Annotated in this window: 87 protein-coding genes, 2 tRNA genes and 9 pseudogenes; 55 read left to right on the top strand and 43 right to left on the bottom strand. The window is 66.0% G+C overall.

The genetic code is table 11. The annotated features are described in order from the left end of the window. Positions 1-21: 21 nt before the first annotated feature. The gene (locus ACIDOCELLA78_RS000000103890; protein WP_201728460.1) at positions 22-267 is read right to left on the bottom strand and encodes a hypothetical protein; all 246 of its coding nucleotides are present in this window, start codon (positions 265-267) and stop codon (positions 22-24) included. 367 nt (positions 268-634) lie between these two features. Here ACIDOCELLA78_RS000000103890 and istA point away from each other — a divergent pair, with 367 nt between their 5' ends. Then, positions 635-2,161: an IS21 family transposase gene (gene istA / locus ACIDOCELLA78_RS000000103885; RefSeq protein ID WP_201727680.1), complete on the top strand. Its 1,527-nt coding sequence runs from the start codon at positions 635-637 to the stop codon at positions 2,159-2,161. 17 nt (positions 2,162-2,178) lie between these two features. Beyond that, positions 2,179-2,924: pseudogene (gene istB / locus ACIDOCELLA78_RS000000103880) on the top strand (IS21-like element helper ATPase IstB). A gap of 481 nt (positions 2,925-3,405) precedes the next feature. Here the strand turns inward: istB and ACIDOCELLA78_RS000000103875 are convergent. The 6 genes from ACIDOCELLA78_RS000000103875 to ACIDOCELLA78_RS000000103850 all read right to left on the bottom strand — a co-directional run bounded on the left by ACIDOCELLA78_RS000000103875 (position 3,406) and on the right by ACIDOCELLA78_RS000000103850 (position 9,450). Next, positions 3,406-3,481: transfer RNA gene (locus ACIDOCELLA78_RS000000103875), tRNA-Glu, on the bottom strand. A gap of 36 nt (positions 3,482-3,517) precedes the next feature. Continuing rightward, complete coding sequence (gene recJ, locus ACIDOCELLA78_RS000000103870; protein WP_201728459.1) at positions 3,518-5,302, bottom strand: single-stranded-DNA-specific exonuclease RecJ; 1,785 nt, start codon at positions 5,300-5,302, stop codon at positions 3,518-3,520. Further along, positions 5,287-6,273 (bottom strand): class II fructose-bisphosphatase, encoded by a 987-nt coding sequence (glpX, locus tag ACIDOCELLA78_RS000000103865; RefSeq protein WP_201728458.1) that lies wholly within the window; start codon positions 6,271-6,273, stop codon positions 5,287-5,289. The genes recJ and glpX overlap by 16 nt, the downstream gene beginning before the upstream one ends. A gap of 29 nt (positions 6,274-6,302) precedes the next feature. Further along, a complete protein-coding gene (locus ACIDOCELLA78_RS000000103860) occupies positions 6,303-7,592 on the bottom strand; it encodes a homoserine dehydrogenase (RefSeq protein ID WP_201728457.1) in 1,290 nt (429 codons plus the stop codon). Continuing rightward, complete coding sequence (locus ACIDOCELLA78_RS000000103855) at positions 7,589-8,800, bottom strand: LL-diaminopimelate aminotransferase (protein ID WP_201728456.1); 1,212 nt, start codon at positions 8,798-8,800, stop codon at positions 7,589-7,591. Before ACIDOCELLA78_RS000000103855 ends, ACIDOCELLA78_RS000000103860 begins: the two co-directional genes overlap by 4 nt. Beyond that, the gene (locus tag ACIDOCELLA78_RS000000103850; RefSeq protein WP_201728455.1) at positions 8,797-9,450 is read right to left on the bottom strand and encodes a hypothetical protein; all 654 of its coding nucleotides are present in this window, start codon (positions 9,448-9,450) and stop codon (positions 8,797-8,799) included. Before ACIDOCELLA78_RS000000103850 ends, ACIDOCELLA78_RS000000103855 begins: the two co-directional genes overlap by 4 nt. Positions 9,451-9,512: 62 nt before the next feature. Here ACIDOCELLA78_RS000000103850 and ACIDOCELLA78_RS000000103845 point away from each other — a divergent pair, with 62 nt between their 5' ends. The 7 genes and pseudogenes from ACIDOCELLA78_RS000000103845 (at position 9,513) to ACIDOCELLA78_RS000000103815 (ending at position 17,345) form a co-directional block, all read left to right on the top strand. Further along, positions 9,513-11,312, top strand: a complete 1,800-nt coding sequence (locus tag ACIDOCELLA78_RS000000103845; RefSeq protein WP_201728454.1) for an alpha/beta hydrolase — start codon at positions 9,513-9,515, stop codon at positions 11,310-11,312. Then, positions 11,309-12,391: a glycosyltransferase family 4 protein gene (locus ACIDOCELLA78_RS000000103840; protein WP_201728453.1), complete on the top strand. Its 1,083-nt coding sequence runs from the start codon at positions 11,309-11,311 to the stop codon at positions 12,389-12,391. The genes ACIDOCELLA78_RS000000103845 and ACIDOCELLA78_RS000000103840 overlap by 4 nt, the downstream gene beginning before the upstream one ends. Positions 12,392-12,398: 7 nt before the next feature. Continuing rightward, on the top strand, positions 12,399-13,700 hold the full coding sequence (locus tag ACIDOCELLA78_RS000000103835; RefSeq protein WP_201728452.1) for an O-antigen ligase: 1,302 nt from the start codon (positions 12,399-12,401) through the stop codon (positions 13,698-13,700). After that, positions 13,697-14,658, top strand: a pseudogene (locus tag ACIDOCELLA78_RS000000103830) (CobW family GTP-binding protein). The gene ACIDOCELLA78_RS000000103835 and the pseudogene ACIDOCELLA78_RS000000103830 overlap by 4 nt, the downstream one beginning before the upstream one ends. Then, on the top strand, positions 14,655-15,701 hold the full coding sequence (locus tag ACIDOCELLA78_RS000000103825) for a WD40 repeat domain-containing protein (protein ID WP_201728451.1): 1,047 nt from the start codon (positions 14,655-14,657) through the stop codon (positions 15,699-15,701). Before ACIDOCELLA78_RS000000103830 ends, ACIDOCELLA78_RS000000103825 begins: the two are co-directional and overlap by 4 nt. Position 15,702: 1 nt before the next feature. After that, a complete protein-coding gene (locus ACIDOCELLA78_RS000000103820; protein WP_201728450.1) occupies positions 15,703-16,527 on the top strand; it encodes an aldo/keto reductase in 825 nt (274 codons plus the stop codon). A gap of 63 nt (positions 16,528-16,590) precedes the next feature. Beyond that, positions 16,591-17,345: pseudogene (locus ACIDOCELLA78_RS000000103815) on the top strand (IS5 family transposase). A gap of 128 nt (positions 17,346-17,473) precedes the next feature. Here the strand turns inward: ACIDOCELLA78_RS000000103815 and typA are convergent. Together typA and ACIDOCELLA78_RS000000103805 are read right to left on the bottom strand one after the other, a co-directional pair. Next, complete coding sequence (gene typA / locus ACIDOCELLA78_RS000000103810) at positions 17,474-19,306, bottom strand: translational GTPase TypA (RefSeq protein ID WP_201728448.1); 1,833 nt, start codon at positions 19,304-19,306, stop codon at positions 17,474-17,476. Between the two features lie 144 nt (positions 19,307-19,450). Then, positions 19,451-19,906 (bottom strand): hypothetical protein, encoded by a 456-nt coding sequence (locus ACIDOCELLA78_RS000000103805; protein WP_201728447.1) that lies wholly within the window; start codon positions 19,904-19,906, stop codon positions 19,451-19,453. Between the two features lie 178 nt (positions 19,907-20,084). Between ACIDOCELLA78_RS000000103805 and ACIDOCELLA78_RS000000103800 the strand changes: the two genes are divergently transcribed. Then, positions 20,085-21,335 carry an AmpG family muropeptide MFS transporter gene (locus tag ACIDOCELLA78_RS000000103800; protein WP_201728446.1) on the top strand — a complete coding sequence of 417 codons (1,251 nt, stop codon included), beginning with the start codon at positions 20,085-20,087 and terminating at the stop codon, positions 21,333-21,335. A gap of 10 nt (positions 21,336-21,345) precedes the next feature. Here ACIDOCELLA78_RS000000103800 and ACIDOCELLA78_RS000000103795 read toward each other — a convergent pair whose 3' ends face one another. Next, on the bottom strand, positions 21,346-23,214 hold the full coding sequence (locus tag ACIDOCELLA78_RS000000103795; RefSeq protein ID WP_201728445.1) for an ABC-F family ATP-binding cassette domain-containing protein: 1,869 nt from the start codon (positions 23,212-23,214) through the stop codon (positions 21,346-21,348). 93 nt (positions 23,215-23,307) lie between these two features. On the opposite strand from ACIDOCELLA78_RS000000103795, the gene ndk reads away from it, so the two are divergent. Beyond that, complete coding sequence (ndk, locus tag ACIDOCELLA78_RS000000103790; protein WP_201728444.1) at positions 23,308-23,730, top strand: nucleoside-diphosphate kinase; 423 nt, start codon at positions 23,308-23,310, stop codon at positions 23,728-23,730. A gap of 90 nt (positions 23,731-23,820) precedes the next feature. On the opposite strand, the gene ACIDOCELLA78_RS000000103785 is transcribed toward ndk, so the two are convergent. Further along, a complete protein-coding gene (locus ACIDOCELLA78_RS000000103785) occupies positions 23,821-24,075 on the bottom strand; it encodes a YMGG-like glycine zipper-containing protein (RefSeq protein ID WP_249675668.1) in 255 nt (84 codons plus the stop codon). Between the two features lie 277 nt (positions 24,076-24,352). Here ACIDOCELLA78_RS000000103785 and ACIDOCELLA78_RS000000103780 point away from each other — a divergent pair, with 277 nt between their 5' ends. From ACIDOCELLA78_RS000000103780 to aroC, 8 genes and pseudogenes are all read left to right on the top strand, one after another. Beyond that, complete coding sequence (locus ACIDOCELLA78_RS000000103780; protein ID WP_201728443.1) at positions 24,353-25,393, top strand: rod shape-determining protein; 1,041 nt, start codon at positions 24,353-24,355, stop codon at positions 25,391-25,393. 58 nt (positions 25,394-25,451) lie between these two features. Next, on the top strand, positions 25,452-26,330 hold the full coding sequence (locus ACIDOCELLA78_RS000000103775) for a universal stress protein (protein WP_201728442.1): 879 nt from the start codon (positions 25,452-25,454) through the stop codon (positions 26,328-26,330). Positions 26,331-26,334: 4 nt separating this feature from the next. Then, positions 26,335-26,784, top strand: coding sequence for a MarR family winged helix-turn-helix transcriptional regulator (locus tag ACIDOCELLA78_RS000000103770; protein ID WP_201728441.1), 450 nt, complete (start codon positions 26,335-26,337; stop codon positions 26,782-26,784). Positions 26,785-26,865: 81 nt separating this feature from the next. Continuing rightward, positions 26,866-27,573, top strand: coding sequence for a pirin family protein (locus ACIDOCELLA78_RS000000103765; RefSeq protein WP_201728440.1), 708 nt, complete (start codon positions 26,866-26,868; stop codon positions 27,571-27,573). A 194-nt stretch (positions 27,574-27,767) separates the two neighbouring features. Further along, the gene (locus tag ACIDOCELLA78_RS000000103760) at positions 27,768-29,294 is read left to right on the top strand and encodes a trypsin-like peptidase domain-containing protein (RefSeq protein WP_201728439.1); all 1,527 of its coding nucleotides are present in this window, start codon (positions 27,768-27,770) and stop codon (positions 29,292-29,294) included. A gap of 157 nt (positions 29,295-29,451) precedes the next feature. Beyond that, positions 29,452-30,377, top strand: a pseudogene (gene cysD, locus ACIDOCELLA78_RS000000103755) (sulfate adenylyltransferase subunit CysD). Continuing rightward, positions 30,377-32,242 (top strand): sulfate adenylyltransferase subunit CysN, encoded by a 1,866-nt coding sequence (gene cysN, locus ACIDOCELLA78_RS000000103750; protein WP_201728438.1) that lies wholly within the window; start codon positions 30,377-30,379, stop codon positions 32,240-32,242. Before cysD ends, cysN begins: the two are co-directional and overlap by 1 nt. Positions 32,243-32,316: 74 nt before the next feature. Then, the gene (gene aroC / locus ACIDOCELLA78_RS000000103745) at positions 32,317-33,426 is read left to right on the top strand and encodes a chorismate synthase (RefSeq protein WP_201728437.1); all 1,110 of its coding nucleotides are present in this window, start codon (positions 32,317-32,319) and stop codon (positions 33,424-33,426) included. Between the two features lie 46 nt (positions 33,427-33,472). Here aroC and ACIDOCELLA78_RS000000103740 read toward each other — a convergent pair whose 3' ends face one another. Then, on the bottom strand, positions 33,473-33,616 hold the full coding sequence (locus ACIDOCELLA78_RS000000103740) for a hypothetical protein (RefSeq protein ID WP_249675665.1): 144 nt from the start codon (positions 33,614-33,616) through the stop codon (positions 33,473-33,475). Between the two features lie 60 nt (positions 33,617-33,676). Here ACIDOCELLA78_RS000000103740 and ACIDOCELLA78_RS000000103735 point away from each other — a divergent pair, with 60 nt between their 5' ends. From ACIDOCELLA78_RS000000103735 to ACIDOCELLA78_RS000000103725, 3 genes are all read left to right on the top strand, one after another. Then, positions 33,677-34,654 carry a hypothetical protein gene (locus tag ACIDOCELLA78_RS000000103735; protein WP_249675662.1) on the top strand — a complete coding sequence of 326 codons (978 nt, stop codon included), beginning with the start codon at positions 33,677-33,679 and terminating at the stop codon, positions 34,652-34,654. Between the two features lie 150 nt (positions 34,655-34,804). Further along, on the top strand, positions 34,805-36,016 hold the full coding sequence (locus ACIDOCELLA78_RS000000103730) for an ABC transporter substrate-binding protein (protein ID WP_249675678.1): 1,212 nt from the start codon (positions 34,805-34,807) through the stop codon (positions 36,014-36,016). A 137-nt stretch (positions 36,017-36,153) separates the two neighbouring features. After that, positions 36,154-36,585 (top strand): heme-binding protein, encoded by a 432-nt coding sequence (locus tag ACIDOCELLA78_RS000000103725; RefSeq protein ID WP_201728434.1) that lies wholly within the window; start codon positions 36,154-36,156, stop codon positions 36,583-36,585. 136 nt (positions 36,586-36,721) lie between these two features. Here ACIDOCELLA78_RS000000103725 and ACIDOCELLA78_RS000000103720 read toward each other — a convergent pair whose 3' ends face one another. Both ACIDOCELLA78_RS000000103720 and gluQRS read right to left on the bottom strand, forming a co-directional pair. Beyond that, a complete protein-coding gene (locus tag ACIDOCELLA78_RS000000103720; protein WP_201728433.1) occupies positions 36,722-38,140 on the bottom strand; it encodes a trypsin-like peptidase domain-containing protein in 1,419 nt (472 codons plus the stop codon). Positions 38,141-38,145: 5 nt separating this feature from the next. Further along, a complete protein-coding gene (gene gluQRS / locus ACIDOCELLA78_RS000000103715; protein WP_201728432.1) occupies positions 38,146-38,991 on the bottom strand; it encodes a tRNA glutamyl-Q(34) synthetase GluQRS in 846 nt (281 codons plus the stop codon). A 50-nt stretch (positions 38,992-39,041) separates the two neighbouring features. Between gluQRS and ACIDOCELLA78_RS000000103710 the strand changes: the two genes are divergently transcribed. From ACIDOCELLA78_RS000000103710 to trpA, 4 genes are all read left to right on the top strand, one after another. Further along, positions 39,042-39,710, top strand: a complete 669-nt coding sequence (locus ACIDOCELLA78_RS000000103710) for an alpha/beta hydrolase (RefSeq protein WP_201728431.1) — start codon at positions 39,042-39,044, stop codon at positions 39,708-39,710. 147 nt (positions 39,711-39,857) lie between these two features. Continuing rightward, positions 39,858-40,418: an HNH endonuclease gene (locus ACIDOCELLA78_RS000000103705; protein ID WP_201728430.1), complete on the top strand. Its 561-nt coding sequence runs from the start codon at positions 39,858-39,860 to the stop codon at positions 40,416-40,418. A gap of 53 nt (positions 40,419-40,471) precedes the next feature. Continuing rightward, on the top strand, positions 40,472-41,686 hold the full coding sequence (gene trpB, locus ACIDOCELLA78_RS000000103700) for a tryptophan synthase subunit beta (protein ID WP_201728429.1): 1,215 nt from the start codon (positions 40,472-40,474) through the stop codon (positions 41,684-41,686). Beyond that, positions 41,683-42,513, top strand: a complete 831-nt coding sequence (gene trpA, locus ACIDOCELLA78_RS000000103695) for a tryptophan synthase subunit alpha (protein WP_201728428.1) — start codon at positions 41,683-41,685, stop codon at positions 42,511-42,513. Before trpB ends, trpA begins: the two co-directional genes overlap by 4 nt. A 3-nt stretch (positions 42,514-42,516) precedes the next feature. Here trpA and purD read toward each other — a convergent pair whose 3' ends face one another. After that, positions 42,517-43,782: a phosphoribosylamine--glycine ligase gene (gene purD / locus ACIDOCELLA78_RS000000103690; RefSeq protein WP_201728427.1), complete on the bottom strand. Its 1,266-nt coding sequence runs from the start codon at positions 43,780-43,782 to the stop codon at positions 42,517-42,519. Between the two features lie 54 nt (positions 43,783-43,836). On the opposite strand from purD, the pseudogene xseA reads away from it, so the two are divergent. Then, positions 43,837-45,223, top strand: a pseudogene (gene xseA, locus ACIDOCELLA78_RS000000103685) (exodeoxyribonuclease VII large subunit). Positions 45,224-45,235: 12 nt separating this feature from the next. On the opposite strand, the gene ACIDOCELLA78_RS000000103680 reads toward xseA, so the two are convergent. Together ACIDOCELLA78_RS000000103680 and ACIDOCELLA78_RS000000103675 are read right to left on the bottom strand one after the other, a co-directional pair. After that, on the bottom strand, positions 45,236-45,937 hold the full coding sequence (locus tag ACIDOCELLA78_RS000000103680) for an anti-sigma factor domain-containing protein (RefSeq protein ID WP_249675659.1): 702 nt from the start codon (positions 45,935-45,937) through the stop codon (positions 45,236-45,238). Then, positions 45,934-46,452, bottom strand: coding sequence for a sigma-70 family RNA polymerase sigma factor (locus tag ACIDOCELLA78_RS000000103675; protein WP_249675657.1), 519 nt, complete (start codon positions 46,450-46,452; stop codon positions 45,934-45,936). The genes ACIDOCELLA78_RS000000103680 and ACIDOCELLA78_RS000000103675 overlap by 4 nt, the downstream gene beginning before the upstream one ends. 531 nt (positions 46,453-46,983) lie before the next feature. Here ACIDOCELLA78_RS000000103675 and ACIDOCELLA78_RS000000103670 point away from each other — a divergent pair. The 10 genes from ACIDOCELLA78_RS000000103670 (at position 46,984) to mscL (ending at position 55,080) form a co-directional block, all read left to right on the top strand. Then, a complete protein-coding gene (locus ACIDOCELLA78_RS000000103670; RefSeq protein ID WP_201728424.1) occupies positions 46,984-47,436 on the top strand; it encodes a Fur family transcriptional regulator in 453 nt (150 codons plus the stop codon). After that, positions 47,433-48,245, top strand: a complete 813-nt coding sequence (locus ACIDOCELLA78_RS000000103665) for a GNAT family N-acetyltransferase (protein WP_201728423.1) — start codon at positions 47,433-47,435, stop codon at positions 48,243-48,245. The genes ACIDOCELLA78_RS000000103670 and ACIDOCELLA78_RS000000103665 overlap by 4 nt, the downstream gene beginning before the upstream one ends. A gap of 50 nt (positions 48,246-48,295) precedes the next feature. Then, positions 48,296-48,814 carry a ClpXP protease specificity-enhancing factor SspB gene (locus ACIDOCELLA78_RS000000103660; protein ID WP_201728466.1) on the top strand — a complete coding sequence of 173 codons (519 nt, stop codon included), beginning with the start codon at positions 48,296-48,298 and terminating at the stop codon, positions 48,812-48,814. Between the two features lie 15 nt (positions 48,815-48,829). Continuing rightward, a complete protein-coding gene (locus ACIDOCELLA78_RS000000103655) occupies positions 48,830-50,476 on the top strand; it encodes a fumarate hydratase (protein ID WP_201728422.1) in 1,647 nt (548 codons plus the stop codon). Positions 50,477-50,483: 7 nt separating this feature from the next. After that, a complete protein-coding gene (locus ACIDOCELLA78_RS000000103650) occupies positions 50,484-50,879 on the top strand; it encodes a VOC family protein (RefSeq protein ID WP_201728421.1) in 396 nt (131 codons plus the stop codon). After that, the gene (queA, locus tag ACIDOCELLA78_RS000000103645) at positions 50,876-51,913 is read left to right on the top strand and encodes a tRNA preQ1(34) S-adenosylmethionine ribosyltransferase-isomerase QueA (protein WP_201728420.1); all 1,038 of its coding nucleotides are present in this window, start codon (positions 50,876-50,878) and stop codon (positions 51,911-51,913) included. The genes ACIDOCELLA78_RS000000103650 and queA overlap by 4 nt, the downstream gene beginning before the upstream one ends. Continuing rightward, positions 51,910-53,040 (top strand): tRNA guanosine(34) transglycosylase Tgt, encoded by a 1,131-nt coding sequence (gene tgt, locus ACIDOCELLA78_RS000000103640; protein ID WP_201728419.1) that lies wholly within the window; start codon positions 51,910-51,912, stop codon positions 53,038-53,040. Before queA ends, tgt begins: the two co-directional genes overlap by 4 nt. Next, a complete protein-coding gene (gene queF, locus ACIDOCELLA78_RS000000103635; protein WP_201728418.1) occupies positions 53,021-53,485 on the top strand; it encodes a preQ(1) synthase in 465 nt (154 codons plus the stop codon). The genes tgt and queF overlap by 20 nt, the downstream gene beginning before the upstream one ends. Beyond that, positions 53,478-54,539 (top strand): tRNA epoxyqueuosine(34) reductase QueG, encoded by a 1,062-nt coding sequence (gene queG / locus ACIDOCELLA78_RS000000103630; RefSeq protein ID WP_201728417.1) that lies wholly within the window; start codon positions 53,478-53,480, stop codon positions 54,537-54,539. The genes queF and queG overlap by 8 nt, the downstream gene beginning before the upstream one ends. Positions 54,540-54,621: 82 nt before the next feature. Then, positions 54,622-55,080 (top strand): large-conductance mechanosensitive channel protein MscL, encoded by a 459-nt coding sequence (mscL, locus tag ACIDOCELLA78_RS000000103625; RefSeq protein WP_201728416.1) that lies wholly within the window; start codon positions 54,622-54,624, stop codon positions 55,078-55,080. A gap of 203 nt (positions 55,081-55,283) precedes the next feature. Here the strand turns inward: mscL and ACIDOCELLA78_RS000000103620 are convergent, their stop codons facing one another. Beyond that, on the bottom strand, positions 55,284-57,581 hold the full coding sequence (locus ACIDOCELLA78_RS000000103620; protein WP_249675654.1) for a TonB-dependent receptor: 2,298 nt from the start codon (positions 57,579-57,581) through the stop codon (positions 55,284-55,286). A gap of 677 nt (positions 57,582-58,258) precedes the next feature. On the opposite strand from ACIDOCELLA78_RS000000103620, the gene ACIDOCELLA78_RS000000103615 reads away from it, so the two are divergent. After that, positions 58,259-58,612 carry a cytochrome c gene (locus ACIDOCELLA78_RS000000103615; protein WP_201728414.1) on the top strand — a complete coding sequence of 118 codons (354 nt, stop codon included), beginning with the start codon at positions 58,259-58,261 and terminating at the stop codon, positions 58,610-58,612. A 211-nt stretch (positions 58,613-58,823) separates the two neighbouring features. Here the strand turns inward: ACIDOCELLA78_RS000000103615 and ACIDOCELLA78_RS000000103610 are convergent, their stop codons facing one another. Continuing rightward, positions 58,824-60,746 carry a methyl-accepting chemotaxis protein gene (locus tag ACIDOCELLA78_RS000000103610; RefSeq protein WP_201728413.1) on the bottom strand — a complete coding sequence of 641 codons (1,923 nt, stop codon included), beginning with the start codon at positions 60,744-60,746 and terminating at the stop codon, positions 58,824-58,826. Between the two features lie 186 nt (positions 60,747-60,932). Continuing rightward, a complete protein-coding gene (locus ACIDOCELLA78_RS000000103605) occupies positions 60,933-61,496 on the bottom strand; it encodes a TetR/AcrR family transcriptional regulator (RefSeq protein ID WP_201728412.1) in 564 nt (187 codons plus the stop codon). A 126-nt stretch (positions 61,497-61,622) separates the two neighbouring features. Between ACIDOCELLA78_RS000000103605 and ACIDOCELLA78_RS000000103600 the strand changes: the two genes are divergently transcribed. The 3 genes from ACIDOCELLA78_RS000000103600 to ACIDOCELLA78_RS000000103590 all read left to right on the top strand — a co-directional run bounded on the left by ACIDOCELLA78_RS000000103600 (position 61,623) and on the right by ACIDOCELLA78_RS000000103590 (position 63,198). After that, complete coding sequence (locus ACIDOCELLA78_RS000000103600) at positions 61,623-62,072, top strand: DUF4188 domain-containing protein (protein ID WP_249675651.1); 450 nt, start codon at positions 61,623-61,625, stop codon at positions 62,070-62,072. 192 nt (positions 62,073-62,264) lie between these two features. Next, complete coding sequence (locus ACIDOCELLA78_RS000000103595; protein WP_201728410.1) at positions 62,265-62,462, top strand: hypothetical protein; 198 nt, start codon at positions 62,265-62,267, stop codon at positions 62,460-62,462. A gap of 112 nt (positions 62,463-62,574) precedes the next feature. Further along, a complete protein-coding gene (locus ACIDOCELLA78_RS000000103590) occupies positions 62,575-63,198 on the top strand; it encodes a DUF6969 family protein (protein WP_201728409.1) in 624 nt (207 codons plus the stop codon). An 18-nt stretch (positions 63,199-63,216) separates the two neighbouring features. On the opposite strand, the gene ACIDOCELLA78_RS000000103585 is transcribed toward ACIDOCELLA78_RS000000103590, so the two are convergent. Both ACIDOCELLA78_RS000000103585 and ACIDOCELLA78_RS000000103580 read right to left on the bottom strand, forming a co-directional pair. After that, complete coding sequence (locus ACIDOCELLA78_RS000000103585; RefSeq protein ID WP_201728408.1) at positions 63,217-64,389, bottom strand: epoxide hydrolase family protein; 1,173 nt, start codon at positions 64,387-64,389, stop codon at positions 63,217-63,219. A 386-nt stretch (positions 64,390-64,775) separates the two neighbouring features. Next, positions 64,776-65,810 (bottom strand): IS630 family transposase, encoded by a 1,035-nt coding sequence (locus ACIDOCELLA78_RS000000103580; RefSeq protein ID WP_201727480.1) that lies wholly within the window; start codon positions 65,808-65,810, stop codon positions 64,776-64,778. An 86-nt stretch (positions 65,811-65,896) separates the two neighbouring features. On the opposite strand from ACIDOCELLA78_RS000000103580, the gene ACIDOCELLA78_RS000000103575 reads away from it, so the two are divergent. Together ACIDOCELLA78_RS000000103575 and ACIDOCELLA78_RS000000103570 are read left to right on the top strand one after the other, a co-directional pair. After that, positions 65,897-66,019: a hypothetical protein gene (locus tag ACIDOCELLA78_RS000000103575; RefSeq protein WP_283770828.1), complete on the top strand. Its 123-nt coding sequence runs from the start codon at positions 65,897-65,899 to the stop codon at positions 66,017-66,019. A gap of 84 nt (positions 66,020-66,103) precedes the next feature. Then, positions 66,104-66,976 (top strand): ADP-polyphosphate phosphotransferase, encoded by an 873-nt coding sequence (locus ACIDOCELLA78_RS000000103570; protein WP_201728407.1) that lies wholly within the window; start codon positions 66,104-66,106, stop codon positions 66,974-66,976. A gap of 7 nt (positions 66,977-66,983) precedes the next feature. Here the strand turns inward: ACIDOCELLA78_RS000000103570 and ACIDOCELLA78_RS000000103565 are convergent, their stop codons facing one another. The 6 genes and pseudogenes from ACIDOCELLA78_RS000000103565 to ACIDOCELLA78_RS000000103540 all read right to left on the bottom strand — a co-directional run bounded on the left by ACIDOCELLA78_RS000000103565 (position 66,984) and on the right by ACIDOCELLA78_RS000000103540 (position 71,489). Further along, complete coding sequence (locus tag ACIDOCELLA78_RS000000103565; protein ID WP_201728406.1) at positions 66,984-67,706, bottom strand: ABC transporter ATP-binding protein; 723 nt, start codon at positions 67,704-67,706, stop codon at positions 66,984-66,986. Then, positions 67,703-67,843 carry a hypothetical protein gene (locus ACIDOCELLA78_RS000000103560; RefSeq protein WP_249675675.1) on the bottom strand — a complete coding sequence of 47 codons (141 nt, stop codon included), beginning with the start codon at positions 67,841-67,843 and terminating at the stop codon, positions 67,703-67,705. The genes ACIDOCELLA78_RS000000103565 and ACIDOCELLA78_RS000000103560 overlap by 4 nt, the downstream gene beginning before the upstream one ends. Before the next feature lie 165 nt (positions 67,844-68,008). Then, a pseudogene (locus ACIDOCELLA78_RS000000103555) lies at positions 68,009-68,487 on the bottom strand (ABC transporter ATP-binding protein); the annotation flags it as partial. Then, positions 68,484-69,410 (bottom strand): branched-chain amino acid ABC transporter permease, encoded by a 927-nt coding sequence (locus ACIDOCELLA78_RS000000103550; RefSeq protein ID WP_201728405.1) that lies wholly within the window; start codon positions 69,408-69,410, stop codon positions 68,484-68,486. The pseudogene ACIDOCELLA78_RS000000103555 and the gene ACIDOCELLA78_RS000000103550, both read right to left, overlap by 4 nt. Beyond that, complete coding sequence (locus ACIDOCELLA78_RS000000103545) at positions 69,410-70,312, bottom strand: branched-chain amino acid ABC transporter permease (RefSeq protein WP_201728404.1); 903 nt, start codon at positions 70,310-70,312, stop codon at positions 69,410-69,412. The genes ACIDOCELLA78_RS000000103550 and ACIDOCELLA78_RS000000103545 overlap by 1 nt, the downstream gene beginning before the upstream one ends. 31 nt (positions 70,313-70,343) lie before the next feature. Continuing rightward, a complete protein-coding gene (locus ACIDOCELLA78_RS000000103540; RefSeq protein WP_201728403.1) occupies positions 70,344-71,489 on the bottom strand; it encodes a branched-chain amino acid ABC transporter substrate-binding protein in 1,146 nt (381 codons plus the stop codon). A 262-nt stretch (positions 71,490-71,751) separates the two neighbouring features. Here ACIDOCELLA78_RS000000103540 and ACIDOCELLA78_RS000000103535 point away from each other — a divergent pair. Next, positions 71,752-71,915, top strand: a pseudogene (locus ACIDOCELLA78_RS000000103535) (dihydrodipicolinate reductase C-terminal domain-containing protein); the annotation flags it as partial. Positions 71,916-72,042: 127 nt separating this feature from the next. Here ACIDOCELLA78_RS000000103535 and ACIDOCELLA78_RS000000103530 read toward each other — a convergent pair. After that, entirely contained in the window at positions 72,043-75,183 is a 3,141-nt protein-coding gene (locus tag ACIDOCELLA78_RS000000103530) for a Hint domain-containing protein (RefSeq protein ID WP_249675645.1), read from the bottom strand. Positions 75,184-75,309: 126 nt separating this feature from the next. Between ACIDOCELLA78_RS000000103530 and ACIDOCELLA78_RS000000103525 the strand changes: the two genes are divergently transcribed. Both ACIDOCELLA78_RS000000103525 and ACIDOCELLA78_RS000000103520 read left to right on the top strand, forming a co-directional pair. Continuing rightward, positions 75,310-76,137, top strand: a complete 828-nt coding sequence (locus ACIDOCELLA78_RS000000103525; protein ID WP_201727504.1) for an IS5 family transposase — start codon at positions 75,310-75,312, stop codon at positions 76,135-76,137. Between the two features lie 192 nt (positions 76,138-76,329). Beyond that, positions 76,330-78,006: an IS1634 family transposase gene (locus tag ACIDOCELLA78_RS000000103520; RefSeq protein ID WP_201727475.1), complete on the top strand. Its 1,677-nt coding sequence runs from the start codon at positions 76,330-76,332 to the stop codon at positions 78,004-78,006. A gap of 94 nt (positions 78,007-78,100) precedes the next feature. On the opposite strand, the gene ACIDOCELLA78_RS000000103515 is transcribed toward ACIDOCELLA78_RS000000103520, so the two are convergent. From ACIDOCELLA78_RS000000103515 to ACIDOCELLA78_RS000000103495, 5 genes are all read right to left on the bottom strand, one after another. After that, positions 78,101-78,271: a hypothetical protein gene (locus ACIDOCELLA78_RS000000103515; protein WP_201728401.1), complete on the bottom strand. Its 171-nt coding sequence runs from the start codon at positions 78,269-78,271 to the stop codon at positions 78,101-78,103. Positions 78,272-78,298: 27 nt separating this feature from the next. Then, entirely contained in the window at positions 78,299-79,495 is a 1,197-nt protein-coding gene (locus ACIDOCELLA78_RS000000103510) for an autotransporter strand-loop-strand O-heptosyltransferase (RefSeq protein ID WP_249675641.1), read from the bottom strand. A gap of 560 nt (positions 79,496-80,055) precedes the next feature. Beyond that, positions 80,056-81,795 carry an ABC transporter ATP-binding protein gene (locus ACIDOCELLA78_RS000000103505; protein WP_201728400.1) on the bottom strand — a complete coding sequence of 580 codons (1,740 nt, stop codon included), beginning with the start codon at positions 81,793-81,795 and terminating at the stop codon, positions 80,056-80,058. 30 nt (positions 81,796-81,825) lie between these two features. Then, positions 81,826-83,262, bottom strand: coding sequence for an MFS transporter (locus tag ACIDOCELLA78_RS000000103500; protein ID WP_201728463.1), 1,437 nt, complete (start codon positions 83,260-83,262; stop codon positions 81,826-81,828). 42 nt (positions 83,263-83,304) lie between these two features. Then, entirely contained in the window at positions 83,305-84,498 is a 1,194-nt protein-coding gene (locus ACIDOCELLA78_RS000000103495) for a DUF2125 domain-containing protein (RefSeq protein ID WP_201728399.1), read from the bottom strand. A 131-nt stretch (positions 84,499-84,629) separates the two neighbouring features. Here ACIDOCELLA78_RS000000103495 and ACIDOCELLA78_RS000000103490 point away from each other — a divergent pair, with 131 nt between their 5' ends. Genes ACIDOCELLA78_RS000000103490 through ACIDOCELLA78_RS000000103480 form a run of 3 tightly spaced genes read left to right on the top strand, consistent with a single transcriptional unit; the run spans position 84,630 to position 87,004 of the window. After that, positions 84,630-85,556 carry a glycosyltransferase family 2 protein gene (locus ACIDOCELLA78_RS000000103490; RefSeq protein WP_374223245.1) on the top strand — a complete coding sequence of 309 codons (927 nt, stop codon included), beginning with the start codon at positions 84,630-84,632 and terminating at the stop codon, positions 85,554-85,556. A 39-nt stretch (positions 85,557-85,595) separates the two neighbouring features. After that, a complete protein-coding gene (locus tag ACIDOCELLA78_RS000000103485) occupies positions 85,596-86,078 on the top strand; it encodes a MaoC family dehydratase (RefSeq protein WP_249675638.1) in 483 nt (160 codons plus the stop codon). Next, positions 86,075-87,004 (top strand): bifunctional riboflavin kinase/FAD synthetase, encoded by a 930-nt coding sequence (locus ACIDOCELLA78_RS000000103480; RefSeq protein ID WP_201728398.1) that lies wholly within the window; start codon positions 86,075-86,077, stop codon positions 87,002-87,004. Before ACIDOCELLA78_RS000000103485 ends, ACIDOCELLA78_RS000000103480 begins: the two co-directional genes overlap by 4 nt. 65 nt (positions 87,005-87,069) lie before the next feature. On the opposite strand, the gene recF is transcribed toward ACIDOCELLA78_RS000000103480, so the two are convergent. Both recF and ACIDOCELLA78_RS000000103470 read right to left on the bottom strand, forming a co-directional pair. Next, positions 87,070-88,209: a DNA replication/repair protein RecF gene (recF, locus tag ACIDOCELLA78_RS000000103475; RefSeq protein ID WP_201728397.1), complete on the bottom strand. Its 1,140-nt coding sequence runs from the start codon at positions 88,207-88,209 to the stop codon at positions 87,070-87,072. Positions 88,210-88,251: 42 nt separating this feature from the next. Then, positions 88,252-89,682: a short-chain fatty acyl-CoA regulator family protein gene (locus tag ACIDOCELLA78_RS000000103470; protein ID WP_249675634.1), complete on the bottom strand. Its 1,431-nt coding sequence runs from the start codon at positions 89,680-89,682 to the stop codon at positions 88,252-88,254. Between the two features lie 572 nt (positions 89,683-90,254). Here ACIDOCELLA78_RS000000103470 and ACIDOCELLA78_RS000000103465 point away from each other — a divergent pair. Beyond that, positions 90,255-90,830: a hypothetical protein gene (locus ACIDOCELLA78_RS000000103465; protein ID WP_249675611.1), complete on the top strand. Its 576-nt coding sequence runs from the start codon at positions 90,255-90,257 to the stop codon at positions 90,828-90,830. A gap of 168 nt (positions 90,831-90,998) precedes the next feature. Here the strand turns inward: ACIDOCELLA78_RS000000103465 and ACIDOCELLA78_RS000000103460 are convergent, their stop codons facing one another. From ACIDOCELLA78_RS000000103460 to ACIDOCELLA78_RS000000103435, 6 genes are all read right to left on the bottom strand, one after another. Beyond that, on the bottom strand, positions 90,999-91,460 hold the full coding sequence (locus ACIDOCELLA78_RS000000103460; protein WP_201728395.1) for a PH domain-containing protein: 462 nt from the start codon (positions 91,458-91,460) through the stop codon (positions 90,999-91,001). 28 nt (positions 91,461-91,488) lie between these two features. Then, a tRNA-Lys gene (locus ACIDOCELLA78_RS000000103455) sits at positions 91,489-91,564 on the bottom strand. A gap of 70 nt (positions 91,565-91,634) precedes the next feature. Further along, positions 91,635-92,189 (bottom strand): peptidylprolyl isomerase, encoded by a 555-nt coding sequence (locus tag ACIDOCELLA78_RS000000103450; protein ID WP_201728394.1) that lies wholly within the window; start codon positions 92,187-92,189, stop codon positions 91,635-91,637. Next, on the bottom strand, positions 92,186-92,695 hold the full coding sequence (coaD, locus tag ACIDOCELLA78_RS000000103445; protein WP_201728393.1) for a pantetheine-phosphate adenylyltransferase: 510 nt from the start codon (positions 92,693-92,695) through the stop codon (positions 92,186-92,188). The genes ACIDOCELLA78_RS000000103450 and coaD overlap by 4 nt, the downstream gene beginning before the upstream one ends. Continuing rightward, entirely contained in the window at positions 92,688-95,420 is a 2,733-nt protein-coding gene (gene gyrA / locus ACIDOCELLA78_RS000000103440) for a DNA gyrase subunit A (protein WP_201728392.1), read from the bottom strand. The genes coaD and gyrA overlap by 8 nt, the downstream gene beginning before the upstream one ends. A 45-nt stretch (positions 95,421-95,465) precedes the next feature. After that, a complete protein-coding gene (locus ACIDOCELLA78_RS000000103435) occupies positions 95,466-96,203 on the bottom strand; it encodes a squalene/phytoene synthase family protein (protein WP_201728391.1) in 738 nt (245 codons plus the stop codon). 117 nt (positions 96,204-96,320) lie between these two features. On the opposite strand from ACIDOCELLA78_RS000000103435, the pseudogene ACIDOCELLA78_RS000000103430 reads away from it, so the two are divergent. Further along, positions 96,321-96,925, top strand: a pseudogene (locus tag ACIDOCELLA78_RS000000103430) (superoxide dismutase). 69 nt (positions 96,926-96,994) lie between these two features. Here ACIDOCELLA78_RS000000103430 and yajC read toward each other — a convergent pair. Then, the gene (gene yajC, locus ACIDOCELLA78_RS000000103425; RefSeq protein WP_201728390.1) at positions 96,995-97,354 is read right to left on the bottom strand and encodes a preprotein translocase subunit YajC; all 360 of its coding nucleotides are present in this window, start codon (positions 97,352-97,354) and stop codon (positions 96,995-96,997) included. A 106-nt stretch (positions 97,355-97,460) separates the two neighbouring features. On the opposite strand from yajC, the pseudogene ACIDOCELLA78_RS000000103420 reads away from it, so the two are divergent. From ACIDOCELLA78_RS000000103420 to ACIDOCELLA78_RS000000103405, 4 genes and pseudogenes are all read left to right on the top strand, one after another. Next, positions 97,461-98,328, top strand: a pseudogene (locus ACIDOCELLA78_RS000000103420) (ATP-binding protein). Positions 98,329-98,718: 390 nt separating this feature from the next. Next, positions 98,719-99,147, top strand: coding sequence for an energy transducer TonB (locus tag ACIDOCELLA78_RS000000103415; RefSeq protein WP_249675606.1), 429 nt, complete (start codon positions 98,719-98,721; stop codon positions 99,145-99,147). Positions 99,148-99,416: 269 nt separating this feature from the next. Beyond that, entirely contained in the window at positions 99,417-99,899 is a 483-nt protein-coding gene (locus ACIDOCELLA78_RS000000103410; RefSeq protein ID WP_307850886.1) for a MotA/TolQ/ExbB proton channel family protein, read from the top strand. A 92-nt stretch (positions 99,900-99,991) separates the two neighbouring features. Beyond that, positions 99,992-100,194 (top strand): biopolymer transporter ExbD (locus tag ACIDOCELLA78_RS000000103405; RefSeq protein WP_201728389.1); only part of this gene is annotated, 203 nt, incomplete at its 3' end.

The raw sequence follows: 100,194 nt of genomic DNA, 5'->3' as shown, positions 1-100,194 counted from the left end.
GCACACCGGCCGAGACCGGGATCACCGCCGCACCGCCGTCAGCACCCGACGCAAGGCGGCAACCCCAACTCCATCATCAAACCGAACACACGTCCCGTCCGGCAGCACGATCTCGATCCGGCTCGCATCGCATCGCGTGGCTCGCCTCTGCGACATCGGATCAACGCTCGCGTCGTTCACCGAAGCTGACTTGCCTGCCGCCCGCGGCATCGACAGTGCCGCACTCGCCATTACCCGCACCGGAATGAATTCCGGTACCATCGGCACCGGCACCAACTCACCACGCCGAACCTGACCGCGCCACTTCCACAATTGCCCTCTCGAAATCGCGTGCCGCGCGCAACCAGCGCAAACACCGCACCCGGCGCCTCAGCCTCCGCCACAATCCGAAGCTTGTCCTCATCCCGTGCTGATTCCGGGCTCAATTCGCCCGGGATTCCCGAGATTAACTCGCCCGGGATTCCGGGAATTATTCGCCCACCTATTCCGAGATTAATTCGCCCACCTGTTCCGACTTTTATTCGCCCAGGCGGGCGGGGTTGGCCGGGTTGGCTTGAGGTCTCTGCTGGCTGGTTCAGGTTCCCTCCCTTTGGCTGATCGAGGGAGCGGATGAATGCCAGTGGAGCGGATTGCGATGCGCGATGTGCGCGAGATTGTCAGATTGAGGATGGCGGGGCTTTCGACCCGCCAGGTGGGGATCCGGGTCGGGGTTGCGGCATCGACGGTGCGCTTGACGCTGCGGCGACTGGAGGCGGCCGGGCTCGATGGGCCAGGGGCTCTGGCGCTGTCCGAAGCGGCATTGGAAAGGCGCTTGTTCGACGGCGCGGTGGGCAAGCGGCCGGGGCATCGACGTGTGGATGAGCCGGACTGGGGGCGTATCCGCCGCGAGTTGCAGCGCAAGCACGTGACGCTGTCGATCCTGTGGGACGAGTATATTGCCGAGCACCCGGATGGGTATCGCTACAGCCGGTTCTGCGAGCTCTACCGGAGCTGGGAAGCCCGGCTACCGGTGACGATGCGCCAGACCCACGCATCGGGCGAGAAGCTGTTCGTCGATTATGCCGGCGACACGGTGCCGGTGGTGATCGACCGGCTCACCGGCGAGACGCGTGCGGCCCAGATCTTCGTCGCCGTTCTCGGCGCATCGAGCTTCACCTATGCTGAGGCGACCTGGACCCAGACCCTGCCGGACTGGATCGAGGCGCATAATCGCACTCTGGCAGCAATTGGCGGCGTGCCGGCGCTGCTGGTGCCCGACAACGCCAGGGTCGCGATCATCCGCGCCTGCCTCTACGATCCACAGGTCAACCGGACCTACACCGATATGGCGCGCCATTACGGCACGGCCATTCTCCCGGCGCGGCCGCGGCGGCCGCGTGACAAGGCGAAGGTCGAGGTGGCGGTTTTGCTGGCGGAGCGGTGGCTGCTGGGCAAGCTGCGCAACCGGGCATTTTACGGCCTCGCCGAACTGAATGCCGCGATCGCTGAATTCTGCCGCTGGCTGAACGAGGAGCGGGTCGTCCGTCGCCTGGGGGCGACAAGACGGCATCTGCTGGAAACACTCGATCGTCCCGCGCTGAAGGAACTGCCGGCCGAACCCTATGTGCTGGCGCAATGGCGGCGCCGGCGGGTCGGCATCGATTATCACGTCGAGATCGAGAAGCATTTTTACTCCGTCCCCTACCGGCACGCCCGCGCCGAGGTCGAGGCCCGGTTCACCGTGCGCACGGTCGAGATCTTTCTCCGTGGCGAACGGATCGCCGTGCACGCACGCAGGCCGGGTAACGGCAAACACACGACGATCGCCGAGCACATGCCCTCGAGCCACCGGCGTTATGGCGACTGGACCATCGCACGGATCCATCAGGAAGCCGCACGGCTTGGTCCCTCGGTCGCGACACTCTGCACCCTGATCCTCGAACGCCGGCCTCATCCGGAGCAGGGGTTCCGCGCCTGCATCGGCATCCTTCGCCTGGCCCGCAGTGTTGGCGCCGACCGGCTCGATGCCGCGGCCGAGCGCGCGCTCACCATCGGCACCCTGACCTACGGCTCGGTCAAATCCATCCTCGATAACCGGCTGGAGCGAGCCGCCGGCACCGCCAGTCCCGATCCCACCCCGATCCGCCACCCCAACATCCGGGGCGGCGGATATTTCCACTGATGACAAGGAGAAGCCTCATGCTGAACCATCCGACCCTCGATCAGATCCACCAGCTCGGTCTTGCAGGCATGGCCCGCGCGTTCACCGAGCTGCACGCCAATCCCGAAACCCCCAGCCTCAGTCACGCCGAATGGCTCGGTCTTCTGCTCGACCGCGAGATCACCGTCCGACGTGACAAGCGGTTGAGCACAAGGCTGCGCCATGCCAGGCTGCGCCATGACGCTGCAATCGAGGATGTCGATTACCGGAGTGCCCGCGGCCTCGATCGGGCTCTGTTCCAGAAGCTGATCCAGGGTGAGTGGATCGACGCGCACGACAATCTCGTCCTGAGCGGGCCGACAGGGGTCGGAAAATCGTGGCTGGCCTGTGCCCTCGGTCACAAGGCATGTCGCGATGACAGGACCGTGCTCTATCAGCGCGCCCCCAAACTCTTCGCAGAACTCGCGGTCGCCCGCGCCGAAGGGCGTCACGGCCGGATGATCCGCACCCTCGGTGCCGTCAATCTACTGATCCTCGACGACTTCGGCCTTGCTCCACTCGACGCCGGCGCCCGTCACGACCTGCTCGAGATCGTCGAGGATCGCTACGGCCGCCGCGCCACCATCATCACCAGCCAGATCCCCCGGCGCATTGGCATGAGCTGATCGGCGATCCGACCTACGCCGACGCCATTCTCGACCGTCTGCTCCACAATGCCCACCGCATCGAACTCACCGGCGAAAGCCTGCGCAAGATCCGCAAGCAAACCCCAAAAACCGCTTGACCCAACGAGAACAGGAGAGCAACGAAATCAACAGCCACAGAGACCGCTACCCGGGCGAATAAATCTCGGAATCCCCGGGCGAATAAACGTCGGAATCGTGGGCGAATTAAAATCGGAATCCATGGGCGAATTCTCCGGAATCCGCACTCATCCCGCCAGCGGCGCCGGCGCTCTACCCCCGTGATAATCTCCATCCGCCCGCCGCCCCTTACCATGAATCAGCTCGTAGCAGCGCTCTTATGCACGCCTCCTTGCCGTACCGGCAGGCGGTTCACACCGGATGGATACCGCGATCAGGTGCGTTCGGCCAAACAGATCATCGATCCCGACCGGCAAACGCAGCCGAAAATAGTAGGTCAGACGCCGTCTCTCGACGTAAGAACACAACGCCATGATGGCTTCCCACAGGTGGCACAAACGTGTGTCACTTCAGCGGGACGACACTAGATAAACTCTAGTAAATTCAATGGGTTGTGAAGCTTGGCGTCCCGTAGGGGATTCGAACCCCTGTTATCGCCGTGAGAGGGCGACGTCCTAGGCCTCTAGACGAACGGGACCGCGCGAAGGCTGGGTAGCCGAGTGGGAAGGGCAGGTCAAGCGGGTGCAGCGTCGATCAGGATCAGACTGACCGTTGTGCGCCCATTCCATTGCTCAGCGCGGATGTGACCGGCGAGGTTCAACGGCTCCCCGCCCGGTCGGCTCAGCGCCGCCGCAAGGTCATTCTCTCCTGCGCGGAACAGGATTGTTTTCAGCCGCCCACCTGTCTCGCCCTCGACAATGGCCCGGATCGTCCCCTCGTTACGCCCGATCCTGTCGGAGCGGACAACGCGGGCCCGGGGAACCACGAAAACCGGTTCCTCATTGCCAGCGCCGAACGGCCCGACCCGGCCGATGGCCGCAGCAAGCGTCTCGTCGATCATGGCCACCGCAGCAGTACCCTCGATCGCCAGATCCGGGGCGTTGGGAAGCGTTGCTGCCGCAGCCAGTCGCTCGGCAAGGAAATCACGCAGGGCTTCAATACGTTCGGCTTCAAACGTGAACCCTGCGGCCATCGCATGGCCGCCCCCTTTGATCAGCAGCCCCGCCTCGCGCGCGGCAATGATCGCGCCGCCAAGATCGATCCCGGGCACCGATCGGCCCGATCCGACCGCCGTGCCCTCGGCGATCCCGGCCACCAGGGCCGGACGGTTGAAAGCCTCCTTGATCCGGCCGGCAACAATGCCAACGACGCCGGGATGCCATCGTTCGCCAGCGACCAGCGCGACAGAGGCGCCGGCAGCGAATTGCGCTTCGGCCTGAGCCATCGCCTCATCAAGCAGACCCGCTTCAACCGCCTGACGCTCACGATTGATCTCGTCGAGACGGCGCGCCAGTGCTGTGGCGGTCGCCAATTCCGGGGCAAGCAGCGTGCGCAGGCCCAGATCGGCTTCAGCGATACGGCCGGCGGCGTTGATGCGGGGACCGATTGCGAAGCCACAGGTCATCGTGCCGGGCGCTTCCTTTACCTGGGCAACATCCAGCAGTGCCGCGATACCCGGCCGCCCCCGCCGCGCCATGACCTTCAGCCCCTGGGCCACCAGCGCACGGTTAAGGCCGCTGAGCGGCATCACATCGCAGACGGTCGCGAGCGCGACCAGATCAAGCATCGAGATGAGGTCAAGTTCAGGACGCGTTGCAAAAAAGCCGCGCCGGCGCAGTTCGCGCTGCACTGCGACAAGGGTGAGAAAACTGATTGTCGCCGCACAAACATTGCCAAGGCCGGACTCATCATCGGCCCGGTTTGGATTCACGGTCGCGACGATGGCCGGCGGTGCCCCCTGGCTCTTGTGGTGATCGAGCACGATGGCGTCGGCCCGCCCCCGCAGCGCCGCAAGAGCATCATGCGCTGCCGTGCCGCAATCGACGCAGACGACCAGTTCAGCCCCCTGCGCCGCCAGAGCGAGCAAAGCCTGCGCGTTCGGCCCATAGCCCTCGCGTTGCCGGTCGGGGACGTAGTTGATGGTCCGGGCGCCGAGTTCACCAAGCCCCATTGCCATGAGCGCGCCCGAACAGGCACCATCGACGTCATAGTCGCCAAAAATCGCAACAGTCGCGCCACGCTGCACCGCATCGGCGATGCGCGCCGCCGCGACATCCATGTCGGTCAGCGCTGAGGGATCCGGCAGATAGGCGCGAAGGGTAGGATCGAGAAAATCGGCGGCGCGGTCGGGCATCACGCCGCGTCCGGCAAGCAGGCGTCCGACCACGTCGGGGACGCCGCAACGCTGGGCGATCGCCTGCGCGATGCGGTCCTCGGCGGGTCGCCAAAGCCAGCGCCGGCCAGCCAGACTATGCTCGACCCCGAAAGCCGGCGGGTTCTCGCTCAGACGTGCGTCCACGGCTTTGTCTGGAAGTTGTGATGCGCTTCGATATAGCGGACCGTACCGGATTTCGACCGCATCACGATCGAGTGCGTCACCGCACCCGCAGCGCTGCGGCGAACGCCGCGCAGCATCTGACCCGTCGTGACACCGGTTGCCGCGAACATCACGCTGCCGGATGCCATTTCGTGAACCTGATAGAGGCGCGAAGGGTCGGTGATGCCCATGCCCCTCGCCCGTTCGGTCTGCGTATCGTCCTCGAACATCAAGCGGCCCTGCATTTGCCCGCCGGTGCAGCGAAGCGCCGCCGCCGCAAGAACCCCTTCGGGAGCGCCGCCGGACCCGACATAAAGATCGATCCCTGTTTCGGGTTGGGCCACCGCGATCACGCCGGAAACGTCACCATCGCCGATCAGGGTGATGCGGGCGCCGGCTTCGCGGCAACGGGCGATGAGTTCCGCATGGCGCTCGCGCTCCAGCGTGCAGACCATGAGGTCGGAAATATCGCAACGTTTGGCGCGAGCGAGGTTGCGGAGATTTTCCTCGACCGGCGCATCCAGCGCCACGACCCCCTCCGGCAGTCCCGGCCCCACGGCGATCTTGTCCATATATATGTCGGGAGCGTGCAGGAATTTGCCCCGCTCGGCCAGAGCGATCACCGCGATCGCGTTCGGCGCGCCCTTGGCGGCGATCGTCGTGCCTTCCAGCGGATCGACGGCGATGTCCATTTCCGGTCCGCCGGCGCCGACGCGCTCGCCGATGTAAAGCATCGGCGCCTCGTCCATCTCGCCCTCGCCGATCACCACCAGCCCGTCGATCGCGACAGCGTTGAACGCCTGGCGCATCGCGCCGACGGCGGCGCCATCGGCGCTGTTCTTGTCGCCCCGACCGATCCAGGCCGAAGCCGCAAGTGCTGCGGCCTCGGTCACACGCACGAGTTCGAGGGCAAGGTTGCGGTCCGACTGGGCCGGGGTCTTGGCGTTATCCATCTACGCGGTCTCCTTGGGTCGAGCTTAGGTCAGGCTTGTTCGATGCGGATGAGCGCCGGCGGTTCCTGCACCGCCGGAAGTGCCGCGATCTGCACCAGCGCCGCCGCCATCGCGGCCTCGCCCGTCTCGTGGGTGATGATCACCACCGGCACCACATCGCCCGGGCTGCGGCCGCGCTGAAGCATTGTTTCGAGCGAAATGCCGTGGTCGCGCAGCACAGCAGTCACGTCGGCGATCACGCCTGGCTGGTCGAGCACCATCAACCGGAGGCAATAGGCCCCGCGATGCGCCGCCATCGGCACCGAGGCCGCGCTGCGCAGCGCATCCGGCGCCATGCCGAGCATCGGCGTCTGCCGGCCGCGCGCAAGGTCGATCAGGTCGGCGACCACGGCAGAGGCGGTGGGCCCCGCCCCGGCGCCGCGTCCCTGAAGCACGATATCGCCGACCGGCTCGCCGCTGATCACGACCGCGTTGTTCACGCCATCCACTTTCGCGAGCGCCGAATGCTCCGGCACCATCGCGGGATGCACCCGGGTTTCGATCCCCGCTTCGCTGGCGCGGGCGATGCCTAGCAGCTTGATCCGGTAGCCGAGTTCATCGGCGAACGCGATATCGACAGCGCTGATGCGGCGGATGCCCTCGACATGCACGGCACCGAAATCGACCTGGCGGCCAAAGGCGATGGCCGCGAGGATCGCCAGCTTGTGGGCGGTGTCCACGCCGTCGATATCGGCTGAGGGGTCGGCCTCGGCATAGCCTAGCGCCTGCGCCTCGGCGAGCACGTCGGCGAATTCCATTTTTTCGTCGCGCATACGCGTGAGCATGTAGTTGCAGGTACCATTGAAGATGCCGGACACGCTGGCGATGCGGTTGGCCCCAAGCCCCTCGCGCAGCGCCTTGATCACCGGAATACCCCCGGCCACCGCCGCTTCGAAGCGAATACCCGGGCCGCCACGGATCAGCCCGGCGAGTTCGCCGCCCGCCTGCGCGATCAGCGCCTTGTTTGCCGTCACCACCGGCTTGCCGGCGAGCAGAGCCGCCTCGACAAGATCGCGCGCAGCACCGGAAGCACCGCCGATCAGTTCGACGACAACATCCACCGCCGGATCAGATGCGAGCACCAGCGAATCCTCGACCCAGCGGATACCCTGAAGCGAAACCCCGCGATCCCGCGTCCGGTCACGGGCAGACACCGCCACCACCCGCACCGGCCGCCCGGCCCGCGCGGTGATGATGCCGGCATTCTCTTCCAACAGCCGTAAAACTCCGGCACCGACCGTCCCGAGTCCGGCGATCCCGACCGACAGCTCACCGCTCATGCCGAGACGCTTTCCTGCGGGTTCGGCGCATTGCCTGGCGCCATGAACGCACGGATATTGCGCACCGCCTGGCGGAGCCGGTGGGTATTTTCAACGAGCGCGATGCGGACATGGCCATCGCCATATTCGCCAAATCCGATCCCCGGCGCGACCGCGACCTTGGCGCGTTCGAGCAGGAGTTTCGCGAAATCAACCGACCCGAGATGCGCGTATCGCTCCGGAATCGGCGCCCAGGCGAACATCGATCCCGCCGGGCTTGGCACATCCCAGCCCGCCTGCGCGAGGCCCTTGATCAGCACGTCGCGCCGCTCGCGATAGAGCGTGCGCATCTGCTCGACGCAATCCTGCGGGCCGTTCAATGCCGCTGTCGCGGCCACCTGGATCGGCGTGAAGGCGCCGTAATCGAGATAGGATTTCATCCGCGCCAGCGCGGAAATCAGCCGCGGGTTGCCCGCGGCAAAGCCCATCCGCCAGCCGGGCATCGAATAGGTCTTCGACATCGAGGTGAATTCCACCGTGATGTCCTTCGCCCCCTCGACCTGCAACACCGAGGGCGGCGGCGCGCCTTCGAAATAGATCTCGGCATAGGCGAGATCGGACAGGATGAAGATCTCGTGCTTGCGGGCGAACGCCACGATTTCCTTATAAAAATCCAGCGTCGCCAGATATGCTGTTGGATTTGAAGGAAAATTCACGATCAGGGCAGTCGGTTTAGGCACTGAATGCCGCACCGCGCGGTCAAGCGCGCGCAGCATCTCGTCATCCGGCGTGGCCGGCACCGAGCGCACCGAGGCGCCGGCGATGATGAAGCCGAACTGATGGATCGGGTAGGACGGGTTGGGGACCAGGATCGTGTCGCCGGGGGAGGTGATCGCGTTGGCGAGATTGGCCAGCCCCTCCTTCGAGCCGAGTGTTGCGATCACCTCGGTCTCCGGGTTCAGCTTCACGCCGAAGCGGCGGTCGTAATAGGCGGCGAGCGCGCGTCGCAGGCCGGGAATGCCCTTGCTGGTCGAATAGCGATGGCTGCGCGGATCGGCGACGGTTTCCACCAGTTTCGCCACGATATGGGGCGGGGTCGCGCTGTCCGGATTGCCCATGCCGAGGTCGATGATGTCCTCGCGCCGGTTGCGCGCGGCCGCCTTGGCCTGATTGACCTCTGCGAAAACATACGGAGGCAGACGGCGAATTCGATGAAATTCCTCGGTCATGATCGGTCCTGGGCGTCCGGAGTGGTGGATGGGTCGCGGGGGTATAACACCTGTGCCGCGCCGCCGCGACCGCCTGCGAGCGCTTCGATCCGGATAGAAGCAGGCGGCACGCCCGCGGCTTCCAGCGCATTGGCGATGGCGGCCGCGCGCAGCAAAGCGAGGCGCAGGCTTCCTGGTGCATTTTCAGGCGCAAAACCCGCGGCGAGAACCGGATGGCCGGCACGCTGGGCTGCGAACCCGCGCAGCAGCGCAACCTGCCGCGATGACAGCACGGCCCTGCGCGGCGCGAACCCCAGGCGCAGCGATGGCACGGGCGGGATGGGCGGGGCCGGCTTCGGCGACGCCGGATGGTGGCCGCCCAGGCTGTTCTGACCGCGATTGGCCGCCTCGAGGCGGGTGCGGATCGCCGTTTGGGCTTGGGGCGAGAGCGAGACGGGGCGCGCCGGAACGGTCGCCAGATTGGGCCACGGGGATCGCAGGCCGGGTGCCGGCGGCGGCCCCGAACTGATCACCCCCCCCTCGTAGCGATGGAGCAGTGCTTCGGGGCTGTAGGCGGCGCAGCCCGAAAGGGCGAGACTGGACAGCGCCATGATGGCAAACGCGATACGGCGCGGGGTTTCGGGATCGGGCGGAATCTGGCTATAGGTCACTTCGGCTCCTCGCTTGCACTCTCGACCTTAGCGCCTGCATCCCGGAGCCGGAAGGAGCGTCAATGGCCGAACAGCAAAATCCGCGACCTGCAACGCCGAACATGTCCGATCCGGCGGACTATTCACGGGCAATGTCCGATATCGCGGCCAGATCGCAGCGAATCGTCGCCGAGTGGCTGGAACGCCAGCACGAGGTCGACGTTGCGATCGATCCACTCAACATCGGCAGCGCTTTCATGGAAATGATGGCCAAGCTGGTGGCCAATCCCTCGACACTGATCGATGCCCAGATCGGGTTCTGGCAGGACTACGTGACGCTGTGGCAGCATTCCACGCGCCGGATGATGGGGTTGGAGACGGCGCCTGTGGTGCCGCCCGACCCTCGCGACAAGCGATTCCAGCACGAGGAATGGAAAGAAAACGAGATTTTCGACTTCATCCGGCAGAGCTACCTGCTTTCGGCGCGGTTCGTGCAGGATGTGGTCCGGCGCGTCGACGGGCTCGATCCGAAAACCGCCCAGAAGGTCGATTTCTACGCGCGGCAGTTCGTCGATGCGATGAGCCCCTCGAACTTCGCCCTCACCAACCCGCAGGTCTTGCGCAAAACGATCGAAACTCGCGGAGAGAACCTGCTGCGGGGCCTGTCCAACCTGCTGCGCGACCTCGAGGCCGGACGCGGCCAGCTGCATATCCGCATGACCGATGCCGAAGCCTTCAGTGTCGGTGACAATATCGCGGTCACGCCGGGAAAGGTGATCTTCCGCAACGAGTTGATGGAGCTGATCCAGTACGCTCCGGCGACGCAGACCGTCCGGAAGACGCCGCTGGTGATCTTTCCGCCGTGGATCAACAAGTTCTACATCCTCGACCTACGCCCCAAGAACAGCTTCATCCGCTGGGCCGTCGAGCAGGGGCACACCGTCTTCGTCGCGAGCTGGGTGAACCCCGACGAGCGACTCGCGGAGAAGGATTTCGCCGATTACATGAAACTCGGCGTGTTCGCGGCGCTCGACGCGATCGAACAGGCCACCGGCGAGCGCCAGGTGAACGCGATCGGCTACTGCCTCGGCGGAACGTTGCTCGCCGCGACCCTCGCGGTAATGGCCCGTCGGCGCGACACGCGGATCAAAAGCGCGACCTTCCTCGTCACGCTGACGGATTTCGCCGATGTCGGCGAACTCGGGGTCTTCATCGATGAAGAGCAACTGGTCGCCCTTGAGGAGAAGATGAACCGGCGCGGCTATCTCGAAGGCTCGGCGATGGCCACCACCTTCAACATGCTGCGTTCGAATGATTTGATCTGGAGCTTCGTGGTCAACAACTACCTGCTCGGCAACGAGACCTTCCCCTTCGACCTGCTCTACTGGAATTCCGATTCCACCCGCATGCCGGCGGCCATGCACTCGTTCTATCTTCGAAACATGTACCAGAAGAACCTGCTGAGCCAGAAGGACGCCATCACGCTCGACGGCACGCAAGTCGATCTCCGGCGGATCAAGGTGCCGGTCTATTTCCTCTCCTGCCGCGAGGACCACATCGCCCCCTGGGCCAGCACCTATCGCGCAACCCAGCTGATGGCCGGGCCGAAGCGCTTCGTGCTCGCCGCTTCCGGCCATATCGCCGGCGTCATCAATCCACCGGACAGCGGCAAATACAACCATTTCGTCAACGCGACCCTGCCGGCGAGCGCCGAAGACTGGTTCGCCGGCGCAACCGAGGTGGCCGGCTCCTGGTGGCCGGACTGGCAGCGATGGCTCGCGCAGCAGGGGGATGACGAGGTTCAGGCCCGTACACCTGGCCGGGGCGGCCTGCCCGCACTCGCCGATGCGCCGGGCGAATACGTGAAAGTCCGATCTGCTTGAAACAACGCGATTCGGCCGGCGGCACCGCAATGGTGCTGCCCGCCAGCGAAGCCTTCGCTCCCGGCAGGGCCGGCGCGATCGCCCTGGTCGTCCGGCGGCTCGCGGCGGCTGCCGGCGCTTCGGTGATCGGCGCCGCCAGTGCTTGCCCGAGCTTTCCCGGCATTGCCTATCATCCGGTCCGCTTTCGCTCGCCGCTCGGCTACAATTCCGCCGTGCTGCGCCGGCTGCGACAACTGCGCCCGGCGAACATCGACATCCACCAGCAGCCCCGCCTCGCCCGGCTTGCCGCGCGCCTGCTGCCCGCCAGCCGCGTGATGCTGTTTCTGCACAACGAGCCGACGACGATGCGCGGCCTTACCACCGCAGGGGCGCGGGCACGCACGCTGCGCCGCCTGCACGCGGTGGTCTGCGTCTCGGATCATCTCCGCGCCCGCTACGCGACCGGGCTTGCCGACACCGCCCGCCTCGTCACCCTGTATAACCCGCTCACCCTTGCCGAATTGCCGCCTTCCCAGGGCGAGCGGCGGCGCGAAATCGTGTTCGCCGGCCGCATCGTCGAGGGCAAGGGCATCGCCGATTTCATCGCCGCCGCCGCCGCCGCCCTGCCGCACCTGCCCGGCTGGACTGCCCGCATCATCGGTGGCGACCGATTCGGGCCGGACAGTCCGGAAACCCCGTTCGTGCGCGAGATGCGGACCCGTGCCAGATCCGCCGGTATCGCCTGGGACGGCTATCTGCCGCATGAGGACGGTCTGGCGGCGATGGCCGGTGCCGCGATCGTCGCGGTGCCGAGCCGCTGGCCGGAACCCTTCGGCCTGACCGCGCTGGAGGCCATGGCGAGCGGCGCCGCACTGGTCGCGACCAAGGCGGGCGGCCTGCCGGAAGTGGTGGGCGAGGCCGGGCTGCTGGTGCCCGCCGGCGATGCCGCCGCGCTGGAAGCCGCCTTCCTGCGGCTGGCAGCGGACGAATCGGCCCGCGACCGCCTCGCCGAGGCTGGCCGCGCCCGCGCGAAACTGTTCGACACGTCCGTTATCGCCGCCCGGCTGCAACGGTTGCACGACGCGGAAACGCCGGTATGAGCGGGGCATGACGATGCAACGCGCCGCCTTCATCGCCGCCCTGATCCTGCCCCTTGGGCTGCTCTACGCCCGCGCCGGGGCGGAATTGGCAATGGCGACAGTGGATATCCTGTTCCTGGTCCACTCCGCCCGCAACGGCGACTGGCGGTGGGTACGGCAGCCCTGGTTCGTGTTCGGATGCCTCTGGTGGATCGCGGTGATGATCTGCTCCGCGCCGATCCCGGCCCTCGGCCTCGGGCCGGGCGGCTGGACATCCTTCACCCAGGCGCTGGTGCTGATCCGCCTGCTGGTTCTCGCCGCCGCCCTTGGCCATTGGGTGCTCGACACGGCGGCCGCGCGGACCCGGTTCTGGCTTGCCCTCGCCGCCTGCGAAGCCTGGATTCTGCTGCAAAGCTGGCAGCAGGAGATCGTCGGCGTGAACATCTTCGGCGATCACCGCTGGGGCGATGGCGCGCTCACCGGCCCGTTCTGGGCGCCGCGGGCCGGCCCGCCCTTCAGCCATCTGCTGTTTCTCACCGCCCTGCCCGTCATTGCGGCGCTTGTCGCGCGGCGGGGTGCCGCGCCGAAACTCGCCGCGGCGGTGATCGGCGTGATCGGCTTTGCGACGACGCTGATGATCGGTCAGCGGATGCCATTCGCGCTGGCGTTGCTGGGCCTCGCGGTTGCCGCGCTTGCCTTCCGGCCGATCCGTCTGCCGGCGATCGGCCTTGGTGTGCTGATCGTGCTCGCGATCCCGGCACTCAAACTCGTCTCGCCGCCCAGTTTCGACAAGCTCGTGCTGGAGACCGGACGGCAGGTCAGCCATTTCGCGAAAAGCCCGTATGGCGAGCTTTACACACGGGCGACGGTGATGATCGAGCACGCCCCCTGGCGCGGCTACGGCTTCAACGGGTTCAGGGATTTCTGCCCCGAGGCGCGGTTCGATCGCGGTCTCCCGGCGCTCGGCATCGGCCCGACCAGCCTGAAGCGCGGCGCCTGCAACATCCATCCGCACAATTTCTATCTCCAGGCCGCGCTCGACGCCGGGCTGGCCGGCCTTGTGCTGTTCGCCGCGATGAACGCCGCCTGGCTGCTGGCGCTCGGCCGTGGCATCATGCGTCGCCCGCTCGCGCTCGGCGCCTTCATCGGCGTGCTCACCTATGCCTGGCCGCTCGCCTCGACCGACAATTTCGCCGTCCTGCCGATGGCCGGCTGGCTCTTCCTCATGCTTGGCCTCGGCCTTGCCCTGCCGCGCTCTGGTCCGCCCGAGCCCGCCTGCCTATATCCCGAAGCAACGACACGACCCACTACGACAGGATCTTCCGCATGAGCGATCTCGTTCCCGTCACCGTCCTCACCGGCTTTCTCGGTGCCGGCAAGACCACCCTGCTCAACCGCATCCTCACCGAGGATCATGGCCGGAAATACGCGGTCGTGATCAACGAGTTCGGCGAGCGCGGGTGGACAACGACCTCGTCGTCGATACCGACGAGGAAGTCTTCGAGATGAACAACGGCTGCATCTGCTGCACCGTGCGCGGCGACCTGATCCGCATCATCGGCGGGCTGATGAAGCGCCGCAACCGCTTCGACGGCATCATCGTCGAGACCACCGGCCTCGCCAATCCCGCCCCCGTCGCACAGACCTTCTTCGTCGACGAGGACGTGAAGGCGAAGACAAGGCTCGATGCGATCGTCACGGTGGTCGACGCGAAGAACCTGCCCGCCCGCCTCGCCGACGCGCCAGAAGCCGAGGACCAGATCGCCTTCGCCGACGTCATCGTGCTCAACAAGCTCGACCTCGTCACCCCGGAGGAACTCGCCGATGTCGAGGCGCGGATCCGCACGATCAACCGCTTCGCGCAGATCCACCACACCACCCGCGCCGATGTGCCGGCCGACCGCCTGCTCGGAATCAACGCCTTCAGCCTCGACCGCGTGCTGCAATCGGTGCCGGATTTCCTTGAAGAGGATTCCCACACGCATGACGAGCACATGAGCAGCATCAGCCTCTCCGTGAAGAAGCCGCTCGACCCCGAGCTGTTCAACGCCTGGATCGGCGGCATCCTCGCCACCCAGGGCCAGGACATCCTGCGCACCAAGGGCATCCTCGCCTTTGCCGGCGAGGATCGCCGCTTCGCCTTCCAGGCCGTGCACATGATGGCGGATGGCGATTTCATCCGCCCCTGGAAGGACGACGAGGAGCGCGAAAGCCGCATCGTCTTCATCGGTCGCGATCTCAACCGCCCGATGCTGCGCCGTGGTTTCGAAAGCTGCATCGCCGAATGAGCGGCATGGTCACCGACGCGGACGAGATGCTCCGCGTGCGCGGCATGACGCACGATTGCGCCGAGTTCGTCACCGCCCTCGCCTTCGACCGTGCCGGCGGCACCCTCGCCGCCGGCCTTGGCGACGGGCGGATCGTGCTGCGCGGCGTTACCGGCGGCGATTTCGCCGAACACGCCTGCCATGACGGCGCGGTGCTCACCCTCGCGCCGGATTTCGACGAGCGCGGGTTCTGCTCCGGCGGCGATGACGGCACGCTGAAACGTCTTGACTCCGCAACGGGCGAGTGCACGGAACTCGCCAGCTTCGGCATGAAATGGGTGGAGCACGTTCTGACCGTGCCAGACCGCAAGGCGCCGCTGCGGGCGGTTGCGGTCGGCAAGACGATCCACCTGCTCGATGCCGCCGGCGCCACGCTCCGCACCCTCGCCCACCCCTCGACCGTCGCCGGCATGGCGCTCGATCCGAAACACCGCCGCCTCGCCGCCGCGCACTACAACGGCGCCTCGCTCTGGTTCGTCCGCTCCGAGAACGCGAAGCCGCAGGTCTTCGAGTGGAAGGGTAGTCATCTCGCCGTCGCCCTGCATCCCGATGTCGAGGCGATGGTCACCGCCATGCAGGAAAACGAGCTGCATGGCTGGAAACTGCCTGACGGCCAGCACATGCGGATGAGCGGCTACCCGACGAAACCCGAATCGCTCGACTTCACCCGCTCGGGCAAGTGGCTCGCGACCGCCGGCGCCGAGGCCATCGTGATCTGGCCGTTCTTCGGCGGCGGGCCAATGGGCAAGGCCCCGCTGGAGCTTGCTGCCGGCGAAACCGTGGTCCGCCGGGTCGCCTGCCATCCGCAGCACGAGGTCGTCGCCGCCGGTTTCGCCGATGGCTCGGTCGTCGTGGCCGATATCGGGCGCGAACGCATCCTGCCCGTCGCGGGCCCGGGGCGCGGCGCCGTTTCCGCCCTGGGCTGGAGCCCGAACGGCGCCCATCTCGCCTTCGGTACGGAATCCGGCTGTCTCGCCCTGATCGATTTCTCGCGAAAGGACTGACATGACCAGCACGCCCATCACCGGCGGCGCGCTCGCCATGCCCAAGCTCGGTCTTGGCACCTGGCGGATGAGCGGCCGCGACTGCACCGCCGCTGTCACCCGCGCGCTGTCACTCGGGTATCGTCATATCGACACCGCCGAGATGTACGGCAATGAAGAGGCCGTCGGCGCCGCCCTCGCCGAAAGCGGCATTGCGCGCGAGGAAATCTTCCTCACCACCAAGGTCTGGTACGAGAACCTCACGCCGGACGGGGTGCGCCGCGCCATCGAGGCGAGCCTCGCCAAGCTGCGCACCGACCATGTGAACCTCTTCCTGATCCACTGGCCCTCACCCTCGATGAACCTTGCGGCGGTCCTGGCCACCATGGCGCATCTGAAACATGAGGGTTTGGTTCGACATATCGGCGTGTCGAACTTCACCGTGGCGCTGATGCGCCAGGCCGTCGAGGCGATCGGCGCCGAGATCGCCTGCAACCAGGTGGAATATCACGTCCTGCTCGGGCAGAACGCGGTGCTCGACTATGCGCGGGCCCACGGCATCGCGGTCACCGCCTATTGCCCGCTCGCCCAGGGTCGGCTCGGCGACCATCCGGCGCTCGCTGCGGTCGCCGCGAAGCATGGCGCAACACCGGCGCAGATCGCCCTCAAATATCTGCTCGACCAGGATGGCGTCGCGGCCATCCCCAAAGCCGCGCGGGAAGAAACCCAGCGCGCCAATCTCGCCGCCCTCGCCATCACCCTCGACGACGAGGACCGCGCCGCCCTCGCCGCCCTGCCGAAAACCCAGCGTTTCGTCGACCCGGCCTTCGCACCGGAGTGGGACTAGGTTCTGTACCTATTGCCATGACTACGGAGCGTCTGATTCAAGTCTGTTTGGAGGACTTGGAACATGGCGGAACTTTTCTGGCTGAACGACACGCAATGGGCTGCGATCGAACCATTGCTGCCGAAGCTTGGCGGCAAGCCTCGGGTTGATGACCGCCGGGTGCTGAGCGGCATCCTGCATCGCTTTCGCGAGGGCTTGCGATGGCGAGCGCTTCCTGAGGCCTATGGGCCACGAACCACGGTGTTCAACCGGTTCAACCGCTGGAGCCAGCGTGGCCTCTGGCAGGAGATCTTTGCGGCCCTGGTCGCCTGCGCGTATCCGCCGCGCATCGCCATGGTGGACAGCACCTCGGTTCGGGCACATCGCGCGGCCGCGGGCGGTAAAGGGGGGCGCAAAGCCAGGCTATCGGCCGGTCGAGGGGTGGACGGACGACCAAGATCCACGCCGTCGCGGATGAGCAGGGACGCATCGCCGCACTCCTCCTGACGCCGGGACAGGCCTCCGACATCAGCGGCGCCAGGGCGCTTCTGCCCACAATACCGCCACCAGAAGAGCTGATCGCCGACAAAGCCTACGACGCCGATGACCTGCGCGCCTTCCTCACCCGCCAAGGCACCAGGCCCGTGATCTCGCCCATGCCCAACCGCCGCGCCATTCCGCCCTTCGACCCCGTCGCCTACAGAAAGCGCAATCTCATCGAACGCGCCTTCTGCAGGCTCAAGGACTGGCGCGCCATCGCCACACGCTACGACAAAACCGCACGAAATTTCCTCGCAGGTATCTGCCTCGTCCTCGCCGTCACATCTTGGATCAGTTGAGTCCAGAACCTAGAGCATCATCCGATCAGATGGAGTCATCTGATCGGATAAAGATGCTCTAACAAAAAACCGGCCGGCGTTGTCGCGCCGGCCGGTCAGGCTCAATTCAGAACGAGATTTCCGCAGGATCAGGCGGCGTCGGACGCCCGCTCGGCCTTCTTGCGCGCATGCGGATCGAGATGCCGCTTGCGCAGCCGCACGGCACTCGGCGTCACCTCCACCAGCTCGTCATCCTCGATATAGGCGATCGCCTGCTCAAGGCTCATCCGGCGCGGCGGCGTCAGCAGCAGCGCCTCGTCCTTGCCGGCGGCGCGGATGTTGGTGAGCTTCTTCTCCTTGATCGGGTTCACGTCGAGATCGTTCTCCCGGCTGTGCTCGCCGATGATCATCCCCTCATAAACCTTCTGGCCGCCGCCGATGAACAGCGTGCCGCGGTCTTGCAGGGAGAACAGCGCGTATTGCACGCTCTCGCCATCGGCATTGGCAATCAGCGCGCCGTTGCGCCGCCCCTCGATCGTGCCCTTCCACGGGCCATAGCCGATGAAGTGCCGGTTCATTACACCGGAGCCGCGCGTGTCGGTCAGGAACTCGCCGTGATAGCCGATCAGCCCGCGGCTCGGGATGTGGAAGGTCAGCCGCTGCTTGTCGCCGCCCGAGGGACGGATATCCTGCAATTCGCCCTTGCGGCGGCTCATCTTCTCGACGACGACGCCGGAATAGGGCTCATCGACGTCGATCAGCACCTCTTCCATCGGCTCCTCGCGCACGCCGGTCTCCGGGTTGTCGCGGGTCAGCACGCGCGGCCGGCCGATGGTCAGCTCGAACCCCTCGCGGCGCATCGTCTCGATCAGCACACCGAGCTGCAATTCGCCGCGCCCGGCGACCTCGAAGGCCTCGGTCTCGGACGAGTCGGTCACACGGATCGCGACATTGGCTTCCGCCTCGCGGAACAGCCGGTCGCGGATCTGCCGCGATGTCACCTTCTTGCCCTCGCGCCCGCCGAGCGGGCCGTCATTGATGCGGAAGGTCATCGACAGGGTTGGCGGGTCGATCGGGATCGCCGGCAGCGCGGCGCTGATCTCCATCGCACCGATCGTATCTGGCACGGTCGCCTCCTTGAGGCCGGCCACGGCGATGATGTCGCCCGCGGAAACCTCGTCCACCGGCACGCGCTCCAGGCCGCGGAAGGCGAGCAGCTTGGTCAGCCGCCCGGTTTCCACCGCACGCCCGTCGAAGCTGATGGCGCGCACCGGCATGTTCACGGTCGCCCGCCCCTGCTCGACGCGGCCAGTCAGCACGCGGCCGAGGAAGTTGTCGCTCTCGAGAATGGTCACGACCATGGCGAAGGGCGCTTCGGCATCGAGGCCAGGCTCGGGCACATGGCTCACGATCAGGTCGAACAGCGGCGAGAGGTTCTCGCGCGGGCCATCCAGCGTCGCGGTCGCCCAGCCCTGGCGGCCGGAGGCATAGAGCATCGGGAAATCGAGCTGCTCGTCATTCGCGCCGAGGGCCGCGAACAGGTCGAACACCTCGTTATGCACCTCGTCGGCGCGGGCATCCGGGCGGTCGATCTTGTTGACGACGACGATCGGCTTCAGCCCGCGGGCCAGCGCCTTGCCCACCACGAACTTCGTCTGCGGCAGCACGCCCTCGGCGGCATCGACGAGGACGACCACGCCGTCCACCATGTTCAGGATTCGCTCGACCTCGCCGCCGAAATCGGCATGGCCAGGTGTATCGACGATATTGATGCGCACATCGCCCCACTGCACGGCGGTGCACTTGGCGAGGATGGTGATGCCGCGCTCGCGCTCAAGGTCGTTGCGGTCGAGCGCCCGCTCGGCCACCTGCTGATGCGCGCCGAACGAGCCGGACTGCTTGAGAAGGTTGTCCACAAGCGTGGTCTTGCCATGGTCGACATGGGCGATGATCGCCACGTTGCGCAGCTTGGTCTCGGTCATGATAAAGGTCTTTCGGGGTTCAACGCGGCTCCTCTACACGTTTTGCATTGCAAAAGCGAGCTTCATGACGCAGACGCGATATGAAGAGTTGAAAACGGGCCGGCAGAAGCTGCCCGTCTGCGTCGCCGGGCGGCGTCTGCGCCGCTATTTCGCAACCGGCGCCGGGGCCGGCATCATCGGCCCGCCTCCATGCGCGGGCATTCCGTCGCTGCTCTGCGCCGGCATCGGCGCCGCCATCCCGGCCTTGCCGTCGATCATCGTCATCGCCTGATGTATCAGCGCTCTCGCCCGGCCGTACTCGCCGCTCGCCACGGCGCTTCGGGCCCGCCGCACCGCATCGATGGCCGGTGTGCGGATGATCCCGTTCACGCTGCCCTGGACATAGGAATTGGTCAGCAGATCTGTCTCGGCCCGGCCGAGCGCGACCCGCGCCCGGGTTTTCTGATGCGCGGCAACCGCCTGCCCGGCAATGCCGAGATAGGTTCCGGCCGAGGCGCCGCTTGGCAGCGCACCACCCATGCGAGTCGATGCCGGCGCCTGAGCAAGGGCGATGCCACCCGACAGGGCCAGCGCAAAACCAGTCAGCACAACGGACTTCATGATGGTCTCCCTCCTCGAAATGCGTCTCCGCGATATCCCGCGAAGCCGGCTCCGTGCCGAGACGTTGGGTCCGGCGCGGCACGGGGCAACGGGAGATGCGTCACCACGCGATTAAACCATTGTCACGAATGTCCGCCCCGGCTTGACGGCGCCGGGCGCTGGACTGGCAAATGATGCCATGAACCGGATTCGCGCCATCACCCTGATCGGCCTGCTCGGCTTTTCCTCGGGCCTGCCGCTCGCCCTGTCCGGCTTCACGCTGCGGCTCTGGCTCGCCCGCGCCCATCTGCCGCTGGAGGCGATCGGCTTCACCGCAAATCTCGGCATCGCCTATTCTCTGAAATTCCTCTGGGCGCCGGCGCTCGACCAGTTCCGCCCGCCGCGCCCCTTCCGCGCGCTCGGGCGCCGACGCGGCTGGCTGCTGCCGATCCAGCTCTGCCTCGCCGCCGCCGTTCTCGCCCTCGCCCTCACACGCCCCGCGCACGCCCTGGCCGCCACCCTGCTAGCCGGCGGCCTCGTCGCCTTCCTCTCGGCTAGCCAGGACATCATGATCGACACTTGGCGGATCGAGTTCTTCCCCCAGCACCTGCAGGGTGCCGCCACCGCCGGCTATGTCTGGGGCTACCGGGCGGCGATGCTGATCTCGGGCTCGGGCGTCATCGCCCTGTCCACCCTCACCGGCTGGCATGTCGCGATCCTCGCGATGGTGCCGCTCCAGCTCGTCGGCGCCGCCGCAACGCTGGCCTGTGCCGAGCCCACCCCGCCGCCGGCGCGCTTGCCGGTCTCGATCGGCGCCCGCTTCCGCGAGGCGGTCATCGCCCCGCTCGCCGATTTCCTCAGCCGCGAGGGCGCCTGGATCATCCTCGCCTTCGTCATCCTGTTCCGCCTCGGCGAGGCGTTGGCCGGCGTGATGCTCGCGCCCTACTACACTCATCTGGGCTTCGACCGCGCGACCATCGCCATCGCCAACGGCCCGCCCTCGCTGGTGGCCGTCCTCGCGGGCACGGCGCTCGGCGGCGTCGCCGTGGCCCGGCTCGGCGTCGGCCGCGCCCTGCTAACCGCCGGCGCCTTCCAGACCCTCACGCTCATCCTCTACCCGCTGCTCGGCCTCTACCCGCATTTGCCGCACATTCTGCTGGCGACCAGCATTGCGGAGAGTTTCGCCGAAGGGATCGCCGATGCCGCCTTCATCACCTATCTCTCCGGCCTGTGCACCAAGGCCTATACCGCGACGCAATATGCCCTGCTCTCCTCCGTCGCAGCCCTTGCCCTGCGCACGATCGGCGGCTTCTCCGGGGTTCTCGCCCATGCGATGGGCTGGCTGCCCTTCTACGAATTCACCGTGATCTCGGCGCTGCCGGCGATGGCGGTGATGCTCTACATCCTGCGCCGCTACCCGCCCGCACCTGCCGCCCTCGCCGCCGAATGACGCCGGGTGGTCAGCCGGAAGCGGCTTCCAGCGCCGCCTCGGCCTCCAGCCAGGCGGCCTCCTTGACCTCGATCTCGCCGGCAATGGCGGCCAGACGGATATTGATCGCCGAAATCTCCTCCGGCTTCGCCCGGGCATAGAAACCGGCATCGGCGAGCTTCGCCATCAGCGTCCGCTTCTCCGCCTCGAGCCGGCCGATCGCCGCCTCGGCGTCACGCGCCGCCTTGCGCAGCGGCGCGGTCGCCTCGCGGGCGACGGCGCGGGCCCGCCGGTCATCCTTCGCCGCCGGCGCCGCCTTGCGCTCGGCAGTGCCGGACGGCTTCTGGGTAATCAGCCGGCGATAGGAATCGAGATCGTCGTCATAGGCCGCGACCCGCCCATCGGCGACGAGCAGCAGCCGGTCGGCCACCAGGTCGAGCAGATGTGTGTCATGGGTCACCAGCACCACCGCGCCTGCGAAATCGGTAATCGCGCGCACCAGCGCCTCGCGGGCATCAATGTCGAGATGGTTGGTCGGCTCGTCGAGGATCAGCACCTGCGGCGCGTCGCGCGTGGCGAGGGCGAGCAGCAGACGCGCCTTCTCGCCGCCGGAAAGCTGGCCGACCACCGTCTCCACCCGCTCGGCGTCGAGGCCGAACCGTGCGGCCTGGGCGCGCAGCTCCGTCACCGTCGCCTTCGGCAGGGCGCGGGCGAGATGGCCGAGCGGCGTGTCCGCGAGGTCGAGATCATCCTCCTGGTGCTGCGCGAAATAACCGACGGTGATGCCGCGGGTGCAGAACGCCGTGCCCGCCATCGGCTCCAGCCGCCCGGCCAGCGCCTTGGCCAGGGTGGACTTGCCGTTGCCATTGGCGCCGAGCAGGGCGATCCGGTCTTCCATGTCGATCCGCAGCGAGACCTCGCGCAGCACCGGCTTGCCATCATAGCCCAGCGTCGCGCGGTCGAGGGCGAGCAGCGGCGGGGAAAGCGGCCTCGGTTCCGGGAAACTGAACCGCGTCGGCGCGTCCTCGACAATCGTATCGATCACCGGCATCCGCGCCAGCGCCTTGAGGCGGGACTGCGCCTGCCGCGCCTTGGTAGCCTGGGCGCGGAAGCGGTCGACGAAGGCCTGCATGTGGGCGCGCTGGGCGGCGATCCGCGCCGCCTCGCGGTTCTGCTGCTCGGCCCGTTCGGTGCGGATGCGGACGAATTCAGCAAAGCCGCCCGGCGTCAGCGTGATCCTGCCGCGGTCGAGATGGGCGATGGAGTCCACCGCGCGGTCGAGCAGATCGCGGTCGTGCGACACCATCAGCACCGCGCCGGAGAAGCGGGCGAGCCAGGTTTCCAGCCACAGCGTCGCCTCGAGGTCGAGATGGTTGGTCGGCTCGTCGAGCAGCAGCAGATCGGGGGCGGCGAACAGCGCGGCGGCCAGGGCGACGCGCATCCGCCAGCCGCCCGAAAAGCTCGACATCGGCCGGTTCTGCGCCGCCTCGTCGAACCCGAGTCCGGCGAGAATCGCCCCGGCCCGGGCGGGGGCGGAGTCGGCGTCGATGGCGATCAGCCGCTCATGGATCGCCGCCAGCCGCTCGGGGGCGGCGCTGTCAGCCTCGGCGAGGAGCGCGCCGCGCTCGGCATCGGCGGCGAGCACGACGGCGGCTGGCGTGATCGAACCGGCCGGCGCCTCCTGCGCCACCGTGCCGAGCCGCGCACGGCTTGCAAGACGGATGCTTCCGCCATCCGGCGCGTAGATGCCGGCGATCAGCTTCAGCAGCGTGGATTTTCCAGCGCCGTTGCGCCCGATCAGGCCGATCTTGCGGCCGGGATCTACGACCAGCCCCGCCCCTTCGAGCAGGGCGCGGCCGGCGATGGAAAAAGACAGGTCTTCGATCCGCAACAGGCTCATGGCCGCTTGCTATCCCACAAGCCGGGACTTGCCCACCCCGGCCCGGCCCTGTATGGCCGCGCGCAACGGCTCAACTCCAGACACGAGGCCCCCATGGCAACCGAACGCACGCTTTCCATCATCAAGCCCGACGCGACCCGGCGCAACCTCACCGGCCGCATCAATGCGAAGTTCGAGGAGGCGGGGCTGCGCATCGTCGCCCAGAAGCGCATCCACCTGACCAAGAGCCAGGCCGAGGCGTTCTACGGCGTCCACAAGGAACGCCCCTTCTTCGCCGGGCTGGTCAGCTTCATGACCTCGGGCCCGGTCGTCGTCCAGGTTCTGGAAGGTGACGACGCGGTGGCCCGCAACCGCGCGATCATGGGCGCGACAGACCCCAAGAAGGCTGAAGCCGGGACGATCCGCGCGGAATTCGCCGAGGATATCGAGGCGAATTCCGTTCATGGCTCTGACGCCGCCGACACCGCGGCGCAGGAAATCGCCTTCTTCTTCGCCGGCACCGAGATCGTCGGCTGATCCGGCCAGGCTGAAGAGACTGCACAAAAAAAGGGGGCGAAAGCCCCCTTTTTCATCTTCCCGACGCCTGTTACCCAAGCATTGGTGAAATTACGGCACGTGGCCCAGGTTGACCTGGTTCGGGTTCGTTACCGCGCCGCCGATCGCTCCCACAGCACCGCCGATCAATGCCCCCGTCGCAGCCGAACCGCCGGTTGCAGCGCCGAGGATGGCACCAGCGCCGGCACCGATGGCTCCGCCCGACAGGGCGCGCTGGCCCGGGGTATAGCCACACCCGGCAAGCCCCAGCGCCGTCGCGCACAGCAGGGTGGGCAAAATGAAGCGTTGTTTCGATCTCAAGGCCATTGTCCAGGTCTCCTCATTCCGTTCAACGCGATATAGGTCTCGGCGTTGCGAATGGATGTCCGCCGGATGTCGGCATTGTAACGGCGGCTTTCCGGCAACTTCATGGCGCCTGCGCGGGCAGCCTTGTTAATCGAACGGGTAGCCTGTAATTCGGCCATTGCATCAACACCCCGGGTCGAGATGCGTTGACAGAACATATTCGCTGAACCAAAGCCAGACTGAAAACCGGCGCCGGGAACCGCACGCAAACCCGGCCTGGCCGTGCGGAAAGGATTTCATGCTCTCCAGACTTCTCGGGCTCATGTCCGCCGACATGGCCATCGATTTGGGAACCGCCAACACGCTTGTCTACGTGAAGGGCCGTGGCATCGTTCTCGACGAGCCCTCCGTTGTCGCGATCGCCGAGGTGAAGGGACGCAAGCAGGTGCTTGCCGTCGGCGAGGAAGCCAAGCACATGCTCGGCCGCACGCCGGGCAACATTTCCGCCATTCGCCCGCTGCGCGACGGCGTGATCGCCGATTTCGAGGTAGCGGAGGAAATGATCAAGCATTTCATCCGCAAGGTGCACAACCGGCGGGGGTTTGCCTCGCCGCTGATCATCGTCTGCGTTCCATCGGGATCGACCGCGGTTGAACGCCGCGCGATTCAGGAAAGCGCCGAGAGCGCCGGCGCGCGCAAGGTTCTGCTGATCGAGGAACCGATGGCGGCCGCGATCGGCGCGGGTCTGCCGGTCACCGAGCCTTCAGGATCGATGGTGGTCGATATTGGCGGCGGGACCACCGAAGTCGCGGTGATCTCGCTCGGCGGCATCGTCTATGCCCGGTCGGTGCGTGTAGGTGGCGACAAGATGGACGAGGCCATCATCTCCTATCTCCGGCGCGGGCATAATCTGCTGATCGGCGAATCCTCGGCCGAGAAGATCAAGCTGGATATCGGGGCGGCCTGGGCAAACCCGGCATCCAACAACGACTGGCACGAGGTGAAGGGCCGCGATCTGATCAATGGTGTCCCGCGCGAGGTCAGGGTGACGAGAGCCCAGATCGCCGAGAGCCTTGCCGAACCGGTTGGCCAGATTGTCGAGACGGTGAAGGTCGCGCTTGAGAATACGCCACCGGAACTTGCCGGCGATATCGTTGACAAGGGGATCGTTCTCACCGGCGGCGGCGCGCTGCTCCGCGGTCTGGACGATGTGCTGCGGGACGCGACGGGTCTTCCGGTTGTTGTGGCCGACGAGGCGCTGCAATGCGTCGCCAAGGGCACTGGCCGGGCTCTTGAGGAACTGAAGCGTCTGCGCACCGTTCTCTCGACAATGTACTGAGCGGCTGCCAACGATGTAAGATCGTCGGCACCATCGAAGCGGTCTGGAGGAATTGACCATGGCGATCCGCAAGATTCTTCTCCCTCTCGCGGGCGCAGCCTCGGCCCGCGCAGCGCTCGCGACCGCGCTTCTGCTCGGCCAGCGCTGGCGGGCGCATGTGCACGCTCTTCATGTCCGCACCGATACGCGCGATGTCGCGCCACTGGCCGGCGAAGGCCTGTCGGGCGCGATGATCGAAGAAATGATGGCGACCACCGAGAAGGAAGGGAACACCGAGGCCCGCGCCCTCTCGGCGCTGTTCGACGCAGAAACCACCGCCCGCGGCATTGCGGTCGGCGCGCCGGTCCGCGCGGTCAGCGGCGCCGTCGAGCAGGCCAGCGCATGGTTCAGTTCCGTCGTCGGTCGCGAGGATGAGCTTGTCGCCAGCGAGGCTCGGCTGTCGGACCTCATCGTGGTGCCGCATCCCAAATCCGCCGAGGACGTTGCCTCCGCGGACGCACTTCACGCCGTTCTGTTCGACTCCGGCCGCCCCGCGCTGATCGCCCCCGTCGAGCCGGCGGACTCGATCGGCACCCGCATCGCGATCGCCTGGAACGGAACCGCGGAAAGCGCCTCCGCTGTCGCCTCCGCAATGCCCTGGCTCGCCAGCGCCGCGCATGTGCGGATTTTTCACTCGCCGGATTACCAGCGGCAAGGCCCGCCGGCCGCCCAACTCGCGGCCTATCTCGAACTTCACGGCATCACCGCGGACGAAACCGAATTCCGCGCGACCGACCGCAGCGCCGGCGCCGGGCTTCTCGCGGCCGTGACCGAATACGGAGCGGATTTGCTGGCCATGGGGGCATATTCGCACTCGCGGCTGCGTCAGCTCATCCTCGGCGGTGTCACCCGGCATGTTCTCGAACACGCCCGACTGCCGGTGCTGATGAACCGGTAGACCGATGTTCGGCGTCGAGGACGAGGCTACGAAGACCGCCGTCAGCGCCTATGTGAAGCTCATGCGCGCGAGCCATTCGGTACTCAACCGCACGCAGCCGCTTCTGGCAGCCGCCGGCCTCACGCATGTTCAGCTCGGGGTGCTGGAGGCCCTGCTTCACCTTGGCCCGCTGACGCAGCGCGACCTGACGCGCAAGCTGCTGACCAGCCCGGGCAACCTGACCGACGTGATCGACAAGCTGGCCCGCCGCCAGCTCGTCCAACGGGTCCAGTGCCCCGAAGACCGGCGAAGGGTCCGCGTTGTCCTCACCGATGCGGGGCGACACTTCATCGAGGAAATTTTCCCTCGGCATGCCAGGGACATCGCCGCGGCAATGCGCGGCCTCGACCAGAGCGAGCTTCGGGCGCTGCAAGAATTGTTGCGGCGGCTCGGGCGTGTTGCCGCCGAGGATTGAACGTCGGCATCTCCACCCTATATATCATTCGATATCGAATAATATCACGATACCCGACGCGGATCGTGCAGGAGAAACAGGATGATCGACATTCGCCCCTTCGCGACATTGGGCAGTTTCCGCAACGAATGGCTGAATGCGCGCCATCACTTCAGCTTCGGCGGCTACCACGACCCCGACCGCATGGGCTGGGGCGCGCTGCGGGTCTGGAACGACGACGAGGTTGCCCCGCAAACCGGGTTCGATCCGCATCCGCACCGGGATATGGAAATCATCACCTTCATCCGCCAGGGCGCGATCACGCACCAGGACAATCTGGGCAATCGCGGCGTGACGCGCGCGGGTGACGTTCAGGTCATGCATGCCGGAACCGGCATCGTGCATGCCGAATACAATCTGGAGGCGGAGCCGACCCGGCTGTTTCAGATCTGGATATTGCCGGATCGGCGCGGCGTCGAGCCCGGCTGGGCAACGCGGGCATTTCCGAGGTCGACCGGCGCCGGCCTGACCGTGCTGGCTGGCGGACGGAACGGAGATGGCGAACGCGGCGCCTTGCCGCTGCACGCCGACGCTGCCGTGCTGGCCGCGCGCATGGCCCCTGGCGAGCGGATCACCCAACCCCTCGCAACGGGCCGCGCCGCCTATCTCGTGCCGGCCAGCGGATCGTTCACCGTCAACGGCCATGCCGCCGCAACCCGTGATGGCGTGGCGGTGCAGGGAGAACGCGAGATTGTGATCACCGCGGATGCAGACGGCGCCGAGCTCGTGCTTGTCGACATTCGTGAATGAAACGAGTTTCATGGGCACGGGATAGTGCCGTTTAGGAACCACTCTATATGCGCTTTCGGGTGATTGATCCGTTTCGGGAACTGTCCCGCCCTTGGAACGGACCGGTATTCCGGATCGGTGCCCCTAGCCGCTGCCCCTCGCGGGGCGGCTCCTCTTCCGCCGGCACCGCCGGCCGAACAAGAAGGATAGACTGAATGAACCTGTTCCTCGCCCGCCGTCGGCCCGGGCGCCTTGCCGCCCTCACCGCAGTGATGCTGGCCAGCGCCTCGCTGGCCGCGGTTTCGGCCGGCAGCGCTTTCGCCAACAATCAGGCATACGACGCAACGGCCAAGGTCCAGAAGGACTTCAAACCGATTCCGAGCTTTGCCCCGCTGGTCAAGGATGTCAGCCCGGCTGTTGTCTCCGTCACGGTTCATCTCAAGACGCAGACCGCCAGCGATACCCAGACGCAGAACGGGCTTCCGCCCGGCATGCCGTTCCCCTTCCCGTTCGCGATGCCTCATCCGCAGCGGCCCCAGGCGGTCGAGGCCAAGGGGTCTGGCTTCTTCATTTCCTCCACCGGCTACCTCGTGACCAACAATCACGTGGTGAGACATGCCAAATCGGTTTTTGTTACCCTGTCTGACGGTTCCAAACTGCCGGCCAAGGTCGTCGGCACCGATCCGAGCACCGACCTCGCGGTCCTCAAGGTCACGCGCGACAAGCCGTTTCCCTACCTGCAGCTCGGGAATTCGTCCAAAGTGGTTCCCGGCCAGTGGGTGATCGCGATCGGCAACCCGTTCGGCCTCGCCGAAACGGTGACGACGGGCGTGGTTTCAGCACTCGGCCGCGATATAGGCGACGGGCAGTACGATAGCTTCATCCAGATCGATGCGCCGATCAACGAAGGCAATTCCGGCGGTCCGCTGCTCAACCAGCGGGGCGAGGTGATCGGCGTGAACACCGCGATCCTGACGCCTTCCGGCGGGTCCGTTGGCATCGGCTTCTCGATCCCGTCGGACATGGTCAAGCAGATCTCCGACGAGCTGATCAAGTCGGGCCACGTCACCCGCGGCTTCATCGGCGTGCAGGTGCAGACGATCACGCCGGAAATGGCGCAGGCGATGGGCGTCTCCGTGCATGACGGCCGTGCCGATGGCGCGCTGATCGCGGAAACCATGCCCGATGGCCCGGCGGCCAAGGCGGGCCTGAAGCCCGGGGACATCATTACCAAGGTCGATGGCAAGATGGTGCGCGATCCGCGCGAACTGGCCCTCGCCATTTCCGGCATCAAGCCGGACGGCAAGGCCAGCATCACCTATCTGCGGGGCGGCGCCTCGCACGAGTTGAGCCTGCGTGTCGAGAAAATGCCGGCAAACGCCCAGGCCGCCTTCGGCCCCGGCGGCAACCAGGGCGGCTCTGCGGTGCACAAGCCTGAACTCGGCCTCTCGCTCGCGCCGCTGACCGATGCGGCCCGCCAGCAGCTCAACCTGCCGGGTGGTGTATCGGGCGCGCTGATCGCTCACGTCGCGCCGAATTCGCCGGCGGACGAGGCGGGCCTGCGCCCCGGCGACGTGATCGTGGGTGTCGGCAGCACGACCGTGAATGACCCCGAGCAGGCGGTTGGCGCCATCCACAAGGCGGAGGCCGGCCACGCCAAGGCGATCGCGCTGCGGGTGATGCGCGGCAACCAGGCTCTGTTCGTCGCGGTGCCGTTGCCGCAGGAAAAGACCTCCAAATAACGGCAAAGCGTTTTGCTACCGGGACAGGCGCGCGGGGCATAAAAAACTCCGCGCGGGCCGTCCCGAAACCGGTTTCTGCTCAAATCGCCTCCGGCTCTTGCGGGCCGGAGGCGTTTCTGTTTTCGAAAGGAAATTCCTTACGGAAACGAGGCCGATCATGAGCGTGACAGAGACTGCGACCGCGACGTTGGATGCCGATCTCGCGGCCCTCGAAGCTGAAAGCATCGAGATCATCCGCGAGACCGCGGCGGGGTTCCGCAACCCGGTGATGCTCTATTCGATCGGCAAGGACAGCTCGGTGATGCTGCATCTGGCGATGAAGGCGTTCTACCCGGCAAAGCCGCCCTTCCCGCTCATGCATGTCGACACCGGCTGGAAATTCCGGGAAATGATCCGGTTCCGCGACGAAACGGTCAAACGCCTCGGCCTCGACCTCATCGTCCGCCACAATGCCGAGGCCGCGGCGCGTGGCGTCAACCCGTTCGATTACGGCGCCTCGACCTACACGCAGGTGATGAAAACCGAAACGCTGAAGGCCGGGCTCGATGAACTCGGGTTCGACGCGGCCTTCGGCGGCGCCCGGCGCGACGAGGAAAAATCCCGCGCCAAGGAGCGCGTCTTCTCGGTCCGCACCGCCGGCCATGGATGGGATCCAAAGGCGCAGCGGCCGGAAATCTGGAACCTGTTCAACACCCGCCTCGCCCCGGCCAGACCATGCGGGTCTTTCCGCTCTCGAACTGGACCGAGGCGGATATCTGGAACTACATCGCCCGCGAGACCATCCCCGTCGTGCCGCTCTATTTCGCCAAGGAACGCCCGGTGGTCGAGCGCGGCGGCCAGCTCCTGATGGTCGATGACAACCGCCTCCCGCTCAACCCCGGCGAGGTGCCGCAACTGCGCAAGGTCCGCTTCCGCACGCTCGGCTGCTACCCGCTTACCGCCGCGATCGAGTCGGAGGCCGAAACCCTCGAAGCGGTACTCGCCGAAATGCGCGCTTCGCGCATGTCCGAGCGCCAGGGCAGGCTGATCGACCACGATGATGCCGCGGCGATGGAAAAGAAGAAGCGCGAGGGATATTTCTGATGAACGCGATGAGCATGACCTCTTCCCGCTCACTGCTGCGCCTGCTGACCTGCGGCTCGGTGGATGACGGCAAATCCACCCTGATCGGCCGGCTGCTGTTCGACACCGATAACATCCCCGACGACCAGCGCGCCGCCCTCGAACGCGACTCGCGCAAATACGGCACCGATGGCGCCAATATCGACTACGCCCTCCTTGTCGACGGGCTGGAGGCCGAGCGCGAGCAGGGCATCACGATCGATGTCGCCTACCGCTTCATGGCGACGAAGCGGCGCAAGTTCATTATCGCCGACACGCCCGGCCACGAGCAATACACCCGCAACATGGCCACAGGCGCCTCCACCGCGCAGCTCGCCATCCTGCTCGTCGATGCGAGCCAGGGCCTGCTGACCCAGACCCGCCGCCACGCCTTCATCGCCGACCTGCTCGGCATCCGCCACATCGTGCTGGCGGTGAACAAGATCGACCTGATCGACTTCGACCAGGCGCGCTTCGATGCCATCGCCGACGAGTTCCGCGCCCTCGCCACGCGGTTCCATTTCGAGACGATCACGCCGATCCCGCTCTCCGCCCGCCATGGCGACAACGTGGTCCATCGCAGCGCGCGCATGCCCTGGCATGGCGGGCCGACTCTGCTCGAGCATCTGGAGACCATCGAGCCCGGCGGCACCAGCACCGGTCCGTTCCGCTTCCCCGTGCAATGGGTCAACCGGCCGGACGCCGATTTCCGCGGCTATGCCGGCACGCTCGCCGGCGGCGAGGTCAGGCCGGGCGACGAGGTGGTGGTCGCCGCCTCCGGTCAGCTCACACGCATTGCCCGCATCGTCACCGCCGATGGCGACCGCCCCGCCGCCCGCGCCGGCGAGGCCGTCACCCTGACCCTGGCGGACGAGGTCGATCTCTCCCGCGGCGATGTCCTCGCCAGCCCCGGCGCCCGGCCCGACGTCGCCGACCAGTTCGCCGCCGACCTCGTCTGGATGGGCGAGGCGCCGCTCCTCGCCGGGCGACCCTATATCGTGAAGCTCGGCACCGCGACCGTCTCCGGCGTCGTCTCGCGCATCAAGCACAAGGTCAACGTCAACAATTTCGATGAGCTCGCCGCCGATTCCCTCACGCTGAACGAGGTCGGCTCGGTGAATGTCGCCCTCGCCACCCCGGTCGCCTTCGACCCCTACACGCTGAACCCGCGCACCGGCGCCTTCATCCTGATCGACCGGATGACCAACGCCACCGTCGCGGCAGGCATGATCCGCCACCCGCTGCGCCGGGCGAGCAACATCCACCGCCAGGCGCTGACCATCGACCGCACCGCCCGCGAGGCGCTGAACGGCCATCGCCCGGCGATCCTCTGGTTCACCGGCCTGTCCGGCTCCGGCAAATCGACCATCGCCAACGCGCTGGAAACCCGGCTGCATCTGCTCGGCGCGCACACCTACCTGCTCGATGGCGACAATGTCCGCCACGGGCTCAACCGCGATCTCGGCTTTACCGATACCGACCGGGTGGAGAACATCCGCCGGGTTGCCGAGGTGGCGAAGCTGTTCGCCGATGCGGGCATGATCGTGCTGGTCAGCTTCATCTCGCCCTTCCGCGCCGAGCGGAACATGGCGCGCGAACTGGTCGAGCCTGGCCTTTTCTACGAGGTTTTCGTGGACACGCCGATCGCGGTCTGCCGCCAGCGCGATCCGAAGGGCCTCTACCGCAAGGCCGATGCCGGCGAAATCCGCAACTTCACCGGCATCGACAGTCCCTACGAGCCGCCGGAAGCGCCGGAATTCCACCTGCGCACCACAACCGCCGAACCCGATGCGCTGGCAGAGTCGCTCCTTGCCGCCCTGCGCCCGCAACTTGGCCTCGGGCTTTGACCGACCTTTCGCCGGCCGCCTCACGCGGCCGGCGAAGACTAGCGGAACGCCGCCGCCGGAGCCTATAAACCGGCATGTCCTACAACAGTTTCGGCCATCTCTTCCGCGTCACCACCTGGGGTGAAAGCCACGGCCCGGCGATCGGCTGCGTCGTCGACGGCGTGCCGCCCCGGATTCCGCTTTCGGAAGCCGACATTCAGCCCTTTCTCGACCGGCGGCGGCCCGGTCAGTCCCGGTTCACCACCCAGCGCCGCGAGCCGGACATCGTCCGTATCCTCTCCGGCGTTCATGGCGGCATGACCACCGGGACACCGATCGCGTTACAGATCGAGAATACCGATCAGCGCTCGCAGGACTACGCCAACATCGCCGACCGTTTCCGCCCCGGCCATGCCGACATCGCCTATCACTGGAAATACGGCATCCGCGATCCGCGCGGTGGCGGCCGCTCCTCGGCGCGGGAAACCGCGTCCCGCGTTGCCGCCGGCGCCATCGCCCGCAAGATCCTCGGCGAGCGCGTGCGGATTCGCGGTGCCCTGGTGCAGATGGGGCCGCACCCGATCGACCGCGCCCGTTTCGACTGGGACGAGGTGGACCGCAACGCTTTCTTCTGCCCCGACGCCGTTGCCGCGACGGCTTGGGCCGAGGAACTCGATGCCGTGCGCAAGGCCGGCTCCTCGCTCGGCGCCGTGGTCGAAGTCGTTGCCGAGGGGCTTTCCCCCGGCCTCGGCGCGCCGGTCTATGCCAAGCTCGACGCCGATCTCGCCGCGGCGATGATGAGCATCAACGCGGTCAAGGGTGTCGAGATCGGCGATGGCTTCGCCGCCGCCGCCCTGCGCGGCGAGCAGAACGCCGACGAGATGCGGATGAACGAGGACGGCACGGTCCGCTTCCTCGCCAACCACGCCGGCGGCGTGCTCGGCGGCATCTCGACCGGCCAGCCCGTCATCGTCCGTTTCGCGGTAAAGCCGACCAGCTCGATTCTGACCCCGGTGCACAGCGTCGATTCCGATGGCGACGAGGTCGATATCCAGACCAAGGGCCGGCACGATCCCTGTGTCGGCATCCGCGCGGTGCCGGTCGGCGAGGCGATGATGGCCTGCGTGCTGGCCGACCAGCTCCTGCTGCACCGCGCTCAGTGCGGCGACACCGGCGCAGGACAGCTGCCGCTGGCAAAAAAGTGATAGCGGCCCGCCGGCGCGTGAGGTAGATGATTTGCTTATGAACAATTCACGCGCACCGGCCGCAACCCGAAACCAGATTATCGCCCTGATCGATCGTGCCGGGCGAAAATCCTGGTCCGCCCGGATCGGTCGCCTGCGTGACGAGGCTGCGGCCAGCCCGCGCTATGGACGCCTTGTCGCGCTGCGCCATGCGGCGGAATTCGCCGCCGAGAAAGTTGTCAGGGATCTACCACTTACACCGGTCGATCAGGTGCTCGCCGGCCGCGTGGCGTCCCTCGGGTCGCTTGCGGCCGGACTCGGCAAGCCCGGACAGGAGAGGTTCGAAGCCGCCCTTGCCGCTGCTCTTGCGGCGGACGGAACTCTGATACCGTTGCTGCATGTTCATGACACCGCGGAGCGGCATCGCGCAGTAGGGTTTGATGTCGAATTCGCGGGGCTGGAGGAGGGCGCCACGTTTGATCTCCTTGCCACGCGCGAAGATACGGCGGTTGAAATCGTTTGCGACACACTCTCGGCAGAGGCTGGCCGCCTCGTCCACCGCGCCGCATGGGTGCAGTTGATGGACCGGATCGATCCGGATCTGCAGACATGGCTTTCCGCGCATCCGGGCCGCTATCTTCTGAAAATGACATTGCCGCGCGGGCTGCGGGTTGCCGAGCCGGACGACACCACGACCCTGGCCGAACTGCATCGCCGCATCAATGAAATGCTGACCAGCGCAAGGCGGTCGGACCAGGACGAGGCTGCGGTATTGCGGCTTGACCCCCTCATGCTGGCGGCGGCGCAGGCCAGCGAAAACGGACTGATGAACCGACTGCGGCGCGAATTCGGCCCCGAGGCGAACCTTGCCGTCACCGGCGACGGACAGGGCGTTTTTGTGCTCGCCGCGCGTGCCGGCAGCGAAAATGAAGTCGCGGTCGCGATGCGCCATCGCCTTGCCGCGCTGGCGCCCGCCCGGCTGACCGGCACCCGGCCGGGCATTCTCGCCATGTTCATCGAGGATACCGACCGGCTCGAATGGCGCCTGCTGCGCGAGCAGCTCACCCTTGAAGGCGAAGCCCGACAGTTCCTCACTTTTCCGGAAGCGAGGCCGGTCGTCGCCGTCACCTGCACATCGCGGATCGAACTTTGTGCCGAGGACGGCGCCGACGCGCTGCGGTTTCGCAATCCCACCCATCCGGCAGGCAAGCTGCCGGCCCTGGCACCCGCCGTATTGTCGGTGTGCTAACGCGGCCGCTCGCCCGGCATTCGGGAAGGGTTGCCAAAGCCGCATGTTTCGGCACAGTCTTCCCTGACTGGCTTCCAAGCCGGTCACCTGACAGGGGAGAGAAACATGCAATCTGGAACAGGGCGCCGGTTGCGGCGCAAATCCGTGGGTATGATTGCCGTCGCCGCGCTGACAGCGCTTCCATTGCTGGCCCAGGCCAAACCGAAGCCGATCGTGGTCGGGATCACCGCCTGGCTCGGCTCGATTCCCGGCCGCTCGATCGCGGATGGCGCGACCCTCGCCGCCGAGGAAATCAACGCCAAGGGCGGCGTGAACGGCCGGCCGATCAAGCTCGTGATCGAGGACAACCACAACTCGACGACCGACGCGATCCGCTCGTTCCAGCGCATGGTGCGGCAGGATCATGCGGTGGCCGTCGTCGGCGATTTCACCAGCGAAGTCGGCCTGGCGCTCGAACCCTGGGCGGCGCGCATGCACGAGCCCTTCCTCATCACCGGCGCGGCCTCGAACAAGCTCACCGAATTCGTTCACGCGAACTACAAGCAGCATAAATACATTTTCGAGCCGAACGAGAACTCGGCCGAGCTGGCGCAGAACATCTGCGACGCCGCGAAATCGGTCCTTGTCGGCAAGCTGCACATGAAGACCGCGGTGGTGATGAGCGAGGACGCCGCCTGGACCCTGCCGCTCGATGCCGGATTCAACAAGTGCCTGCCCCAAGCCGGGATCAAGGTGCTGAAGGATATCCGCTTCGCACCGGATACCACGGATTTCACCCCGATCTACCAGAAGATCGAGGCGATGCATCCGGATGTGATCATCACCGGATGGGCGCATGCGGGCGTCAAGCCGACAACCCAGTGGGCCGAGCAGAACGTGCCGATCCCGCTGATGGGAATCAGTTCGCAGGCGACATCGACGACGTTCTGGAAGGCGACCAACGGGGCGACGCAAGGCGTCATCACGATTGCTCCGGCTGCCGCCGGGATCGCCATCACGCCGAAGACGCAGCCTTTCATGAACGCCTATCAGGCAAAATTCCACACATCGCCGGCCTATACGGGTTTCACCACCTATGACGCGATGTATGCCCTTGCCGCCGCGATCGAACGGGCAAAATCGACCAAGTCGGGACCGCTGGTCGCAGCCCTCGCCAAGACAGACCGGATCGGCACCGAGGGGCGGATGCAGTTCAACGGGCCGCAAGCCCGATTCGCGAACGGTGCCGTCTATGGCAAGGGCCATACCCGCTGGATCGACCTGCAATGGCAGGATGGCGAGCAGAAGGTGATCTGGCCGGCCAAGCTGGCGAACGCGCAGCCGAAATTCCCGGGCTTCGTAAAGCTGCCGAACTCCAAATAAGGCTCAATCAAACCCAACCGAAAGGCCCGCGGCCGGAGAAGACCCTCCGGCCGCGGGTTTTTTGCATCCCACGGTCTGGACTTCGCGGCCGGCCGCCGCGAAAACCCCGGCGTAAACTGGTCCAACGGAGAAAACGCATGACCCGTCTCACGCTTGAAGCCGCCAACCGCATCATCGCGGGCGCCCGCGCCAAAGGCCGCGAACTCGGCCTTGCCCCCCTGACCGTGGTTGTGCTCGATGCCGGCGGCCACATGGTCGCCCTTGCCCGCGAGGATGGCTCCGGCATCGCCCGCGTCGAGATCGCCACCGGCAAGGCCTGGGGCGGCCTCGGCGTCGGTGCTGGCTCACGCATGCTGTTCGATCGCTGGAACGCTGGCGGCGCCGGCTTCGTCACCGGGCTCGCCGCGGCAACCGGCGGGCGCATGGTGCCGGTGCCCGGCGGCGTGCTGGTCACGGCGGATGGCGCGGTGCTCGGCGCGGTCGGCATTTCTGGCGATACCTCGGACAATGACGAAGCCTGTGCCATCGCCGGCATCGAGGTGGCCGGTTTCGCTCCGCGCGCGAACTGACCATCAGTTTTGACTGTGTGAAGGCCAGCCCTTTCTGATCCGGCCGCGACACAGCCGGTTCCTGCGCCGGCGTCGAATGTCGCGCGGAGCAAGGTGGCCCATCCGGCCAGACCAACCGTCTGGCCGGGTATTCCTCTCAGTTATGCGCGGCTCCCACCGGCACAACAATCCAGCTGGCCCCCTGCGGCCCGTCGACCAGAAGCGGCACGGCATCGCCACTGGCCTTCACACCCCGTTGCAACGCCGCGCTGTCCTTCACGAAGTGCGGGCCGACCGCCTCGATCAGCGTATCCGGGGCGAGCCCGGCGCGCGCGGCGGGGCCGTCCTTGGCGACCGTCACAACAATTACTCCCGCCCCGCCAGGATGGGTGGCGACGCCAATGCCGAGTGCCGGAATCTCGGTCGGCTTGAGCATGGGCATTTCGGCCTGCCGATGCGCCATCCCGGTCTTGCCCCGATGCTGGGGCGGCGCCGCCATGGTGATCACGGCATCTTCGGTCTTGCCGCCGTGCACAACGGTCATCCTGGCCTCGTGCCCGACCGGGATCTCCGCCAGCGAAACCTTGAAATCATGCACGGTAGTCACTTTCCGGCCATTGACCGCCGTCACCACGTCGCCCGGACCAAGCTTGCCGGCCGAAGGCCCCCCCGCGACCACGCCGCCGACCACCACGCCGTCGGTCGAGGCCAGATGCCAGGCCGCCTTCATGTCCTCTGACACATGCTCGATCCGCAGCCCCGCCCAGCCGCGCTTCATCGCCCCATCGGCGATGATCGCCGCTGTCACCGGCCTGACCATGCTCGAGGGGATCGCGAACCCGATCCCGACCGACCCGCCGGAAGGAGAGTAGATCGCCGAATCGACGCCGATCACATGCCCCTTGGCGTCCAGCAGCGGTCCGCCCGAATTGCCACGGTTGATGGCCGCATCGGTCTGGATGAAATCGTCATACGGCCCCGAGCCGATATCGCGATGCAGCGCGCTCACCACACCGGCCGACACGCTGAAGCCGAGGCCGAACGGATTGCCGATCGCCACCACCCAGTCGCCGAGATCGAGGCGCGAACTGTTGCCGAAATGCAGGAAGGGCACAGGGTGATGCGCGTTGATCTTCAGCACCGCGAGATCGGCCTTCTTGTCCGAACCGACCAGCTTCGCGGTGAAGATCGAGCCATCGTGCAGCGTCACCTTGATCTCGCTCGCCCCGGCGATGACGTGATGATTGGTGACGATATAGCCGGTCGGGCTGATGAAAAACCCGGTGCCGAGCGCCTGTTCGGCCTTGGGCGGGACAATCAGGGTATTCGTATCCGCCGGCTGCGATGTCGAATGTGCGGCAACCCCCTGATCGGGTGGCGACATCTCGCCGGGTTTTTCACCCTTGCCCTTGGAGGGATCGATGCTCTCGACATCCACGACGGCAGGCAGCGCGGCGCGCGCGACCTGTGCGATCGCGGGCGGCGTCGGCACGGCGCGTGCGGGTGGCGCGGAAAGCAGCAGGCCCAGCGCGAGGGCCGCACCGGCGGTCGGAACCGAAATCGGAAAACCTCTCATGCGGTCTAGAGTGAGGCGAGATCGCCAATCCGGCAAGAGACCATCTCGCGGATTTGCGCCGGCGTCGCTCCGGCTTCGCGCAGGTCGCGCAATGTCGCCGCCCGGTCGCGCTTGGCCAGCCGCCGCCCCGCCGCATCGCGGATCAGCGGATGATGGGCATAGGCCGGATGCGGCCAGCCGAGCAGCGTCTGCAACAGCACGTGAACATCCGTTGCGGCACGGAGGTCCTCGCCCCGCGTCACATGTGTCACCCCCTGCGCCGCGTCGTCATGGCAGACGCAGAGATGATAGCTCGCCGGCACGTCCTTGCGCGCCAGAACCACATCGCCATGCGACAGCGGATCGGCCTCGACCCAGCCTTCCGCCGCCTCGTGATAGCGCAGCCGCCCGGCCATCCCCGCGGCCCGGTCCATCCGCAGCCGCAGCGCATAGGGCTCGCCCTGCGCCGCCCGTTCGTCCGCCAGCGCCGGGTCGAGCCCGCGGCACGTGCCAGGATAGGCCGCCTCAGTGCCGTGCGGCGCGCCAAGAGCGGCGGCAATCGTCGCCCGCGTGCAGAAACATCGATACAGCAGGCCCATCGCCTCCAGCCGCGCCAGTACGGCCCGATATGCGCCGAAATGCGCCGATTGCACCCGCACCGCGCCATCCCAGGCGAGACCGAGCCAGGCGAGATCCTCCAGAATCGCCTCGGCGAACCGGGGCCGGCAGCGCCCGGCATCGATATCCTCGAGCCGCAGCAGGAAGCGCCCGCCGCCCGCGCGCGCCAGGTCGTGTCCGGCCAGCGCCGAGGCGGCGTGGCCGAGATGCAGATAGCCGGTCGGGCTCGGCGCGAAACGGGTGACGATGGACATCGGCCTCCACGATGATACCCTCTCCCGCAAATGCAAGGAGCAGGAACTTCATGGCTGAACTGGACGGACCGCGCTGGGGCCCGGCGAACGGCGGCAAGGCGCGACAACTCGTGGTGCTGTGCCACGGCGTCGGCGCCGATGGCAACGACCTGATCGACCTCGCGCCCTACTGGGCCCGCGCGATCCCCGATGCCGCCTTCGTCGCCCCGCACGCGCCGGACCCGTTCGATCTCGCCCCCTTCGGCCGCCAATGGTTTCCAATCGGCACGCTGGACCCGCACGCGCTTGGTGGCGGCGTGCGCCGGGCCCGCGCGGCGCTCGACCCGTTCATCGATGCCGAACTCGCACGCCTCGGCCTGCCGGTCGATGCCTACGCGCTGATGGGATTCAGCCAGGGCGCGATGACGGTCCTGTTCACCGGTCTGCGCCGGGCGGTGCCGCCACGGGCGATTCTCGCCTATTCCGGCGCGCTGCTCGCCCCAGAATCGCTGGCCGCCGAACTCACCGCCCGCCCGCCGGTACTGCTCGTGCATGGCGAGGCCGACGAGATCGTGCCGCCCTCCCGCTCGCGCGACGCCGAGGCCGCGCTGCGCGCCGCCGGTGTGCCGGTGGAGAGCCTCTTCGTTCCGAAACTCGCTCATGGCATCGACGATTCCGGGCTTTCCCTCGGTGCGCTCACGCTCCAGCGCGCCTTCGCGGCGCCGGCCTCGTCTGCGTGACAAGCTGTTGACATCACGAAACCCGCCTTGCGGCCCCTGATCGTTGGGGCCATATTCATGTCATGGAATCGGTGCAAAACATTGCAGGGCGTTTCCAGTCCGAGGGCGGTCCGGTGAGCTGGCCGCCCTTCTGGGACCGGTTCAGTAATGCCTGACGGCGGGCAAAATTTTCCCGCTCTCGTCCTGAATGCGGATTTCCGTCCGCTCTCCTATTTCCCGTTGTCGCTCTGGTCCTGGCAGGATGCCGTCAAGGCCGTCTTTCTCGACCGCGTTTCCGTTCTGTCGGAATACGACCACGAGGTGCATTCCGTCTCCGCGGCGATGCGCCTGCCCTCGGTCATCGCGCTGAAGGATTTCGTCCCCGGCCTGCGCCAGCCGGCCTTCACCCGCTTCAACGTCTTTCTCCGCGATGCCTTCACCTGCCAGTATTGCCACAGCCGCCTGCCCGCCCCGGAACTGACCTTCGACCACGTCATCCCGCGCGCCCGCGGCGGCCGCACCACCTGGGAGAACGTCGTCACCGCCTGCGGCGCCTGCAACCTGCGCAAGGGCTCGAAACTTCCGCGCGAATGCCACATGTTCCCCTATGAAACGCCGCGCCGGCCGAACAGCTGGGAGCTGCAGGACCGTGGCCGCGCCTTCCCGCCCAACTACCTGCACGAAAGCTGGCGCGACTTTCTCTACTGGGATACCGAATTGGAGACCTGATCCGGTTTCATCTGCCTGACATATCGGCTATCCGTTCGGAACGGAGAGCCAGCATGAACAAGCCGATACCTAATTCCCTGCGCACCCTGCCCGACGATCGCGGCCGCTTCGGCGAGTTCGGCGGCAGGTTCGTTGCCGAAACCCTGATGCCGCTGATCCTCGAACTCGAGGCGGCCTATGAAGCGGCGAAGGACGATCCCGATTTCATGCGGGAATTTCAGTATTACCTGCAGCATTATGTCGGCCGCCCCAGCCCACTCTGGTTCGCCGAACGGCTGACGAAGCAACTCGGCGGCGCGAAGGTCTATTTCAAGCGCGATGAGCTGAACCACACCGGCGCGCACAAGATCAACAACTGCATCGGCCAGATCCTGCTCGCCAAACGCATGGGCAAGACGCGGATCATCGCCGAGACCGGCGCCGGCCAGCACGGCGTGGCCACCGCAACCGTCGCCGCGCTCTTCGGCCTTCCCTGCATCGTCTATATGGGCGCCACCGATGTCGAGCGGCAGCAGCCCAACGTCTTCCGCATGAAACTGCTCGGCGCCGAAGTCCGCCCGGTCACGTCCGGCGCGGCCACGCTGAAGGACGCGATGAACGAGGCGCTGCGCGACTGGGTCGCGAATGTGCGCGATACGTTCTACATCATCGGCACCGCCGCCGGCCCGCACCCCTATCCCGCCATGGTGCGGGACTTCCAGTCGGTCATCGGGGTCGAGGCCCGCGCCCAGATGATGGAGGCCGAAGGCCGCCTGCCGGATGCCGCGATCGCGGCGATCGGCGGCGGCTCCAACGCCATCGGCCTGTTCCACGCTTTTCTCGACGATCAAGTGAAGCTGATCGGCGTCGAGGCCGCCGGGCGCGGTCTTGAGTCGGGCGAGCACGCCGCATCGCTCGCGCGCGGCCGCCCCGGCGTGCTGCACGGCAACCGCACCTACCTGCTGCAGGACGATGACGGCCAGATCCTCGAGGCCCACTCGATCTCCGCCGGGCTCGACTATCCGGGCATCGGCCCCGAACACTCCTATCTGCACGATATCGGCCGCGTCGAATACGTGTCCGTGACCGACGACGAAGCCCTCGCCGCCTTCCAGCTCTGCTGCCGCACCGAGGGTATCATCCCGGCCCTCGAACCCGCGCACGCGCTCGCCCATGTCGCGAAGATCGCCCCCACAATGGACCCGGACAAGATCATCCTGATGAATCTCTGCGGCCGCGGCGACAAGGACATCTTCACCGTCGCCCGCCATCTCGGAGAACAGATTTGAGCCGCATCGCCGCCACCTTCGCCCGCCTTCGCGATGAGGGCCGGGCGGGTCTGATCCCCTTCGTCGAGGCGTTCGACCCCGATCGCGAAACCTCCGCCACCCTGCTCGCCGGCATGGCCGCCCGCGGCGCCGATCTGATCGAGATCGGCATGCCCTTCACCGACCCGATGGCCGATGGCCCGACCATCCAGCAGGCCGGCCGCCGGGCGCTGCGCGCCGGCGCCACCCTCGCCGGCACGCTCGGCCTGGTGCGCGACTTCCGCGCCGTCAACGACACCGTGCCGCTGATCCTGATGGGCTATCTCAACCCGATCCTCTCCTACGGCGTCGAGCGTTTCACCGCCGATGCCGCCGCCGCCGGCGTCGATGGCGTCATCGTCGTCGACCTGCCGACCGAGGAGGCCGACTTGCTGCTGCCGCATCTGCGCCATCACCGCATCGATCTGATCCGCCTCGTCGCCCCCACCACGACCGACGAACGCCTGCCCGTCGTGCTCAACGACTCCTCCGGGTTCGTCTACTACGTCTCGATCACCGGCATCACCGGCACGCGCACCGCCTCGGCCGAGGATCTCGCGCGCGACATCCCCCGCCTGCGCAAGGCGACGGACATGCCGATCGCCGTCGGCTTCGGCGTCCGCACCCCCGCGCAGGCCGCGACGGTCGCCAAGTTCGCCGATGCCGCCGTGGTCGCCTCCGCCCTGATCGACAAACTCGCCGCCGGCCTCGATGCCGAGGGCAAGGCCCCGCCCGCCATCGTCGAGGCGGTGCTGGATGATGTCACCGCCCTGGCCGCGGCGGTGCGCGGCGAACGCCGCGCCGCCTGAGGGTCAGACCGCCTTGGCGCCGATATCCCGGCGGCAGAACCCGCCGGGAAAGCCGATCCGCCGCACCGCGACATAGGCGCGGTCGATCGCCTCGCGCAGGTCATCGCCCGTCGCCGTCACCGCCAGCACCCGCCCGCCAGCGCTCACCAGCGCGCCATCGCGCCGCGCCGTGCCGGCCTGGAACACCGAAGTCTCCGGCAACCCGTCCACGCCGGCAAGGTCGATCTCGTGCCCCTTCTCATAGGCGCCCGGATAGCCCTTCGCCGCCATCACCACCGTCGCCGCCGCGCCGTCCCGCCAGTCGAGCCGGGTTTGCGGATCGAGCCGGCCCCGCGCCGCATCGGCGAGCACCGGCAGCAGGTCGGTCTTCAGCAGCGGCAGCAGCGTCTCGCATTCCGGATCGCCGAACCGCACGTTGAACTCGATCAGCCTCGGGCCGGAGGCGGTGAGCATCAGCCCGGCGAACAGAAAGCCGCGGAAGGGCGCGCCGCGCCGCGCCATCGTCCGCAGCGCCGGACGGACGATCCGCTCCATCGCCGCCCCGATCACCGCCTCCGAGGCCGCCGGCGGCGGCGCGATCGCCCCCATCCCGCCGGTATTCGGCCCGGTATCGCCATCGCCCACCCGCTTGTGGTCCGAGGCGGTGCCACAGAACAGCGCGGTCTCGCCATCGCAGATCGCGAACAGCGAAATCTCGGTGCCGATCAGGCATTCCTCGATCACGATCTCAGCGCCCGAGTCGCCATGCAGCCCGCCCTCCAGCATCGCGGCGACGGCCTCGCGCGCCTCCTCATCGGTCGCGGCGACCACCACGCCCTTGCCCGCCGCCAGCCCGTCCGCCTTGATCACGATCGGCGCCGGGTGCTCGTCGAGATAGGCCCGCGCCGCGTCGGCATCGGTGAAGCTCGCCCAGGAAGCGGTCGGAATCCCCGCCTCGTCGCAGATTTCCTTGGTGAACCGCTTCGAGGATTCGAGCCGCGCCGCCGCCTCGGTGGGGCCGAAACAGGCGATTCCCGCCGCCGCCATCCGGTCGGCAAGGCCGAGCGCCAGCGGCGCCTCCGGCCCAGGCACCACGAGGTCGATCTTCTCCGCCCGCGCGAAATCGACGAGCGCATCGATCTCCTCCGCGCCGATCCGTACGCATTCGGCGAGCGATTCCATGCCCGGATTTCCCGGCGCGACGAAGAGTTTTTCCAGCACCGGGCTCTGCGCGAGCTTCCACGCCAGCGCATGCTCGCGCCCGCCGCCGCCGACAACCAGAACCCGCATGATCAAATCCCCTGCGCTTGTGCAACCGGCGCGCGCTTAGCATAGTCCGCCGCCATGAGCGAAACCGCGGACCCCACCACCGGCAACGTGCCCGAACTCACCGTTTCCGAACTCGCCGGCGCGGTCAAACGCACGGTCGAGACCGCCTTCGGCCGCGTGCGCGTGCGCGGCGAAATCACCGAGATGAAAACCTACGCCTCCGGCCACACCTACATGGCGCTGAAGGACGAGGGGGCGAAGATCCGGGCGATCATCTGGCGCGGCAACGCCGCGCGACTCGGGCTGAAGCCGGAGAACGGCGTCGAGGTCATCGCCACCGGCCGCGTCACCACCTATCCCGAGCGCTCGGAATACCAGCTCATCATCGAGCGGCTGGACTATGCCGGCGAAGGCGCGCTGCTCGCCCGCATCGAGAAGCTGCGTCTGCGCCTCACCGAGGAAGGCCTGTTCGACGCCGCCCGCAAGCGCGCCCTGCCGCTGCTGCCGCGCATCGTCGGCGTCGTCAGCTCGCCCCAGGGTGCGGTGATCCAGGACATCCGCACCACCATCGCCCGCCGCTTCCCCAGCCGCATCATCCTCTGGCCGGTCGCCGTCCAGGGCGAGGCCGCCGCCGCCCAGATCGCCGCCGCCATCCGTGGCTTCGGCGCGCTGCCGGAAGGGGCGAGGTGCCGCGGCCGGACGTTCTGATCGTCGCCCGCGGCGGCGGCTCGCTCGAAGACCTGATGGCCTTCAATGACGAGGAGGTGGTCCGCGCCGCGGCCTCCTGCCCGATTCCGCTGATCTCCGCCGTCGGCCACGAGACCGACACGACGCTGATCGACTTCGCCTCCGACCGTCGTGCCCCGACCCCACCGCCGCCGCCGAACTCGCTGTGCCGGATCGCATGGCGCTGATCGCCGACCTTGCCCAGAGCGGCGCGCGGCTGACCGGCGCGCTCACCCGCGTCACCCAGTCGGTCCGCCTCCGGCTCGATCGCGCCGCCGCCGCCCTCCCCGACCTGCCCTCGATGATCGGCACCGCCCGCCAGCGGCTCGACGATCGCGGCGAGCGCCTTGCCCTTGCCCTGCCCCGCCTCGTCGCCGCGAAGCGCGCCCAGGCGCGAGAGGTCGCCGCCCGCCTCGCGCATCCGCGCGAGATCATCGCCGCCCGCCGCCACAGCCTCGCCCTGCTCGGCCAGCGCCTCGCCGCCCCAGCCCCCGGCCTGCTGCGGGAAAACCGGCTCCGCCTCGACGCGCTCGCCGCGCGCCTCGAAGCCCTGTCCTATCACGCAACCCTCGCGCGCGGCTTCGCGATGGTGGCGACCCCGTCCGGCGACCCGGTGACCACGCGGCGCGATGCCGGGTCGAAGCGGCGCCTCGTCCTGCATTTCGGCGATGGCACGCTCGGCGTGCGTCCCGAAACGGACCGCGCGCCGCCGGAGCAGACCAGCCTCGATCTCTGATCCGGCCGGATATCAGGAGGTCGTCGGCGCCACCGGCAGCAGCGGCCCGGCGAAGACGATCGGCATATCCGGCCTGCCGGTCGGCGAGCCGCCGGGCGGTTCCACCGTCACCGCGATCAGCGTATGCGCCCGGCGCAGCCGCGCCGGCACGTCATTCGCCGGCAGCCGTGTCGCCCCCGCCTGCACAAAGCCGATCGGCACCGGCGCCTCGCCCTGGCCAACCGCCCAGAGCTGCCAGACCTTGCCCGCCGGCGGCGCCATCCGCCCCACCGGCGCGATGTTCAGCGCGCCGTTCGTCCTCATCGCCACCGTGAACACGGGGCCCGCCTTCGTCGACAGCACCGCGACCATCGCCGGCCCCGTCGTCCCGCGCGGCAGCAGCGCCAGCAGCGCCGCCGCCACCGCGCCGGCCAGGGCGATGCCCCGCCAGACGAACAGATTGTCCCAGATCTCCCGCAGCCGGTGCCGCGGCGCCGGTGCCGCCGCGCGCGGGCTGGTTGCGCGCTCGATCGCCGCCCACACCGCCGGCCCCGGCTCCACCGGCGGCACCGCGCGCGCCAGCGGCAGCAGCCGCTCCTCCCACGCCTCCACCTCGGCCGCCAGCGCCGGATCGCGCGCGCACTCGGCCTCGAAATTCCGCCGCTCCTCGCCGCGCAGAAGACCAAGGACATAAAGCCCCGCACGGTCGGCCCCGAAATCCGGCGCGTCGCTCATTGTTCGAGACACCTCTTCAGCGCGTCGAGCGATCTCACGATCCAGCTCTTGACCGTTCCCAGCGGTGTATCGGTGCGCGCGGCAATCTCGCTATGGGAATAGCCCTCGATGTAAGACAGCAGCACCATCCGTCGCCAGTGTTCCGGCAGGGTTGCAAGGCAGCCCGCCAGCGCGCGACCATCCTCGACGGGGATGCCCTCCTCAGCGGCGATGTCGGGAATTTCATCGCCGGTGACCGGTAGCCGCCGCTCGCTATCAAGCCGGTCAAGCGCGCGGTAGCGGACGATCCCGATCATCCAGGCCCGCGCCGATCCCCGCGCCCGGTCGAAACGCGACGCATTGCGCCAGATCTGCAGGAAGGCCTCCTGCAAGACGTCCTCGGCCATCAGGCGATCGCGCAGCAGCCGCAGCGCCACACCAAGCATGGTCGGCGCCATGCGTCGGTACAGCTCCCGCAGGGCGGCCGCATCCTGTCTCTGGCAGGCCTCGATGAGCAGGCCGAGACCGTCCTCCATCGTGTTTGCCCCGCCTGGCGACGCCATCAAGATGCTGTTTCCCGGACCATCGAACATTGCTTATGGCATTACCGTCGTGGAGACAATCTGGATGCAGCCTGCCGCACCCGCAGCCAGACCGCATGCAAACGAGATCCAAAAATACAATTTAAAAGTGTTTTGTTTTCGTATATATAATTCAGGATTGTAGTTTACGGAGTCGGGTCATTAAACTCCATCCGCGCCGCTACTGGCTGGAAGCCATCGCAGGCCTTGCCGCTCTGATGGCCGCGGCGGAAACCGGAGCTTCCCGACCCAAGGCGACACCGCTCGCTGCGGGTTACCGGCCGCATCCCTACCGGGACGGGGCGCGCTGCGGGAATTGCGCCAACTACCGCGCCGTCACGCAACTCTGCGCACGGGTGCGGGGACCCGTTTCGAGTGACGGTTTCTGCAATTTTTATACCCCGCTGAGATCCCGTCCCTAGGCCTTGCAACCCGCCGGACGGAATGGGGTGGACCGCGCCGCCGAGATGGTTCACAACGCAGCGGATGGAGACCCGCATCGAACGTCTGTGCGTGGCAAACGGGCTCAGAATGACGAGCCCGCGACGTATCATTGCCCGCGTGTTGTCCGAAGCGAACGGCCACCCCGATGTCGACGAGTTGCACCGCCTCGCCCACGGCATCGACTCCAGAATATCGCTCGCCACCGTCTACCGCACCGTCCGCCTGTTCGAGCAGCACGGCATCCTGGAACGGCGCAATCTCGGCAGCCGCCGTGCGCGGTATGAGATGTCTGGCGAACATGACCATTTTCATCTTGTTGATCAGGAAAGTGGCCAGGTGATCGAATTTGACGAGCCGGAAACCGAGATGCTGATGCGCAAAGTTGCCGCCCGCCATGGTTTTGAACTGGTTTCTCTCAAGATCGAGTTGTTCGGCCGCCGCCTTGGTGCGATGACACGCACGACCGAAACAATCGACGGAGCGCCAGGCCGATGACAATCCAGCATCCGGTCGATAGTGTCGTGGCTTTCCCGGAAATCCGCGTCGGAAATCTGGGGGTGCGCCTCGCCGCCACGGCTGACGAGCTCGACGCGGCGCTCGCGCTGCGATTTCGTATCTTTTACGAGGAGCTGGGGGCCCATCCCGACGAGGCGACCCTTGCCTCGGGCCGCGACAGGGATGCCTTTGATGCGATCGCTGATCATCTGCTGGTGATCGATCATGACATCGGGGATGATGCGCGGGGTGTGGTCGGCACCTACCGCCTGATTCGCCAGGAGGCCCTTGCCCCCGGTCAGCAATTCTATTCGGCCGATGAATATGACATCGCGCCGCTCCAGCGTTTCTCGGGCCGCCTGCTTGAGCTTGGCCGCTCCTGCGTCGACCAGGCGCACCGCTCGCGCGCCGTGATGCAGCTGCTCTGGCGCGGCATCGCCGCCTATGTGTTCCAGCATGGAATCGAGCTGATGTTCGGGTGCGCCAGCCTGCACGGCACCGATCTCGATGAGCTGGCGCCGTGCCTGTCCTACCTCCACGCCCAGCACCTCGCTCCACCACATATCCGGCCGCGGGCGCTGGATGAGCGCTATGTCGAGATGCGCCGGTTGGGTGACGGCGAATACGACGCCCGCCAGGCCCTCGCCGAGTTGCCGCCGCTGATCAAGGGCTATCTCCGCCTCGGCGGCTTCGTCGGCGACGGCGCGGTGATTGACTGGCAGTTCAACACGACGGACATAGCCGTGGTCGTGCAGACGGATCTTGTGACCGAAAAATATTACCGTCATTACGAACGACAGTCCCGCTGACCCGCACCGGCGCCTCTGCCGGCGCCGCACGCATTACGACTGCAAGGTGAATTCGACGACATGGCCGAAGACGACGACACGCCGCTCCCGAGAGCCTCCTGCCGTATGACGAATGGACCGAGGACGCGCTTCGCCTCGTCGTACTGCGCGCCCTCGACCATGCCTCACGCGAAGGCCTGCCAGGGGAGCATCACTTCTACATCACCTTCGCCACCGCCCATCCCGGCGTGATCATGCCCGACCGGCTGCGCGCCCAGTATCCGGACGAGATGACCATCGTCCTGCAGCACCAGTACCGCGAATTGTCGGTCGATGCCGAGGCGCGTCGCTTCACGGTCCGTCTCTCCTTCGGTGGCGTGCCGGCGACGCTCGACATTCCGCTTGACGCGGTTACCGCTTTCGCCGACCCGGCGGTGCGCTTCGGCCTGCAATTCGCCGTCCGCGAGGCCGAGAACCCTGCCGAGCCTGAAACGCCCGAACCCCCGCCCGCCGCGCCGGCGCCGGACCAGGGCCCCGCCGAGGTCGTCAGCCTCGATGCCTTCCGCCGCCGCCCGCCCGCCAAAGACTGAGTCCGGAGAGCCGCCATGAACGCGATCACCAAGAAGACGCCCGATTTCGCCTTCAGCACCATGTTCCCCCTGGGCCATGACGACACGCCCTGGCGCAGGCTCGATCTCGGCGGCGTCTCCACCATCGAGGCGGCGGGCAGGACCATCCTGCAAATCGCCCCGGAAACCCTCTCCGCCCTCGCCTTCCAGGCGTTCCACGACGTCTCGCACCTGCTGCGCCCCGGCCATCTGCGCCAGCTCCGCGCGATCCTCGACGATCCTGAAGCCTCCCAGAACGACCGTTACGTGGCGATGGAATTCCTCAAGAACGCCAATATCGCCGCCGGCGGCATCCTGCCGATGTGCCAGGACACCGGCACCGCCATCGTCTTCGGCAAGAAGGGCCAGCGCGTCTGGGTCGAGGGCGACGAGGAGGAAGCCTTCTCCCACGGCGTCTACCGCACCTATACCGAGACCAACCTGCGCTACTCGCAGATGGCGCCGCTCTCGATGTACGAGGAGCGGAACACCGGCACCAACCTGCCAGTCCAGTGCGACATCATGGCCGCCCCCGGCGAGGCCCATGCCGAGGAATTCGAGCTGATGTTCGTCGCCAAGGGCGGCGGCTCGGCCAACAAGAGCTTCCTGTATCAGGAAACGCGGGCGATCCTGAATCCGAAAAAACTTTTCGAATTCATTGAAACCAAAGTAAAGACACTCGGAACCGCCGCCTGTCCGCCCTACCATCTCGCTATCGTCATTGGCGGCACCTCGGCCGAGACCACAATGAAGACGGTCAAGCTCGCTTCCACCCGCTGGCTCGACTCCCTGCCGACCCAGGGTTCGCCCACCGGCCACGCCTTCCGTGATCTCGAACTGGAACAGCAGATCCTGGAAATGACCCGCCAGCTCGGCATCGGCGCGCAGTTTGGGGGCAAATATTTCTGTCACGACGTCCGCGTGGTGCGCCTGCCCCGCCACGGCGCTTCGCTGCCCGTCGGCATCGGCGTCTCCTGCTCGGCGGACCGGCAGATCCGCGCGAAGATCACCAGGGATGGCGTCTTCCTCGAACAGCTCGAAACCGATCCGGCGAAATACCTCCCCGAGGTCACCGACACCCATCTGGGTGGTGATGTGGTGCAGATCGACCTCAACCGCCCGATGGCGGACATTCTCGCCGAGCTCTCGAAACACCCGGTCAAGACCCGCGTCGCCCTCACCGGCCCGATCGTCGTGGCGCGCGACATCGCCCACGCCAAGCTGAAGGAACGGCTCGACAGCGGCGAAGGCCTGCCCGACTACATCAAGAACCATCCGGTCTATTACGCCGGCCCCGCGAAAACGCCCGAGGGCATGGCCACCGGAAGCTTCGGTCCCACCACCGCCGGGCGGATGGACAGCTATGTCGAGCAGTTCCAGGCCGCCGGCGGTTCGCTGGTGATGCTGGCCAAGGGCAACCGCTCGCGCGCCGTGCGCGACGCCTGCAAGGCGCATGGCGGCTTCTATCTCGGCTCTATCGGCGGCCCCGCCGCGGTGCTCGCCCGTGACAACATCCGCAAGGTCGAGGTGCTGGAATACCCCGAACTCGGCATGGAAGCGGTCTGGCGCATCGAGGTCGAGAACTTCCCCGCCTTCATCGTCGTCGATGACAAGGGCAACGACTTCTTCGCCGATCTTTCGTGACCACGCCATGAAGTTTACCGTCGACCGGATCGACCATGTCGTGCTGACCTGCTCGGATATCGACGCGACGGCCGATTGGTATGAGCGCGTTCTCGGCATGGAGCGCGAGGAATTCGGCGCCGAGCGCCGGATCGCCCTGCGCTTCGGCGCGCAGAAGCTGAACCTGCACCAGGCCGGGCGCGATGCCGGCCCGCAGGCGGCGAAACCCGCTCCCAGCGCGCTCGACATCTGCTTCGTCACCGCCCTCGGCACCGATTTCGTCGTGAACCACCTCAAGGCCCAGCGGGTGGCGATCGTCGAGGGTCCGGCGCCAAAAATCGGCGCGCTCGGCGCCATGCGCTCGGTCTACTGCCGCGATCCGGACGGCAACCTGGTCGAAATTTCCAGCTACCTCGAAGAATGAACCTCGCCGATTTCGACTATCACCTGCCGCCCGAGCGCATCGCGGCCGAGCCGGCGCGGCCGCGCCATGCCGCGCGCCTGCTGCATGTCCGGCCGGATGGGCTCGATGACCGCACCATCCTCGACCTGCCCGCCCTTCTCGCCCCCGGCGACCTGCTGGTGGCGAACGACACCCGCGTCATCCCCGCCCAACTCACCGGACGACGCGGCGACGCGCGGATCGGCATCACCCTCGATCGTCCGCTGGCCGACGGCACCTGGCGCGTTCTGCTGCGCAACGCCCGCCGCGCCCGCCCGGGCGAGACCATCGCGATCGACGGCGCCGGCGGCATCGCCGCCGAGGTGATCGCCCGCGCGCCCGACGGCTCGGCGACCCTGCGCTTCGACTGCGACGCCGAAACCTTCCGCGCCATGCTCGACCGCGCGGCGAGCCTCGCTTTGCCGCCCTACATCCCCCGCCCCACCGGCATCTCCGAGCAGGACCGGCAGGACTATCAGACCATGTTCGCCGCCGAAGAGGGGGCCGTCGCCGCACCCACCGCCGGACTGCATTTCACCGAAACCGTGCTCGCCGCCCTCGCCGCACGCGGCGTCGGCCTCGCCACGGTCACGCTGCATGTCGGCGCGGGCACCTTCCTGCCGGTGCGCGAGGACCAGCTCGAACGCCACAAGCTCCACGCCGAGCGCGGCCTGATCGGCCCCGAGACCGCCGCGCTGGTCAACGCCACCCGCGCGCGGGGCGGGCGCATCGTCGCCGTCGGCACCACCAGCCTGCGCGTGCTGGAGACCGCCGCCGCCAAAGACGGCACCCTCGCCCCCTGGCTCGGCGAGACCGAGCTCTTCATCACCCCCGGCTACCGCTTCAAGCTCGTCGACCGGCTGATGACCAATTTCCATCTGCCGAAATCCACCCTGCTGATGCTGGTCGCCGCCTTCGCCGGGCTGGATCGCATGCGGGCCGCCTATGCCCACGCCATCGCACAGGGCTACCGGTTCTACTCCTATGGCGATGCCTCGCTGCTGGAGCGCGCATGACCGGCTTCACCTTCCACAAGCTCGGGCAGGATGGCGCCGCCCGCCGCGGCCGCCTCGTCACCGCCCACGGCACCGCCGAAACTCCCGCCTTCATGGCGGTCGGCACCGCCGGCACGGTGAAGGCGATGACGGCCGACGCCGTCCGCGCCACCGGCACCGAGATCGTCCTCGGCAACACCTATCACCTGATGCTCCGCCCCGGCGCCGATCGGGTCCGCGCTCTTGGCGGGCTGCACCGGATGATGGACTGGCCGGGCATCATCCTCACCGATTCCGGCGGCTTCCAGGTCATGTCGCTGGCGAAGCTGCGCAAGATCGACGAGGTCGGCGTCACCTTCCGCTCGCATCTCGATGGCTCGGCCCACCACCTCACCCCCGAATCCTCGACCGCGATCCAGAACGCGCTCGACGCCACCATCACCATGGCCTTCGACGAGTGCACGCCCTTCCCCGCCACGCACGATGAGGCCGCCGCCTCGATGCGCCTGTCGATGCGCTGGGCCGAACGTTCGCGCGCGGCCTTCGAACCGCGCCCCGGCTATGGCCAGTTCGGCATCGTCCAGGGCAGCGTCTTCGCCGATCTCCGCGCCGAATCCGCCGCCGCCCTCACCGGCCTCGGCTTCGAGGGCTACGCGATCGGCGGTCTCGCGGTCGGCGAGGGCCAGCAGGCGATGTTCGACACGCTGGATGTCACCACCCCCCTGCTGCCCACCGACCGCCCGCGCTACCTCATGGGCGTCGGCACGCCGGATGATCTGCTCGGCGGCATCGCCCGCGGTGTTGACATGTTCGACTGCGTGATGCCCACCCGCGCCGGCCGCACCGGCCGCGCCTTCACCTCGCGCGGCATCCTCAACCTGCGCAACGCCCGTTTCGCCGCGGAGGACCGCCCGCTCGACCCGGCCTGTCCCTGTCTCGCCTGCGCGCGCCACAGCCGCGCTTATCTGCACCATCTTTTCCGCTGCGACGAAATGCTCGGCCCGATGCTGCTGACCACCCACAATCTGAGCTATTACCAGACGGTGATGCGCGGCGCCCGCGAGGCGATCGAGGCCGGACGCTTCGCCGCCTACGCCGCCGCCACCCGCGACGCATGGAGCCAGGGCGATGACCGACACACGCTATGACGCGCTGCAACAGCTCGGCCGCGAGAGCCGCATGCCGGACTCGCCCGAGGCCGCCGTGCTCGAACGCGTCGCCGCCCCGTCCCAGGGGAAGAACTACGTGGTGCGCTTCACCTGCCCCGAATTCACCTCCCTCTGCCCGATCACCGGCCAGCCCGATTTCGCCCATATCGTGATCGACTACATCCCCGAGTCATGGATCGTGGAGAGCAAGTCGCTCAAGCTCTATCTCGGCAGCTTCCGCAACCACGGCGCCTTTCACGAGGCCTGCACGCTGATGATCGCCGAACGCCTGGTCGACCTGCTCACCCCGCGCTGGCTGCGGATCGGCGCCTACTGGTATCCGCGCGGCGGTATCCCGATCGACGTGTTCTGGCAGACCGGCGCCCCGCCCGAGGGCACCTTCCTGCCCGACCAGGGCGTGCCGCCCTATCGCGGCCGTGGCTGAGGCCGATCTCCGCGCCGCCATCGCCGCCCGCGCCGCCGCTCTCGGCTTCGATGCGATCGGCATCGCCCGCGCCCGCCTGCCCGAGAGCGTCCGCGACAATCTCCGCGCCCATCTCGCCGCCGGCCATCACGGCACGATGGGCTGGATGGAAGATCGCGCCGCCCAGCGCGGCGACCCCGCATCACTCTGGCCGGAGGCGGTCAGCGTCATCTCCCTCGGCCTGTCCTACGCCCCCGATGGCGACCCGCTCGCAACCCTGTCCCGCCCCGATCGCGGCAACATCTCGGTCTATGCCCGCAACCGCGACTATCACGACATCATCAAGGGCCGGCTGAAGCACCTCGCCCAGTTCATCGCCGCGCGCGGCGCGGGCGTGAAGGTCTTCGTCGACACCGCCCCGGTGATGGAAAAACCTCTGGCCGCCGCCGCCGGGCTCGGCTGGCAGGGCAAGCACACCAACCTCGTCTCCCGCCGCCACGGCTCCTGGCTCCTGCTCGGCGAGATCATGACGACGCTGGCCCTGCCGCCCGATCCGCCGCACGCCGACCGCTGCGGCACCTGCACCGCCTGCCAGGCCGCCTGCCCGACCGATGCCTTCCCCGCCCCCTACCGGCTCGATGCCCGGCGCTGCATTTCCTACCTCACCATCGAGCACAAGGGCCCGATCCCGGAAGCGTTTCGCCCCGCCATCGGCAACCGCATCTATGGCTGCGACGACTGTCTTGCCGCCTGCCCCTGGAACAAGTTCGCCGCCGCCGGGCGCGAACAGAAACTCGCCGCGCGCGACGATCTCCGCGCCCCTCGCCTCGCCGATCTCGCAGCCCTCGACGATGCAAGCTTCCGCACACTCTTCGCCGGCAGCCCGATCAAACGCATCGGCCGCGCCCGCCTCGCGCGCAATGTCGCCATCGCCATCGGCAATGCAGCCGAACCGGCACTCACCTCCGCCGCCGCCCGCCTCGCCGCCGATAACGATCCCGTCGTCGCCGAAGCCGGGCGCTGGGCGGTGCGCCGGCTTGAAATCGGACTGGCCCCGGCGCGCAAACCCGGCTAGCCTTCCGCACGCCATCGTGACCGGCCAACGGCGATGACAGGCGACTGCCCGAACGCGGGCAGTTTCATAACGGGAGCAGTCAATGTCTGAGTCTTTCAAGCCAAAACGGCCCGCCTGGGTGGATGACTTCAAGGCCTTCCTGATGCGCGGCAACGTGGTCGACCTGGCCGTCGCCGTGGTCATCGGCGCCGCCTTCTCGAATATCGTCAAGAGTTTCGTCGCCGACATCATCAACCCGGTCATCGGCCTGCTGACCGGCGGGGTCGATTTCTCGAACCATTTCGTCACGCTCAAGGGCGCGGTCGAACCCACCCTCGCCGCGGCGAAGAAGGCCGGCGCGGTCACGCTGAACTACGGCGCCTTCATCAACACACTGTTCAATTTCCTCATCGTCGGCTTCGCGATCTTCTGGATGGTCCGTCTGATCACCAAGCTGCACAAGGCACCGGAAGCGGCCCCCGCCGCTCCGCCCGCGCCGACACCGACCGAACACCTCCTCAGCGAAATTCGCGACCTGCTGAAGGATCGCAGCGCGACCTGACCAATGACGCGATCCGAAGCCAATTCGGATCGCGTTTCGATGACCATGCGCGCCGTTGCTGAAGTGCGCGTCGGGAACCCGAGCATGATCCGTTCACGCCGCAAATGGTCCCACGCGCAGCACGCCGGCGGTCTGTCCGCACGGACACACCGAGCAAAGGCGTCCGGCCAGATTGGGCGATCTGGCCGGACCGGACAGTACTCTCAGAACTTCGCGGTCAGACCAGCGATGAACTGCCGCGGCGCGCCCGGCTGGACCAGGATCGCGTTGGCGGTGTTCGTGCCGAGCGTATTCGTGCCGAAATAGCCGCCTTGTGTAATGTATCCGTTGACGTTGTATTTGGTGTCGAAGAGATTGTTGATGTTGAAGGATAGCTCCAGCACCTTGATGCCCCGGGAGAGACTTTTCGGAACCGGGATGTTCGCCGTGATGGAGAGGTTGGCAACATTGAACCCCGACAGCTTGCGCGACGAAACGTTGTTGGTGTTGTTGTTGAAGTAGTGCTGCGAGCCTGTGTATTGATCGAGGAAGCCGAGGGTCACCAGAGTCGAGCCCACGAAGGTGCGGTAGTTCAGGCCGAAATTCAGCAGCATGCTCGGATTATAGGCGATCGGCTCGTTGTGATAGACGATGCCGCCGGTTTCGTATTGCAGATATTTATTGTTGTCGAAGCTCGCATTGACGAAGCCGCGCCAGTGGAAGTTCGGCTCGACCGAGGCATCGAGCTGCACGCCCTGCAGGCGCGCATTCGCCGCCGCCAGTGAGGAGCTGACGATGTTCGCGTGATAGATCGAGATCGCCTCGTCGGTCAGCGTATCGTTGAAGTAGTTCAGATTCAGCGTCGCGTGATGCAAATAGGGCACGTGATTGCTGAACAGCTTGAGGCCGATTTCGTAGTCGCGCGCCTGGATCGGCTTCACGATCGACAGGTTGACCGGGTTTTGCTGATTGGCACCGAACACGTTGTCGGTCGGGTTCTGGTACGAGATCGCCATGCTGCCGTATAACGCGGCCCAGGGGACCGGCTCGTAGCGTAGCCCGATCGAGGGCTCGGCGCGGACGAAGGTTCTCGAGGCATCCCCGGCGCCTATGGCATTCGTGCCGCCGAGAGGAAGATCGTTGTGGAAATCGGTGTGGTAGGACACCTCGGCGATGCCCGGCGTGATCGAGAACCCCTTGAACGGGTGGATCGTGTCTTGCAGGAAGGCATTGGCGTAGGTGGTGTAAAGCGTGAAGCGCTGGATCTGCGCCGGGTTCTGCTGCGTCGATCCATTGCCAAGATAATTATATCCGTCGTAGGGCGAGAAATACCGCTCGTAGATCACATAGCCGCCGAACTTGATGTCGTTATAGGGCAGGTGATAATCAAAATAGAGATTGTCGCCATACTGATTTGTGGTTGGGAAATAATATTCAGTGTTAGCATTTGGCACATAAGCTGTACCTGAAAGCGGCGAATTCGTGCCGTAATTGGTAACACGATAGTGGACGCGATGACCCCAGCGATACCAGAGATTGTTGTGGAAGGTCATGTCCTTCGACAGTGCGATCGACATCTTGCTGTAGAGGATGGTGTCGCGCACCTGCAACTGCTTGAACCAGATATCCGGCGTGCCGGTGCCGTAGAACCCTGTTGTCTGCTGGCTGAAGAGCGGCGAGCCGGAATAGCCGGTCACCGTGACGCCGGGGATCGGCGTCAGCGGAATGAAATTCGGGCGCGGCGCGTATTCGACGTTGTTGTCGTTATAGACGGCGAAGCTGAGCGAGCCGTTGGAAAAATCCTTGACCAGCTTGGCATAGATCGCGTGCGACTGGGCCGGCCAGCTATAATGCCCGACCGAGGTTCCGCCCCAGTAGCTCTTCGCACCGGCATAGCCGCCGCCGATGACACCGCTCCAGCCGTCATATTCGCCGGTGTCGAAGATGAAATGGAGGTTTTCCGTCTGCTGGCTGCCATAGGCGACGCCGACCTGATAATGCGCGTGCTTCGTCGGCTGGACGGGAACATAGTTGATGGTGCCGCCGACCGAGTCGAACCAGCGCGTATCCGGATTGCCCGGGCCGTAAATGACGTTGATGCCGCTGAAGAGCTGGGTGATGGGGATCTCGTTCGAATCCCACTGGCCGTTATGCGAAATCGTGTTGTTCATCGGAATGCCGTCGAACAGCACCGTGAGACCGTTGCGCTCGGCATCGCCATTCGTCGACGACCAGCCGACCTTCGAGCCGCGCAGCTGGATCTGATAGCGCGCGGTGTCGGAATTGCCGCCATAGCCACGGATCTGCACGCCGGGCGCCGCCGAAAGCGCACCGGCCGCACTGGTCGAAGGGCCGAGCGCCTGGATGTCCTGCCGGCTGACAACAGCCTGCGACTGCGCGGATTTGAAGATCTTCTTCTTGGTGAGCTTGACGCTCGATTTGCCCAGATGTGTATAATATTTCGTTGTCGTCGTTGCCGAAACCTGCCCGGCACTGACGGTCTGGGCGTGAGCGTGCGGCATGAGCGCGATAACACTGGCGCCCGCCAACAAGCCGGCGCGCAATGTCGAACTAACGGAAACGATGTGGTATAATTTCATTATCCGGCTCTCTCCCAGAGATAAACGCGGACCACGACACTGATCATGTCGCGGTTTCCAACCAAGCGGTGAACGACACGCCCGCACTTAGAAGGTCAGTTACGTTCCGTCACGTTAAGGTTTGAAGTCATTCATCTGGGTCAGGTAACAATATGGAGCGGACCAACCGGGAATTCTGTTCATTTTATTCCGGAAAATCAGGGAGTTCTGCGATATATGAAATTGATTCTCTACAAAAGATCGAAAATTTGATTTTATATTGGAGAATTTTTCGTTATATTTTTGTTACAAAACCATTGGACGCGACTTGTCTTCCGGACCTCAGGGCCAAAACTCTGGAGCAAAAATTATCATGATGATTTCATCACATTGAAACAAACCGCAACATCCGCAATTTATCTGCGAGAAAGAAAAAATCTGCCTGCTTTTTCGGATTGGTGTTTCGCCAACGGTCTGCACCCTGATTGACACCGGTCATTTCGTTCCGGATACAGGATCGTCTGATGTCGCGGTATGAAAACTTCGTGTCAGATGATCGGCCGTGCGCTGTCCGCCGCGTCCAATCCGGCATCATCCTTCGATCACAGGAGCCTGAAACTATGAAACGCTTTATCGCTGGCGCGATCTTTGCCACCGTGCTGGCTGGCACCGGTTTCGCGCATGCCAATACGGTCGCTACCGGCAAGGCTCTTTACATGGCTCATTGCAGCGGCTGCCATCGTGCCAACGGCGCCGGGGGCGTACATTTCGGCAAGGCCGTTTCCGCAAATCTGCGGGCGCCTGGCCTTGAAACCACCTATCATCACAGCACGAAGCTGCTGGTTCGCGCCATCCTCGACGCGCGGGATGAGGACGGCGATCGGCTCGATCAGCCCATGCCCGCGTGGAAGGGCCGCCTGACCAAAGTACAGGCGCTGGACATCATCGCGTATCTCAAGACCTTGCATTCCTGAAACCGGTCAGACGCCGGCCGCAGTCAGCGGCCGAATGACAGACCATTCGGCCTGACGACACCGGCAAATCCACCCAGTCCCCTTTCCACACTCACTGGTTGGAAAGGGGATTTCATTTTCATCGACGGTCAGCGTTCCTGTTTCAGCGTCACGCGATCACCCGCGACAAAACCATGGCCAACAGAGGGTTTGCGCGAGCCTGCTGAAGCCGTCAGAATTCAGCCCAGGCTTCCTCGGTATTTTCGGAAGCGGCGACAACACCGGCCGGCACGGCGGGACGTTTCCTTGTTGTGGTCACTGGCCGGGAAGACGGGGGGCGCGGCGATGCCGGCGCCGAAACCGGCCCGCCGAGCTTGAACTGCGCAACCCGCTCGGCGAGATGCTGGGCTTCTCCCATCAGTCCGCGCGTCGCCGCGGTTGTCTGCTCCGCCATCGCCGCATTCTGCTGCGTCATCTGGTCCATGTGGCCAACCGCCGTATTGACTTGGTCGAGTCCGGCCGCCTGTTCCTTCGCCGCTTCCGCGATTTCGGCGATCAGCCCGCTCATCGTGCCAACCTCGGCCAAAATCCCGAGCATCGCCTGCTCGGTGTTGCTGACGAGTTTCACGCCGGTCGTCACTTCATGATCCGACTTGCCGATCAGCGCCTTGATTTCCTTCGCGGCATCAGCCGAGCGCTGGGCCAGGGCACGGACCTCGGTCGCGACCACGGCGAAGCCCCTGCCGGCATCTCCCGCGCGCGCCGCCTCAACCCCGGCATTCAGCGCCAGGAGGTTGGTCTGGAATGCGATCTCGTCGATAACGCCGAGAATATCGGAAATCTGCCTTGTCGACGCCTCGATCGCGCTCATTGCGGCGACGGCCTCGCGCATCACTGTGCCCGAGGTTTCGGCGCGTTCCCGCGCGGTGAGGGTCACCTGATGCGCCTCGGCGCTGCTGGTGGCGGTGCGGTTGAGCGTTGCAGTGAGTTCGTTGATCGCGGCGGCGCTCTGCTCAAGGCTGGCGGCCTGCTGCTCGGTGCGGCCGGAAAGATTGTCAGTGGCCTCGGTAATCTCCGTCGAGACCATGGAGATTTTCTGCGCGGCCTCGGCGATCGCGCGGGTCGTCTCGCGCAGGCGATTGACCGCCATGTTGAAATCCTGCCGCAGTTGCTCATGCACGCCGGCGAAGGGCTTGGTGAGCTGCGTGGTCAGATCGCCGTTCGACAGGCCGGCGAGTCCCTGGGCGAGTTCCTTGACCACGAACAGCTGCTGCGCGGCGGCTTCGGCCTTTTCCGCCTCGCTTCGGGCACGCTCCGCCTCTTCTCGCTCGCGCATGGCGGCCGCTTCCTGTTCCAGGCTCAGGGTCTTCCGGGCATTTTCCTGAAAGACCGCGACGGAGCGCGCCATGTCGCCGATTTCGTCGCGACGGCCGACCTCGACCTCGACATCGAGATCGCCGCGCATCAGCCGCATCATGGTGCCGCCGAGGGCGCGCAGCGGCCCGGTAACGCCGCGGCGAATGATGATCTGGGCGATCGACATTACCATGATGAAGCCGACAATCAGGCTGATGAAGGTAACGATGATCGTATGTCGGGTTTCCTGCGACATCTGCGCAAGGCGGGCGCTGGTCAGCCTGTCCATCCTGGTGCGCTCGGCGATCATGTCCGCCGTGAGGGACGGCAGCGACGCGATGCAGTTGGTCAGCAGGCGCTCGCGGGTCGGGAGATCGGTCAATACATCCGTACTGCCATTCACCGGCGGCGTCGCCGCGACACAGCTCTGCTGCGCCAGGGCATTGCCGCGCCGCTTGAAGGCTTCCAGCGTTCCGCGCTCGGACGGCAGGGCCTTGATGGCGCCGTCAAGCATCGTGTTGAAGAACGCCACCGACTGCCGGGCCCCCTCGCCTGCCTTGTCGTAGGTATTCGGCGTCGTGGCCAGCGCCTGCCACTCAAGATCGACCACGAAGGTCTGGATGGCGCGGTTGGCGAGAATTTCGAGCACCTCGGCGCGGGCCACGGTTTTGGTGATCGCTTCGGCGTTGCGATCGATCCGGGCGATGGCAAGGCTGGAATAGATGCCGGCCGCGAGGGCGAAGACGGCAAACAGGGCAAGAACGAGGTTGAATTTGAGGGATATGGACAGCGAGCGCATGCGATCTTCCATTCGTCATCATCGGCTTGCGCACCCCGGCGGACACAGGCCGTTACTCATAGAGATCACCTGCGGCATGGTTCGTGGTCTCCTTCCGTCCGCCGCAATACCGGGACGTTCAAAGTTATATCCCATGCACATGTTTAGAATTGATTAGCGCCTTTCGGGTGCCGGCCGCTCTCGCCTCTACGCATCCAGATTCAGCAGCGAGATGATCCGCGCCGCAAGGGCGGCCGGGTCGGGTGCTGCGATACGTTGCTCGACGATCAGCGCGGCAAGGCCATGAACGATCGACCAGGCGGCGAGCGTGACGGCGGCGGCATTCGCAGGCCCGACGCGCTGCGCGACGCGATCGGCCAGCACCGCAAACGCGCCGTGCCGGGCCGGGGGCCCGGCGCTCATATTCCGCTTTGCATGGACGCCGCTGAACATCAGCCGGAACAGATCCGGATGGGCCACGGCGAATTCGACATAGGCGACTCCCTGCCGGCAGAGCGCAACCCGGTGATCGGGATCGGTATCGGCGGCGCGGAGATCCGCTTCGAGCAGGCCAAAGCCGTGATCGGCAATCGCGGCCAGCAGGGCGCTCTTGTCCGCGAAATGACGATAGGACGCGGTAGGGGAAACGCCCGCGGCGCGCGACGCAGCACGCAGGGTAAGGCCGGCCACCCCCTCGTCGCGGAGCAGGATCGCGCCCGCCTCGATCAGGCTCTGACGCAGGTCGCCATGGTGATATTTTGAAGTTGACATCGTTAACATTTGCATGAGATGTTGACATTGTAAACATGAAATTGCGCTCCGGGCGCGACGACAAGACTCGCCAATCGGGGCAGATGACCCCGACCGGCCAATCACCCTATCAGGAGCGGGATTATGATGACCCAGGCTGAAATCGCGGACCTGTCGGCGTATCCCGATCTGGTCGTTGTCTTGCTGGGAATGAAAGTCAGGAAACTCGCCGGCCTGCGCACGCTGTTCGGCGTCGGCCGGCCGATCGGGGCGATGGCGCGACTGGGCCCGGACGGGCTGCTGCACCACGAGACATTCCTGTGGCGCATCAACCATGTCGGCATACGGCAATACTGGCGCGATCTGGAGTCGCTCGAACGCTTCACCCGCAGCGAGCCGCACAGGCTTTGGTGGCGCGCGTTCAGCGCCGATACCGGCGGGACCGGGATATGGCATGAGGCCTATCAGCGCGGCGGCGGGATGGAGGGAATCTATCTCGATCTGGACCTTAAGACGGGGTTCGGCGCGTTCGCGCCCCTGAAGACGCGCGACCGCGACACTGCGTCGTCGCGCCAGCGCCTGACCGGGCGTCCCTGATGTGAATGGAGCCGGATATCGAATTCGGGCCGGGCATCGCACGATCGCAATTCTGCCCGTGGCTCCGGACACGATCAGGCGAGCGAGGAAAGGTTTTGCCGCCGCCGGGTGTAACCTTTGGGGAATTCGAACATATTTGGGAGAAGCGAATGCGATTGGCGCATGCGCGGCCCCATTACGGAAGCAGTCAGAATGAAACTCAAAGCCTCCATGCTCACGCTCGGCACCGCAATCAGCCTTGGCGGGCTCGTCGCCGCCACCGTTCCGACCCCGGCTTTCGCGGCCTGCTCGGGGAAGATGTCGAATTGCGGGGGCAAGAAGACCAGCCAGAAGGGCGGGCAGCAGAAGCCGGCGCACGCCATGAAAAAAGGGTGTTGCGGCAGCAAGTGACAACCACCTTCCCCTGAGAGCGGATGCATGGCGGCCGGTACGATGCTCCGGCCGCCGGCAGACGGCACGGGAGGAGATATGCAACCGGCGACAGCGGCGAGCTGAGGACCCCGTGACATTCAAGGACAAGGCCGCGGCGGCCGTGGATCTCGTCGCCGCGTTGGGCGAGATCGAATCTTCGGGCCGAAACCTGGTGACCGCCCTGCTGGGGACCGCGCCGTTCGTCGAATTCGAGCATTATCCTCCCGATGACGTTCGCGATCCGGTGACCGGGGCGCAGTATTACTTCCATGCCCATCGCGGGCGGATCGAAAGCGGGCATATCCACTGCTTCCTGCGCCGGAAGAGCAAGGCGGGGATGACGCATGTGCTTGCCATCGGCCTCGATGATCATGGCCGCCCCTGCAGGATGTTCACCACCAATCTCTGGGTCACGAATGACGATTATGTGAAGGCGGAGCGCCTGATCACGCAATTGCACCGCATGGCCTGGCGGGATGCTCCGGGGGATGCCGGCATCAACAAGGCGCTCGGCGCGCTGTTCAGGCTTTATCGCCCGCAGATCGCGGCGCTGCTGCGCCGGCGGGACCGGCGGCTTGCCCGGCACGCGGCGCGGATCGCGCCGCTTGACCCCAAGACCGACGAAAGGCTGGAAATTCTCAGCTCCATGCGGATCGACCTGCCCGCCACGCTGGCGCGGCTGCGCGATCGGCTGGAACCGATGCCGGGCGGCTGAGCCCGCAGCCGGCGGCGTTCAGGACGGCCCGCTCGCGCGCAGGGGATTGAAGAACGCGAGAATATCCTCCGCCAACAGGTCCGGCTGCTCCATCGCGGCGAAGTGCCCTCCCCGCTTCATCACGGTCCAGCGCCTGATATCGGTGAAGACGCGAGCGGCCACCGAACGCGGCGGGCGCAGGATTTCATGCGGAAATTCGGCGTAGCCCATCGGCACGTCGATCGTGGTGCCGGGCGGCTGGATGACGCTGCCATGGGCGCGGGCATAATAAGGCCAGAAGGATGACCCGATGGCGCCGGTGAACCAGTAGAGCGAGATGTTCGCGAGCATGCGGTCGCGATCGATCGCGCGCTCGATGACGCCGCCGCAGTCCGACCAGGTGCGGAATTTTTCCACCATCCACGCGGCAAGTCCGGCCGGCGAATCGACCAGCGCGAAAGCCAGAGTTTGCGGCTTGGTGCCCTGAATGCTGGTGTAGGCGGTCTCCTCCCGCGTCCAGTCGTCGAGGCTGTCGAGATAGCGGTTTTCCTCGTCGGTATTGTCGGGCGATGCGGAAATCGCGTTGCGGGTGGCCATGAGATAGTTCAGGTGTATTCCCAGCAGGCGTTCCGGATACACGACGGCAAGCCGGCTGGCGACTCCCGAACCCCAATCGCCGCCCTGCGCGCCGAACCGCTCGTAGCCGAGCACATCAGTCATCAGATGCGCGAGGATGTCGGCCATTCCGGGAACGCCGTGGCGCTGCTGGCCCGGCCGGAACGAGAGGGTGAAGCCAGGCAGCGACGGCGCCACCACCGTGCAGGCATCGGCGGGGTCGCCGCCGAACCGGGCGGGATCGGTAAGGCGGGGAATGATGTCGAGAAACTCGAAGACAGATCCGGGCCAGCCATGCATCAGCAGGAGCGGCATTGGCGAAGGGCCGCGGCCTTCCACATGCAGAAAATGCAGCGGTGCGCCGGCAATCTCGACGCGGAACTGCGCGAAGCCGTTGAGCGCGGCTTCCTGTGCGCGCCAGTCGAACCGGGTTTCCCAATAGGTCGCGAGTTCGCGCAGATAGCCGACATCGGCGCCGTATGCCCAGGGCGCTCCGGGCACTTCGTCGGGCAACCGGGTGAGCTGGAGCCGCTGGCGCAACGCGCCGAGCGCGGTCTCGGGAACGTTCAGGCGAAATGGCTCAGGTCCCGCGATCATCTATCCCCCATCCTTAATCCGGGCACAGTCGCCGTGCAGAGCCGGCGCCGGAGCGTGAAACCATAGCATCATCCGATCAGATGGAGTCATCTGGTCGGATAAAGATGCTTTTTATCAATACCATAGAGCAACGAGGCACGAAACCTTGCACGGATCGGCGCGCCAGGCGCGCAACCAGATTTTCGCGCTGAAGTTGCATATCACAAAGTTGCCGCGGCATGACTGCTCTATTGCAGCACCCCCCGCCATCCCGATCAGTCCGCCGGCAACACCATGAACCACCGTATTTTCCGTTTGCGTGAATCCTTAAAGCGCTCTAATTATCGTTAATAATACTATCAACAATCGTTCACTAATTGAGAACTTTTTAACTTTTCTATATTTACTCAGCAGTCGGTAATATAGGCGACAGTTGGTGCTTTGAAGAATGATTGCACGAGACGTGGTTTGCGCTTGATGGCGGCGAGTTGGGCTTCGATTTTGTCCTGAAGCTTTTCGCCTTGGCGTAGCGGAGTCCGGGCGACGCCCGTCCGCTTCATGTGGCTCCAGACCAGTTCATCTGGGTTCAGGTCAGGGGCGTAGCCTGGCAGAAAATGCAACGTCAGCATTCCATTGGTCGACGCCACGTAGGCTTTCACCAGCGCTGTTTTGTGGGCAGGCAGCCCGTCGAGGACCAGGTGCACCGGCCTCGTGCGGTGCCGCATCATCCGGCGTAGCAGCGCTACGAACAACTCAGCATTCAGGCCGCCTTCATAAGTGCAATACCAGAACCCGCCGCGGGCTGTCACCGCCGAGGCGGCGCTGATCGATTGCCGTTGGCCCGGACGCTCGACGATCGGCGTCTGTCCCTTCACGCCCCAGGTCTTGCCATGCACGGCGTCGGCCCGAAAGCCGGACTCGTCCCAGAAAAAGACCTCGCCGCCACAGGACTTGGCCTGCCTGGCGATTTCAGGAAACCGCTCACGTCGCCATGCCTCGATCGCCTCCGGATCGCGCTGATAGGCACGCTGCAACGGCTTTTGCGGCGTCAGGCCCAGTTTCGACAGCAGTTCGCCCACAGCCGTCACACCGAGTTTGATACCAAACTTGCGCTCGATCAGTTCGGCCACAACGTGCCGGGTCCACAGCCCGAAATCCAGGCCGTATTGGCGCGGATCGCGGCCATTGATCCAACGCAACACCTGCTGCTCCTGGCGCGGCGTCAGACGCCGCGGCCGGCCGGTTGCCGGCCGTGACCGCAAGGCTTTCACCCCGACCCCAGGCTTCGATGCCGCGCTGAGCCATTTATAGATTGTTGTGCGGCTGAACCCGTATGAGGCAATCACCAAAGAGGCCGCTTCGCCCTCGCGCACCCGCTCTACAGCCATCAGCCGGATGGTTTCCAGGGTGCGATGATCAAATCTGCGACCGTCCCGTTTCATGCCAGAATTATATCATCCCCGCAAACATACGACTAGCAAAATGTCGTCTTAATTACCGACTGGTGAGTAAATCCCGTCGAGATCACATGAACACAACATTCCCGCCACGCCGCAAGATTTTTTTACGACGTCACTACCTGTTTGGCCTGCCACCACGTTTTCTGCTGGCCACAGGTCTGGCGCTGATCATCCTTCCGTTCTTTTCCTGATCGGGACCAACGCGACCTGTCTTTGACACGCCTCCGGCAGCGGCTCAGTGTGAGCGGCACCAGATTTCAGTCCGGAGTGTTGCCATGGCCATAAATTCAAGGCAGTTCCGCATCCAGCCCAGCGTGCCAATCGACCTGTCGTCCTGGCCGACCGCCATCGATCCGCTGTTCGATTCGAAAGGCGCGTATCGCACCGAGCTGGACGATCACGTCAAGCGGCTCAGCGAAATGCAGCAATTGCTTTACGCCTCGAACCGCCACGCCGTGCTGATCATTTTCCAGGCGATGGACGCGGCCGGCAAGGATGGCGCGATCAAGCACGTGATGTCCGGCGTGAACCCGCAGGGCTGCCAGGTCTTCAGCTTCAAGCATCCGAGTGCCGTGGAACTCCAGCACGACTTCCTCTGGCGCACGACGCGCAACCTGCCCGAACGCGGGCGGATCGGCATCTTCAACCGCTCCTATTACGAGGAGGTGCTGATCGCGCGCGTACACCCCGAAATCCTCGCCAACGAAGGCGTGCCCGAGCCGCCGAAGGAGGTCAGCTCGATCTGGGATCACCGCTACCGCTCGATCAACGATCTCGAACGCCACCTCTCCGGAAACGGCACGAAAATTGTCAAGATCTTCCTGCACATCTCGAAGGAGGAGCAACTGCGCCGGCTGATCGACCGGATCGACGATCCCTCGAAGAACTGGAAATTCAGCACCGCCGATGTCGAGGAACGGAAATTCTGGAACGACTACATGGCCGCGTATCAGGACTGCCTGAACGCGACCAGCACGGTCGATTCTCCCTGGTACGCGGTGCCGGCGGACGACAAGCGCAACGCCCGCCTGATCATCTCGAACATCCTGCTGGAGACCATGCAGGAGCTCGACATGAACTATCCCAAAGTCAGCGGCAAGCGGAAGAAGGAACTCGCCCGCATCCGCGAGGATCTCGCGAAATCCTGACGTGTCGTCAGGCTTTCTTACGCTCGCCGCCCAGATAGGCGGCCTGCACCTCAGGCGAGGTGAGCAGCGTCTTCGCATCGTCCTCGATGACGAAGCGGCCAACCTCCAGAACATAGCCGCGATCGGCGAGTTTAAGCGCGCTGCGGGCGTTCTGCTCGACGATGAGGATGGTGACGCCGCTATCGGCGATCTCGCGCAGGGTGCGGAAAATGCCCTGGACGATGATCGGCGCGAGGCCGAGGCTCGGCTCGTCGAGCAGCAGCAGGCGCGGCTTGGCCATCAACGCCCGGCCGATCGCCAGCATCTGCTGCTCGCCGCCGGACATCGTGCCGGCGAGCTGGCTGCGGCGCTCGGCGAGGCGGGGGAACATCTCCAGCACGAAGTCGAGCGAGCCGGCGACCTCGCCCGCCGGGCGGGTGAAGGCGCCGAGGCGGAGATTCTCCATCACGCTCAGCGTGCCGAACACCCGCCGCCCCTCGGGCGACTGGGCAATGCCGAGGCGGACGATCCGGTCCGCCCCCATGCGGGTGATGTCGGTGCCATCGAAGACGACCGACCCGCCGCGCGGCGACAGCAGCCCCGAGATCGTGCGCATCAGCGTGGTCTTGCCGGCGCCATTGGCACCGAGAATGGCCACGATCTCGCGCGATTCCACCCGCAGCGAGACGCCCTTCAGCGCCTCGATCTGACCGTAATTAACCTTGAGATCGGCGATTTCGAGCAGGCTCACGATACGCCCTCCTCCTCGTCGTCATCGCGCCCGAGATAGGCCTCGATCACCTGCGCGTCGTTGCGGATGTCGTCCGGCCCGCCCTCGGCGATCTTCTGGCCGAAATTGATCACCACGATCTTGTCGGCGACGCTCATCACCACGTTCATGTCGTGCTCGACCAGCAGCACGGTGATGCCGCTGTCGCGGATGCCGAAGATCGTCTCGCTGAGCGCGGCCGACTCATTGTCGTTCAGGCCGGCGGCCGGCTCGTCGAGAATGATCATCTTGGGATCGGCCGCCAGCGTGCGGGCCAGCTCGACGCGGCGCTGCACGCCATAGGGCAGCGAGATCGCGCGGTCATGCGCGAACTGGTCGAGATCGAGCCGGCGCAGGATCTCGTGCGCGCGGTCGGAAAGCTCCGCCTCCTCGCGCCGCTGCGACGGCAGGCTGAGCAGCCCCTGCCACCATTGCTGGCGCACCCGCAGGTGGCAGCCGGCGCGAACGTTTTCCAGCACCGACATTTCGGGAAACAGCCTGATGGTCTGGAAGGTCCGCATGATGCCGGCGGCTGCGACGAGATGCGGGCGGCGGGCGGTGATGTCCTGCCCCTCGAAGCGGATGCTGCCTCGGTCGGCCGGTAGACGCCGGTGATCATGTTGAACACGGTCGTCTTGCCGGCGCCGTTCGGCCCGATCAGGGCGACGATCTGCCCTTTGTCGACGGTGAAGGAGAGCTTGTCGACCGCGCGCAGCCCGCCGAAGCGGATGCCGACCCCCTGGAGTTCCAGCAGCGCGCTCATGCCCGCGCCCCCCGCCGCGGCCACAGGCCCTGCGGGCGCAGCACCATCACCAGGATCATCGCGAAGCCGAAGACCAAGTAGCGGTATTGCGCGAAGTCGCGGAAGACCTGGGGCAGCACGAACATCAGCGCGGTGCCGAGCAGCACGCCGGGAATCGAGCCCTGGCCGCCGACGATGACGATGGCGAACAGCGTCACCGATTCGGTGAACTTGAAGGAGGACGGGCTGACCGTGGAGAGCTGCACCGCAAACAGCGTGCCGGCGAGGCCGGCGAGCCCGGCGCCGATGGCGAAGGCGAGCGTCTTCACCTTGCGCGGATTGACACCGATCGTCGTCGCGGCGAGTTCGTCCTGCTTGAGATAGCGCAGCGCGCGACCGAATTCCGAGCCGTCGAGATTGCGCATCAGCACGAGCACGATGCCGAGCACCACCCAGTCGAGCCAGTACATCGCGCTCTGGCTCTCGATCTGCAGACCAAACAGCGAGGGCACGCCGATGCCGGTGATGCCGTCCGACCCGCCGGTGAGGCCGAACAGGTCGTTCTGCATCGCCAGCACGAAGATTGCGTTGAAACCGATGCTGGCGACCAGCAGGTAGTCACCGCGCAGGCGGATCAGCGGGGCGGCAAGCAGGGCGCCGAACGCAGCCGCGAGCAGGATGGCGAAGGGGATGGTCAGGAAGATCGGCCAGTTGAAGGTGACGTTCAGGATCGCCGTGACATAGGCGCCGATGCCGAAATAGACGGCGTGCCCCATGTCGAACATGCCGGCGCGGCCGAGGATGATGTCTTCGGACAGGGCGACGATGCCATAGATCGCGAAGATCGCGGCGACGGAGACCCAGGCGCTGTTCAGCGCGAGCGGCAGGAACAGGCCGAGGATCCAGACGGCGATGCCGACATTGCGGGTTGCGGTTGCGCTCATCACACCTTCTCCGCGACGCGTTCGCCCAGAATTCCCGAAGGCCGCACCAGCAGGATTCCGATCAGCAGCGCGAAGGTGATCGCATCCTGCCAGGAGCTGGAGAGGTAGCCGGCGGCGAAGGCGTTGAAGAGGCCGAGCAGAATGCCGCCGAGCATCGCCCCCGGAATGTTACCGATGCCGCCGAGTATGGCGGCGATGAAGGCGTAAAGCCCGTAGGTCCAGCCCATGGTGAAATAGACTTCGCGATAATAGACGCCGACGAACAGCCCGCCCACCGCGCCGAGCGCCGGGCCGATGATGAAGACGCTGGCGATCACGCGGTTGACGTTGATGCCCATCAGTCGGGCGGCGTCCTGGTCGATCGCCGCGGCGCGGATCGCGGTGCCGAAGCGGGTGTGGTTCACGAACAGATAAAGCGCCGCCATCAGAACGAAGGAGACAACAATGATCATCACCTGCACGAAGCTGATCGAGGCGCCCGCGATGTGAAACGTGATCGCCGGCAGCAGGCCGGAGGGAAATACGCTGACCTGGGGGCTCCAGATCAGCATGATTCCGTTCTCGATCAGCAGCGATGCGCCAAGCGCCGAAACCACGGCGGCGAGGCGGTCCGCCTTGCGCAGCGGCCGATAGGCGGCGAGTTCGAGCACGACGCCGGCGACCGCCACCACCACGACCGCCGCAACGAAGGCGAACACCAGCAGGGCGGCGCCGGGATGGCCGGCACCGCCGAGCGAGGTAAGGAAGGTCAGGCCGATGAAGGCGCCGAGGATGCAGAGATCGCCATGGGCGAAGTTGATCAGGCGCATCACGCCATAGACCATCGTGTAGCCCAGCGCGATGAGCGCGTAGATGCCTCCGACCGTCAGGCCGTTGAAGACCTGCTGGATGAACGTTCCCATGGCGATGCCTCCTCCGCGCGCGATCGGGTCGTCAGCCGGCCTTGGGGGCCGGGTAGACGATCGTGTAGCTCCCGTCGGCATTCACCTCGAAGGCGGTGAACGGGCTGCCGACGCGCTTGCCCTTGGCGTTCCAGCGGAACTGGCCGGTCAGGCCATCGAAGCTCTTCATGTTGTGCAGGTAATGTTCGAGCTTCGCCGGCTTGACGCTCTTGGTCTGCTCGATCGCCTGCATCACCGCGCGCATGCCATCGGCATTGGTGAGGGTGAACACCGAAGGCGGGCTCTGGTGATATTTCGCCTTGTAGGCGGCGACGAAGGCCTTGGCGGCGGGATAGGGAAGCTGTTCCGGGCCGGGGACGTTGACGATGATGGCGCCCTTTGCCGCTGAACCGGCGATCTTGCCGAAGGCGACGTTCTGGTTGGCGTCACCGCCGACAAAGGCCGCGTTGATGCCGAGCTGGGCCATCTGCGCCTTGATCAGCCCGCCATCCGAGTAATAGCCGGAGAAATAGATCGCGTCCGGCTTCAGCGCCTTCAGCTTGGTCAGCACCGGGGTAAAATTCTGCGAGCCGGCGGAGATGAAGGACTTGTCGATCACCTTGCCATGGTCGGCCTTGATGTTCTGTATCACCGCATCGGCGAGGCCGGTGGCGAAGCTCGAATGGTCGGTCAGCACCGCGATGCGCTTGAAGTGGCGGGCATCGACCATGTAGTGCGCGGTGAATTTCGCCTCGGCGCTGTTGGGCGCCGCGTTGCCGAACCAGGTCTTGTAGCCGCGCGCGAGCAGCTTGTTGCTGGTGCCGTCCGAGGTCTGGATAACGTTCGAGCGCGCATAGATCGGCTCGGCCGCGAGGGCGGCGCCGCTGGTGTAGGAGCCGACCACGGCAATCACGCCATCATTGACCAGCTGGCGCGCGCAGATGGCGGCTTGGGAGGCCTTGCCTTCATCGTCGCAGGCCTTGACCTCGATCTTGCGGCCGAGCAGGCCGCCCTTGGCGTTCTGCTGCTCGGCCAGCAGCTTCACGGCCTTTTCGATGCCCTGCCCCTCATCGGCATAGGCGCCGGTGATGGGCGCCTGCACGCCAATCTTGATCGGCCCAGAGGCGGCATGGCTGACAACGGTGGCGGCCACCAGTGCGATTGCCGATGCCAGCCCGATCCCCGTTTTATGTTCCATCGCGATCTCCTTGCGTCATACGACTGCCCAAGCCTGTCGCAACCGCGCCCGCATTGCAACCTTTTGCGGACGAAGTAAAACACCATGAATGATCGGTCGCTGCGGAAAAAGGCCGGAAATCTTATTACAATTCCTGCTATCGATCTGCCCGATCTCTCTGGCATCATATAATTTTGATCTGTATTTTTTAAATAAAAACGAAAAATATTCGTCCCATGACTGCCCTGCCCGCTCGCAGAATCGAAACGAATTTCGATTTCAGAAATTCATCGGCAGCCACGGCGCCATCTTCACCAGCGCCGTCGAGTTGATCACGCTTGCCCATCACGCGCTCGACCGGCGGGTTTTCGCCGAGAGTGCGGTCCGCGTCGCGCTGTGGCCGGCCGGCCGGAAACCTGGCGCTGCGGCATGCCCGACCTGCTCGGGCCTGTGGCGCAACATCCGAACGGGCTCGTGACAAAAAGGCCCGACCAAGCGTCTCGCCTGGTCGGGCCTCTGCAGTCACGAACCGCGCCCTATCGAGTGGCCTGGGCGCGGTCCAAAAGTTCGAGCGTCAGCCGCGAGCCGCCATACGGCTGCCGGTAATGACAGGATATGACAGCGTGCTCGCAACGGTAATCTCTACGTCCCTGCCCCGCACCAGATCAGCCGGGATCACTGCGGCGCCATTGGTCCACCGACCGTTGGCCTCCACATCATGCCAGCCTTCCGCAAGGCGGGGATGATCGAGCGCGATCAGTTCATCCCCGGCCTTCAGCGCGCCGATCTTGACACCCAGCTCGCGGCGATCGCGCGGATCGGCGGTCAGTTCTCCAGGGACAGCAACACGGGATGCGATCACCACGCTGCCGTCAGCACGATAGATTGTTGCGATGTCGGCCTCGGACGTCATCTCGATCCCGGCCCGGTCGAGAATCCGCGCCCGGACCCGCTCGACGACTGCGCCATGGTCGGCAAACGGCGCGCAGCTGCGTGTCTCGCGCAAGGTCTGCGCGAAATCCGGATGCAGGATGAGCGCCTGGCCGCCATTCTCGAATGCGGCGCGGTTTCCGGTTTCGAGGTAGCTTTCCGCCGCCATCCCCTCGGCGAGCAGCACCGCGTGGAACGGCAGTTCAACATGGAAGTAGGTCACCTCGCGCATCTCGATTTGCCGGATTGTTACGCCGTTGACCAGGATCTTGGCCGGGATCAGCAAGCCATCGAGATAGAAAGCGTGATCCGGAGACACAACCAGATCCCGCGCGGGCACACCCTCCGCGATGGCGTGCGCGGAAATGACGATCGGCTGCACCGTTTCCGGCCGCGGATGGCGCGTCAGATCGATGGTACGGCGCCCAAGCCAGACGACCGGCGCCGTGCCGCCATCATGCAGAATGACGGTTTCTCCGGCTGAAAGATTTTCCACCGGCACCGGGCCGCGCGCCGTCGCGATAAGCGTCCCTTCGGCAAAACACGGGTTGTTCGGGCTGGAGCTGGCGCCTTGGTCCAGGGTCAGGCCGGCGCCGCCGGGAACGATGGTCGGATTATAGATCTGGCCGCCGCTCGAGACAGTGACCGTTTGCGTGGCATAACCGCTGTTGAAGAACGTGTCCCCGATCGACTCGCCGCCCGAGGAAATCGTCACCGGGTCCGAATTCAGCAGGTTGCCGCTGGTCACGCCACCCGAGTTTACATAGAGATAACCGTGGGTGAGGATCGAGTTCAGCAGTTCGCCGCCGCTATTCACGCTGACCGTGTTGCCGCCGTTTTGAGCCGGCGTGTTCAGGCCGGAAACAACAGCACCAGACTCCACAATCAGCGTCGTGTTCGCGCCAAGCGCGATCGGACCATTATATGTGGTGGCGCCGCTCTGATAGACCGTACCTGTTCCGGTGCTTACCGCCGACCAGGTGCCGCCGGAGAGGATCGGCACATTGTTCTGCGCATTGCCCGATTTGTCGAGAAATCCACCGACGACATTGGTCCCCGCATTGGTGACCGAACTGATCAGACCACCCGCCGTCGCGGTATTGTTCGAGGCCGTCGCACCGGAACTGATAACCAGATATCCACCGCTCGTAACCGTGGCGCCGGAAATGGTGGCCCCGCTCTGAACCGTCGGACCATTGCTGTCGGTGAAACCGCTGCTGGCGACGTTGATATAGGTGTCGTTGATCGACGAACCGCCGGACGAAATCGTTTCCAGATTGGAGTTGAGCACGTTGCCGCTGGTAACGCCGCCAGAGGAAACATTCAGGATGCCGTTGATCAGCACCGAGCTGAGCAGCGTTCCGCCGGCGCTGACATTCACGGTATTATTGCCGTTGTAAGGCGCCGGGGTCAGCAGGCCGGAGACAACAGCGCCGCTCGAGATATTCAGCGTCGCACCCGCATCAAGCGCGACCCTGCCCGTGTAGGTGGTGCTTCCGCTCTCATAAACCGTTCCGGAACCGGTGCTCACCGCCGACCAGGTGCCCGATAGAACCGGCACATTGGTGACTTGGCCACCATTGATATCGACGAACCCCCCGACGACATTGGTCCCCGAGTTGGTGATCGAACTGATGAAGCCGCCCACCGTTGCCGTATTGTTCGAAGCGTTCGCACCGGAACTGATAACCAGATATCCACCGCTCGTAACCGTGGCGCCGGAAATGGTGGCCCCGCTCTGAACCGTCGGACCATTGGCGTCGTTGACGCCGCTCCCCGAGATATTCGCGTAGATGTCGTTGATCGACGAACCGCCGGACGAAATCGTTTCGGCGTTTGAGTTCAGCACGTTGCCGCTGGTAACGCCGCCCGAAGAAACGTTGAGAAAACCATTGATCAGCACCGAGCTGAGCAGCTCGCCGCCGGCGCTGACATTCACGGTATTGTTGCCGTTGTAAGGCGCCGGGGTCAGCAGGCCGGAAACAACAGCGCCGCTCAAGATATTCAAAGTGGCGCCTGGTTCGAGAGCAACCTGCCCCGAATAGGTGGTGCTTCCGCTCTGATAGACTGTTCCGGAGCCGGTGCTCACCGCCGACCAGGTGCCGCCGGAAAGGATCGGCACGTTGGTAACGGTACCTGAACGATAGTCGAAGCCGCCCGAGACCGCGTTTCCGGAACTGACAAATCCACCGACCCCCGCGATATTGTTCGACAAGGTCGCGCCAGTGTTGGCGGACAGAACGCCGCCACTGACCGCGGTGTTGCTGGTCGCTGTGGCGCCGGACTGGACGTTGACCGTGGCGCCGCTGGAAATGACCGAGTCAAGAACCGTGCCACCCTGCGAGACGGTCGCGTTAGTGGCGCTCGTGAGGACCGAGCTAAGCAGTTCGCCCCCGGAGGACACATTGATCGCCGCATTGGCGCCGCTCGAAACCGTCAGCCCGGAGACAATCGCGCCATTCTGAATATCCAGCGTTGTGTTGCCCAATACCACAGGACCGCTGACCGTCGTGCTGCCGCTGGTATAGACGGTCGCGCCACCGGAATTCACCGCCGACCACGCAGAAAATCCGGTCAACACTGTTGGCACCGGCATGTAGGGCTGATCGACAATTGCACCGGTCTGGTAATTCGCCGTTGCGCCGGCACTGACGAATGTGCCTGATACAATGCCACCGGAGGAAACGTTGACCTGCCCGTTAGTGCCGGTCACGGTGTTGTCGAGGCTGGCACCGCCCGCGGATACCTGCAGGTTGGCCCCGTTGAGAACGGAGCTTTCCACCACGCCGCCACTCGAAATTTGAATTTGTGCGCCCGTGCCTGACCCGACTTAGAGCCGGACCGAAAAAGATAGTTGAGCGATTTCAGTAAGTTGTGATTCAGTTCGTTTGCGAAGACGGACGGAGACACGATGACCTGGACTGAAATCGCTCGGCGACGATATTGCCGGGCCGGATTGCGCTACGCAAGCGACCTCACCGACGCTGAATGGGCCATGATCGAGCCGTTCATGCCCGCTCCGCAGCATCGAGGCCGACCCCGAAGGGTGGCGCTTCGAAGGATTGTGGAGGCCATCTTCTACATGCTGGCAACCGGCTGTCAGTGGCGCCAGATCCCGAAGGAATTCGCTCCGTTCACCACCGTGCAGGGGTATTTCTACCGCTTCTGTCGTGACGGCACGTTCGATCGCATCAATCACGTCCTAGTCATGCAGGCGCGGGAAATGGCCGGACGCGAGGCTTCACCCACAGCCGGTGTGATCGACAGTCAGTCGGTCAAGACCACCGAAGCCGGCGGGCCGCGCGGGTTCGATGCCGGAAAGAAGATCAAGGGCCGCAAGCGCCACATCATCACAGATACAATCGGCCACCTCGTCGGTGCCGTCGTTCATCATGCCGGTATTCAGGACCGCGACGGGGCGCCCGACGTGCTCAAATCCGTCAAATCCCTGTATCCCTGGTTGCGGCACATATTCGCTGACGGCGGTTATGCCGGTCCTAAACTCAATGGACGCCTCGCCAAAATCGGCAAATGGACCATACAGATCGTAAAGCGCTCCGACGCCGCGAGCGGGTTTGAACTCCTGCCGCGGCGCTGGGTGGTAGAAAGAACCTTCGCCTGGCTCGGCAGATGCCGACGTCTCGCAAGGGATTTCGAGGCCACCGTTACCAGCGCCACCGCATGGCTCTTCCTCGCCCATATCCGCCTGCTCACACGAAAAATCGCCCGTCACCGATAGTCGCACTACCATTCAGATTCGGGCTCTTAAACAGTCAAACCCGGAACGATACGGTATCGTAAGTTGAGATCTTTGATTTCACTCGAGATTTTCGTAGGCACGTCGGGATTTTGCAAAAACGTGGTGCTAAATAATTGCGTAAATTGCTTCTTTTAACTTGATTTATGATTGGTTTTCGGCTGCCAATTCGGCATGTTCGTGCGCGAGAAGCGAATCAACGGCTACAGCTACCTTTATCTGGTCGAGAGCGTCCGTGAGGACGGGCGCAGCAAGCAGCGCATCATCAAGAACCTGGGCCGGAAGGAAGTCGTCCTGGCCGATGGAGGTCTCGACCGCCTCGCCGCCTCGATCGCGCGCTATGCCGACCGTGCCTCGGTCCTGGCCCAGCTGGCGGCAGGCAATCCGGACGGGCTGAGCTGCAAGCGGATCGGCGCGCCGCTGTTGTTCGGCCGACTGTGGCAGGAGAGCGGGATCGCTGCTGTGTTCGAGGAGCTGCTGGCCGGGCGGCAGTTCGAGTTCCCGGTCGAGCGCGCGGTGTTCGCCACCGTGCTCCACCGGATCATGGTCTCGGGCTCGGATCGCGCCTGCGACAAATGGCTCGAGGATTACGACATTCCCGGCACCGAGGAGCTCGGCCTGCATCACCTCTACCGCGCCATGGCCTGGCTCGGCGAAGAGCTGCCGGACGAGGAACAGGGGGATGCCACGCCCTTTGCGCCACGGACGGTGAAGGATCTGGTGGAAGAGCGTCTCTTCGCCCGACGGCATGATCTGTTCACCGACCTCTCGGTCGTGTTCATGGACACCACCTCGCTGTATTTCGAAGGTGCCGGCGGCGAGACGCTGGGCGCGCGGGGCCACTCCAAGGATTACCGCCCACAGCTCGCGCAGATGATCCTCGGCGTGGTGATCGATCAGGACGGAAGGCCAATCTGCACCGAGATGTGGCCAGGAAACACCGCCGATGTCTCGGTGCTGGTGCCGGTGATCGACCGCCTGCGGTCGCGCTTCGGCATCGGCCGGGTCTGCGTCGTCGCCGATCGCGGCATGATCAGTGCCGCGACGATCGCCGCGCTGGAGGAGCGCGGGCTGGAATACGTGCTCGGCGCAAGGGAACGCACCGACCGCATCGTCCGCGAGGTGGTGCTGGCCGATGAGCGCCCCTACACCCCGCTCTGCCTCGAGCGCGCCGGTGGCGACGAGACCCAGCTCTTCATCAAGGAGGTCAAGGTCGCGGGCAAGCGCTATATCGTCTGCCGCAACGAGGCGGTGGCCATCGAAGAGGCCGAGACCAGGCGCAAGGTGGTCGCCGCCCTCGATCGTCAGCTGACGCGCGGCGATAAGGCGCTGATCGGCAACTCCGCCTATCGCCGCTTCCTGCGCCCGGTCAGTGACGCAAAGCCCGGCCGCAAGCACAAGCTGTTCGAGATCGACGCCGGCAAGCTCGCCGAGGAAGCCCGCTTCGACGGCGTCTTCGTGCTGCGCTCCAACGCCCGGATTTCACCGCTGCAGGCGGTGATCCGCTACCGGGACCTGCAGAATGTCGAACGGCTGTTCCGTGTCGCGAAGGCGACAATGCGCACCCGGCCAATCTACCATTCCTCCGACGCCGCCATCCGCGGCCACGTCTTCTGCTCGTTCCTCGCGCTGATCCTGCACCAGGCGCTCGACGAAAAACTCCGCCGGGCCGGCAAGCGCGTCGAATGGGCCGATCTCCTGCGTGATCTCGACCGCCTCCAGGAGGTCACCATCAGCAAGCGCGGGCAGCAGATCGTCCTGCGCACCCCAGCAACCAACTCGATCGGGCCGATCTTCAAGGCCGCCGGCGTCGCCCTGCCAGCCAACGTGCGAGACGCATCCGCTTCCTGATCCAAATCCTCCCGAAAGCCGCAGGGTGTGGTGCTAAGAAACCACGCGCCCACAATACATGGCTGTTTTCATTGGACTATTTTCAGGTCGCTGTTCAAGTCGGGCCTGAATTGGTCAGCCCGCTGACAACCGCGCCCTCTTCAACGACGAGCGTCATATTCCCGTCAAGAACGACGGCACCGGTAACGGTTGCGCCATTGCTGAGAAACTGAAGCGTACCGTTGGAATTTACCGCGGACCAGGTCCCACTCAAATTTGTCGTCATGTTCAATTCCTTTTCAGAAAACAGTGGTTATTCAATACTCAGAAGCGGCTCGATAATTTTGACCACCTGATCCGCGGTGATCAGACGCGTGCATTCAAACTGCCGTGATGTGTTTGCATGCCGTGGACACCAGAAAAAATCGTTATGATCGAACATTTCCCGCGGATCGTTCCAGCATGAATTGCAGGCATGCCAGTTGATGACGCGGTATGGTGTTTCGAACTCGTTGGTGGGGTGCGTGAACCCCGAAATCATCACCACGGGAGTCTCCATGGCCCAGGCAAGCCAGGACAGGCCGGAACTCAGCCCGACGAAAAATGCGGCATGCTTCAGCCAGCGGGCGCGCTCGGCCAGCGGGCGGTCACCCGTCTCGTCTTCGGCGCCGTGCGGTATCCGGTTCCACACATACCCGACCCCGTTCACTGGCTTCTGGTCGATACAGATGACCCGGTAACCGCGCGCCTTGATATGGCGGACGACCTCCAGCCACCCCGTGGGATTGTTCCAGTATTTGCACTGAGCCGAACTCTGCACCGCGATGCAGACATAGGGCTCCTCGATCGGTCTCGTATCATCCTCAAGCGCAATCCGCGGCCGGATTTCCACCGGATCGACGCCCAGGATGTAAGCTGCCGTCTTGTGCAGGCCGACATGGCGGAAATCGGTCGGTTGCATGGTGTTTTCGGCGTCGGTGAAAAACAGCCCCATATGGTAATTCGCATAGGCCCGGCTCATGACGTTTTCGGCTTCGAGCTGCGCGGTGGTCATCAGACGAAGCTCCGGATAGGTCGCCTCGAACAGGGGAATGAGAACTGGCGACAGAACACACGTGACTTTTGCCTTGCTCGTCTCGGCAAAACGCGAAACATAGGGGAACCAGGCAAAAACATCCCCAATGGTTCCAACCGGGATCTGCACGACAACGTCGCGGTCCCGAAGATCAAGCACATGTTCGAAGACAAGCTCGATATCGCCCGAATCGCTACGCCGCTCGATCTTGATTTCAAAACGAACAAAATACCTCTTTTTTGACTTTAGAACGCCAGTCTTGATCTCATTCTGATAAACAATAAGTCCGGAATCAACGTCCTTCAGAGTGACAAACCATACGCCGCCTTCACGCTCAGGCAGATATACACGCGCCCCATCAAGAAAATCATAACGAATACCTTGCGGCGCTTCCCACACCGGCATTTCCGGCGGCACAACATAAACCGAACTCAACAAAACAATCCTCTACCGATTCAATATTCGTGGCAGTTGATGCCGTTTGAATGAGATTTTTCATGGGGAAGAGACTTTTTCTCCTGTAAGCAGGCTCGCCTAATTACCTCTCCAAAATATGCAGTCCATCTACAGGCCATTGAAATAAATCTGAAAATTGCAGCGCCACGGCGACGCCGAAGCCCTTAACTCGTTACGTTGGTTATACAGGGGATAATAACGTTCCGTCAATTAATACAATCGGTATATAATGTTTTAATTTATTTTAAAAAATTATTTTAACGATATATCCCAATATTAAAAACAATTGATAAGTTATTATGTAAAAATAACACAACTAATATCTTTATTTTTGTATTTCGTCTTTATTTTTTGTATAGCTGAGACGGCACGGAACAAGCCATGGCCACATGATCGCGAATCTTGCCCGACAGCACGGGGGGAAGGCAAGATATCTTTCAGCGCGCCGCGGCAAAGACAGATCGGACACATCATTTCCGCCAACACGGCTTCACAGGCTTTGGCGCATCATCCAATCCGGGGATGGATCTGAAGGCACTCTAAGAAGACAGTGCCTGCGCACGAACGAGGCGGGCAAACGCGCCCTCCTCCGCCATCAGGTCGGCATGCGTGCCTTGCTCCACCACCACCCCATCCGCAACCACCACGATCCTGTCCGCATCTCGCACGGTGGCGAGGCGGTGCGCGACCACAATGGTCGTGCGGCCACGCCGAAGGCGGGCGAGGGCTTCCTGCACCGCCGCCTCGCTCTCGGCGTCCAGCGCGCTGGTCGCCTCGTCCAGCAGCAGGATCCGCGGATCGCGCAGCAGGGCGCGGGCCAGGGCGACGCGCTGGCGCTGCCCGCCCGAAAGCCGCTGGCCGTTCACCCCGACGCGGGTGTCGAACCCCTCGGGCAGCTCGGCAATGAACCCTGCCGCCGCCGCCTCGGCCGCCTCCCGGATCTCACCAATCGAGGCGCCCTTGCGGCCCATCCCGATATTGGCGGCAATCGTGTCGTCGAAGAGCAGCGCGTCCTGGCCGACATAGGCGATCGCACTGCGCAGAGACCCGAGCGACACCGCCGCGATATCGGCGCCATCGATCAGGATCGCGCCGCGATCGGCCTCGTAGAGCCGGGGAATCAGCGCCAGCGCCGTCGATTTTCCAGCACCTGACGCGCCGACCAAAGCGAGGGTTCGGCCCGGTTCGGCAACAAAGGAAAGATCGCGCAACCCCGGCCGGCCATCCGGATAGGCGAACCCGACATGGCGAAACTCCACCCGGCCGGGGCCAGGCGGCAGCGGCGCCGCCCCCGGGCGCTCGATGCTCGCCGAAGGCTCGTCGATCACGTGGAACACGCGCTCCAGCCCCGCCATGCCTTCCTGCACCGCGGCATTCATCGTGCCGAGCGCGCGCAACGGGCGTGAGGCAATCAGCAGCGCCGCAACAAAGCCGGTGAAATTGCCGATGCCGGAAGCGCCCGCGGCGTGCCGCCAGCCGGCAAAGCCGATGACCAAGGCAATCGCGAGACCGCCCAGAACCTCAAGAACCGGATCGAGCGCGGCCCGCCCCCGGATCATGCGCATCAGCGCGCGATACAATTGTTCGAAGGCCCGATCGGCCCTGCGGCGTTCATCCTCTTCGAGACCATAGGCGCGGACGGTCCGAGCCTGCGCGAAGCTCTCGTTCAGCAGTGAGGCGGTTTCGCCCATCCGCTCCTGCATGCCGCCCGAGGCGCGCCGGATGCGCCGGCCGATCTTCTGGATCGGCAGCCCGGCCAGCGGGTAGAGCACGGCGGCGATCAGGCTTAGCTCCCAGTCGATCCAGAGCATGGTGCCGACCAGCCCGATCAGCGTGAAGAAATCGGCGATGCCGTTCACCGCGCGGCTCATCGCCTCGCGGATCACGGTGGCGTCGGTCGTGAAACGGGCGGCGAGCGCCGCCGGCGGCTCGCGATCGATCCGCACCAGTTCGGCACTGGTCAGATGTCCGAACATCGAGACCTGCAAGCGGCGGATGGTGCCAAGCACAACCTGCTGCGTCAGCAGCGTCTGGACGTATTGGGCAAGCGCCTTGACCAAGGTGACGACGAGCACGATCAGCGGCACCTGATACAGAATCCGCGGATCGCGCTTGGCGAACATGGTAAAGGCGCGGTCGATCAGCGCGGGGTAGAGCGCCGTCGTGCCGGACATCACCAGTGTGGCGACGATGATCAGCGCGACACGGCCGCGATAGGCGGTGACATGTTGCCGCCACAGCCGCCGCGCGAGCGCGATGCTGCTGCCGGTTTCCATCATGAGAGATCCGTTTCCGCTTGCGATGCTGCGTTACTGGCGCGGCGCCGGGTTCGCGTCAATCACCGGCGCGGCGGCGCCGTGCCCGCTCAGCGCCTCGCCGGCGCCGGGCGCGAGCCGGGCGCAGACCGGCACCGAGAGCGCGCCGATCGCGCTGACGATGATGAACGCCCAGCCGTAATCGGCGATCGCGGGTTCGGCATGCCCGGCGAGCGCCGTGGTGAACTCAAGCGCGCCTGCGGCAACCGATATGCCAAGGGTCAGGGTGATCTGCTGGAACGTGGCATAAAAGCTCGTCGCCGCGCTCATCCGGCTCCGCGGCACATCGGCATAGGCGATGGTGTTGAGGGCGGTGAACTGCAACGAGCGGAACACGCCGCCGACCAGCAGCACCGCGTCGAGCCCGAGTTCCGGCCAGCCAGGCCGAAAGGCCGCGCAGGCGGCGGTGAAGACCACCGCCAGCCCGCCGAACAGCATCATCGCCACGCGAAAGCCGAGACGCCGCAGGACCGGCTCGGCCAGCGGCTTCATCGCCAGCGCGCCGATTGCCGCCGCAAAGGTGATCGTGCCCGATTTCGCCGCGGTATCGCCGAAGCCGAGCTGGAGCATCAGCGGCAGCAGGAACGGCATGGCGCCGGCCAGCACGCGGAAGAGGCTGCCGGCGATGGTCGAATTCGCGAATGTATCGATCCGCATCAGCGTCAGGTCGAGCACCGGATGCGGATGGTGGCGCGCATGCCGGACATAGGCGAGAGCGGCCGCCGCGCCGCCGGCGAAGCAGCCGAGGCTCCAGCGCAGGGGAATGATGCCACGGCCTACCGTCTCGAAACCGGCCATCAGCAGCGCCATGGCAAGCCCGCTCCAGACCAGGCCGGCGAGATCGAGCCGGCCGGCCTGCGCCTCGTCCTTCACCTCGCGCACGTGCCGGGTCACGGCGGCAATGCCGATCAGGCCAATGGGAACGTTGATGTCGAACGTCCAGCGCCAGGAAAGATAGGTGACGATGAAGCCGCCGAGCGGCGGGCCGATGATGGGGCCGAGCAGGGCCGGCATGGTGAGCCACGACGTGGCCGCGATCATGTCCCGCCGGCGCACCGACCTGAGCAGCAGCAACCGGCCGACCGGCACCATCATCGCCCCGCCCAGGCCCTGGAAAACCCGCGCGGCGATCAGCTCGCCCAGACTCTGCGACAGGCCGCAGAAAATCGATCCGAGCGTGAAAGTCACAATCGCCGCGCGGAACACGGTCCGGCTGCCGAAGCGGTCGGCAACCCAGCCGGAAGCGGGAATGAAGACCGCGAGCGCGATCAGGTAGGAGGTAAGCGCCAGGCTCATATGCAGCGGATCGGCGTGGAAGCTCTTCGCCATCGCCGGCAGGGCCGTGGCCACGATGGTGCCGTCGAGGTTCTGCATGAACAGCGCGGTGGCCACGATCAGCGCGGTCAGGCGCATCCTGTGCGGCGGCAGCATCGCGCCGCCGGCCTCGTCGTCGGGGGCCGAGTCGGTCACGCCTCAACCCTTCGGTTTCGGCGCTCCGGCGGGCGGGGGCGGTGCGTCGGGCCAGACCAGAGGCGGCACCGTCACCAGATAGGTGCCGTTCGCCGTCAGCGCGCCATGGGCGAGGCTGAACGTGACGGCGAGGCGCTGGCCACCTTTCGGGCCGCGGACCAGAAAGGGCGAAGCGGCCGCGGTCAGCGCGCTGATGCCGCCGACGAGGCCGGGATAGTGGGTCGAGATCGTTCCCAGCGCCGCGCCGAACCCATCTGCGACCAGGTGCATCTGGCCGCGCGGCTGGGTTCCGGAATCGAAGCCGAACTCACCTTTTCCGGTTGCATCGAGGGGGCCGACCACAAGCCGGACGCCGAGGCTGCCATGCCCGCCGGCGCGCGCCCAGCGATGCAGCGCGGGGCCGGTTCGCTGCCAGATCGCCATGAAATCCGCCGGGGTCATGCCTGCCAGGGGCCTGGCCGGACGGTTGATCTGCGGAGCGAGCGCACCGGCAAGGCCGGCCGGCAGTTCGGCGGCGGGGCCGGAGACCGCAAGATCGAGGCTGAGCCGACCGAGCTTGCCGCCGAACGGCAGGTCGCCCAGCGTGGTGAAGATCGGCGACAGCGCGAGCCCCGACACCGATTCACGCAATGAGAACGCGGTCTCGGCGGTGCCCGCGCGTGGATTACGGGTGTCGTCGACGGATATCGCCGCTATGCTCAGCAGGGTGAAATTGGTATTCTGACTGTCGATCCTGAGATCGGTCGCATGGAAGCTGCCGGCGCGAAGCGGATTGTCCGATCCGTTGAGCAGAGAGGCCGGATCGAAACGCTCGGTCGCGGCGATGCTGCCGAAATGCAGCGTGGCCGAAGGGCCATCGGCCAGCGCGAGACGCCATGTCGACGCCGGCGCGAGATCGAGCGTGAAGGGCGTGCCCGGGCGCACCGTCATGTCCAGCGCGGGGATGGCGAGCGTCGGCGCCGGACCATTCGTGACAGGCGGCGTCAGCCGCAGATCGCTCACCAGGACCTCGACCCGGAACGGCGACGTGCCGCGAATGACCGCACCGTGGGCAACCGTCCAGCCATGCGATCGCAGCAGCGTGGTCATCTGGTCCACCGCCAGGGCGAGACGGCTTTCGGCATACCACCAGAGCCCGACCCAGAAGATCCCCACGACCACCAGCGCGAGCGACAGAAAACGGACCAGCCTTCGCATCTTGCGTCCTTTCACATCCGCGCGCTCACTGTAGCGGCGGCGCTGCTCAAGGCCAAACGGGCGGCCTGCTCGGTTTACCGGTGGCACGACGGCGGCTACACCGGATGCGGCCAATACGGAGCTGGATCACGATGACGGAGCCGAAAATCGCGGTTCTCCTGCCCTGTCACAACGAGGAAGCGGCGATCGGCGCGGTCGTGCGCGCCTTCCGCGCTGCGTTGCCCACAGCGGATATCTACGTGTTCGACAATAATTCGACCGACGACACCGCCGCGATCGCACGTGCCGCAGGAGCCATCGTTCGCCAGGAGAGTTTGCAGGGCAAGGGATATGTGGTCCGGCGGATGTTCCGCGACATCCAGGCGGATCTCTACGTCATGGCGGATGGCGACGACACCTATGACGCGACGCTGGCCCCGGCGATGATCGCGCTGGCGCAGCGCGGGCCGTATGACCTCGTCAACTGCGTGCGCCGCGAGACCGATGCCGCCGCCTATCGCAGCGGCCACCGGTTCGGCAACCACCTGCTCACCGGGGCGGTCCGCGCCATTTTCGGCGACCGGGTCGAGGACATGCTTTCGGGATACAAGGTGCTGTCGCGCCGCTTCGTGAAATCCTTCCCGGTTCTGGCAACGGGATTCGACATCGAGACCGAGCTTGCGGTGCATGCGCTCGAACTCGCGCTGCCGATCGCCCATGTCGAGGGCGAATACCGCCCGCGGCCGGCGGGATCGGCCAGCAAGCTGAGAACCTGGAGCGATGGCTGGCGCATCCTCAGGCTGATCCTGCGGCTGCTGCGGCACGAGCGGCCGCTGGCCTTTTTCGGCGCCCTCGGCCTCGCGGCGTTTCTTGCCGCAGCCGTGCTCATCGCCCCGGTCATCGCGACCTATCTGCGCACCGGCCTTGTGCCACGGCTGCCGACCGCTGTGCTGGCGACCGGCATCGTCCTCGCCGGCGCGCTCAGCCTGACCACGGGCGTTATCCTCGATACGGTGACACGCGGGCGCCGGGAAACGAGGCTGCTCGCCTATCTGCGCCATCAAGCCCCGGGGCCTTGACCCGGCCCCCCGATCCGGCGCTTTGTGCATCGCGACATCTTGAACCGCGACGGGAGTTCCCATGCCCAGCTGCGTCCCTTCGATCAGCTCCAACCCGGCCAGACCGCCTCGCTGGGAAAAACCATCACCGAGGCAGATATCCTGCTGTTCTCGGCAGTGTCGATGGACACGAACCCGGTGCACCTGAACCAGGAGCTGGCCGACGAAACACTGTTCAAGGGGCGCGTTGCGCACGGTATGCTGTGCGGTAGCCTGATCTCGGCCGTGCTGGGCACGGTGCTGCCGGGGCTGGGCACGATCTATCTCACCCAGTCGATGCGCTTCCGCGCGCCGGTGCGCATCGGCGATACCGTCACCGCCGAGGTCGAGGTCGCGGCACTCGATCATGAAAAGCGGCGGGCGACGATGCGCACGCGCTGCTTCGTCCGCGGCAAGGTGGTGATCGAGGGCGAGGCCGTGGTGATTCCGCCCACGGAAGCCGTCGTCGCCGTGGCGCAGAACGAGAAGCGCGCTGCCGAATGATCCGCGTCTTCCACGACTGGACGGCGATCCCTGACGAGGCACGCGGTGCCTCCGTGGCTCTCGGGAATTTCGACGGGATGCATCGTGGCCATCTGGAAGTGCTGCGGGCCGCGCATGCCGCACGGCCGGAAGCGCCGCGGGCCGCGCTCACCTTCGCGCCGCACCCGCGCGAGTTCTTCCGCCCCGAGGACCCGCCGTTCCGGCTGATGCTGGAGGCCGAGAGGGCGGCGGCGCTGGAGGAGGCGGGGATCGACTTCCTCTACGAACTCACCTTCGACCGCGCCTTCTCGCAGCTGAGCGCCGAGGCATTCGTCGCGGACGTGCTGTATCGTGGCATCGGGGCGGCGCATCTGGCATGCGGCGCGGATTTCGCCTTCGGCCACCGTCGGGGCGGCGATGTCGCCATGCTGCGGATGGCCGCGGAATCGCATGGTATCGGCCTCTCGGTCGTGCCGCATCTGGATGACGCCGAGGGCCCGATTTCCTCCAGCCGAATCCGCCGGCTGCTGCAGGATGGCTATCCTGAACGCGCCACCGCGCTGCTCGGCCGGCCGCACGCGATTCGCGGCGTGGTCGCGCATGGCGACGCGCGGGGGCGGACGATCGGCTTTCCCACCGCCAACGTCGCCCTCGGCCGGCATCTGGAGCCGGCGCGCGGCGTTTATGCCGTGACAGTGCGGCTCAAGGACGGCAGCAGGGTCAAGGGCGTCGCCAATATCGGGCGGCGGCCGACCGTGGCGGAAGGGGCGATCTCGCGGCTGGAGGCGCATCTGTTCGACTTCGCCGGCGACCTCTACGGCCAGGATATCGCGGTCTCGCTCCACCATTTCATCCGCGAGGAGCGGCGCTTCGCCGATTTCGACGCGCTGCGGGCGCAGATCGTGGCCGATGCGGAGGAGGCGCGGCGCCTGCTGGCGGCGATCTGACCGAAGCCCGATCCTGGCAGAGCGCTGTTGGTGCGCGAGCCGCGCCCTCAGCTTGGCGCGATGCCTCAATCGCGGCGAAGACCGCCCTCGCCGACGGTCCAGATCGCGGCATCGCCGAGGGCAGCGAACTGGTCGCGCTCGGTCGCGGTGCAGAACACCTGCGCCTCCCCGCGCTGCAAGGCATCGCCGAGCGCCATCCGGTGCGCGGCATCGAGATGCACGAACGGCTCGTCGAGCAGCAGCACCGGTGCCGTGCCGCGAGCGGAGGCAACCAGCGCCACATGCGCCAGCACGATCGACACCAGCATCGCGCGTTGCTGCCCGGTCGAGGCCAGCGCCGCGACGAGGCCGCTCGCCGCCTGGGCGAGACCGAGATCGGCGCGCTGCGGCGAGATCGCGGCGACCGGTTCGGCACGCGAGGCGGCATAGCGGGCGCGCAGCCAGTCCTCGACCTCCAGCGCCGGGCGGTGCGCGAGTTCGGCGCCGATCGGGCAGTCGAGCGACAGGCGCGCGGCGGGGAACGGATCGGCGGTGCCGGCGGCGAGCAGCGCGTTGAGCCGCTCGATGACGTAGAGCCGGGACGCGGTGAGTGCTGCGGCGTGGCGGGCCATCGAATCCTCGATCGTGGCGAGCCAAAGCGGGTCGTACCGCCCGGCCTCGATCAGCCGGTTGCGGTTGGCCGAGGCGGATTCGAAGGCAGCGACCTCGCTGGCATGGCCCGGTTCGAGGGCGAGCACCAGACGGTCGAGAAACCGGCGGCGCGACGATGCGCCCTCGGTGAACAGCCGGTCCATCTGCGGGGTGAGCCAGAGGCAGGAAAACCGGGCGGCGATGCGCGACGCCGGCACCGGCTCGCCATCCAGCAGCAGGCGCCGACGATCCCCCTGCCCGGCCTCGATGCCGGTGCCGATCGCGCCACCGCCCTCCTTGCCCTCCAGCCTTGCGGCAATAGCCCAGCCGCCGGCGGCGCCCGGCGCATGGCGGGCCAGCTCGGCGAGGCGTGCGCCGCGCAGGCCCCGGCCCGGCGCAAGCAGCGAAACGGCTTCGAGCAGATTGGTCTTGCCCGCGCCGTTCGGCCCGGCAAGGGCGATGATCTTGCCGCCGGGCTGCCAGTCGAGCCGGGCGTAGGACCGGAAATCGGCAAGGCGCAGCGACTCGATCCGCAACGCGGCGGCGGAACGCGCGGAAGTGCCGGGGATCGTCATCCGGTTCTGATAGTCGAGGCCGCCGCCTGCGGCCAGATGGCGTCAGCCGCCGGACGACGGGCGGCTGACCCGGTAGGGCACCACGCCGCGCTCGGCGGTGCCGACATCGATCGTGCCGTCGATCGGCGGCATGGCGCGATGGCGGCAGGAAACCCGCAGGCAGGAGCGGCAGCCGGGGCCGATCGGGTCGATCGCGCCCGGCCGGTCGAGATCGAGCCCGGCGGCGTAGACGATCCGGGGTGCATACTGGATCTCGCAGCCGAGACCGACCGCGACGGCGCGCGGCCGCGCCAGATAGGACGTGCCGCCGCCGCCGACCGTGCGGGCGATGCTGATATAGGTGGTCTCGCCCGGCGGCTGGGCGAGCTGAACCGAGATTTTCCCGGGCTGCGAAAACGCCTGGTAGACATTCCAGAGCGGGCACGGACCGCCGAAACGGTCGAAGCGGAAGCGCGTGGCGCTGCTGCGCTTGAGCACGTTGCCGGCGACGTCGGTCTTCAGGAAAAAGAACGGAATTCCCTGCGCGCCCGGGCGCTGCAGCGTGCTGAGCCGGTGGCAGACCTGCTCGAAACTCGCCTGGAACCTGATCTGCAGGCGCTGGATATCGTATCGCTCGGCCTCGGCCTCGGCGAGAAAGGCGCCATAGGGCATGATCAGCGCGCCGGCGAAGTAATTGGCCAGAGCCACACGGGCAATCCCCCGCGCCGCCTCTGAGGAGAATTTCGCCCGCTCGACCAGCCGCGAAATGAGCCGCCCATGGCTGAGCAGGCCGATCACATGGGCCAGGGAGAACCGGCGGGTTTCGAGCCGCATTTCCTCGGCGATCAGCAGGCGGCGGTTGCGACGGTCGATCTGCCAGAGAATCCCGTCGGGCAGGAGATTGGCCGAAGGGACGACCTCGATCCGGTGCGTGGCGGCAAGATGATGTTCGAGTGCCGCGGCTTCACGGCCAAGCGTAGCGTGGACGTCCGCGGCGAGCCGCTCGGCCGCAAGATCGATCTCATGGAAGTAGTTCCGCTCGGACTGCACCCAGTCGCGCACCTCATCATATGGAGGCAATGGGCCGGATTCGTCCCGCCCCAGGGCGGTACCACGCGCGAGGCTGGTGTGCAGAGAGCGATAGGCGGCATAGAGGGCAATAAAGCGACGAGCGAGTTCCGGCGTGTCGCGCACCGCCGCGCGGGCCTCGGTGAAGGTCAGCCGGCCGGGGCCGAGCGCGGGATCGAGAGCGGCTTCGAGCAGGTCACCGGCGCGGCGCACCTCGTCATCGCCGGACAGTTCGGCCGGCGGAATGCCGAGCAACTCGCAAAGGGGCGCCGCAAGGCGCGGCGGAACCGGACGACGGTCGTTCTCGATCTGGTTCATGTAACTCGGCGACAGGCCGAGCTGGCGGGCAATATCGCGCTGCTGCAGGCCGCGCTGCTCGCGGATCAGCCTCAGTCTCGCTCCGGCAAACAATTTTGGTTCACGCAAGCAAACGTCCCTCGGCTTTGCCATGCCCTGCCGGCGCCATGTTGCGGCCGGTGGGCGCGGCCCGCGACAACCAGAGCATCGCCCGATCAGGCGACATCATCTGAACGGGTAAAATACTCTTGATGATCAACAAGATAGAACGTCACATCCGATCCTTGTCCGATCGCATCGTGATCTAACCGCCCGGACCGTTCCGGTCAAACGCCAGGCTGCGCTGGATCAATGACCATGCGCCGCGGCAGGCCTAGAGCATCATCCGATCAGATGGAATCATCTGACCGGATGATGCTCCAGGCTCGATCTGTGGTTGCGGCGGAGGAAAACATGAGACCGTCTCACGCCAAGATGTGGCTGGCCTTGGCAGTCATGCTGGCAGGGTGCGCGCGGCCGGCGCTTCGCGCTCTCCAGCCACCGCCGGAACCGGCGCGCGGCGCCGCCAGGGCGGCCTTCGAGGCCGAGGCCGCGGCGGCTCGGGCGGACCTCGCGCGCGAAGTGAAGCGCGCCTCCCTCCCGCGCACGCTGCCGCGGCACGCTGGATTGCGGCCACGCGGCACGCGCTGGCGAGAGCGACCGTGAGACTGACACGGCCGCAACTCATCGTCGTCGTCAATCGCGATCCCCTCGTGCAACGGCTCTGCCTCATCGCCGCGGCCCCGTCGGAGCCGTGGCGGGTGATCGGCTGCGATACGGTCTCGACCGGACAGTCCGGCCGGCGCGGATACTTCATCACCCCGGAAGGCGTCTTCGCTCACACCGCCGACATTCTCGATTACCGCGCACTCGGCACCTTCAACGAAAACCATGTCCGCGGTCTCGGCCTCAAGGGCATGCGGGTCTGGGATTTCGGCTGGCGGATTGCGGCGAAGGGCTGGCGCCCCGATGGCGAGACCGGCGAGATCCGGCTGCTGGTGCATGCAACCGACCCCGACCTTCTGGAGCCGCGCCTCGGCCGCCCGGCCTCGCAGGGATGCGTACGGATCTCGGCGGCGATGAACCGCTTTCTCGATCGTCATGGCGTGCTGGATCGCGAACAGGAGGCAGCCGCGCGGGAGGATATGCGGGTGGCGGCAACGCTTCCAGCCGACCGCACACCCTCGCCGCTCGCCGGCGGGTTGCTGGTCGTGATCGACAAGGCGGACGCCACCTGAATGCCATGGACCGCGGACCAGGCCGAGCGCCATACGCACCGGGCGAACACGCCCGCGCTGCGCCAATGACTGCCTCGCGCGCACCGGGAACGAGGGGCGCGCGATCCGACGGCAAATGCGGTGATCGCAAGGCTCGCGCGGCGGCATTCCCGGCGCTGTGATGCCGGGTCAGGCGGCGGTAATGCTGCTGCGAAACGCGAGCGGGTCGGCAATGCGGGGGAACGGCTCCCAGGTCGACCCGGTACCGCGCACAATGACGGTGCCGTAATTGAAGAGCCGGCCGGCCAGGGACTGCCGGACCTCGACGCTCTCGACCTTCTCCAGGCTCATCTCATGCGTGGTGCGGCCGAAAATGCCGCTCTTGTGGATCACCCTGCGGTCGGTGACCGCGAGTTCGGTAGACATGCGCCGAAGCCAGGCGACGAGCAGCAGCCAGCAGCCGAGCAAAAATGCCGCCGCCGCGGCGAAATGCAGTATCGTCGCCGGCCGTCCTGCCGCCATGCCTCCGGCCACGATGAGCGCAAAGGCAAGGGTGATCGCGAATATGCCGCGCAGATAGACGAACCAGTGGAGATGCGTCCAGCTTAGTACGGTTTCATCGGGCTGCAGAACCTGCTCGACATAGCTCAAGGAGATGTTCTCCGCGCCGGAAACGTCATGGTGAGCCCGCAGGGATTCGAACCCTGGACCCCAAGATTAAAAGTCTCGTGCTCTACCAACTGAGCTACGGGCTCTCACCAGGCGACCCGCCGGAAAGACCAATTCCGGCGGGGTTCGTCAAGAGGCTGTGGCGGATTGCCGGTATTACGCGGCGAGTTCCATCTTGATGATCTTGGTCGGATCGGTGACGCGGCCGCTTTGGCCCTGGCCTTTCTTGATCTGGTCGACGAAGTCCATCCCGGCGGTCACCTGGCCGAACAGGGTATATTGTCCATCGAGCCAGGCGGCGGGAGCGAAGCAGATGAAGAACTGGCTGTTGCCGCTGTTCGGATCGTTGGTGCGGGCCATGCCGAGAGAGCCGGTGAGGAACTTTGCCTTGTCGGTGAACTCGGCGGGCACGTTGGGCAGGTTGCTGCCGCCGGTGCCGGTGTTGGTCGGGTCGCCGGTCTGCGCCATGAAACCGGCGATCACGCGGAAGAACTCGCAGCCGTCATAGAAGCCGCGCGCGGTCAGCGTGCGGATCTGCTCGCAGGTTTTCGGGGCAAGATCGGGGCGCAGCTCGATCGTGACGACGCCGAAGGGCAGCGTCATGTGGATGGTGTTCGACGGGCTGGCGGCGGAAGCGGATTCGGACATGAAAACTCCGGCAAGAGGGGTGGAAGCGGCGGCGGCGAGAAATGTGCGGCGTCTGATCATCATGGTCTGCCAACCCGGCGAAGGGTCCTCTCCAAGGTCAGTTTTGGAACGAAGCTCGAGATGTCGCCGCCCAGCTGGGCGATTTCCTTCACGAAGCGGGACGAGATGAACTGGTGCCGCTCGCTCGCCATCAGGAAAATCGTCTCGATCCGCTGGTCGAGCCGCGCATTCATCCCAGCCATCTGAAATTCGTAATCGAAGTCGGAGACCGCGCGCAAGCCACGCACGATCACTTGTGCGCCGACCTGCTGGGCGAAGGCGATCAGCAACGAATCGAAAGCCTGAACGTCGATCTCGGTGCCGGTGCGCTCGGCAATGGGGGTCACCTCGGCACGCACCATCTCGACGCGCTCATCGGTGGGGAACAGCGGCCCCTTGCCGGCGTTGCGCGCGACCCCGATCACCAGCTTCGAGCAAAGCTGCGCGGCGCGGCCGATAATGTCGAGATGCCCGTTGGTAATGGGATCGAACGTTCCCGGATACAGCCCAACCAGCCCGCCCTCACGCATCCCGCTCCTCCAAGCCTTCCTCCTCGCCATCGTCGATGACCGGGAAAACGCTGGTCACCTGCTCGTCCTTCTCGACCCGCACCAACGTCACGCCCATCGCCTGGCGGCCGGTGATGCGCACCTGATCGACCGGCGCGCGGATCAGCTTGCCCTGGTCGGTCACCAGCATGATGTCGCCGCCCGGCCGCACCGGGAAGCTCGCGGCAACCGCGCGGCCATTGCGCGCGGCAAGCGCGATATTGGCGATGCCCTGGCCGCCGCGCCCGGTGACGCGGTATTCATAAGCCGAGGAGAGCTTGCCGAACCCGCCGGTGGTGACGGTGAGCAGCATCTCCTCAGCCGATTGCAGCTCGGCGATCCGCTCGGGGGCGAGCTGGATGTCGGCCGCCGCCTCGTCGCTTTCCACCGTCTCGGTCTCGGCCTCCTCGCCGCCGGCGCGGCGCTGGGCGGCGGCGTATTTCAGATAGGCCGCGCGCTCGTCCACGCTCGCCTCGACGTGGCGAAGCACCGAGAGCGAGATCACCTCGTCGCCGGCGCCGAGGCGAATGCCGCGCACACCGCTCGAGTCGCGGCCGGCGAAAACGCGCAGCGTGTCGTCAGTGATCTGGAAGCGGATGCAGCGCGCCTGGCGCGTGGCCAGGAACACGTCATCGCCCTCGCGGCAGGTGGCGACGCCGATCAGTCGGTCGCCCTCGTCGAGCTTCATCGCGATCAGGCCGGTGGAACGCACATTGCGGAAATCCGCCAGCCGGTTGCGCCGCACATTGCCCGATGCGGTGGCGAAAACGAGGTGAAGATCGTTCCACAGGCTTTCGTCCTGCGGCAGCGGCAGCACGGCGGTGACGGCATCGCCGTTCAGCTCGGGCAGGATGTTGACGATCGCCCTGCCCTTCGCCGCCGGCGCCGATTCGGGCAGGCGCCAGACCTTTTCGCGGAACGCCTTGCCGCCCTGGCTGAAGAACAGCACGAACTGGTGGGTATGGGCGTTGAAGCTGCGGGTGATCACGTCGTCGCCGCGCATCGAGGCGGCGGCGCGGCCGCGGCCGCCGCGGTTCTGGGCGCGGAAGGATTCGAGCGGGGTGCGCTTGATGAAGCCGTCGCGCGTCATGGTGACGACCATCTGGCCCGGCTCGATCAGGCTTTCATCGTCCTGGTCGGCAATGCTGTCCTCGATGCTGGTCAGGCGCGGAGACGCGATACGCTCGCGGATGGCGATCAACTCGCCGCGCATCACCTCGAGCCGGCGCGGGCGGGAGGCGATAATTTCGAGCAGCTCGCCGATGCGGCGGCCGACCTCGGCGAGTTCGGACTGGATCTTCTCGCGTTCGAGCCCGGTGAGGCGCTGGAGGCGCAGTTCGAGTATGCCGCGGGCCTGCGCCTCGGTCAGGCGCACGGTGCCATCCGCCGAGATCTGGTTGCCGTGATCGTCGATCAGTTCGAGCAGCGGGCGGACATCGCCGGCCGGCCAGTCCCGTGCCATCAGGGCGATGCGGGCGGAGGCCGCGTCCGGCGCCGCGCGGATCAGCGCGATCACCTCGTCGATATTCGCCACCGCGATGCCGAGCCCGACCAGCAGATGCGCCCGGTCGCGCGCCTTGTTCAGCTCGAAGCGCGAGCGGCGCAGGATCACGTCCTCGCGGAAGGTGATGAAGCAGTCCAGCGCATCGCGCAGGCCGAGCTGGCGCGGCCGGCCGCCATCGAGGGCGAGCATGTTGATGCCGAAGCCGGTCTGCATCTGGGTGAAGCGGTACAGGTGGTTGAGCACGACTTCCGGCGTGGCGTCGCGCTTCAGCTCGATCACCATGCGCATGCCCTCGCGGTCGCTCTCGTCGCGCAGGTCGGCGATGCCCTCGATTTCCTTGGCGCGCACGAGTTCGGCAATGCGTTCGAGCAGCGTCGCCTTGTTCACCTGGTAGGGTAGTTCGCTGACGATGATCGCCATGCGATCCTTGCGGATTTCCTCGATGCTGGTGCGGGCGCGGACAACGATGCCGCCGCGCCCGGTCTCGAAGGCGCTGCGGATGCCGGAACGGCCGAGAATGATGCCGCCGGTCGGGAAATCCGGGCCGGGGACGATCCGCATCAGCTCGTCCAGCGTCGCCTCCGGCTGGGCGATGAGGTGCAGCGTCGCGTCGATGATCTCGCTCGGATTGTGCGGCGGGATGTTGGTCGCCATGCCGACGGCGATGCCGTTGCCGCCATTGACCAGCAGGTTGGGGAAGGCGGCGGGCAGAACGCGGGGCTCGCTGTCGCTCTCGTCATAGGTCGGCTGGAAATCGACCGTGTCCTTGTCGATATCCGCCAACAGGGCCATCGCGGCATCGGCGAGGCGGGCCTCGGTGTAGCGCATCGCCGCCGGCGGATCGCCATCGACCGAACCGAAATTGCCCTGGCCATCGATCAGCGGCACCCGCATCGAGAAGCCCTGGGCCATGCGAACCGCGGCATCGTAGATCGCGGCGTCGCCATGCGGGTGATACTTGCCCATCACATCGCCGACCATGCGGGCGGATTTGCGATAGGGCTTGTCCGGCGTGTTGCCCGATTCCTGCATGGCGTAGAGGATGCGGCGATGCACCGGCTTCAGCCCGTCCCGCGCGTCCGGCAGGGCGCGCGAGACGATCACGGACATGGCGTAATCGAGATAGGAGCGGCGCATCTCCTGCTCGATCGTCACGGGCACCTGGCCGCTTGGCCCCTCGGTCTGGTCGGTCGTGTCGGTCATGCCGGCGTCATATCACCTGCGCCGCGCGGGGGCGAGGGGTACGGCTCAACAGCGTCCGGTCAGTCCGGCGAACACGACGGCGATCCGGTCCGCTAGGCCGCGCGGCGCCGGACCGGCGGGGCGGCGCAGGTCGCGCCGGGCGAGCAGGTCGCGCAAATCGCGCCGGGCGAGCACCGCCGGCAGGGCGGCGGCAAGGCCCTGGCGCGGCGCGCGGTGGCGCAGCAGCCGAGCCGCGTCCGCGCGCAAGGTCGCGGGATCGGTGCCGTCCTGCGGCAGCAGATCGCGGCCGGCGGCTTCAAGTGCCGGGGCGGCGCGGAGAATCCCGGCAATGCCATAGCCGGTGCCGAGATCCTCCAGCGCCGCCAGCGCATCGGGGTCGGTCACGCCGAGCACCGTGCCGGCACTCCGCGCCAGCCCGCCCGCCGTGCCGCGCGCATAGGCGAGAAAGGCGGCGCGGTCGGGAATCGGTTCGGCCTCGGCCTCGCGCGCATCGATCAGCGCCGTCAGCGCGGCGGCGGAAAAAATGCCCCCGGCGAGGCCGGCGCGGAGGGAAGCGGCCAGCGGATGGGCGCGCTCGGCCCCCTCCACCACCTCGCGCCACCAGTGCAGCCGGATCAGCGCCAGCGGCGGCTGGCTCGCCACCTCGCGCGCCCGCGCCAGTTCGTGGTTGAAGCCATAGAGCACGAACAGCCAGCGCCGCGCCTCCGGCGGGGCGAAGAGCGCGCCGAGAAAGCGGTCCGGATCGGCGCGACGGACGAGGGCGGCGAGGTCGGGGTCGGTCATTGCGAAACTCTTTCGATGCTTGACGCTGGCAGGGCCGGACCATAGCTACCGGACGAGCGGTCGGCACGCCCCGTGCCGGCGCCGAAACAGAAGCCCAAACCGGATCGGAGATGCCCCATGGCCTTTGAACTCCCCGCGTTGCCCTATGCGCACGCAGCCCTTGCCGCGCATGGCATGTGCCAGGAAACGCTCGAACTTCACCACGGCAAGCACCATCAGGCCTATGTGACGGCGCTGAACGGCTTCGTCGAGAAGAACGCCGACCTGCAGGGCAAGAGCCTGGAGGAGATCGTCGCCTTCACCTACAACAAGGCCGATCTCGCGCCGGTGTTCAACAATGCCGGGCAACACTGGAACCACAACCTGTTCTGGCAATGCATGTCGCCCACCGATGGCGGCAAGCTGCCGGGCCGGCTGGAGGCGAAGCTCGTCGAGGATTTCGGCGGCGTCGCGCAGTTCAAGGATGCGTTCAAGACCGCCGGACCACCCAGTTCGGCTCCGGCTGGGCCTGGCTGATCCTCACCCCGGGCGGCAAGCTCGCCGTCACCAAGACGCCGAACGGCTCCAACCCGGTCGCCACCGGCGAGGGCAAGCCGCTGCTCGGCCTCGATGTGTGGGAACACTCCTACTATCTCGATTTCCGCAACCGCCGGCCGGACTATATCCAGAACTGGCTCGACAAGCTGGCCAACTACGCCCACGCCGAACACCTGCTGGGCTGAGGCCGGGCAAAGCCCGACGATATTCGCGGCCCCGGAGATTCGCTCCGGGGCCGTTGCCGTTTGCGGCGCTTACTTCTTCTTCGGCTCGGCCGGCCTGGTCTCGGCCGGCTTCGAATCGGTCAGCACGTTGCTGATCGTGCTGCGCAGCACGGTGATGCGGACATTGGGGGCGATATCGACCTCGATTTCCTCGGCGCCGTCCAGCGCCTTGACCACCTGGCCGACGATGCCGCCGCCAGTCACCACCTTGTCGCCGCGGCGGATGGAAGCGAGCCGCGCCTTCTGCGCCTTGGCCTGCTGCTGCTGCGGGCGGATCAGGATGAAGTAGAAGACGATGACGATCAGCACCAGCGGTGCGAAATTGATCACCGCCGCCGTGACATCCGATGGCGATGACTGTGCGGCAGCGTAGGCGGTGGCGATGAACATGCGGAATATCCCGATCTGCTGTGGTGAAGCTTGTCCTGGCTCGGGCGGGACCATAGTTTGCACGCCCGCCCCGTCAAGCCGCGCGGGGCCTGCCTGAGGAGACGTCATGGACCAGCCGACACACGACCTGCTCGCCCGCATCGCCGATGCGCTCGACCGCCTCGCCCCGCCGCCGCCGCCGCCGGCCGAGGTGACCGCGCACGATGCCTATGTCTGGCATCCCGAGCGCGCGGCGCTGGAGCCGGTGGAGCAGGTCTCGCGCGTGCCGATCGGGCTGCTGCAGGGCGTGGAGCGGCAGAAGGACATCCTGACCGAGAACACGCTGCGCTTCGCCCGCGCCCTGCCGGCCAACAACGCGATGCTGTGGGGGCGCGCGGGATGGGCAAATCCTCGCTGGTGAAGGCCGCGCATGCGGCGGCGAATCGGGCCTATCCCGGCAGTCTCGCGCTGATCGAGATCCATCGCGAGGACATCGCCACCCTGCCCGCGCTGCTCGACATCCTGCGCGGCCAGCCCCGCCAGTGCCTGATCCTGTGCGACGATCTCAGCTTCGAGCGCGAGGATGCCGACTACAAGGCGCTGAAATCGGTATTGGATGGCGGGATCAAGGGCCGGCCGGACAACGTGCTGTTCTACGCGACCTCGAACCGGCGGCACCTGATGCCGCGCGACATGATCGAGAACGAGCGCAGCACCGCGATCCACGCCTCGGAAGCGACCGAGGAAAAAGTGTCGCTGTCGGACCGGTTCGGCATCTGGCTCGGCTTTCACAATTGTGATCAGCAGACCTTCTTCGCCATGATCGAGGGCTATGCGAAGGCGTTCGCCCTCGATGTCGACGCGGAAACCCTTCACGCCGAGGCGGTGGAATGGTCGGTGACGCGGGGTGCGCGTTCGGGGCGGGTGGCGTGGCAGTTCATCTGCGATCTCGCCGGCGGCTCGGCCGCCGCATCGAGGCCGGTGCGGCGCCTTGACAGCCCTCAGCCACACCCCGAAGACAAAGGCGTGATCACCAACCCGGACCAGCACCGGAGCCACGCATGAGGACGGAGGGGCTACGGCGAACGGCGCCGTTCCGTCCTGGCGGCCCGACGAGCTTGGGCTGCCGCGCGCAACGGCGGCGGGGCTCGCGCTGGTCGGGCTGATCGCCGCGGGCGCGCTCTATGCCGCCCGCCACCTGCCGCGCTATCGCACGCCCATCGTTCCGGCGACCACCGTGCATCTGGTCCGGCTCGCGCCGCCCTTGCCGCTGCCGCCCAAGCCGGTGCAGCCGCCGCCACCGCCGCTGCCGGCGCCCCGCCGCCAGTGCCCCCGCCGCCGCAACCGCAGCCCAAGCCGCTGCCGCCGCCCCCGCGCCATCGCCGATGCCCCCGCCGAAGCCGCTGCCGAACGTGGTGCATCACCCGCCCCCGCCGCGCCCGGCGCCGAAGCCACATCCGGTCGCCCATCCGGCGCCCCGCCCCGCCCCGCCACCGCCACCAAAGACGAAACACCCGCCGCCGCAGCCGGCTTTCGATTTCGCGCAATACGCCGCCAGCCTGCGCGGGCCGCTGCAACGCGAGGTGCATGTGACACAAACGATGCGCATGCTCGGCGTTCGCGGCATCGCGTTCATCGAATTCACCCTCGCCCCGGATGGAAGGCTGCTCTCAGCACGGATCTACCGCAGCAGCGGCAACCCGCTGATCGACCGCGCGGCGCTCGATGCGGTGCGGCACCATCACTTCCCGCCCTTCCCCGGCGCCGCCGACAAGACCTTCGCGGTACCCATCCAGATCCGCGTTCACGGCTAGCTCGATGGTCGGAATGGACATGGATTTCCGTTCCCGCCCCACCGCCGCGGCCACATCTCGCCCGGCGTCCGGCGGCGGGCGCATTTTCGCCCCCGCGCGGAATGCGGCTATAGGATTGAAGCGCCCCGCCGGCGCGCCATCGCGGGGCGGGATGAACGAGGAGCTGAGCCGATGAATGAAATCGTCCGTCTGGTCATGATGACGGGCGGCCTGCTGGCGGTCATGCCGGTACTGCTGCTGGTGACGCTCGTGGTCGGGCTTGAACGCTTCTGGCTGCTCAAGCGCACGCTCGGCGCCGGGCGGCGCATCCATGCGGCACTGCGCGCCGTGGGGTATGGCAATCCGGCCGGGCTGCGCGATCTCGCCGAGAGCCACGGCACCACGCTGCAAGCCACCTCATCGCCACCGCCCTCGCCTCGCGCGGGGAGACCGCCGACGAGCTCGACAACCATCTCGAGGAAGAGATCATGGATGCGATGCCGCGAATCACCCGCGGCCTCTGGATTCTGGACACCGCGGTGACGATCGCCCCGCTGCTGGGCCTGTTCGGCACCATCATCGGCATGATCCAGGCGTTCGACGTGCTGTCGAGCAATGGCGGCCCGGCGAAAGTGACGGGCGGCATCGCCGATGCCCTGGTCTCGACCGGCGCCGGCCTGCTGATCGCCATCATCGCGGTCTATCTCGTGAACTATTTCAACAATCTGACCCGCCGGATCGTGCAGCAGCTCGAACTCGTGAAGTCGTGCTGATCAACCGGCTGCACGGTCGCGGCCTCGCCGGCGACGATGCGGCGGTGGATGCGCCGAAGCGCCGCGCCGCCGGCGTGGCGCGGATCTGACCGATGCGCCGCCGCCGCGACCTTCTCGAACGCGAACGCCCGCGGCTCGAAATCGTGCCGATGATCGACATCATGATGTTCCTGCTCGTGTTCTTCGTGATGATCGTGCTCAAGATGATCCCCGATTCCGGAGTCGCGCTGAAACTTCCGGGCGCGCAGACGGCGAAGGAACTCAAGCCCGCCCAGGTGGTGGTGATGATCGACGC

It is taken from the genome of Acidocella sp. C78, assembly GCF_907164655.1.
This window is presented reverse-complemented; position numbering and strand designations above follow the sequence as displayed.

What these genes read in the sequence shown, in the direction of transcription:
- queF (WP_201728418.1), top strand. Translation starts at nt 53,021, where the DNA reads ATGACCGACACACGCTATGACGCGCTGCAACAGCTCGGCCGCGAGAGC.
- ACIDOCELLA78_RS000000103610 (WP_201728413.1), bottom strand. Translation starts at nt 60,746, where the DNA reads ATGCGCTCGCTGTCCATATCCCTCAAATTCAACCTCGTTCTTGCCCTG.
- yajC (WP_201728390.1), bottom strand. Translation starts at nt 97,354, where the DNA reads ATGTTCATCGCCACCGCCTACGCTGCCGCACAGTCATCGCCATCGGAT.
- ACIDOCELLA78_RS000000103505 (WP_201728400.1), bottom strand. Translation starts at nt 81,795, where the DNA reads ATGATGGAAACCGGCAGCAGCATCGCGCTCGCGCGGCGGCTGTGGCGG.
- ACIDOCELLA78_RS000000103515 (WP_201728401.1), bottom strand. Translation starts at nt 78,271, where the DNA reads ATGACGACAAATTTGAGTGGGACCTGGTCCGCGGTAAATTCCAACGGT.
- ACIDOCELLA78_RS000000103650 (WP_201728421.1), top strand. Translation starts at nt 50,484, where the DNA reads ATGAAGTTTACCGTCGACCGGATCGACCATGTCGTGCTGACCTGCTCG.
- ACIDOCELLA78_RS000000103785 (WP_249675668.1), bottom strand. Translation starts at nt 24,075, where the DNA reads ATGGCCTTGAGATCGAAACAACGCTTCATTTTGCCCACCCTGCTGTGC.
- ACIDOCELLA78_RS000000103780 (WP_201728443.1), top strand. Translation starts at nt 24,353, where the DNA reads ATGCTCTCCAGACTTCTCGGGCTCATGTCCGCCGACATGGCCATCGAT.
- recF (WP_201728397.1), bottom strand. Translation starts at nt 88,209, where the DNA reads ATGACGATCCCCGGCACTTCCGCGCGTTCCGCCGCCGCGTTGCGGATC.
- ACIDOCELLA78_RS000000103615 (WP_201728414.1), top strand. Translation starts at nt 58,259, where the DNA reads ATGAAACGCTTTATCGCTGGCGCGATCTTTGCCACCGTGCTGGCTGGC.
- ACIDOCELLA78_RS000000103820 (WP_201728450.1), top strand. Translation starts at nt 15,703, where the DNA reads ATGACCAGCACGCCCATCACCGGCGGCGCGCTCGCCATGCCCAAGCTC.
- ACIDOCELLA78_RS000000103765 (WP_201728440.1), top strand. Translation starts at nt 26,866, where the DNA reads ATGATCGACATTCGCCCCTTCGCGACATTGGGCAGTTTCCGCAACGAA.
- ACIDOCELLA78_RS000000103805 (WP_201728447.1), bottom strand. Translation starts at nt 19,906, where the DNA reads ATGAAGTCCGTTGTGCTGACTGGTTTTGCGCTGGCCCTGTCGGGTGGC.
- ACIDOCELLA78_RS000000103480 (WP_201728398.1), top strand. Translation starts at nt 86,075, where the DNA reads ATGATCCGCGTCTTCCACGACTGGACGGCGATCCCTGACGAGGCACGC.
- ACIDOCELLA78_RS000000103775 (WP_201728442.1), top strand. Translation starts at nt 25,452, where the DNA reads ATGGCGATCCGCAAGATTCTTCTCCCTCTCGCGGGCGCAGCCTCGGCC.
- ACIDOCELLA78_RS000000103855 (WP_201728456.1), bottom strand. Translation starts at nt 8,800, where the DNA reads ATGACCGAGGAATTTCATCGAATTCGCCGTCTGCCTCCGTATGTTTTC.
- ACIDOCELLA78_RS000000103620 (WP_249675654.1), bottom strand. Translation starts at nt 57,581, where the DNA reads ATGCCGCACGCTCACGCCCAGACCGTCAGTGCCGGGCAGGTTTCGGCA.
- ACIDOCELLA78_RS000000103825 (WP_201728451.1), top strand. Translation starts at nt 14,655, where the DNA reads ATGAGCGGCATGGTCACCGACGCGGACGAGATGCTCCGCGTGCGCGGC.
- ACIDOCELLA78_RS000000103575 (WP_283770828.1), top strand. Translation starts at nt 65,897, where the DNA reads ATGAACACAACATTCCCGCCACGCCGCAAGATTTTTTTACGACGTCAC.
- gyrA (WP_201728392.1), bottom strand. Translation starts at nt 95,420, where the DNA reads ATGACCGACACGACCGACCAGACCGAGGGGCCAAGCGGCCAGGTGCCC.
- ACIDOCELLA78_RS000000103450 (WP_201728394.1), bottom strand. Translation starts at nt 92,189, where the DNA reads ATGATGATCAGACGCCGCACATTTCTCGCCGCCGCCGCTTCCACCCCT.
- ACIDOCELLA78_RS000000103500 (WP_201728463.1), bottom strand. Translation starts at nt 83,262, where the DNA reads ATGCTGCCGCCGCACAGGATGCGCCTGACCGCGCTGATCGTGGCCACC.
- tgt (WP_201728419.1), top strand. Translation starts at nt 51,910, where the DNA reads ATGACCGGCTTCACCTTCCACAAGCTCGGGCAGGATGGCGCCGCCCGC.
- ACIDOCELLA78_RS000000103730 (WP_249675678.1), top strand. Translation starts at nt 34,805, where the DNA reads ATGATTGCCGTCGCCGCGCTGACAGCGCTTCCATTGCTGGCCCAGGCC.
- ACIDOCELLA78_RS000000103795 (WP_201728445.1), bottom strand. Translation starts at nt 23,214, where the DNA reads ATGAGCCTGTTGCGGATCGAAGACCTGTCTTTTTCCATCGCCGGCCGC.
- ACIDOCELLA78_RS000000103760 (WP_201728439.1), top strand. Translation starts at nt 27,768, where the DNA reads ATGAACCTGTTCCTCGCCCGCCGTCGGCCCGGGCGCCTTGCCGCCCTC.
- ACIDOCELLA78_RS000000103540 (WP_201728403.1), bottom strand. Translation starts at nt 71,489, where the DNA reads ATGGAACATAAAACGGGGATCGGGCTGGCATCGGCAATCGCACTGGTG.
- aroC (WP_201728437.1), top strand. Translation starts at nt 32,317, where the DNA reads ATGTCCTACAACAGTTTCGGCCATCTCTTCCGCGTCACCACCTGGGGT.
- ACIDOCELLA78_RS000000103570 (WP_201728407.1), top strand. Translation starts at nt 66,104, where the DNA reads ATGGCCATAAATTCAAGGCAGTTCCGCATCCAGCCCAGCGTGCCAATC.
- ACIDOCELLA78_RS000000103675 (WP_249675657.1), bottom strand. Translation starts at nt 46,452, where the DNA reads ATGGAGGACGGTCTCGGCCTGCTCATCGAGGCCTGCCAGAGACAGGAT.
- ACIDOCELLA78_RS000000103845 (WP_201728454.1), top strand. Translation starts at nt 9,513, where the DNA reads ATGGCCGAACAGCAAAATCCGCGACCTGCAACGCCGAACATGTCCGAT.
- ACIDOCELLA78_RS000000103800 (WP_201728446.1), top strand. Translation starts at nt 20,085, where the DNA reads ATGAACCGGATTCGCGCCATCACCCTGATCGGCCTGCTCGGCTTTTCC.
- ACIDOCELLA78_RS000000103740 (WP_249675665.1), bottom strand. Translation starts at nt 33,616, where the DNA reads ATGGCGCAGCGCGACAAGGCGTCCATAGCGCGGGCTGGCCGCAGCCTC.
- purD (WP_201728427.1), bottom strand. Translation starts at nt 43,782, where the DNA reads ATGCGGGTTCTGGTTGTCGGCGGCGGCGGGCGCGAGCATGCGCTGGCG.
- glpX (WP_201728458.1), bottom strand. Translation starts at nt 6,273, where the DNA reads ATGGATAACGCCAAGACCCCGGCCCAGTCGGACCGCAACCTTGCCCTC.
- gluQRS (WP_201728432.1), bottom strand. Translation starts at nt 38,991, where the DNA reads ATGTCCATCGTCACCCGTTTCGCGCCGAGCCCGACCGGCTATCTGCAT.
- ACIDOCELLA78_RS000000103525 (WP_201727504.1), top strand. Translation starts at nt 75,310, where the DNA reads ATGACCTGGACTGAAATCGCTCGGCGACGATATTGCCGGGCCGGATTG.
- ACIDOCELLA78_RS000000103495 (WP_201728399.1), bottom strand. Translation starts at nt 84,498, where the DNA reads ATGCGAAGGCTGGTCCGTTTTCTGTCGCTCGCGCTGGTGGTCGTGGGG.
- typA (WP_201728448.1), bottom strand. Translation starts at nt 19,306, where the DNA reads ATGACCGAGACCAAGCTGCGCAACGTGGCGATCATCGCCCATGTCGAC.
- queA (WP_201728420.1), top strand. Translation starts at nt 50,876, where the DNA reads ATGAACCTCGCCGATTTCGACTATCACCTGCCGCCCGAGCGCATCGCG.
- ACIDOCELLA78_RS000000103665 (WP_201728423.1), top strand. Translation starts at nt 47,433, where the DNA reads ATGACAATCCAGCATCCGGTCGATAGTGTCGTGGCTTTCCCGGAAATC.
- ACIDOCELLA78_RS000000103720 (WP_201728433.1), bottom strand. Translation starts at nt 38,140, where the DNA reads ATGAGAGGTTTTCCGATTTCGGTTCCGACCGCCGGTGCGGCCCTCGCG.
- ACIDOCELLA78_RS000000103770 (WP_201728441.1), top strand. Translation starts at nt 26,335, where the DNA reads ATGTTCGGCGTCGAGGACGAGGCTACGAAGACCGCCGTCAGCGCCTAT.
- ACIDOCELLA78_RS000000103835 (WP_201728452.1), top strand. Translation starts at nt 12,399, where the DNA reads ATGACGATGCAACGCGCCGCCTTCATCGCCGCCCTGATCCTGCCCCTT.
- ACIDOCELLA78_RS000000103595 (WP_201728410.1), top strand. Translation starts at nt 62,265, where the DNA reads ATGAAACTCAAAGCCTCCATGCTCACGCTCGGCACCGCAATCAGCCTT.
- ACIDOCELLA78_RS000000103490 (WP_374223245.1), top strand. Translation starts at nt 84,630, where the DNA reads ATGACGGAGCCGAAAATCGCGGTTCTCCTGCCCTGTCACAACGAGGAA.
- ACIDOCELLA78_RS000000103710 (WP_201728431.1), top strand. Translation starts at nt 39,042, where the DNA reads ATGGCTGAACTGGACGGACCGCGCTGGGGCCCGGCGAACGGCGGCAAG.
- ACIDOCELLA78_RS000000103560 (WP_249675675.1), bottom strand. Translation starts at nt 67,843, where the DNA reads ATGAGCGTCGCCGACAAGATCGTGGTGATCAATTTCGGCCAGAAGATC.
- ACIDOCELLA78_RS000000103680 (WP_249675659.1), bottom strand. Translation starts at nt 45,937, where the DNA reads ATGAGCGACGCGCCGGATTTCGGGGCCGACCGTGCGGGGCTTTATGTC.
- trpB (WP_201728429.1), top strand. Translation starts at nt 40,472, where the DNA reads ATGAACAAGCCGATACCTAATTCCCTGCGCACCCTGCCCGACGATCGC.
- ACIDOCELLA78_RS000000103860 (WP_201728457.1), bottom strand. Translation starts at nt 7,592, where the DNA reads ATGAGCGGTGAGCTGTCGGTCGGGATCGCCGGACTCGGGACGGTCGGT.
- ACIDOCELLA78_RS000000103655 (WP_201728422.1), top strand. Translation starts at nt 48,830, where the DNA reads ATGAACGCGATCACCAAGAAGACGCCCGATTTCGCCTTCAGCACCATG.
- ACIDOCELLA78_RS000000103585 (WP_201728408.1), bottom strand. Translation starts at nt 64,389, where the DNA reads ATGATCGCGGGACCTGAGCCATTTCGCCTGAACGTTCCCGAGACCGCG.
- mscL (WP_201728416.1), top strand. Translation starts at nt 54,622, where the DNA reads ATGTCTGAGTCTTTCAAGCCAAAACGGCCCGCCTGGGTGGATGACTTC.
- ACIDOCELLA78_RS000000103725 (WP_201728434.1), top strand. Translation starts at nt 36,154, where the DNA reads ATGACCCGTCTCACGCTTGAAGCCGCCAACCGCATCATCGCGGGCGCC.
- ACIDOCELLA78_RS000000103545 (WP_201728404.1), bottom strand. Translation starts at nt 70,312, where the DNA reads ATGGGAACGTTCATCCAGCAGGTCTTCAACGGCCTGACGGTCGGAGGC.
- ACIDOCELLA78_RS000000103705 (WP_201728430.1), top strand. Translation starts at nt 39,858, where the DNA reads ATGCCTGACGGCGGGCAAAATTTTCCCGCTCTCGTCCTGAATGCGGAT.
- ACIDOCELLA78_RS000000103600 (WP_249675651.1), top strand. Translation starts at nt 61,623, where the DNA reads ATGACCCAGGCTGAAATCGCGGACCTGTCGGCGTATCCCGATCTGGTC.
- ACIDOCELLA78_RS000000103435 (WP_201728391.1), bottom strand. Translation starts at nt 96,203, where the DNA reads ATGACCGACCCCGACCTCGCCGCCCTCGTCCGTCGCGCCGATCCGGAC.
- ACIDOCELLA78_RS000000103520 (WP_201727475.1), top strand. Translation starts at nt 76,330, where the DNA reads ATGTTCGTGCGCGAGAAGCGAATCAACGGCTACAGCTACCTTTATCTG.
- cysN (WP_201728438.1), top strand. Translation starts at nt 30,377, where the DNA reads ATGAACGCGATGAGCATGACCTCTTCCCGCTCACTGCTGCGCCTGCTG.
- coaD (WP_201728393.1), bottom strand. Translation starts at nt 92,695, where the DNA reads ATGCGTGAGGGCGGGCTGGTTGGGCTGTATCCGGGAACGTTCGATCCC.
- ndk (WP_201728444.1), top strand. Translation starts at nt 23,308, where the DNA reads ATGGCAACCGAACGCACGCTTTCCATCATCAAGCCCGACGCGACCCGG.
- ACIDOCELLA78_RS000000103580 (WP_201727480.1), bottom strand. Translation starts at nt 65,810, where the DNA reads ATGAAACGGGACGGTCGCAGATTTGATCATCGCACCCTGGAAACCATC.
- istA (WP_201727680.1), top strand. Translation starts at nt 635, where the DNA reads ATGCGCGATGTGCGCGAGATTGTCAGATTGAGGATGGCGGGGCTTTCG.
- ACIDOCELLA78_RS000000103605 (WP_201728412.1), bottom strand. Translation starts at nt 61,496, where the DNA reads ATGTCAACTTCAAAATATCACCATGGCGACCTGCGTCAGAGCCTGATC.
- ACIDOCELLA78_RS000000103550 (WP_201728405.1), bottom strand. Translation starts at nt 69,410, where the DNA reads ATGAGCGCAACCGCAACCCGCAATGTCGGCATCGCCGTCTGGATCCTC.
- ACIDOCELLA78_RS000000103670 (WP_201728424.1), top strand. Translation starts at nt 46,984, where the DNA reads ATGGAGACCCGCATCGAACGTCTGTGCGTGGCAAACGGGCTCAGAATG.
- ACIDOCELLA78_RS000000103415 (WP_249675606.1), top strand. Translation starts at nt 98,719, where the DNA reads ATGCCCCCGCCGAAGCCGCTGCCGAACGTGGTGCATCACCCGCCCCCG.